General features: G+C 55.3%; 78 protein-coding genes and 1 tRNA gene. 58 read left to right on the plus strand and 21 right to left on the minus strand.

Translation table 11 applies throughout. The features are described from left to right. Nucleotides 1-60, minus strand: a 60-nt coding sequence (locus FHC52_RS22940; protein WP_001623223.1) for an IS1 family transposase, incomplete at its 3' end; no start/stop codon positions are given. Nucleotides 61-126: 66 nt separating this feature from the next. Here FHC52_RS22940 and FHC52_RS16715 point away from each other — a divergent pair. From FHC52_RS16715 to FHC52_RS16730, 4 genes are all read left to right on the plus strand, one after another. Further along, nucleotides 127-525, plus strand: coding sequence for a restriction endonuclease subunit S (locus FHC52_RS16715; RefSeq protein WP_112917406.1), 399 nt, complete (start codon nucleotides 127-129; stop codon nucleotides 523-525). Nucleotides 526-681: 156 nt separating this feature from the next. Continuing rightward, nucleotides 682-1,785 carry a hypothetical protein gene (locus FHC52_RS16720; RefSeq protein WP_003028207.1) on the plus strand — a complete coding sequence of 368 codons (1,104 nt, stop codon included), beginning with the start codon at nucleotides 682-684 and terminating at the stop codon, nucleotides 1,783-1,785. Nucleotides 1,786-1,796: 11 nt separating this feature from the next. After that, on the plus strand, nucleotides 1,797-2,759 hold the full coding sequence (locus FHC52_RS16725) for an ankyrin repeat domain-containing protein (protein WP_003028204.1): 963 nt from the start codon (nucleotides 1,797-1,799) through the stop codon (nucleotides 2,757-2,759). Nucleotides 2,760-2,869: 110 nt separating this feature from the next. Next, nucleotides 2,870-3,325 carry a hypothetical protein gene (locus FHC52_RS16730; RefSeq protein WP_003028202.1) on the plus strand — a complete coding sequence of 152 codons (456 nt, stop codon included), beginning with the start codon at nucleotides 2,870-2,872 and terminating at the stop codon, nucleotides 3,323-3,325. A 260-nt stretch (nucleotides 3,326-3,585) separates the two neighbouring features. Here the strand turns inward: FHC52_RS16730 and FHC52_RS16735 are convergent, their stop codons facing one another. The 7 genes from FHC52_RS16735 to FHC52_RS16765 form a co-directional block, all read right to left on the minus strand. Further along, nucleotides 3,586-4,566 (minus strand): IS5-like element ISEc68 family transposase, encoded by a 981-nt coding sequence (locus tag FHC52_RS16735; RefSeq protein ID WP_000082736.1) that lies wholly within the window; start codon nucleotides 4,564-4,566, stop codon nucleotides 3,586-3,588. Nucleotides 4,567-4,931: 365 nt separating this feature from the next. Beyond that, nucleotides 4,932-7,691 carry a TOPRIM and DUF927 domain-containing protein gene (locus FHC52_RS16740; protein ID WP_003028200.1) on the minus strand — a complete coding sequence of 920 codons (2,760 nt, stop codon included), beginning with the start codon at nucleotides 7,689-7,691 and terminating at the stop codon, nucleotides 4,932-4,934. Nucleotides 7,692-7,807: 116 nt separating this feature from the next. Beyond that, nucleotides 7,808-8,008: an AlpA family transcriptional regulator gene (locus tag FHC52_RS16745; protein WP_003028198.1), complete on the minus strand. Its 201-nt coding sequence runs from the start codon at nucleotides 8,006-8,008 to the stop codon at nucleotides 7,808-7,810. Nucleotides 8,009-8,116: 108 nt separating this feature from the next. Beyond that, a complete protein-coding gene (locus FHC52_RS16750) occupies nucleotides 8,117-8,995 on the minus strand; it encodes a hypothetical protein (RefSeq protein WP_003028196.1) in 879 nt (292 codons plus the stop codon). A 91-nt stretch (nucleotides 8,996-9,086) separates the two neighbouring features. Beyond that, a complete protein-coding gene (locus FHC52_RS16755; RefSeq protein WP_003028195.1) occupies nucleotides 9,087-10,364 on the minus strand; it encodes an integrase arm-type DNA-binding domain-containing protein in 1,278 nt (425 codons plus the stop codon). 186 nt (nucleotides 10,365-10,550) lie between these two features. Next, nucleotides 10,551-10,625, minus strand: a tRNA-Arg gene (locus FHC52_RS16760). Between the two features lie 75 nt (nucleotides 10,626-10,700). After that, complete coding sequence (locus FHC52_RS16765) at nucleotides 10,701-11,630, minus strand: formate/nitrite transporter family protein (protein WP_023325783.1); 930 nt, start codon at nucleotides 11,628-11,630, stop codon at nucleotides 10,701-10,703. A gap of 315 nt (nucleotides 11,631-11,945) precedes the next feature. On the opposite strand from FHC52_RS16765, the gene mlaA reads away from it, so the two are divergent. After that, complete coding sequence (mlaA, locus tag FHC52_RS16770) at nucleotides 11,946-12,698, plus strand: phospholipid-binding lipoprotein MlaA (RefSeq protein WP_008502619.1); 753 nt, start codon at nucleotides 11,946-11,948, stop codon at nucleotides 12,696-12,698. Nucleotides 12,699-12,742: 44 nt separating this feature from the next. Here mlaA and fadL read toward each other — a convergent pair whose 3' ends face one another. Beyond that, nucleotides 12,743-14,026: a long-chain fatty acid transporter FadL gene (fadL, locus tag FHC52_RS16775; RefSeq protein ID WP_008502618.1), complete on the minus strand. Its 1,284-nt coding sequence runs from the start codon at nucleotides 14,024-14,026 to the stop codon at nucleotides 12,743-12,745. Between the two features lie 372 nt (nucleotides 14,027-14,398). On the opposite strand from fadL, the gene FHC52_RS16780 reads away from it, so the two are divergent. From FHC52_RS16780 to sixA, 4 genes are all read left to right on the plus strand, one after another. Continuing rightward, a complete protein-coding gene (locus FHC52_RS16780; protein ID WP_008502617.1) occupies nucleotides 14,399-14,683 on the plus strand; it encodes a YfcZ/YiiS family protein in 285 nt (94 codons plus the stop codon). A gap of 278 nt (nucleotides 14,684-14,961) precedes the next feature. Next, complete coding sequence (gene fadI / locus FHC52_RS16785) at nucleotides 14,962-16,272, plus strand: acetyl-CoA C-acyltransferase FadI (RefSeq protein WP_021241580.1); 1,311 nt, start codon at nucleotides 14,962-14,964, stop codon at nucleotides 16,270-16,272. Then, the gene (gene fadJ, locus FHC52_RS16790) at nucleotides 16,272-18,419 is read left to right on the plus strand and encodes a fatty acid oxidation complex subunit alpha FadJ (RefSeq protein WP_126289173.1); all 2,148 of its coding nucleotides are present in this window, start codon (nucleotides 16,272-16,274) and stop codon (nucleotides 18,417-18,419) included. Before fadI ends, fadJ begins: the two co-directional genes overlap by 1 nt. A gap of 209 nt (nucleotides 18,420-18,628) precedes the next feature. Next, entirely contained in the window at nucleotides 18,629-19,114 is a 486-nt protein-coding gene (sixA, locus tag FHC52_RS16795; RefSeq protein WP_014884683.1) for a phosphohistidine phosphatase SixA, read from the plus strand. A 46-nt stretch (nucleotides 19,115-19,160) separates the two neighbouring features. Here sixA and smrB read toward each other — a convergent pair whose 3' ends face one another. Next, nucleotides 19,161-19,712, minus strand: a complete 552-nt coding sequence (smrB, locus tag FHC52_RS16800; RefSeq protein WP_023344606.1) for an endonuclease SmrB — start codon at nucleotides 19,710-19,712, stop codon at nucleotides 19,161-19,163. 145 nt (nucleotides 19,713-19,857) lie between these two features. Here smrB and prmB point away from each other — a divergent pair, with 145 nt between their 5' ends. The 6 genes from prmB to FHC52_RS16830 are packed head-to-tail and all read left to right on the plus strand — an operon-like array spanning nucleotide 19,858 to nucleotide 24,406. Next, nucleotides 19,858-20,790 (plus strand): 50S ribosomal protein L3 N(5)-glutamine methyltransferase, encoded by a 933-nt coding sequence (gene prmB / locus FHC52_RS16805; protein ID WP_008502612.1) that lies wholly within the window; start codon nucleotides 19,858-19,860, stop codon nucleotides 20,788-20,790. Between the two features lie 60 nt (nucleotides 20,791-20,850). Continuing rightward, nucleotides 20,851-21,936 (plus strand): chorismate synthase, encoded by a 1,086-nt coding sequence (aroC, locus tag FHC52_RS16810; RefSeq protein ID WP_045908745.1) that lies wholly within the window; start codon nucleotides 20,851-20,853, stop codon nucleotides 21,934-21,936. 2 nt (nucleotides 21,937-21,938) lie between these two features. Next, nucleotides 21,939-22,763: a penicillin-insensitive murein endopeptidase gene (gene mepA, locus FHC52_RS16815; RefSeq protein ID WP_220420151.1), complete on the plus strand. Its 825-nt coding sequence runs from the start codon at nucleotides 21,939-21,941 to the stop codon at nucleotides 22,761-22,763. Beyond that, on the plus strand, nucleotides 22,763-23,572 hold the full coding sequence (locus tag FHC52_RS16820; protein ID WP_045908744.1) for a sulfite exporter TauE/SafE family protein: 810 nt from the start codon (nucleotides 22,763-22,765) through the stop codon (nucleotides 23,570-23,572). Before mepA ends, FHC52_RS16820 begins: the two co-directional genes overlap by 1 nt. After that, entirely contained in the window at nucleotides 23,572-24,117 is a 546-nt protein-coding gene (locus FHC52_RS16825) for an elongation factor P hydroxylase (RefSeq protein WP_048029666.1), read from the plus strand. The genes FHC52_RS16820 and FHC52_RS16825 overlap by 1 nt, the downstream gene beginning before the upstream one ends. A gap of 13 nt (nucleotides 24,118-24,130) precedes the next feature. Next, nucleotides 24,131-24,406 (plus strand): YfcL family protein, encoded by a 276-nt coding sequence (locus FHC52_RS16830; RefSeq protein ID WP_008502607.1) that lies wholly within the window; start codon nucleotides 24,131-24,133, stop codon nucleotides 24,404-24,406. 97 nt (nucleotides 24,407-24,503) lie between these two features. Here the strand turns inward: FHC52_RS16830 and mnmC are convergent, their stop codons facing one another. After that, on the minus strand, nucleotides 24,504-26,501 hold the full coding sequence (mnmC, locus tag FHC52_RS16835; protein ID WP_126289171.1) for a bifunctional tRNA (5-methylaminomethyl-2-thiouridine)(34)-methyltransferase MnmD/FAD-dependent 5-carboxymethylaminomethyl-2-thiouridine(34) oxidoreductase MnmC: 1,998 nt from the start codon (nucleotides 26,499-26,501) through the stop codon (nucleotides 24,504-24,506). Nucleotides 26,502-26,659: 158 nt separating this feature from the next. Between mnmC and fabB the strand changes: the two genes are divergently transcribed. Together fabB and FHC52_RS16845 are read left to right on the plus strand one after the other, a co-directional pair. Beyond that, nucleotides 26,660-27,877: a beta-ketoacyl-ACP synthase I gene (gene fabB, locus FHC52_RS16840; RefSeq protein ID WP_014832795.1), complete on the plus strand. Its 1,218-nt coding sequence runs from the start codon at nucleotides 26,660-26,662 to the stop codon at nucleotides 27,875-27,877. 207 nt (nucleotides 27,878-28,084) lie between these two features. Next, on the plus strand, nucleotides 28,085-29,263 hold the full coding sequence (locus FHC52_RS16845; RefSeq protein ID WP_126308003.1) for an MFS transporter: 1,179 nt from the start codon (nucleotides 28,085-28,087) through the stop codon (nucleotides 29,261-29,263). Between the two features lie 90 nt (nucleotides 29,264-29,353). Here the strand turns inward: FHC52_RS16845 and flk are convergent, their stop codons facing one another. After that, on the minus strand, nucleotides 29,354-30,358 hold the full coding sequence (flk, locus tag FHC52_RS16850; RefSeq protein ID WP_126289167.1) for a flagella biosynthesis regulator Flk: 1,005 nt from the start codon (nucleotides 30,356-30,358) through the stop codon (nucleotides 29,354-29,356). 113 nt (nucleotides 30,359-30,471) lie between these two features. Between flk and pdxB the strand changes: the two genes are divergently transcribed. From pdxB to hisP, 15 genes are all read left to right on the plus strand, one after another. After that, nucleotides 30,472-31,608: a 4-phosphoerythronate dehydrogenase PdxB gene (pdxB, locus tag FHC52_RS16855; protein ID WP_023294134.1), complete on the plus strand. Its 1,137-nt coding sequence runs from the start codon at nucleotides 30,472-30,474 to the stop codon at nucleotides 31,606-31,608. Nucleotides 31,609-31,675: 67 nt separating this feature from the next. Then, on the plus strand, nucleotides 31,676-32,689 hold the full coding sequence (locus FHC52_RS16860; RefSeq protein ID WP_023325776.1) for an aspartate-semialdehyde dehydrogenase: 1,014 nt from the start codon (nucleotides 31,676-31,678) through the stop codon (nucleotides 32,687-32,689). Beyond that, complete coding sequence (gene truA / locus FHC52_RS16865; protein WP_126289165.1) at nucleotides 32,689-33,501, plus strand: tRNA pseudouridine(38-40) synthase TruA; 813 nt, start codon at nucleotides 32,689-32,691, stop codon at nucleotides 33,499-33,501. The genes FHC52_RS16860 and truA overlap by 1 nt, the downstream gene beginning before the upstream one ends. A 28-nt stretch (nucleotides 33,502-33,529) precedes the next feature. Further along, on the plus strand, nucleotides 33,530-34,189 hold the full coding sequence (locus tag FHC52_RS16870) for a DedA family protein (protein WP_008502599.1): 660 nt from the start codon (nucleotides 33,530-33,532) through the stop codon (nucleotides 34,187-34,189). A 154-nt stretch (nucleotides 34,190-34,343) separates the two neighbouring features. Further along, entirely contained in the window at nucleotides 34,344-35,249 is a 906-nt protein-coding gene (gene accD / locus FHC52_RS16875; protein WP_008502598.1) for an acetyl-CoA carboxylase, carboxyltransferase subunit beta, read from the plus strand. A 70-nt stretch (nucleotides 35,250-35,319) separates the two neighbouring features. Continuing rightward, a complete protein-coding gene (folC, locus tag FHC52_RS16880) occupies nucleotides 35,320-36,588 on the plus strand; it encodes a bifunctional tetrahydrofolate synthase/dihydrofolate synthase (RefSeq protein ID WP_032675252.1) in 1,269 nt (422 codons plus the stop codon). Beyond that, on the plus strand, nucleotides 36,578-37,276 hold the full coding sequence (gene dedD / locus FHC52_RS16885; RefSeq protein ID WP_126289163.1) for a cell division protein DedD: 699 nt from the start codon (nucleotides 36,578-36,580) through the stop codon (nucleotides 37,274-37,276). The genes folC and dedD overlap by 11 nt, the downstream gene beginning before the upstream one ends. Nucleotides 37,277-37,441: 165 nt before the next feature. Then, a complete protein-coding gene (gene cvpA, locus FHC52_RS16890) occupies nucleotides 37,442-37,930 on the plus strand; it encodes a colicin V production protein (RefSeq protein ID WP_000262116.1) in 489 nt (162 codons plus the stop codon). Nucleotides 37,931-37,963: 33 nt separating this feature from the next. After that, nucleotides 37,964-39,481, plus strand: coding sequence for an amidophosphoribosyltransferase (gene purF, locus FHC52_RS16895; protein WP_021241570.1), 1,518 nt, complete (start codon nucleotides 37,964-37,966; stop codon nucleotides 39,479-39,481). A gap of 89 nt (nucleotides 39,482-39,570) precedes the next feature. Continuing rightward, nucleotides 39,571-40,140: a UbiX family flavin prenyltransferase gene (locus tag FHC52_RS16900; RefSeq protein WP_023344598.1), complete on the plus strand. Its 570-nt coding sequence runs from the start codon at nucleotides 39,571-39,573 to the stop codon at nucleotides 40,138-40,140. 291 nt (nucleotides 40,141-40,431) lie between these two features. After that, nucleotides 40,432-41,214, plus strand: coding sequence for a lysine/arginine/ornithine ABC transporter substrate-binding protein ArgT (gene argT, locus FHC52_RS16905; protein WP_008502593.1), 783 nt, complete (start codon nucleotides 40,432-40,434; stop codon nucleotides 41,212-41,214). A 226-nt stretch (nucleotides 41,215-41,440) separates the two neighbouring features. Next, entirely contained in the window at nucleotides 41,441-42,223 is a 783-nt protein-coding gene (hisJ, locus tag FHC52_RS16910) for a histidine ABC transporter substrate-binding protein HisJ (protein WP_008502592.1), read from the plus strand. An 88-nt stretch (nucleotides 42,224-42,311) separates the two neighbouring features. Beyond that, nucleotides 42,312-42,998 (plus strand): histidine ABC transporter permease HisQ, encoded by a 687-nt coding sequence (locus FHC52_RS16915; RefSeq protein WP_008502591.1) that lies wholly within the window; start codon nucleotides 42,312-42,314, stop codon nucleotides 42,996-42,998. Continuing rightward, the gene (locus FHC52_RS16920) at nucleotides 42,995-43,711 is read left to right on the plus strand and encodes an ABC transporter permease (RefSeq protein ID WP_008502590.1); all 717 of its coding nucleotides are present in this window, start codon (nucleotides 42,995-42,997) and stop codon (nucleotides 43,709-43,711) included. The genes FHC52_RS16915 and FHC52_RS16920 overlap by 4 nt, the downstream gene beginning before the upstream one ends. An 8-nt stretch (nucleotides 43,712-43,719) precedes the next feature. Beyond that, nucleotides 43,720-44,493, plus strand: a complete 774-nt coding sequence (hisP, locus tag FHC52_RS16925) for a histidine ABC transporter ATP-binding protein HisP (RefSeq protein ID WP_014832781.1) — start codon at nucleotides 43,720-43,722, stop codon at nucleotides 44,491-44,493. Between the two features lie 98 nt (nucleotides 44,494-44,591). On the opposite strand, the gene FHC52_RS16930 is transcribed toward hisP, so the two are convergent. The 4 genes from FHC52_RS16930 to yfcG form a co-directional block, all read right to left on the minus strand. Then, nucleotides 44,592-45,101 (minus strand): GNAT family N-acetyltransferase, encoded by a 510-nt coding sequence (locus FHC52_RS16930; RefSeq protein WP_023294130.1) that lies wholly within the window; start codon nucleotides 45,099-45,101, stop codon nucleotides 44,592-44,594. 44 nt (nucleotides 45,102-45,145) lie between these two features. After that, entirely contained in the window at nucleotides 45,146-46,039 is an 894-nt protein-coding gene (locus FHC52_RS16935) for a TIGR01777 family oxidoreductase (RefSeq protein ID WP_008502587.1), read from the minus strand. Nucleotides 46,040-46,052: 13 nt separating this feature from the next. Continuing rightward, nucleotides 46,053-46,421, minus strand: a complete 369-nt coding sequence (gene folX, locus FHC52_RS16940) for a dihydroneopterin triphosphate 2'-epimerase (protein WP_008502586.1) — start codon at nucleotides 46,419-46,421, stop codon at nucleotides 46,053-46,055. 75 nt (nucleotides 46,422-46,496) lie between these two features. Beyond that, nucleotides 46,497-47,126, minus strand: a complete 630-nt coding sequence (yfcG, locus tag FHC52_RS16945) for a GSH-dependent disulfide bond oxidoreductase (protein WP_008502585.1) — start codon at nucleotides 47,124-47,126, stop codon at nucleotides 46,497-46,499. A 140-nt stretch (nucleotides 47,127-47,266) separates the two neighbouring features. Here yfcG and yfcF point away from each other — a divergent pair, with 140 nt between their 5' ends. The 3 genes from yfcF to yfcD are packed head-to-tail and all read left to right on the plus strand — an operon-like array spanning nucleotide 47,267 to nucleotide 49,129. After that, nucleotides 47,267-47,911 carry a glutathione transferase gene (gene yfcF / locus FHC52_RS16950; protein ID WP_008502584.1) on the plus strand — a complete coding sequence of 215 codons (645 nt, stop codon included), beginning with the start codon at nucleotides 47,267-47,269 and terminating at the stop codon, nucleotides 47,909-47,911. Nucleotides 47,912-47,967: 56 nt separating this feature from the next. Then, entirely contained in the window at nucleotides 47,968-48,519 is a 552-nt protein-coding gene (gene yfcE / locus FHC52_RS16955) for a phosphodiesterase (RefSeq protein ID WP_021241566.1), read from the plus strand. Between the two features lie 55 nt (nucleotides 48,520-48,574). Beyond that, nucleotides 48,575-49,129, plus strand: a complete 555-nt coding sequence (gene yfcD / locus FHC52_RS16960; RefSeq protein ID WP_008502582.1) for an NUDIX hydrolase YfcD — start codon at nucleotides 48,575-48,577, stop codon at nucleotides 49,127-49,129. Nucleotides 49,130-49,132: 3 nt separating this feature from the next. On the opposite strand, the gene FHC52_RS16965 is transcribed toward yfcD, so the two are convergent. Further along, nucleotides 49,133-50,152 carry a LacI family DNA-binding transcriptional regulator gene (locus tag FHC52_RS16965; RefSeq protein ID WP_128299487.1) on the minus strand — a complete coding sequence of 340 codons (1,020 nt, stop codon included), beginning with the start codon at nucleotides 50,150-50,152 and terminating at the stop codon, nucleotides 49,133-49,135. 234 nt (nucleotides 50,153-50,386) lie between these two features. Here FHC52_RS16965 and FHC52_RS16970 point away from each other — a divergent pair, with 234 nt between their 5' ends. From FHC52_RS16970 to FHC52_RS16990, 5 genes are all read left to right on the plus strand, one after another. Continuing rightward, nucleotides 50,387-50,830 carry a PTS sugar transporter subunit IIA gene (locus tag FHC52_RS16970; RefSeq protein ID WP_220420152.1) on the plus strand — a complete coding sequence of 148 codons (444 nt, stop codon included), beginning with the start codon at nucleotides 50,387-50,389 and terminating at the stop codon, nucleotides 50,828-50,830. Between the two features lie 80 nt (nucleotides 50,831-50,910). Further along, entirely contained in the window at nucleotides 50,911-51,183 is a 273-nt protein-coding gene (locus tag FHC52_RS16975) for a PTS sugar transporter subunit IIB (RefSeq protein ID WP_220420153.1), read from the plus strand. Nucleotides 51,184-51,204: 21 nt separating this feature from the next. Further along, nucleotides 51,205-52,596, plus strand: a complete 1,392-nt coding sequence (locus FHC52_RS16980) for a PTS ascorbate transporter subunit IIC (protein ID WP_126289155.1) — start codon at nucleotides 51,205-51,207, stop codon at nucleotides 52,594-52,596. Next, complete coding sequence (locus tag FHC52_RS16985) at nucleotides 52,593-53,423, plus strand: transketolase (protein ID WP_025912734.1); 831 nt, start codon at nucleotides 52,593-52,595, stop codon at nucleotides 53,421-53,423. Before FHC52_RS16980 ends, FHC52_RS16985 begins: the two co-directional genes overlap by 4 nt. After that, nucleotides 53,416-54,369: a transketolase family protein gene (locus FHC52_RS16990; RefSeq protein ID WP_100121786.1), complete on the plus strand. Its 954-nt coding sequence runs from the start codon at nucleotides 53,416-53,418 to the stop codon at nucleotides 54,367-54,369. The genes FHC52_RS16985 and FHC52_RS16990 overlap by 8 nt, the downstream gene beginning before the upstream one ends. Nucleotides 54,370-54,480: 111 nt before the next feature. On the opposite strand, the gene pta is transcribed toward FHC52_RS16990, so the two are convergent. Together pta and ackA are read right to left on the minus strand one after the other, a co-directional pair. Next, on the minus strand, nucleotides 54,481-56,622 hold the full coding sequence (pta, locus tag FHC52_RS16995; protein ID WP_023294122.1) for a phosphate acetyltransferase: 2,142 nt from the start codon (nucleotides 56,620-56,622) through the stop codon (nucleotides 54,481-54,483). A gap of 76 nt (nucleotides 56,623-56,698) precedes the next feature. Next, on the minus strand, nucleotides 56,699-57,901 hold the full coding sequence (ackA, locus tag FHC52_RS17000; protein ID WP_008502876.1) for an acetate kinase: 1,203 nt from the start codon (nucleotides 57,899-57,901) through the stop codon (nucleotides 56,699-56,701). A 337-nt stretch (nucleotides 57,902-58,238) separates the two neighbouring features. Between ackA and yfbV the strand changes: the two genes are divergently transcribed. The 4 genes from yfbV to FHC52_RS17020 all read left to right on the plus strand — a co-directional run bounded on the left by yfbV (nucleotide 58,239) and on the right by FHC52_RS17020 (nucleotide 61,859). After that, entirely contained in the window at nucleotides 58,239-58,694 is a 456-nt protein-coding gene (gene yfbV, locus FHC52_RS17005) for a terminus macrodomain insulation protein YfbV (RefSeq protein WP_008502875.1), read from the plus strand. 91 nt (nucleotides 58,695-58,785) lie between these two features. After that, nucleotides 58,786-59,280, plus strand: a complete 495-nt coding sequence (locus tag FHC52_RS17010) for a YfbU family protein (RefSeq protein WP_008502874.1) — start codon at nucleotides 58,786-58,788, stop codon at nucleotides 59,278-59,280. An 11-nt stretch (nucleotides 59,281-59,291) separates the two neighbouring features. Then, nucleotides 59,292-59,951: a sugar phosphatase gene (locus FHC52_RS17015; RefSeq protein WP_021241560.1), complete on the plus strand. Its 660-nt coding sequence runs from the start codon at nucleotides 59,292-59,294 to the stop codon at nucleotides 59,949-59,951. 75 nt (nucleotides 59,952-60,026) lie between these two features. Then, on the plus strand, nucleotides 60,027-61,859 hold the full coding sequence (locus FHC52_RS17020) for an SLC13 family permease (RefSeq protein WP_063922419.1): 1,833 nt from the start codon (nucleotides 60,027-60,029) through the stop codon (nucleotides 61,857-61,859). A gap of 80 nt (nucleotides 61,860-61,939) precedes the next feature. Here FHC52_RS17020 and yfbR read toward each other — a convergent pair whose 3' ends face one another. Next, nucleotides 61,940-62,539, minus strand: a complete 600-nt coding sequence (gene yfbR / locus FHC52_RS17025) for a 5'-deoxynucleotidase (protein ID WP_008503531.1) — start codon at nucleotides 62,537-62,539, stop codon at nucleotides 61,940-61,942. Between the two features lie 118 nt (nucleotides 62,540-62,657). Further along, nucleotides 62,658-63,872 (minus strand): alanine transaminase AlaA, encoded by a 1,215-nt coding sequence (gene alaA, locus FHC52_RS17030; protein WP_008500204.1) that lies wholly within the window; start codon nucleotides 63,870-63,872, stop codon nucleotides 62,658-62,660. A gap of 938 nt (nucleotides 63,873-64,810) precedes the next feature. Between alaA and lrhA the strand changes: the two genes are divergently transcribed. From lrhA to nuoN, 14 genes are all read left to right on the plus strand, one after another. Beyond that, the gene (gene lrhA, locus FHC52_RS17035; protein WP_021241557.1) at nucleotides 64,811-65,749 is read left to right on the plus strand and encodes a transcriptional regulator LrhA; all 939 of its coding nucleotides are present in this window, start codon (nucleotides 64,811-64,813) and stop codon (nucleotides 65,747-65,749) included. A 630-nt stretch (nucleotides 65,750-66,379) separates the two neighbouring features. Next, nucleotides 66,380-66,820: an NADH-quinone oxidoreductase subunit NuoA gene (gene nuoA / locus FHC52_RS17040; RefSeq protein ID WP_006176516.1), complete on the plus strand. Its 441-nt coding sequence runs from the start codon at nucleotides 66,380-66,382 to the stop codon at nucleotides 66,818-66,820. Between the two features lie 15 nt (nucleotides 66,821-66,835). Continuing rightward, nucleotides 66,836-67,510 carry an NADH-quinone oxidoreductase subunit NuoB gene (gene nuoB / locus FHC52_RS17045; protein WP_003861482.1) on the plus strand — a complete coding sequence of 225 codons (675 nt, stop codon included), beginning with the start codon at nucleotides 66,836-66,838 and terminating at the stop codon, nucleotides 67,508-67,510. Between the two features lie 89 nt (nucleotides 67,511-67,599). Continuing rightward, a complete protein-coding gene (gene nuoC, locus FHC52_RS17050; RefSeq protein ID WP_021241556.1) occupies nucleotides 67,600-69,402 on the plus strand; it encodes an NADH-quinone oxidoreductase subunit C/D in 1,803 nt (600 codons plus the stop codon). Between the two features lie 2 nt (nucleotides 69,403-69,404). Next, nucleotides 69,405-69,905, plus strand: coding sequence for an NADH-quinone oxidoreductase subunit NuoE (gene nuoE, locus FHC52_RS17055; protein WP_008500208.1), 501 nt, complete (start codon nucleotides 69,405-69,407; stop codon nucleotides 69,903-69,905). Further along, entirely contained in the window at nucleotides 69,902-71,239 is a 1,338-nt protein-coding gene (gene nuoF / locus FHC52_RS17060) for an NADH-quinone oxidoreductase subunit NuoF (RefSeq protein ID WP_008500209.1), read from the plus strand. The genes nuoE and nuoF overlap by 4 nt, the downstream gene beginning before the upstream one ends. Before the next feature lie 55 nt (nucleotides 71,240-71,294). Beyond that, entirely contained in the window at nucleotides 71,295-74,018 is a 2,724-nt protein-coding gene (gene nuoG / locus FHC52_RS17065; protein WP_220420154.1) for an NADH-quinone oxidoreductase subunit NuoG, read from the plus strand. Further along, nucleotides 74,015-74,992 carry an NADH-quinone oxidoreductase subunit NuoH gene (gene nuoH, locus FHC52_RS17070; RefSeq protein ID WP_008500211.1) on the plus strand — a complete coding sequence of 326 codons (978 nt, stop codon included), beginning with the start codon at nucleotides 74,015-74,017 and terminating at the stop codon, nucleotides 74,990-74,992. Before nuoG ends, nuoH begins: the two co-directional genes overlap by 4 nt. A gap of 13 nt (nucleotides 74,993-75,005) precedes the next feature. Continuing rightward, nucleotides 75,006-75,548 (plus strand): NADH-quinone oxidoreductase subunit NuoI, encoded by a 543-nt coding sequence (gene nuoI / locus FHC52_RS17075; protein WP_003861491.1) that lies wholly within the window; start codon nucleotides 75,006-75,008, stop codon nucleotides 75,546-75,548. Between the two features lie 10 nt (nucleotides 75,549-75,558). After that, a complete protein-coding gene (gene nuoJ, locus FHC52_RS17080) occupies nucleotides 75,559-76,113 on the plus strand; it encodes an NADH-quinone oxidoreductase subunit J (protein WP_008500212.1) in 555 nt (184 codons plus the stop codon). Beyond that, nucleotides 76,110-76,412, plus strand: coding sequence for an NADH-quinone oxidoreductase subunit NuoK (nuoK, locus tag FHC52_RS17085; protein WP_003861496.1), 303 nt, complete (start codon nucleotides 76,110-76,112; stop codon nucleotides 76,410-76,412). The genes nuoJ and nuoK overlap by 4 nt, the downstream gene beginning before the upstream one ends. Continuing rightward, nucleotides 76,409-78,250, plus strand: a complete 1,842-nt coding sequence (gene nuoL, locus FHC52_RS17090; RefSeq protein WP_023325763.1) for an NADH-quinone oxidoreductase subunit L — start codon at nucleotides 76,409-76,411, stop codon at nucleotides 78,248-78,250. Before nuoK ends, nuoL begins: the two co-directional genes overlap by 4 nt. 76 nt (nucleotides 78,251-78,326) lie before the next feature. Then, nucleotides 78,327-79,856, plus strand: coding sequence for an NADH-quinone oxidoreductase subunit M (nuoM, locus tag FHC52_RS17095; protein ID WP_008500214.1), 1,530 nt, complete (start codon nucleotides 78,327-78,329; stop codon nucleotides 79,854-79,856). Between the two features lie 6 nt (nucleotides 79,857-79,862). Then, on the plus strand, nucleotides 79,863-81,320 hold the full coding sequence (nuoN, locus tag FHC52_RS17100; protein WP_024908971.1) for an NADH-quinone oxidoreductase subunit NuoN: 1,458 nt from the start codon (nucleotides 79,863-79,865) through the stop codon (nucleotides 81,318-81,320). Nucleotides 81,321-81,459: the final 139 nt, after the last annotated feature.

Below are 81,459 nucleotides of genomic sequence, written 5' to 3' on the forward strand. Positions count from 1 at the left end.
GTTACGCACCACCCCGTCAGTAGCTGAACAGGAGGGACAGCTGATAGAAACAGAAGCCACTGGAGCACCTCAAAAACACCATCATACACTAAATCAGTAAGTTGGCAGCATCACCATGATGGTGATATCTTAGTTACAAGAGCAGGACCAAAGAACAGAGTTGGTGTTTCGTGTTTAGTTGAAAAAACACGATCCAAGTTAATGATATCGGACAAAATCATCAGGTTTCATTTAATTTCTGATGAGATATCAGCGAAATATATTTCATTATGCCTTAACTGTGGGGTGACAGCTGATTATTTGGAAGCATCGAAGTCTGGTATGGCTGAGAGCCAAATGAATATATCTCAAGAAAATTTGAGGTCAGCACCGGTAGCTCTTCCTCCTACAGCAATCCAATTGAAGGTGATATCCACTATTGAAGACTTTTTCAAAGTATGTGACCAACTTAAGTCCCGTCTGCAAGCCGCCCAACAAACCCAGCTTCACCTGGCGGATGCGCTCACAGAGGCAGCATTAAACTAAGCGCCTGTCCACCAGGCTATTTTATTCGCCATTTTGGCCCTGGGCAGTGCTCAGAATCCTCACGTACTACGTGTACGCTCCGGTTCTTCCACGCTGTCCTAGTCCAAACTGGCTTCAACAATAACGCCAGCTGGATCAGGCGTTAAGGAAGAGACGATGCCGGTTCATCATGCTATCTGGCGGGTAGGGGAGAATCCTCAGCCGCTGATCATCAGCAAACTCGCCAGTGAGCAACTGCTGGAGAGGATGATTTTAACTGATCCCACCATCCTCTCCGATCAGTGGATGATCATCGGCCATCAGGAAAATACGCTCGATAAAGGGCGTATCGATCTGCTGGCGATTGCGCCGGATGCCTCGCTCATCCTGATTGAACTGAAGCGCGATCGCACTCCGCGAGAAGTGGTCGCGCAGGCGCTGGATTACGCCTCCTGGGTGGATGACTTATCCCCGGAGCGTCTTTCGCAGATCTACGAAAATTTTTCCGGCGGCAATCTTGGCGACGCATTCAGACAACGTTTTAACGTTGAACTCGAAGACGACGCCATCAACAAGTCACACCAGATAATTATTGTCGCAGCAGAGTTGGACCCTTCAACTGAACGCATCGTCGATTATCTGAGTAAATACGGAATCTCAATTAACGTCCTGTTCTTCAAGGTGTTCCAGCACGGTGACGAACAGTTTTTAAGCCGCGCCTGGCTTATTGACCCAAGCGAAACGCAAACCAATGCCGCGCAGGCCACTGCCACCAGCGCCAGTGCAAAAGAACCCTGGAACGGCGAGTTTTACGTATCGTTTGGTGACCCGAAAAGCCGCGTCTGGGAAGAAGCGCGTCGTTACGGATTTATCAGCGCAGGTGGTGGAAGCTGGTACAGCCAAACGTTAAAGCAGCTGCAGCCTGGCAATCGTGTGTGGGTAAAAATCCCGGCAACGGGCTACGTTGGTGTCGGCATCGTGCAGAGCGCCGTTGAACCCGCCAGCAGCTTCACCATTAACACGGAACACGGCGAGAAGTTGGCGATGGATGTCCTCAAATTTGGTGACGGATATCGTGAAAACGCCGACGACCCTGACAAATCAGAATATTTTGTTCCCGTGAAATGGCTGGAAACCCGTGCAGAAAGTGACGCGGTGAACGAGGTCGGATTCTTCGGCAATCAGAACACGGTCTGCAAGCCTACCACGCCGAAATGGCGTCATACGGTGGATAAGCTAAAACGTATTTTTTTACGTTGGGATGCTGAACGGGCAGAGTAAGAGAGGCTGGAATGAGGTCTGTTAACGATAAAGTATTAAAACTCGCTTTCCAGGGAGAATGGGAAATGCTTTTGCCCATTCTTGGTGATTATCCTCATCTGGTCAATCTTCCCAGTGAACCTAAAGGCTACACCCCGTTGCATCAGGCGGCATGGCATGGGGCTAATTTGTCGGTGATAGGGGAATTGTTATCTCTTGGGGCCGAGCGAAGTGCGACAACGAACACTAAGCGGCAGACGGCTTATGACATCGTGGTCGAAAAGCACAACAGACCCGAACTGGAGTATCTTCTTTTCCCACAAAAAGAGACTCTCGCGCAAATCATCAGAAAAGTCGTTGCCACTGAACGGCAATTGTTCACTGATTATGATGGCAACCAAATTTTGGTCGATAAAATGATTTCGGCTTCAGGTGTTGAGCCATGTCCTGATGACCTTAGCGAACTGGATACCAGGCTAAATCACCTCTTTTTTGCGTTGACGGGTAAAGCGATATCAACGACTGAAGCCATTCACTTTGATGTGGCTGAAGGTTTTACATTCATGGTAGAGGCTGATTTTTTCAGGCAGATATTTTTCCCATTGGTACATAAGGTTGCGGCAAAAAAGATTAGCTTTCCGGAACGTGAATGGGCTGTTGTATCTGACTTGTTTGATCCTGCGCCAACCCAGTGGGGATCGCGCGGGAGTCTCTTCTTATGGTTGGAAATGCGCAAGGCTTTGTGTCAGGTGAGTATCCCGGAAGATGAAGACGAGTTGGCAAATATCATCGCGGCGGCATTCCAGGCATTGACTGGAAGATCATTAATTCATCGGGTAGGGGAAGATGAGTTTTTTGTAAAACGGTTTAGCCGTGGCGGCGGATCTTCAGGCTATGTTTCCTCCCTGTACTGGCTGAATAACGTTATCCCACAGTTGCAAAAAAGACTGTCCTGGATGCAGGTGGTGTGGTTGATATCACCACATGAGGCGTAGTGCTTTTTTTTATTAGGTGCTGAAAGTTGCTTTTGTTGTTTTAGGCTTTTACCTCATCGCTGCAAATTTGCGGCACTTGCTGGTTTTTTTGAATCGTTCGAGAGGAAATTATGAACACAGCAGAATTAGGGCAGTTAGCGGTATTGCACAAATTAACCAGCCTTGGGGCCAGAAATATTGTCGTTCAAAAGGAAGGCAACAAGTCATTCATCTTATTTGAGGCACCCAACGGTAAAACGTGCAAAGTGACGACCCGATCGAAAAAAGCAGGAACATGGCAAACCACAACCAACTATGCTGCCCAGTGTACTCTTGATAAAAAAGATAATGCGTTTTGGGTGTTTGTTGATCTCGGACGAGAGCCGAATACTTTCTATATTACGCCGCTGTCGTGGATCAGGAATGATATTTATGAGGCTCATTTGGCGTATCTGGATAAGCATGGTGGGCACCGTGCGCAGAATGATGAGTCGACGCATCATTCTATTTCGGTAAAACGCATTGCTGGCTGGAAAAATGCTTGGGGAGAAATGGGCTTGAGTGAGTCTGCAAATAATTCTGCATAACTGGCATCACCTGAAAGGTTACGTTAAGCAGCTATCAGCCACTCGTACGCTGAAATCTGTGTGGCCATTTTTCAAAGCCGTCATACCTCACCTGATTTTTACTGATAGTAAGGGAAGTTGCGATTAAGTGGTCCGCAGCTCCCGATATGACGCCCCAAACCGTCCTTTATCGACGTCCTGTGGCTCAATTTTCCAATTTTCAGCCCAAAATCGTCTCTTCGTGGCTGATTTTGGCCCTGTTTCAGGCTAATTTCCTCATTTCAGGTAGATCTCGCCTGTGCCCGTATCAATTGGTCAACTCGAACCAGGTTCGCCAGGGTGAATAACATCGCCAGTTGACTGTCATTTTTAGCCAGCCCCTTGTACCTGGCTTTGACGAAACCAAACTGACATTTTACTATCCGAAATGGATGCTCAACCTTCGCTCGGATACTCGCTTTCAGGTATTCGTAACGGATGGCCAGCTTGTTCTTGCGCGGGTGTTGCTTCAATGCATTCACTTTGCCGGGACGCTTGGCGATAAGCCAGTCTGCGCTGACATCGCTGAGCTCATCGCGCTTTTCGGCCCCCTGATAACCAGCATCGGCTGAGATAAATTCTTCATCGCCATGCAGTAACTTGCCAACCTGATTGAGGTCGTGCTCGTTAGCCGCCGTGGTCACCAGACTGTGGGTCAGGCCACTTTTGGCGTCCACGCCAATGTGCGCTTTCATGCCGAAGTACCACTGGTTACCTTTCTTGGTCTGGTGCATGTCTTCATCACGGCTGTTGTGTTTGTTTTTGGTAGAGCTGGGGGCTTGAATGATGGTGGCATCCACCAAGGTGCCCTGGGTCATTAGAACGCCACACTCTGCTAGCCAGTGATTAACGGTACTGAAGATTTTGCGGGCCAGTTCATGCTGCTCCAGCAAATGCCGGAAATTCATGATGGTAGTGCGGTCTGGAATGGCTTTATCCAGTGACAGGCGAGCAAATTGGCGCATGGAGGCGATTTCATAGAGGGCATCTTCCATGGCCTCATCGCTCAGGTTGTACCATTGCTGCATGCAGTGAATACGCAGCATGGTTTCCAGCGGATAGGGCCTGCGACCATTACCGGCCTTGGGATACACAGGCTCGATAACGCCAAGTAATTTGTCCCAGGGAAGCAAGTCATCCATTCTGCCAAGGAAAACTTCTTTGCGGGTCTGGCGGCGTTTACTGGAAAACTCACTGTCGGCAAAAGTCAGTTGCTGGCTCATCCGGTTACTCATTCTGGGTTCAGGTTACAACACGATGATCTCACATCTCGGACTTATTCGCACCTTCCTAAGCACAGTAGTGTTGGTTCTGTTGGTTTAGTCGGTTCAATGCCCGGCAGGCCTTGCCAACACCGGGTTTTGCTGAACCAACATTGGTGATGCTGAGCTGGTTCAGCGGGACTTTCTGTTGGTTTACTGCCTGCCAGAGGGAATGTCAGTATTACTAATTATTGATTCAAAACGGATATTTGTTGGTTCAGCGCTGGTTCAATATGCGAATTAAAATCCTTATAAAACAATGAGCATTTTATATTGAACCGACTGAGCTAACTGAACCAACACCCTTTTTACGTATGTGAAAAATGCTATTCCTCAGATGCGGCGTAGTCCTCTGTCTGGAAGGTCAGGACGTAAACGTTAATCTGCCTTCCGTCGATGCGAGGTGATTTGCGCTGGTAACCTCGCCCGCTCGTAGGAGGGGTCAACATCCCTGAATTTTTCAGAACTTCAGCGAATTGCTTCGGGTTAAAGTTCTGGGCGATCTCTTTTTCAAATGTGCTTCGAAAGGTGTAGTAGATTGTCGGATCGTTTTCGTGCTTCCCTTTCTGACGATACCCCGCCAGATCCTTAATCGGCATATCGGCTGAGCTATAGGGGAACGGTGCAAACCGGCTGAATCCATAGGAATTCAAAAACGCCTCGCACTGTTCAATTATTTGCTGGTGTTCTTTGTTGCCGGTGCCGAACTCGCGTAGCCACGCGTTGTAACTGTGCTGTATTGCATCACGGCAGGTCTGTGCATCCCATCCCGTGACCGCTTCACTCAACTGTAACGCAGCCTCCAGAATGGCAAATCGTGCGGCCACACGATGTACCTGCTCGCCATAGTCGGCAGGAATAAGATTGCGCCAGTGTGCTTCACACTTACGCACGGTATCAATCGCCTGTTGCGAGTGGTCTGCCAGCCATTTTATCCACGACCTTCCAGCGGAACCGTGATGGTGCTGGTATGCTTCTTTGAGTGCGTCGGCATGTTGCTTGCCGTTCGCGTATTCATGAAAGCGCACAGCTTTACTGAGCGGTATATTCAGTAGGCGCACGAGTTGTCCCGCTTTGGTTTTGCGCCCCGCACTGGCTATGAATGTTTCTAAATCCATTTCACCTGTACTGATAGCCACGGTTCGCCAGCGTTTTAAATCGCGGTTGCCGCCTTCCTTCGCGCCCTGCAATTTTCCTACACCGTTAAATAGCGCATAGGCAGACTGCGACACGCTCACCGGGTCAGCTCCCTGTCCGACTTCATCCAGTGGCATTAATCCGTCATTGTGAGCGGCGGCTTCGTTTGCCAGCCCCAATGCCGTTCCGTACCACGTCAGGCGTAATAAATCCGGATTGCCGTATAAGCTGCTCGCCACATTCGCGGTGGTGGTTTTGCCTGCACTCGACTGCTCATAAAAGTGAATGCCGAACCCATCCGCGCCCGTCAGGCCGATTAATGGCGCTGCCAGGGCGGCAGCGACGCCGGTCATCATTGCATAGTTGCCGTATGCCAGACGCGCCACACTGCCACGCCAACTCTCAGTTGTGCCCTGTACGGCATAACCTGCACTTGCGGAGCTGCGACCGCTGAATAAAACAGGCCTGGCAGGTGTGCCGATGATTTCTCCGTCGGGCATGATATATGCCCCGCACTGCCAGCCAGTGGCATAGGTAACACGCCATAGCTCACGTGAGCTGTTGCGCTGTAACCAGTCGGCCAAAATTGCCCTCATATTGCTTTTAGCAGTGACTTTAACCCCGCCTGCTTTCAAAGCGCGCCAGCCTTCTCGCTCTCCAATATCCGCTAGGGGAATGGCAGCGGTCGTCGGTACGTCTGAGCCAAAGGCCAGCCAGCGTAATATCAGATACTGGTCTTTATCGTCGCGTCCGGAGCCGATCACGTCCATTGCTGACGCCAGCCAGTTTTCGTTATTGATAATATTGCCGCTTTCTTTGTCCACCTTTGGCACAATCCAGTACACACCATCCTCCCGGCTCTCGATACGCGGTTTTAACGGGTCTATTTCTGGAGGGCTAGATTTACCTCCCTCAATGGCCTGCAACTCTGGTTTCATGCTTTCTCCCTGTGCTTGGTACATCGAATCGGTAAACATGCAGATGCTCTCAGCTACCCCGTATTGCTGGTGGATGTCGTTCCAGTCGGCTTTATTCTCACCCGGTGGAAGAGCCACCCATCCAGCTACCAAAAGCGCCGCTTTATCTGCGACCGCTTTCCCGGTGTTTGGCTGGTTGTTGTGGTGGTCGTTATCAGCGGCAATAATTATTTTTGCTTGTGGGTACTGCTGACGCATCTGGATGGCGACGTGTAACAGGTTACCGGCATCGACTGCACAGATGGTCAGTGCATCCGGTCGCATTAAGTGAACTGATAAGGCCGTTGCCAGTCCTTCGGCAAGGATCACCTCCTGCGGTTGCTCTGTAGCGTTGATAGCGTGGAATGCTCCGCGTTTGGCTGAATCCACTACAAGACGTTTTTCCCCGCTCGAGGTAATGGTTTGTGCGGCAGTGACCGCACCAGTGTTGTCCACCAGCGGCAGCAGGATCGCGCCATTAGTGAGAAGGGGATAGGTGAGGCCGTTCAGCCCCTTTGATTTCAGATAGTCAGATTCGCCCTGTGTGACATTCTGGCACATCGCTGCATAGCGGCGAGAAAAGGCTAGGCGACGGTGCTCTGTGTCCTGTGCGGCCTGCTCCTGTCGCATTTGCTCACGCTGCAGGCGCTCTGTCTTAAGTAATTTCCGGCGCTCAATGACAGCGCTTAGATTCGTTTGCGATACCCGAAAATCAATACCCAGCACTTCCGCTACCAGCTGCGCGGCCTCTGTCGTGTCGCAGCCATTCACCTTCTTAATCAGATCGAGGCCGTCGCCAGCGCCACACTGATTGCAGATATGAGCCCCGCGCTCGTTGTCGTCGAACCGAAAGCGATCTGTTCCTCCGCACGCCGGGCAGGGGGTATGCCTGAGCGGTGAATCAGAAACTGCGATACTGAGGTCAGACAAAACGGAATGCCATTGCCCGGCAGCGGTATGAGTCACTTCGCGTATAAAGTCGATATTACGCATCGGATTCACCGCTCAAATGTTTGCTAATGATAATTAGCGGTTCACTTTTTTCAGCGTGAGTTTGGCCACTGGCAGTTAAGCCAGATTTTTCTAATTTCATAGTTTTTACTCCAGGGTTAGCTGTGCTTCTTCGAATCCAGCCAGGATCGGATCTCTGCAGCGTCGTAGACAGTGACGCGTTCAGAAAGACGAATGGACTTCGGGAAATCGGGTTTGCTTGTTTCCCAGCGCCAAAGAGTGACAGTGCTGACTTTGAGAAAATCAGCAGTAGCTCGTGGTCGGGCATGCCCGGTGTGAGGGTAGGGTTGTGTAATCATAGGTTTCACCTGCCATGTTATGTCGTTAGTGTAATCATCACGACAAATGTTAGGAGGTGCGTAGAACGATTTAAATACAGGGTAAGCTTACACAGTAGCAGGGTAAGTTTACTCTGCATTATGTTGAGCAATTTCCTCTTCCTGCATTTCCTTGAGTATTTTACTTATTCCTCTTTGGCTCGAATGAATAAAGCCTCCATAATCATTTCTATATTTCAATGTGGCTGAAGCCCATTTTGTAAAAACCAATTTACCACCTTTGTCGACACATTCACTCCGGTGATTGGCAAGTACCTTTTTAGCCGCAGATTCGAGTCTCTGCCTATTTTTATCATGCCTTGCACTTTGTGTTAGCGATACAGCATTTGGAATAATAGGTTTATCTTCTCGAGGTTTACCCGTGAAATAGCTATCCATTGGCTCACCAAGGATTGTAGCTGTCCAGATTTTTTCGATATCTAACCTTGTTATGAAAAGCTCACTCAATTCAAGTGAAAACTCCTCCTCTCCTTTGTAAATAAAAAAGACAGAGCAAATTTCATCAGATCTACTAACAGGGTGAAATAAATTATGTCCTTTGTGGTTTTTATTTGTTATGAATACTCCATTATTTTCATTTATAATTCCGGAGCTAATAATCCACAATCCATTAATGTACCCTGAAAAATTAAATCCATAACGGGATTGATGGAAATACACACCTTCTTTATGTCCTCGTTTAGAGTTAAAAATAGAACCATAAAAGCTCAACTCGGCTGTGATATTGTACGAGAGGTTATATCGTTCAATATTATCAGCGGCATTTTCGTAAAAGCTAACAGACAAATCACCAGCTAAATTTTTAGGCTCAAAAGCTATTGAGATAGCACCTATTTTATTCCAGTGAATTAAGTCTTCACATTCGCAATTGAGCAATTTAGCAGCTCTTTCGAATGAGCAGTATTCTAAAGGCGCGATTCGGTTCTCTTTCCAGACGTTGCTATCCATCACCTCATCCTCTTGCGCATCTGATAAAAACTGAGGCAGGCATCAGGTGTTACTGCTTTTCGCCTGACCGGGCTAGCCCCAGTTTGTTCGGTTAATTGCCAACAACCCGTAATTTCTTCATGTCATATGGTGCAACATGTTGATCAGAGTTTGCTTCAAGATAGTCTGACCACCACTGCATCATTCGGCGGCGCTCCTGCATGTGCTGCGCCAGATGAACATAAGCCGCACGTACCTCATTACGTTCCTGATGGCTCATTTGCCGCTCTACGGCATCCCGTGACCACAATCCTGATTCGGTAAGAGCAGAGCAGGCCATTGCCCGGAAACCATGTAAGCAAACATCGGCCTGAGTATCATAACCCATAGTACGGAGCGCTTTATTAACCGTGTTCTCACTCATAGGCTTATAGGGGTTGCTATCGCCAGGAAAAATCAGTGTGTACTCATTGCTGATGCTTTTAATCGATTTCAATACGTCAATTGCCTGCGAAGACAATGGTACTGAATGCCCACTGCCCATTTTAGCCCCACGTTCAGAGAATTTTACACCTGCGATTTCTTCTCGCTGACCAGGGATTGTCCACATGGCAGTATCAAAATTTATCTCGTCCCAGCGAGCGTGGCGAAGTTCGCTGGAGCGAACAAACGTATGAAGAGATAGTAATACTGCGAGTTTGGTGAGAGATCTGCCTGTGTATGTTGCAGTTTTCGTCATCAATTCTGGCAGGCGATCCAGAGGAAGGGCGGGGCGGTGTTTAGTTTTAGGACTCGTCAAAGCACCTTTCAGGTCGTGAGCTGGGTTGTACTCGACTATTCCACGCTGAACCGCATAGCGGAATACGCTGCTCATCGTTGTCTTTACTCTTCCCGTAGTAGCACCAATGCCTTGTTCGTTCATGCTGATAAGCAAAGGTAGCAGATCCCGTGTTTTTAAGCTGTCGATGGGTTTACTACCGATGAGAGGAAATATGTGGTTTTCCATTTCCCTCAATATTTTATTACGGGTGATCTCTTTCCACTCAGGATGTCCCATCGTTCCGCCGTGCCACTCACGGGCTATAGCCTCGAAAGTCGGTGACGTTGGTTCAGTGCTTTCAGCTTTTTTTGCTTCACGTGGATCTTTGCCGTCGGCAAGAAGCTGTCTGGCTTCATCTCTGCGTTTACGTGCTGTTGTCAGTGGAACATCCGGATACACGCCCAATGCTAATGTCGCCTGTTTACCAGCAAAGCGATAATTCATGCGCCAGTATTTGCCACCCGTTTTTTTGACCAAGAGGTACAGACTGCCACCATCGGTTATTTTGTAATCGGTGTCTCGTGGCTTGGCATTCTCGATCTGTTTGGGTGAAAGCTCGTTTATAGCCATAAATGGCACCCCCTCAAGAGGTAATTGATGGTATCTGGATATCGAACTGATGAATACCATCACTTATACCATCAGAGTGCTGTAATGTCATGAAGGTAATTGAACGCTGTGTAAGTGTGGTTTCTGTTGAAAGGCTTGGTATTGCTGATGTTGTGAAGTGAACTGAAGTGGTGTGAAATGACTTAATGGTGTCCCCTGCAGGAATCGAACCTGCAACTAGCCCTTAGGAGGGGCTCGTTATATCCATTTAACTAAGGGGACGAGGCGGCACGAGTATAGCGTCATTTACACTTTGCGTTAAGCGCATCGCCGCCTGACTGCTCAAAGAGTCACCATTCAGGACGATTTTTTTGTCGATTTATCATCATTTTCCCGCGCTTTAAGCTCCGCTTTGCGTTTGTTCGACATGTCGTTACGGATTTGGGCATGGCTTAACAGCGCGAAGATAAACGTTCCGCCGCAGATGTTTCCTGCTAGTGTCGGTAAGGCGAACGGCCAGAAAAAGTCGCTCCAGTGAAGCGTACCGTTAAAGACCAGATACAGTATTTCTACGGTACCGACCACAATATGCGTGGTGTCAGCCAGCGCAATCAGCCAGGTCATCAATATAATCACCACAATTTTGGCGCTCCCTGCTGAAGGAAACATCCAGACCATCGTGGCGATAATCCAGCCAGAGATGATGGCATTCGAGAACATTTCGATCGGGGTGTTTTTCATCACATCCATGCCGATTTTTACAAATGCGTCCCGGGTGGGTTCATCAAAGATCGGCATGTACTCAAACGCCCAGGCCGCGATGCCCGTGCCGATGATATTACCCAGCAGGACGACGCTCCACAGACGCATCAATAAACCGAAATTGCCGAGGGTAGGGTTTTGCATCACCGGCAGAACGGCGGTCACCGTGTTTTCGGTAAACAGCTGCTGGCGGGCCATGATGACAATCACAAAGCCGAAGGTATAGCCGAGATTCTCGAGTAAAAAACCGCCCGGCACACCTTCCAGCTGAACATGAAATATCCCTTTGGCGAGCAGAGACGCGCCCATTGAGAGCCCTGCGGCGATAGCTGACCAGAAGAGGGCCATGGCATCGCGCTCCATCTCTTTTTCACCGTCCTGGCGTATATGCTCATGGATGGCCATCGCGCGGGAAGGGAGGCGATCTTCATCAATTTCTATTTTCTCGCCACGCGCTTTCTCCTCGCTTTCAATTTCAAGTTCCTCATCGCTCTCGCCAATTTTTTCTTCGCCCACGTCTTTCATATCTGCTCCCGGAGGTTGATCTTTCTGTTAAGCGTAGCGGCTTTTATCGGGATGCCTGTGGGGATGCTCTTAAATTGGCGGCAATGACAACAAAGGTGATACATCTCTTTCAAAGACATTATAAAATTGCCAGCGAAACGAATTCCAAAAGCCAGGCTATGCTGAGATCAGAGTCACGGTGATTACTGCCCGTAATTGTGCTCATAGACATCGGTAAACGTGCTGTTACAATCGCTTGCACGTTTACAGACGGAGCATCAACGGCTCCGTTACGGATGGCAATCAACGATAGCCATACTGAACAGGGAGATATTTATGAAACTTCGGCTGTCGGCGCTTGCGCTTGGCGCGACGATGCTTGTGGGCTGCGCCAGCTCCGGGGAGCAAACGGGACGCTCCGATCCTCTCGAAGGATTTAACCGCTCCATGTATAACTTCAACTACAACGTGCTGGACCCGTATGTGGTTCGCCCGGTGGCAGTAGCATGGCGCGATTATGTTCCCCAGCCCGCGCGTAACGGGTTAAGTAATTTTACCAGCAACCTCGAAGAGCCTGCGGTAATGGTGAACTACTTCCTGCAGGGCGACCCGTATCAGGGGATGGTGCACTTTACCCGCTTCTTCCTGAACTCCATTCTGGGGATGGGCGGCTTTATTGACGTGGCAGGCATGGCGAACCCGAAACTGCAGCGTGAGCAGCCGCACCGTTTCGGCAGCACAATGGGACATTATGGCGTCGGGTACGGTCCGTACATGCAATTACCGTTCTACGGTAGTTTCACCCTTCGTGATGACGGCGGCGATATGGTTGATACGCTGTATCCGGTTCTGTCGTGGCTGACCTGGCCGCTGTCGGTGGGTAAATGGACGGTGGAAGGGATTGAAACCCGTGCTCAACTGCTCGACTCTGATGGCTTACTGCGCCAGTCTTCTGACCCGTATATTATGGTGCGAGAAGCGTACTTCCAGAATCATGACTTTATTGCTAACGGCGGTAAGCTGAAACCGGAAGAGAATCCAAACGCGAAGGCGATCGAGAACGAACTAAAAGATATCGATTCGGAGTAAATAAAAAAGGTGAGCAATGCTCACCTTTTTCAATTCCTGCGCGATTAGAACGCGTAGTTGAAGTTCGTACCGAACAGCCAGGCTTTACCTTCAGAGGTAAACTCGTAAGGGCCTTCCTGGAACGTCACTTTCTGACCGTGCATATAAGATACGCCCGCATCGATAGATGCATTCTCGTTGAACGCATAAGTCGCGCCTGCACTTATCCAGAAGCGGTCCTGATCCGGAATGGAAATGGAACGCTTGTCTGCCGGAACCGGGCTGTCGTCAAATGCGATACCGGAGCGGAAAGTCCAGTTTTTATCGTAGTAGTAGGTGGTACCCAACGCAATACGATAAGCGTCGTGGAAGCTTTCGTCCTTATAGAACAGCGTTTGACCATTGCTTCCGGTCGCTTTCAGCTCCTGGAACTGGCTCCAGCTGGTATAGGCCAGGCTGTAGTGGATCGCCCATTGCGGTGCAACGCGGTTATAACCGGAGACTTCCCACATTTCTGGCAAATGCAGTGACAGCGAACCTGGAACGGTCTGGTTTGACGTTCCCCAAGGAATGGTGGTACCCGCACCAGGAACCACGTTGTTCACAGGCTTCAGGATGCCGCTCTTGTAATCGCCGTCGAAGTCAATTTTCACTTCGGAGCGATAGGTCAGGCCCCAACGGTTGTTTTTGTCCAGCTCGTACAGGATACCGGCGTTCCAGCCATAGCCCCACTCATCACCTTCAAGGCTGGCAATTTTGTTGCTGTTTTTTGGCAGGCGAGCAGTTTGCTCCCCGGAGTAACGTTCAATTTTGGCATCGGCGTAGACGGCATCAAAGCCCAGACCAAAGCTCCAGTTGTCGTTCAGGCGATAAGCACCACTCAGGTTCAGGTTCAGCGTAGTAAGGTCTGTTTTACCGCCGTATTCACCAGCCGGGTAGTTGCTATTGAACTCGGTAGCAAGCCCGTAGTTAGAGGTTACGGATGCTCCCCAGCCAAACTGTTCATTGATAGGCGCAACGAAGTGCAGGTTAGGGACCCATGCTGTTGGGGCAATATTGTCCGCTTTAAGGCTCGCACCCGTGTAAGGCGACTTGCCAGAAATGTTGACATCAGGATCGATATAAACCGCACCGGCAGAGAAGGTCGGACGATCAAACATCATGATCAATGCGGGGTTACGGCTTGCGTTACCCGCATCATCAGCGATAGCGCCTTCCCCTGAATACGCGCGGCCAAGGCCAGAGGAAGAAAATTCGTTTAACTGAAAGCCCGCTGACCATGCGGAAGTGGAGACGAGTGCCACTGCGACTGCCAGCGCAGTCTTGTTGAACAGGGTTTTCTGGCTCATGACCATAACCTCATTGAGTTATTTTTATTCAATAATTGTTACATACCGTAACAGGAGCGCGAAGTGTAGGGTCTGAGGTATGACAGACAAATCAGACCAGTGGCCAGAGTATAGGTCCGACCAGCCTGAATGTTGCAAGTTTGTTTATTAATATTTTCAAACATGTTTCGTGAAACGAGATCTGGTTGGCAAAATTGTGACCATCGCGACTCACCCAAAAGGGTGGTTTTTGTTTTAGATCATTTTTTAGTGTGATATTGGTCACTTATCCGATTTTGCGCCATTAACGGCTGGAGAGAGCCCGCGCCGGGGCGTAAAATATCAGCATCGTGTTTATCTCGCGCGCTGCGCGAATACAGAGGAAATTGAGCTATGAGTAAATGCAGTGCTGATGAAACCCCGGTTTGCTGCTGTATGGATGTTGGCACCATCATGGACAACTCCGATTGCACCGCGTCTTACAGCCGTGTGTTCACCAACCGCGCCGAAGCGGAAGAGACCCTGGCCGCGCTGAGCAAGCGTGCGCGTGATGTTGAATCCGAGCCGTGTGAAATCAAGTCGACCTTTACCGAAGTGGAAGGCGGCGTGAAGCTGGACATCGACTTTGTTTTTGCCTGCGAAGCTGAAACGCTGATTTTCCAGCTGGGTCTGCGTTAATTTCAGCGGCCTGATGCCCTCACTCCGACCCTCTCCCACGGGAGAGGGCGTAAGCATTAAAAACGGTCACCTACGGGTTACCGTTTTGCTTTTACCTTGCGTACCCGGCAACATACCGCACAAATGCCCCTGCCATACAGGGGCATTTTCTTTTTCTTCTCTGTGTTTTAGCTCGCATTTTTTCGTTTCCCCGATTGGCTGAATGTAAAAAAATGGTTAAGACTATTATCAGGTCAGACCACTTTGTGTTTGCGAAAAATTTTTTACAGGGGAGTGTTATGAGTCAGGCATTACCGCTTATTACCCGTCAGGGCGATCGCATTGCCATAGTCAGTGGATTGCGCACGCCATTTGCGCGTCAGGCAACGGCGTTTCATGGCATACCGGCCGTCGACCTGGGGAAAATGGTAGTGGGGGAGATGCTGGCTCGCAGCGAAATTCCGCCGGAGGTCATCGAACAGCTGGTCTTCGGCCAGGTCGTGCAGATGCCTGAAGCCCCCAACATTGCGCGGGAAATCGTCCTCGGTACCGGGATGAATGTTCATACCGATGCCTACAGCGTCAGCCGCGCCTGCGCAACCAGCTTCCAGGCCGTGGCTAACGTCGCCGAAAGCCTGATGGCGGGCACCATTCGCGCCGGGATAGCGGGTGGAGCTGACTCCTCTTCGGTACTGCCGATTGGGGTCAGTAAAAAGCTGGCGCGCATCCTGGTGGATGCCAACAAAGCCCGTACGACGGGTCAGAAGCTCAAACTCTTCTCGCGTTTACGTCTGCGCGACCTGATGCCTGTACCTCCTGCCGTCGCGGAATACTCCACCGGCCTGCGCATGGGCGACACCGCCGAGCAGATGGCCAAAACCTACGGCATTACGCGTGAACAGCAGGATGCGCTGGCGCATCGTTCACATCAGCTTGCGGCAAAAGCCTGGTCGGAAGGCAAGCTGACCGATGAGGTCATGACCGCCTATATTCCGCCCTATCGCGAACCGCTTGCGGAAGATAACAATATTCGTGGCACGTCAACGCTGGCGGATTACGCCAAACTGCGCCCGGCGTTTGACCGCAAGCACGGCACCGTGACGGCGGCGAACAGTACGCCGCTGACGGACGGGGCTGCCGCCGTGATCCTGATGACCGAATCCCGTGCAAAAGAGCTGGGCATTACTCCCCTGGGCTATTTACGCAGCTACGCCTTCACCGCCATTGACGTCTGGCAGGACATGCTGTTGGGTCCGGCATGGTCCACGCCGCTGGCGCTGGATCGCGCGGGGCTGACGCTGGCTGATTTAACCCTGATTGATATGCACGAAGCGTTTGCCGCGCAAACCCTGGCAAACGTCCAGCTGCTGGCAAGCGAGCGTTTCGCACGTGATGTGCTGGGCCGCGCGCATGCCACGGGTGAAGTGGATCAGAGTAAATTCAACGTGCTGGGTGGCTCTATCGCCTACGGTCATCCGTTTGCCGCTACAGGGGCGAGGATGATCACGCAAACATTACATGAACTCCGTCGCCGTGGCGGTGGGTTTGGCCTTGTTACCGCCTGTGCGGCGGGCGGCCTTGGCGCAGCAATGGTTCTGGAGGCTGAATAATGGATATGCCATCTGCATTTAATCTGACGGTTCGCCTCGATAACGTGGCCGTTATCACTATTGATGTGCCTGATGAAAAGATGAATACCCTGAAGGCCGAATTTGGCGTTCAGGTGCGCGCGATGCTAAAGCAGATCCGCGAGAACAAAGCCATTCGCGGCCTGGTGTTTATCTCTGCCAAACCCGACAACTTTATCGCCGGTGCGGATATCAACATGATTGCCCGGGCGCAAAGCGCGCTGGAAGCCGAAGAGCTGGCGCGTCAGGGCCAGCAGGTGATGTCGGAGATCAACAGTCTCCCAATCCCGGTCATCGCAGCGATCCACGGTGCGTGTCTGGGCGGTGGGCTGGAGCTGGCGCTGGCCTGCCACAGCCGCATCTGTACTGACGATGCGAAAACCATTCTGGGCCTGCCGGAAGTGCAGCTGGGCCTGCTGCCAGGTTCTGGCGGAACGCAGCGTCTGCCGCGGCTGGTGGGCGTCAGCACGGCGCTGGAGATGATCTTAACCGGTAAACAGCTGCGTGCCCGTCAGGCGCTGAAAGCCGGTCTGGTCGATGACGTCGTGCCGCAGTCCATTTTGCTGGAGGCCGCCGTTGAGCTTGCGCTGAAAGGGCGTCAGGCAAAACGTCCTCTGCCGGTTCGCGAGCGCGTGCTGGCCGGTCCGCTGGGGAGAACGCTCCTGTTCAATATGGTGGGCAAAAAGACCGAACAAAAAACCAAAGGCAATTACCCGGCGGCAAAGCGGATCCTCGACGTGATCGAAACCGGGCTGTCGCAGGGCAGCAGCAGCGGCTATGCCGCGGAGGCCAAAGCCTTTGGTGAACTGGCGATGACGCCGCAGTCACAGGCATTGCGCAGCATCTTCTTCGCCAGCACTGACGTCAAAAAAGATCCCGGCAGCAAGGCGGAGCCTGCGCCTCTGCGTGCCATTGGCGTACTGGGTGGGGGGCTCATGGGCGGCGGTATCGCTTTTGTTACCGCCAGCAAAGGCAAATTGCCGGTACGCATCAAAGACATTAACCCTAAGGGAATCAACCACGCGCTGCAGTACAGCTGGCAGAACCTTGATCAAAAGGTCAAACGCCGCCATATCAAGGCAAGCGAGCGTGATAAAACCCTGGCAATGATCTCCGGTACGACCGATTACAGCGGTTTTGCGCACCGCGATCTGGTGATTGAAGCCGTGTTTGAGGATCTGGCGCTTAAGCAGCAGATGGTGGCAGACGTTGAGCAGCATTGCGCCCCGCATACCATTTTTGCCTCTAACACGTCGTCATTACCGATTGGCGATATCGCGGCGAAAGCCGCGCGTCCGGAGCAGGTGATCGGGCTGCACTTCTTTAGCCCGGTAGAAAAAATGCCGCTGGTGGAAGTTATTCCACACGAGACTACCAGTCCGCAAACCATCGCCACGGTAGTCAAACTTGCGAAGAAGCAGGGTAAAACGCCGATCGTGGTCGCAGATAAAGCCGGCTTCTACGTCAACCGTATTCTGGCGCCCTATATTAATGAAGCCATGCGGCTGCTGACGGAAGGCGAGAAGATCGAGCACGTCGACGAGGCGCTGGTAAAGTTTGGTTTCCCCGTTGGCCCAATCCAACTTTTGGATGAGGTGGGAATAGACACCGGCACTAAAATTATACCTGTGCTGGAGGCGGCTTATGGCGATCGTTTTAGCCCGCCTGCAAACATTGTTTCTGCAATTTTGAAGGACGATCGCAAAGGCAGAAAAAATGAACGCGGTTTCTATCTTTACGGCGCGAAAGGGCGTAAAAGCAAGAAACAGGTCGACCCTTCGGTTTATGGGCTTATTTCGACCACCGGTCAGGGAAAACTGTCTGCCGTTCAGTGCGCTGAACGTTGCGTGATGATGATGCTCAATGAAGCGGCGCGCTGCTTTGGTGAGCAGGTGATCAAGAGCGCACGCGATGGCGACATCGGCGCGGTATTTGGTATTGGTTTTCCGCCGTTCCTTGGCGGCCCGTTCCGCTACATGGATACACTCGGCGCGGGTGAAGTGGTTGCCATTTTGCAACGTCTGGCCTCGCAATATGGCCCACGGTTTACACCGTGTGACGAATTATTGCAGATGGCGGAACGGGGCCAGACATTTTGGCCTGCACGGGAAACTGATTTCGTAAACTGAAGTCAAAGAAGGGTAAATCCTGAGGTGAATGAACCTGTTCTGGCGATTTTGTAAACAGAGATTGACTATACTTACGCCATTGAGGTAAAAAACAGCGTTTCATTCATCGAATGGATCAGGCACAATGCCCGGCCATCGGGTTTTCTACCTCTTAGCATTTATCGCGGGTAGTTAACGCCGGTGATTCTGGTTAACAAAAGCGGTGCAATATGCAAGTTTTCATCATGCGTCACGGCGACGCGGCACTCGATGCCGCCAGTGACTCAGTACGTCCTTTAACCGTCTGTGGCTGCGACGAATCCCGTCTGATGGCAACCTGGCTTAAAGGTCAAAAAGTGGACATTGAACGCGTTCTTGTGAGTCCGTTCCTGCGTGCAGAACAGACGCTGGATGTGGTAGGGGAGTGTATGAACCTGCCGTCCAGTGTGGATGTTCTCCCCGAACTGACACCATGCGGTGATGTCGGCCTTGTCAGCGCTTATCTTCAGGCGCTGTGCAATGAAGGTGTCGCTTCCGCACTGGTCATTTCCCACCTGCCGCTGGTCGGCTATCTGGTATCTGAGCTGTGCCCGGGCGAAACGCCGCCTATGTTCACCACTTCCGCGATTGCCAACGTCACCCTCGACGAAACCGGCAAAGGGGTCTTCAACTGGCAAATGAGCCCGTGCAACCTGAAGATGGCAAAAGCGATCTGACGTGACGTGTGACAGGGCGGGGTGCTATATCTTTCCCGCCCTTCTGTCAGGGCAACTCTGGCGGCTGCCACTCCTCAACTTCAATCAATACCAGCAAGGCGGCATCTCCGCCGTACTCTTTCGGTGCCTGATGAAACGCCATTACGTGTGGGTGCTGAGCCAGCCACAGCGGCGTCTGTTGCTTGAGGATATGTTTCCCGTGGCCATGCATCACGCAGGCGCAAAAAACATGTTCGCGGCGACAGGCGGCAATCAACGCTCCCAGCTCCTGTTTCGCCTGCATTTGCGTTAAGCCGTGCAGATCCAGAAACAGCTCCGGCGAATAATCTCCCCGGCGTAACTTTTTCAGTTCGAAATGGCTGACGTCCTCGCGCACGTATTTCACCGCGCCCTGGGTATTAAGCAGCGGCTGAAACTCGTCTGAAAAGTAGTGGCTATTATCGGCCTGCTCCTGCAGCAGCCGTTTGACCGGAACTTCGCTGATTTTTTTACGCAGCGGGCGATGGACGATGGTGTCCTGCGCGATTTTCCGCGTCCCGGTCATTAGCTGGCGGAAGAGCGCCTGATCCTCCTCGCTGAGCGATGTTTTCTTTTTCATTCGTCATTCTCATCTCGTATTTCCGATAGTGTACCCGACTAAACGCATTTTTTAACCTCAAGCGGTACGCGTCATTGCTGATTTATCGCCGTCTTCATGGCAAACTAGCCGCCGAAAATTATGCGAGCATGCCCTGGAGGAAAGAGTGGATAAAATATTTGTCGATGAAGCAGTAAACGAGCTGCATACCATACAGGACATGTTGCGCTGGTCGGTTAGCCGCTTCAGCGCCGCCAATATCTGGTACGGACACGGTACCGACAACCCGTGGGATGAGGCCGTGCAGCTGGTGCTGCCGTCACTCTATCTGCCGCTGGATATTCCGGAAGACATGCGCACCGCGCGCCTGACCTCCAGCGAAAAACACCGCATCGTTGAGCGCGTGATCCGCCGCGTCAACGAACGCATCCCGGTCGCCTACCTGACCAACAAAGCCTGGTTCTGCGGTCACGAGTTCTATGTCGATGAGCGCGTGCTGGTGCCGCGCTCACCGATTGGTGAGCTGATTAACAACCACTTTGAAGGCCTGATCGGCCATCAGCCGCAGCACATCCTGGATATGTGTACCGGCAGCGGCTGTATAGCCATTGCCTGCGCCTACGCCTTCCCGGAAGCGGAGGTCGATGCCGTCGATATCTCCACCGATGCGCTGGCCGTGACCGAGCACAACATTGAAGAGCACGGCCTGATCCATCACGTCACGCCAATTCGCTCCGATCTGTTCCGCGATCTGCCGACGCTGCAGTACGATCTGATCGTCACCAACCCGCCGTACGTCGATGCGGAAGACATGTCCGATCTGCCGAACGAATACCGTCATGAGCCGGAGCTGGGTCTGGCGTCAGGATCTGACGGCCTGAAGCTGACCCGCCGCATTCTGGCCTGCGCGCCGGATTATCTGACCGACGACGGCGTTCTGATTTGTGAAGTGGGCAACAGCATGGTACATCTGATAGAGCAGTACCCGGATGTGCCGTTCACCTGGCTTGAGTTCGACAACGGCGGTGACGGCGTCTTTATGCTGACCAAAGCGCAGCTGCTCGACGCGCGCGAGCACTTCAGCATCTATAAAGATTAATCCAGCGGGCTTCGGCCCGTTTCACAACGCTCAAACACAAACAACAACATCGGAGCCGTGATGGCAGGAAACAGTATTGGACAGGTATTCCGCGTGACCACCTTTGGCGAGTCGCACGGGCTGGCGCTGGGCTGTATCGTTGATGGCGTACCGCCAGGCATCGAACTGACCGAAGCCGATTTGCAACACGACCTTGACCGTCGTCGTCCGGGCACCTCTCGCTACACCACGCAGCGTCGCGAGCCGGACCAGGTCAAAATTCTCTCCGGCGTCTTTGAAGGACGCACTACAGGCACCAGCATTGGTCTGCTGATTGAAAACACCGATCAGCGCTCCCAGGACTACGGCGCCATCAAAGACGTGTTCCGTCCGGGCCATGCCGACTATACCTACGAACAAAAGTACGGCTTCCGCGACTATCGCGGCGGCGGACGTTCTTCTGCGCGTGAAACCGCGATGCGCGTGGCGGCGGGTGCCATTGCCAAAAAATACCTGCAGCAGAAATTTGGCATCGTTATCCGCGGCTGTCTGACCCAGATGGGCGACATTCCGCTGGCGATCAAAGACTGGGATCTGGTCGAGCAAAACCCGTTCTTCTGTGCCGATGCCGACAAGCTGGATGCGCTGGACGAACTGATGCGGGGCCTGAAAAAAGAGGGCGACTCCATCGGGGCGAAAGTGACCGTCGTGGCCGACGGCGTCCCGCCAGGCTGGGGCGAGCCGGTATTTGACCGTCTCGACGCCGACATCGCCCACGCGCTGATGAGCATCAACGCGGTGAAGGGCGTTGAGATTGGCGACGGTTTTGACGTGGTATCCCTGCGCGGCAGCCAGAATCGCGACGAGATCACGAAAGCGGGCTTCCAGAGCAACCACGCGGGCGGCATTCTGGGCGGTATCAGCAGCGGGCAGCAGATTATTGCCAACATCGCGCTGAAGCCAACCTCCAGCATTACCGTGCCGGGCCACACGATTAACCGCGATGGCGAAGAAGTTGAGATGATCACCAAAGGACGTCACGATCCGTGCGTGGGGATCCGCGCGGTGCCGATCGCAGAGGCGATGCTTGCGATCGTGCTGATGGATCACTTCCTGCGCCAGCGCGCGCAGAATGCGGATGTGACGACCACCATTCCACGCTGGTAAACATGAAAAAAACCGCAATTGCTCTGCTGGCGCTGCTGGCCAGTGGAGCCAGTCTGGCCGCGACGCCATGGCAAAAAATCACCCACCCGGTGGCGGGGAGCGCGCAGTCCATCGGCGCCTTTTCCAACGGCTGTATCGTCGGCGCGCAGGAACTTCCACTGCAATCAGACACCTATCAGGTGATGCGTACCGACCAGCGTCGCTATTTTGGCCACCCGGATCTGGTGCTGTTTATTCAGCGTCTTGGCAACCAGGTGCATAACCTGGGGCTGGGCACGATGCTGATCGGTGATATGGGGATGCCTGCCGGCGGGCGTTTTAATGGGGGACACGCCAGTCACCAGACCGGACTGGATGTCGATATCTTCCTGCAGCTGCCGAAAGCGCGCTGGAGTTCAGCGCAGCTGCTGAAGCCGCAGGCGCTGGATCTGGTGGCGAGCGACGGCAAGCGCGTTGTGCCGTCCCTGTGGACGCGGGAGGTCTCCAGCATGATCAAGCTGGCGGCAGAAGATAACGACGTCACGCGGATTTTCGTCAACCCGGCCATCAAGCAGCAGCTCTGCCTGGATGCCGGAACGGACCGCGACTGGCTGCGCAAAGTGCGCCCGTGGTTCCAGCATCGCGCGCACATGCACGTTCGCCTGCGCTGCCCGGCGAACAGCCTGGAATGTGAAGATCAGCCGCTCCCGCCGCCAGGCGATCGCTGCGGTGCGGAACTGCAAAGCTGGTTTGAACCGGCAAAACCTGGAACCTCTAAGCCTGAGAAGAAGACACCGCCTCCGTTGCCGCCTTCCTGCCAGGCGCTACTGGATGAGCATGTACTTTAATGGATAATTTCGTCGATCTGTTTATGGTGTCACCGCTGCTGCTGGTGGTGCTGTTCTTCGTGGCCATGCTGGCCGGTTTTATTGATGCCCTTGCGGGCGGTGGTGGGTTATTAACCGTACCCGCGCTGCTGGCGGCGGGCATGAGCCCGGCGCAGGCGCTTGCCACCAACAAGCTGCAGGCCTGCGGCGGCTCGCTCTCAGCGTCGCTCTATTTTATCCGCCGCAAGGTGGTGAGCCTGGCCGACCAGAAGCTCAATATCCTGATGACCTTTATTGGTTCCACGTCGGGCGCGCTGCTGGTTCAGCACGTGCAGTCGGATATTTTGCGCCAGATCCTGCCGGTTCTGGTCATCTGCATCGGGCTTTATTTCCTGCTAATGCCGAAGCTCGGCGAGGAAGACCGCCAGCGTCGTCTGCACGGTCTGCCGTTTGCCCTGATTGCCGGGGGCTGCGTCGGCTTTTACGACGGTTTCTTCGGCCCGGGGGCGGGCTCGTTTTACGCGCTGGCGTTCGTGACGCTGGCCGGGTTTAACCTCGCCAAGTCGACCGCTCATGCCAAAGTGCTCAACGCGACGTCGAACCTTGGCGGTCTGCTGCTGTTTATCATTGGCGGCAAGGTCATCTGGGCAACCGGATTCGTCATGATGGCAGGGCAGTTCCTGGGCGCGCGCGCGGGTTCGCGTCTGGTGTTAAGCAAAGGACAAAAGCTGATTCGACCGATGATCGTCATCGTCTCGGCCGTAATGAGCGCCAAACTTCTTTATGACAGCCATGGACAGGAGATCCTCACCTGGTTGGGGATGCATTAATGAACAGTACGCATAAATACGAACAGCTGATTGAGATTTTTGACGGCTGTTTTGCTGACGATTTTAATACCCGTCTGATTAAAGGCGACGACGAACCGATCTATCTTCCTGCTGATGCAGAGGTTCCGTATAACCGCATCGTCTTTGCGCACGGCTTTTACGCCAGCGGTTTGCACGAAATTTCGCACTGGTGTATCGCCGGAAAAGCGCGTCGCGAGCTGGTGGACTTTGGTTACTGGTACTGCCCGGACGGGCGTGACGCCGCAACGCAGGGCCAGTTTGAGGATGTGGAAGTGAAGCCGCAGGCGCTGGAATGGCTATTCTGCGTCGCGGCGGGTTTCCCATTCAACGTGAGCTGTGACAACCTCGAAGGCGACTTCGAGCCAGACCGTATCGTCTTCCAGCGCCGCGTGCATGCGCAGGTGATGGACTATCTTGAGAAAGGCATCCCGGAACGTCCGGCGCGCCTGATTGAGGCCTTACAGAATTATTACCACACGCCGGTGATCACGGCGGAATGCTTCCCTTGGCCGGAAGATCTTTAACAGAGGAAAGAAGATGATCGCAGAATTTGAATCACGCATTCTGGCGTTAATTGATGACATGGTGGAACACGCCAGCGATGATGAGCTGTTCGCCAGCGGTTATCTGCGTGGTCACCTGACGCTCGCGGTAGCCGAGCTGGAAGCAGGTGACGATCACTCTGCCGACGCTGTTCATGAGGAAGTGACCCGCAGTCTGGAGAAAGCCATTCAGGCCGGGGAGCTCTCTCCGCGCGACCAGTCACTGGTGCTGGGCATGTGGGACAACCTGTTCCAGCAGGCTAAACGCTAAGTCATTGTTTTTCGCCCGGTGGCGCTGCGCTTACCGGGCCTACTAATTTTCCCTCTCCCTGTGGGAGAGGGTCAGGGTGAGGGCACCAGGCCGCACCTTACTTAACCATTTTCCCCTTCAGCAGTTTCCTTACCCACAAGCGATTCGGATTCAGTCCCGCAAGCGTAACCCTGTCCAGCGGAATTGGCTCGTCGCTCATTTGCGCGGCTAATACTTCAGCCAGCAGCGGCGCAGAGCACAGCCCGCGGGAACCCAGTCCGCCCAGCATAAACAGCTCTGGATAGACCGGTGAAGTCACCGCCGTCTCCTGGTGTTCAGCCAGATCCTCATAGGCCGCAAGCGTCGCCTCGTAGTCCGGCGCGTTGCCCGCCATCGGCAGATGATCGCGGGTGGCGCAGCGCACGCCGCAGCGCGCGTCACCCTCGCTGACGTCAACCTCTTTCGCCCACGCCGCATCCGGGAAACAGTCAATCAGGCGCTGGCGGTTTTGCAACTGATCCGCCTCGCTGTAGTGCATCTCCGTTTCGCCACGATGATAGCTGGCCCCGATGCAGTGATGGCCGTTAGAGGGATTTTGCGGCGTCAGATAGCCGTCATAGCACAGCACCTGACGCAGTTTGCCGAGCGCAGGCGCGGTCGGGATATGGCTCACCTGGCCGCCGACCGGATAAACCGGCAACGTCGCTGTCTGAATAAACTGGCTGATGTGATGCCCGTTGGCCAGCACAACGCTGGCATGGCTCGCCTCCTTGCCATCAGCGAAACGCAGATCCCAGCGTTCTGTCCGGGTGAGCGATGCCACCTTGTGGCCATACTGCACCGTCAGCCCGCGCGACTGCGCCAGGGCAATGACCGCCGCGGTCAGTTCAGCCGGGCACAGCCAGCCGCCGAGCGGATACTGAATGCCCCCACACCCGGTTTCCACGCCAGCGGTGTCCGCCACCTCTTGCGCACTGACCGCGCGGGCAATCTCTTCCGGCAGGCCCAGCGACAGCATCTGCGCGATCTTCTGCTGGCTCTTCTCATCCCAGCCGAGCTGCGTGACGCCGCACCAGTCATGGTCGAACGTTACCGGCAGGGCGTCGTACAGGCGACGGGCGAAGGTAAACGCTGCCGGGAAAAACTGGAACAGGGCCGGGTCGTGTGCGCTTAAAAGCGGATAGAGCGCCCCCTGACGGTTGCCGGATGCGCCGCTGGCGGGCGCCTCGTCAGCGCAGTAGAGCGTCACCTGCCAGCCACGCTGGAGAAGGGCGAGCGAGAGCAGGGCGCTGGCGATCCCGCCGCCAACGATCGCCACGTCGCGCGATGCGCTGGCGCGGCGCGCAAACCAGGGCGTCTGAGCGGGGATGTCCAGCGTCTGCTCCATCCTGCCGACCAGCATGTCGCGTTTGCGGCCAAAGCCTTTGGTCTTCTGCATGGTAAAGCCCGCCTCCTGCAACCCACGGCGGACAAAGCCCGCCGAGGTGAAGGTGGCAAGCGTTGCGCCAGGGCGCGCCAGCCGCGCCATCGCGTTAAACAGATGCTGGCTCCACATGTCCGGGTTTTTGGCAGGGGCAAAACCGTCCAGGAACCACGCGTCGACCTTCTGATTCATCGAATCATCGAGCCTGTCGGTCAGGTCGTTGATGTCGCCGAGCCATAAGTCCAGCGTGACGCGTCCGCCGTCCAGCATCAGACGATGACAGCCGCCGATGTGGGGCGGCCACTGCGCCTGAAGCTGCTCCGCCCAGGGCGCCAGCTCCGGCCAGCGCTGGTGGGCAAGCCGCAGATCGTTCGCGGTGAGCGGGAATTTTTCGAAACTGATGAAATGTAATCTTTGTAGCGTAGCCTCGGGGTGAGCAGCGTGGAACTGGTTAAACGCCTGCCAGAGGGTTAAAAAATTCAGCCCGGTGCCGAATCCACTTTCCGCGACCACAAACAGGCTCCGCGGGTGCGCCGGGAAGCGGGTGCTGAGCTGGTTTCCGTCGAGGAAAACATATCGAGTTTCTTCGAGTCCGTTATCATTAGAAAAATAGACGTCATCAAAATCTCGGGAAACAGGTGTACCCTCAGCGTTGAATTCGAGGTTGGCGGGTTGTATAGCGTTTTGTTTCACGTAAGTTACTCGTCTGACAGGCAGTGGCACGATCTTAACGATGTGAGTCCATCGGTGCAAATTTCCGCAGAAAATGTCTGATCGGACTTGTTCGGCGTACAAGTGTACGCTATTGTGCGACTCGAAACTTACTATAGTGCGACTTACAGAGGTATTGAATGAAACGTGCAGTGATTACTGGCCTGGGCATTGTTTCCAGCATCGGTAATAACCAGCAGGAAGTCCTGGCATCTCTGCGTGAAGGACGCTCCGGGATCACTTTCTCTGAAGAGTTTAAAGATTCAGGTATGCGTAGCCACGTATGGGGTAACGTCAAACTGGACACCACCGGTTTGATTGACCGCAAAGTGGTTCGTTTCATGAACGATGCCTCTATTTATGCTTATCTCTCCATGCAGGAAGCGATCAAAGATTCTGGCCTGAGCGAAGAGGTTTATCAGAACAACCCGCGCGTGGGTCTGATCGCCGGTTCCGGCGGCTCATCTAAAGCGCAGGTATTTGGTGCTGACGCAATGCGTAGCCCGCGTGGTCTGAAAGCGGTAGGTCCGTACGTGGTGACTAAAGCCATGGGTTCTGCGGTTTCCGCATGCCTGGCGACCCCGTTCAAAATCCACGGTGTGAACTACTCCATCAGCTCTGCGTGTGCGACCTCCGCGCACTGCATCGGTAACGCTGTTGAGCAGATCCAGCTGGGTAAACAGGACATCGTATTTGCTGGCGGCGGCGAAGAACTGGGCTGGGAAATGGCCTGCGAATTCGACGCGATGGGCGCACTGTCCACCAAGTACAATGAGACTCCGGACAAAGCTTCCCGTACCTACGATGCGCACCGTGACGGTTTCGTCATCGCGGGCGGCGGCGGTATGGTTGTGGTTGAAGAGCTGGAACACGCCCTGGCACGTGGTGCGCACATCTATGCTGAGATCGTGGGCTACGGTGCAACGTCTGACGGCGCCGACATGGTTGCACCATCCGGCGAAGGCGCGGTGCGCTGCATGAAGATGGCGATGCACGGCGTTGACACCCCAATCGACTACCTGAACTCTCACGGTACCTCTACGCCGGTAGGCGACGTGAAAGAGCTGGGTGCGATCCGCGAAGTTTTCGGCGACAACAGCCCGGCGATCTCTGCGACCAAAGCCATGACCGGTCACTCTCTGGGTGCGGCTGGCGTTCAGGAAGCGATCTACTCTCTGCTAATGCTGGAAAACGGCTTTATCGCCCCAAGCATCAATATCGAAGAGATGGACGAGCAGGCTGCTGGCCTGAACATCGTGACCAAACCAACGGAAGCGACGCTGACTACCGTCATGTCCAACAGCTTCGGTTTCGGTGGCACCAACGCCACGCTGGTCATGCGTAAGCTGAAAGCATAAGTTTTATGTTTGATTCGAAAGGGGAGCCATAAGGCTCCCTTTTTTATGCATTGACAAGCGGCTGATCTCACAGGCAAACTTCACCACTCAACATTATCCTCACGATAATGCGTAAGCGTTTAACGTCAACCAACGCACCTTAATCCTGATAATCAGGTAGAGGGGGCGTGGCATTTCCCCGCCTTACTCTTCATTTCGGAGTAAAGCATGACTGCAGTAACTCAAACAGAAACAACCCCTTCAGCGAACGTCTCGCTGTTCCGTATCGCCTTTGCGGTATTCCTGACCTATATGACCGTTGGCCTGCCGCTGCCGGTGATCCCGCTGTTCGTTCATCAGGAGCTGGGCTATGGCAACACCATGGTCGGCATTGCCGTGGGCATTCAGTTTTTAGCCACGGTATTAACCCGCGGCTACGCCGGACGGCTGGCGGACCAGCACGGTGCCAAACGCTCGGCGCTGCAGGGGATGTTTGCCTGCGGGCTGGCGGGCGGCGCATGGCTGCTGGCGGCTCTATTGCCGGTCGATGCCGCGTATAAATTTGCGCTGCTGGTGCTGGGCCGTTTAATTCTCGGCTTCGGTGAAAGCCAGCTGCTGACCGGCACCCTGACCTGGGGAATGGGGCTGGTGGGGCCAGCACGTTCCGGCAAGGTGATGTCCTGGAACGGCATGGCCATCTACGGCGCGCTGGCCGCCGGGGCACCGCTTGGTCTGCTGATCAACAGCCAGTTCGGTTTTGCGGCGCTGGCTGCCACCACCATGGCGCTGCCGCTGGTGGCATGGGCGTTTAACGGCTCGGTGCGTAAGGTGCCTGCGCACAAAGGCGAGCGTCCTTCCCTGTGGAGCGTGGTCGGCCAAATCTGGCAGCCGGGCCTGGGTCTGGCGCTGCAGGGCGTGGGTTTTGCGGTGATTGGGACGTTCGTCTCGCTCTATTTTATGAGCCGCGGCTGGACGATGGCCGGTTTTACGCTTACCGCGTTTGGCGGCGCGTTTGTGCTGATGCGCGTGCTTTTTGGCTGGATGCCGGATCGCTTTGGTGGCGTGAAGGTGGCGGTGGCGTCGCTGGTCATTGAAACGATCGGTCTTCTGCTGTTGTGGAATGCACCCGTGGCATCCGTGGCCCTGCTTGGTGCGGCGCTGACCGGCTGCGGCTGTTCTCTGATTTTCCCGGCACTCGGTGTTGAAGTGGTGAAGCGCGTGGCTCCGCAGGTGCGCGGGACGGCGCTCGGCGGCTATGCGGCGTTTCAGGATATCTCATACGGGTTAACCGGGCCGCTGGCCGGGGTGTTAGCCACCTCGTTTGGCTATCCGTCCGTCTTCCTGGCCGGTGCGGTTTCCGCGGTGGTGGGGATCGTGGTGACGCTGGTGGCGTTTCGTAGAACGTGAGTCGTTGTTGCCGGGTGGCGGCTGCGCCTTACCCGGCCTACGGTTCAAGCCGTTGTAGGCCCGGTAAGCGCAGCGCCACCGGGCAAAATATCAGGCAACCAGCCAGAAAATCGCCAGCGCAATCAGCAGTGCAATAAATATCAATCCCGGACGCGCAGAAAGTGTTCTGAAGGTCTCCACGACCGGCGCAAACAGCGGGCTGTAGATCGGCTGAATATTTCTCACCTCTGGTACGCCGCCTTCGCGCTCGGCGCGGCGAACAAAGATCTGGTTGAGCAGATCCTGCACCTGCGCGGTAGTCAGTACCGTTTGCGGCGTGGCCTGCCAGTTCTGCTGGGCATAATCCCGAATCACCTCGAACTCGTGCGGCTCAAGCGGCTGTTTCAGCGCGGCCTGGACAGTATGCAGAGTCGGGGCGCTCTGGGTGCTGAGCGTCTGGCGTGCCTGGAGCCAGGTCACCAGATGGGTAAACTGTTTGGCCGGGATCAGCTCGCCTGCCTTCACGCCCGACAGTTCCAGCATGGATTGCCAGATAAGCTTCGTCGGCTCGCCGGTGGCCGCGGCCAGCTTTGTCACCATCTGCTTGAGCGTATTGTGCTCGGCGGGCAGCAGCGGACGCTCGGTCGCCGGGCGCACCTGCGGCTGCGGAATCGACAGCTCATTGTTCTGCAGCAGCGTCAGCACGGTTTTGAGCTGGTCGGGCGTAAGCTGGCCCAGCGCGGTCTGACCATACTGCTGGCGAATAAAATCACTCACCGCCTGGCGGTTATTTCCCTGGCCCAGCAGCTCCGTCAGCTGAGAAACAATCTGGCGCGTGGTGTGGTTCTGCTGCGCGGTCGTAATACGCTGGTTCAGATTTTGCTCGGCAGCGGGGAAATGGCGCGACTGCAGCGGTGCGTCGTTCCTCACGCCTAAATCATGCTTCACCCCGGCCCAGACTTCCGCGTTTTGCTGTGAAGTCAGCGCAATCAGGCGCGTGATCAGTCGCTCCAGCACGGTGCGCTGTTGCGTGGATAGCGGTTGTTCACCGGCAACGTTTGGCGTGACGGGGCCTTCACCCGGAGGGCGTGGCGGCGTACCTGAAATGGGCTGCATCGTCAAAAATCCTTAAAGTCAAAACTCAGCGTAAACCTGGCAGACGTATATGCCTGGCGGCCAGATTATGGCACACTTGGCAGGTTTTCTTCCTCTCAAACAGGTACTCAGACGTGAAAATCCTCGTTGATGAAAATATGCCTTACGCCCGTGAGCTGTTTAGCCGCCTGGGTAACGTTAAGGCTGTTCCTGGTCGCCCGATCCCGGTCAACGAACTGGACGATGCCGACGCCCTGATGGTGCGCTCGGTGACCAAAGTAAATGAGGCGTTGCTCGCCGGTAAGGCGATTAAGTTCGTTGGGACCGCAACGGCAGGGACCGATCATGTGGATGATAAATGGCTGAAGCAGGCCGGAATCGGTTTCTCCGCCGCGCCGGGCTGTAACGCGATTGCCGTCGTGGAATACGTTTTCTCCTCGCTGCTGATGCTGGCCGAGCGCGACGGGTTTGCGCTGAAAGACCGCACCGTGGGGATTGTCGGCGTGGGTAACGTCGGCGGACGCCTGCAAAAGCGCCTGGAAGCGTTAGGGATCCGCACGTTGCTGTGCGATCCGCCGCGCAAAGACAACGGCGATGACGGGGATTTCCGTTCGCTGGACGAGCTGGTTGAACAGTGCGACGTGCTGACGTTCCACACGCCGCTGTTTAAAGAGGGGCCGTATAAGTCTCTGCATCTGGCCGATGAGGCGTTAATTCGCCGTCTGAAGGCTGGCACTATTCTGATAAATGCCTGCCGTGGTCCGGTAGTCGATAACGCCGCTCTGCTGACGTGTCTGAACGAAGGACAAGACCTCAGCGTGGTGCTGGACGTCTGGGAGCCGGAGCCGGACCTCAACGTTGAGCTGCTAAATAAGGTTGATGTGGGCACGGCGCATATCGCTGGTTATACCCTCGAAGGGAAAGCCCGCGGTACGACGCAGGTCTTCGAAGCCTACAGCGCCTTTATCGGCCATCCGCAGCAGGTGGCGCTGGATACCTTACTCCCCGCGCCTGAATTTGGCCGCATTACCCTTCACGGCCCGCTCGATCAGGCAACGCTGAAAAGGCTGGTGCATTTGGTGTATGATGTGCGCCGCGATGATGCGCTGCTGCGTAAAGTGGCGGGGATCCCGGGTGAGTTTGATAAGCTGCGCAAGAACTACGTTGAGCGCCGCGAGTGGTCTTCCCTCTATGTGATGTGCGACGACGCGTCGGCGGCGACGCTGCTGCACAAGCTGGGGTTTAACGCCGTTCATCACCCGGCGCATTAATGTCTTCTTAATGCTCCCTGTCGGATACTCCGACAGGGACGCTTTTTTATTTCTGGAGTAAACCACCATGTCTGAAGGCTGGAACATTGCCATTTTAGGTGCCACGGGTGCCGTGGGCGAAGCCCTGCTCGAAACGCTTGCTGAGCGTCAGTTCCCGGTGGGCGATATCTATGCGCTGGCGCGAACGGATAGCGCGGGTGAGCATCTGCGTTTTAACAATAAATCCGTCATGGTTCAGGATGCGGCGGCGTTCGACTGGACGCAGGCGCAGCTGGCGTTTTTCGCCGCGGGCGCTGAAGCCACTGCGGCGTACGTTGAAGAGGCGACCAACGCAGGCTGCCTGGTCATCGATCTGAGCGGTCTGTTCTCCATGGAGCCGGATGTGCCGCTGGTGGTGCCGGACGTGAACCCGTTTGTGCTGGCTGACTACCGCAACCGTAACGTCATTGCGGTGCCGAACAGCCTGACCAGCCAGCTGCTGACTGCACTGAAACCGCTGATCGACGACGGCGGCCTGTCGCGCATTACCGTCACCAGCCTGCTGTCCGCGTCCGCAAACGGCAAAAAGGCCGTTGACGCGCTGGCCGGGCAGAGCGCGAAGCTGCTGAACGGCATTCCGATTGATGAAGATGATTTCTTTGGCCGCCAGCTGGCGTTCAACATGCTGCCGCTATTGCCGGACCGCGAGGGCTCCGTGCGCGAAGAGCGTCGTATCGTCGATGAGGTGCGTAAAATTCTGCAGGACGATGGCCTGATGATCTCCGCAAGCGTCGTGCAGTCCCCGGTCTTCTACGGTCACGCGCAGATGGTCGGCTTTGAAGCGCTGCGTCCCCTGGCGGCAGAAGAGGCGCGCGATGCGTTTGGCCGCGGGGAAGACATCGTCCTCTCTGAAGAGAGCGAGTTCCCGACGCAGGTAGGCGACGCCACCGGTAGCGCGCATCTTTCCGTTGGCTGCGTGCGTAACGACTACGGTATGCCGGAGCAGGTTCAGTTCTGGTCCGTTGCCGACAACGTTCGTTTCGGCGGCGCGCTGATGGCGGTCAAGATCGCCGAGAAACTGGTGCAGGAGTACCTGTACTGATGTCAGACGTGGAACAAAAGCCGGGTCATAAAATTGCCCTCGGTATTGAGTACGATGGCAGTAAATATTATGGCTGGCAGCGTCAGAATGAGGTACGCAGCGTCCAGGAGAAGCTGGAGAAAGCGCTCTCTCAGGTGGCAAACGAGCCGATTAACGTCCTGTGCGCAGGCCGTACGGACGCGGGCGTTCACGGCACGGGGCAGGTGGTGCACTTTGAGACCACCGCCGTGCGTAAGGATGCCGCCTGGACGCTGGGTGTAAATGCGAATTTGCCTGGTGACATTGCGGTGCGTTGGGTGAAAGCTGTGCCGGATGATTTTCATGCGCGTTTCAGCGCCACCGCGCGTCGTTACCGTTATGTCATCTACAACCAGCGTCTGCGTCCGGCGGTGTTAAGCCAGGGCGTGACGCATTTTTATGAACCGCTCGATGCGGAACGCATGCATCGCGCGGCGCAGTGTCTGATTGGTGAAAATGACTTTACCTCGTTTCGTGCGGTGCAGTGTCAGTCCCGCACGCCGTGGCGTAATGTCATGCACATTCACGTCAGCCGTTTTGGCGCGTATGTGGTGGTGGATATCAAAGCCAATGCCTTTGTACATCATATGGTGCGGAATATTGTGGGCAGCCTGATGGAAGTGGGTGCCGGACACCAGCCGGAGAGCTGGATTGCAGACCTGCTGGCAGCGAAGGACAGAACGCTTGCGGCAGCCACGGCGAAAGCGGAAGGGCTGTATCTGGTCTCGGTAGACTATCCGGATCGGTTTGACCTGCCGAAACCGCCAATGGGGCCGCTGTTTTTAGCGGACTAAACAAAGGTGCAATTAAGGCTTAGACAATATGGACGTAATTCGTTTTTTGATTGATTTCATCCTGCATATTGATGTTCACCTGGCAGAGCTGGTCGCGCAGTATGGCGTCTGGGTTTATGCCATTCTGTTCCTCATTCTGTTCTGTGAAACCGGGCTGGTTGTCACGCCGTTCCTGCCGGGCGATTCACTGCTGTTTGTCGCCGGGGCGTTATCGGCGCTGCCCACCAACGATCTGAATGTGCATCTTATGGTGGTGCTGATGGTGATTGCCGCCATCGTCGGTGATGCGGTCAACTACACGATTGGACGCGTATTCGGTGAACGGCTTTTCAGCAATCCGGATTCAAAAATTTTCCGCCGCAGCTATTTAGATAAAACTCATGCGTTTTATGAACGCCATGGCGGAAAAACCATTATCCTTGCGCGCTTTGTGCCTATTGTGCGCACATTTGCACCGTTTGTGGCGGGAATGGGACATATGTCCTATCGTCATTTTGCCATGTATAACGTCGTGGGGGCGCTGCTGTGGGTACTGCTGTTTACCTATGCGGGTTACCTGTTTGGCGATCTCCCAGTGGTTCAGGAAAATCTTAAGTTACTGATTGTAGCGATTATTGTGCTTTCCGTACTGCCGGGCGTTATCGAAATCATTCGTCATAAACGTGCGGCGGCAAAGCAAGCGAAGTAAATGCACGCTGGCGGTTCGACCACTTTTTTATCCAAAGTTTCGGGCTGTTATGTTTTAATGTGCAACATTCATGGTCTGTTGGAGGCAAAAATGGCATTATTCGCCTCTTATAGCAAAACTGGCATACGACCAGGTTCAGGCAGAAAGGTTATCAATGAGCTGGATTGAACGAATTAAAAGCAACATTACCCCAACGCGTAAAGCGAGCATTCCTGAAGGGGTATGGACGAAGTGTGATAGCTGCGGCCAGGTTCTGTATCGCGCAGAGCTGGAGCGCAACCTTGAGGTGTGTCCGAAGTGTGACCACCATATGCGTATGTCGGCGCGCAACCGCCTGCATAGCCTGCTGGACGAAGGTTCTCTGGTAGAACTGGGCAGCGAGCTTGAGCCAAAAGACGTGCTGAAGTTCCGCGACTCCAAAAAATATAAAGATCGTCTGGCCTCCGCACAGAAAGAGACCGGCGAGAAAGACGCGCTGGTCGTCATGAAAGGCACCCTGCATGGGATGCCGGTTGTTGCCGCTGCATTTGAGTTCTCCTTTATGGGCGGCTCAATGGGCTCCGTGGTCGGTGCGCGCTTCGTGCGTGCCGTTGAGCAGGCGCTGGAAGACAACTGTCCGCTGATCTGCTTCTCTGCCTCCGGCGGAGCACGTATGCAGGAAGCGCTGATGTCCCTGATGCAGATGGCTAAAACCTCTGCAGCGCTGGCGAAGATGCAGGAGCGCGGTCTGCCGTACATCTCCGTGCTGACCGACCCAACCATGGGCGGCGTCTCCGCGAGCTTCGCGATGCTGGGCGACCTGAACGTCGCTGAGCCAAAAGCGCTGATCGGCTTTGCGGGTCCTCGCGTTATCGAGCAGACCGTTCGTGAAAAACTGCCGCCGGGATTCCAGCGCAGTGAGTTCCTCATTGAGAAAGGCGCCATCGACATGATCGTCCGCCGTCCGGAAATGCGCCTGAAGCTGGCGCGCATCCTGGCGAAGCTGATGAATCTGCCAGCGCCGAACCCGGATGAGCCGCGTGAAGGCGTGGTGGTACCGGATCAGGAACCCGAGGCCTGATAACTGAAAAGGGCAGGGCCGGTTGGCGCTGCCCTTTTGCTTTCTAATCTGTTAATGACAACCGGGCATTATGGAAAATAAAAGCATTCCCCAAGCCACGTCGCCCCTGGCCGCGTGGCTTTCTTATCTGGAAAACCTGCACAGTAAAACCATCGATATGGGGCTTGAGCGCGTAAGCCAGGTTGCCGCGCGTCTTGATGTGCTGAAACCGGCGCCTTTCGTGTTCACCGTCGCAGGCACCAACGGCAAAGGTACCACCTGCCGCACGCTGGAATCCGTCCTGATGGCGGCGGGCTACAGGGTCGGCGTGTACAGCTCGCCACATCTGGTACGCTACACCGAGCGGGTTCGTGTGCAGAACCGCGAGCTGCCGGAGTCGGCGCATACGGCGTCGTTCGCGGAAATTGAAGCCGCGCGCGGAGAGACCTCATTAACCTATTTTGAATACGGCACTCTGTCGGCCCTGTGGCTGTTCAAACAGGCCCAGCTGGACGTGGTGATCCTTGAGGTTGGTCTTGGCGGACGTCTTGATGCGACCAATATCGTCGATGCAGACGTGGCGGTAGTGACCAGCATCGCGCTGGATCATATCGACTGGCTGGGGCCCGATCGTGAAAGCATTGGCCGCGAGAAGGCCGGTATTTTCCGGGCAAATAAACCTGCCGTGGTGGGCGAGCCGGACATGCCGCACACCATTGCTGACGTGGCGAACGAAAAGGGCGCACAGCTGCTGCGCCGCGGCGTTGACTGGCAGTATGAGGTTCAGGACAACGGCTGGCGCTTTAGCGACGCGCAGGGGGCGCTGGATAACCTGCCGCTGCCGCAGGTCCCGCAGCCAAACGCGGCAACCGCGCTGGCGGCACTGCGCGCCAGCGGCCTCGCGGTCAGCGAACAGGCGATCCGCGAGGGTATACAAAACGCGATTCTGCCAGGACGTTTCCAGATTGTGAGCGAGTCACCGCGCCTGATTCTGGATGTGGCGCACAACCCCCACGCGGCGGCGTATCTCGCGGGACGTCTCAAATCGTTACCAAAAACCGGGCGCGTGCTGGCGGTTATCGGTATGCTTCATGATAAAGATATCGGCGGGACGCTGGCCTGCATGGAGAGTGTGGTCGATAGCTGGTATTGTGCTCCTCTGGAGGGGCCACGCGGCGCGACGGCTGAGCAACTGATGGAACATCTCGGCAAAGGCGCAATCTACAGTAGCGTGGCGCAGGCCTGGCATGCCGCGATGGCGGAGGCTAAACCAGAAGATACCGTGCTGGTGTGTGGTTCATTCCACACGGTGGCACATGTCATGGAAGTGATGGACGCGGGGAGAACCGGTGGCGAGTAAGTTTCAGAACCGTTTAACAGGAACCATTGTGCTGGTCGCGCTCGGGGTGATTATTCTTCCCGGGCTGCTCGACGGGCAGAAAAAGCATTATCAGGATGAGTTTGCCGCGATTCCGCTGGTGCCGAAACCGGGCGACCGCGATGAGCCGGATATGCTGCCCGCGGCGACGCAGGCGCTGCCTGCTCAGCCTCCGGAAGGGGCGGCGGAAGAGGTGCGCGCGGGCGATGCCGCCGCACCGTCGCTCGATCCGTCTCGCCTGGCGGCCACGAGCAACAGCGATATCGATCCTGTGCCGGTCGAGCAGCCTAAACCGGTTGAAAAACCGAAGCCGGTTGAGAAGCCGCAGCCGAAACCGCAGCGTGATAAAGCGGCAGAACAGCTCGCTGCAGCGTCAGAGAGGCCTCCGCCAGCAAAACCGACGCAGCAGGACGCTGCTGCCCCAACGGGCAAAGCCTACGTGGTGCAGCTCGGTGCGCTGAAAAATGCGGACAAGGTGAATGAGGTGGTGGGTAAACTGCGCAGTGCGGGATATCGTGTTTACACTTCACCTTCCACGCCGGTGCAGGGTAAAATTACCCGTATCCTCGTGGGGCCAGAAGCGTCTAAAGACAAACTGAAAGGGTCGCTGGGTGAGCTGAAGCAGATCTCCGGCCTGAGCGGTGTGGTGATGGGCTACAGCGCGAACTAAGTACGACCTGCTCCTGTAAGAGAGAGGCGATAAGCCACGGCGTTGAACATTTTTTCAGCGCCTTTTTTATTTACGCGCGGGAAGGAAATCCCTACGCAAACGTTTTCTTTTTCTGTTAGAATTCGCCCCGAACTGGATGACAGGGCGTTTAATCGTGGGACACATATGGTCTGGATTGATTACGCCATCATTGCGGTGATTGGTTTTTCCTGTCTGGTTAGCCTGATCCGTGGCTTTGTTCGTGAAGCGTTATCGCTGGTGACCTGGGGTTGTGCTTTCTTTGTCGCCAGTCATTACTACACTTACCTGTCTGTCTGGTTCACGGGCTTTGAAGATGAACTGGTCCGAAATGGAATCGCCATCGCGGTGCTGTTTATCGCGACGCTGATTGTTGGCGCTATCGTCAATTACGTGATAGGTCAGCTGGTCGAGAAAACCGGTCTGTCAGGAACGGACAGGGTACTCGGGATCTGTTTCGGGGCGTTGCGAGGCGTGCTGATTGTGGCCGCGATCCTGTTCTTCCTGGATACCTTTACCGGGTTCTCCAAAAGTGAAGACTGGCAGAAATCGCAGCTCATTCCAGAGTTCAGCTTCATCATCAGATGGTTCTTTGACTATCTGCAAAGCTCGTCGAGTTTTTTGCCCAGGGCATAAACCCTGAGATGTGGCTTAACGAGGAAAAGACGAATGTGCGGTATTGTCGGTATCGCCGGTTTCATGCCGGTAAACCAGTCGATTTATGACGCGTTAACGGTGCTTCAGCACCGTGGGCAGGATGCTGCGGGTATCATCACCATTGATGCAAACAACTGCTTCCGTTTACGCAAGGCGAATGGCCTGGTAAACGATGTGTTTGAAGCCCGCCATATGCAGCGTCTGCAAGGTAATATGGGGATCGGTCACGTTCGTTATCCTACCGCTGGCAGTTCCAGCGCCTCTGAGGCACAGCCTTTCTACGTCAACTCACCGTATGGCATCACCCTTGCCCATAACGGCAACCTGACCAACGCGCATGAGCTGCGTAAAAAGCTGTTCGAAGAGAAACGTCGCCACATTAACACCACCTCTGATTCTGAAATCCTGCTCAACGTGTTCGCCAGCGAGCTGGATAACTTCCGTCACTATCCGCTGGAAGCGGACAACATTTTTGCCGCGATTGCCGCGACCAACCGTCAGATCCGCGGTGCGTACGCCTGCGTGGCGATGATCATCGGTCACGGCATGGTGGCCTTCCGCGATCCAAACGGCATTCGTCCGCTGGTGCTCGGCAAGCGCGACCTCGGCGATGGCCGTACCGAATATATGGTTGCCTCTGAAAGCGTGGCGCTGGATACCCTGGGCTTCGAATTCCTGCGCGACGTGGCGCCGGGCGAAGCGGTGTATATCACCGAGAAGGGCCAGCTGTTTACCCGCCAGTGTGCCGACAACCCGGTCAGCAACCCGTGCCTGTTTGAATACGTTTACTTTGCCCGTCCGGACTCCTTCATCGACAAGATTTCCGTCTACAGCGCGCGCGTCAATATGGGCACGAAGCTCGGCGAGAAGATTGCCCGCGAGTGGGACGATCTGGACATCGACGTGGTGATTCCTATCCCGGAAACCTCCTGCGATATCGCGCTGGAGATCGCCCGCATTCTGGATAAGCCATACCGTCAGGGCTTTGTGAAGAACCGCTACGTTGGCCGCACCTTTATCATGCCGGGGCAGCATCTGCGCCGTAAGTCCGTGCGCCGCAAGCTGAACGCTAACCGCGCGGAATTCCGCGACAAGAATGTTCTGCTGGTGGATGACTCCATCGTTCGCGGTACCACCTCTGAGCAGATTATCGAGATGGCACGCGAAGCGGGTGCGAAGAAAGTCTATCTGGCCTCTGCTGCGCCGGAGATTCGCTTCCCGAACGTGTACGGTATTGATATGCCAACCGCCAACGAGCTGATCGCTCATGGCCGTGAAGTGGACGAAATTCGCCAGATCATCGGTGCTGACGGCCTGATTTTCCAGGATCTGAACGACCTCATCGACGCGGTGCGTGCCGAGAATCCGGAAATTCAGCAGTTTGAATGCTCCGTGTTCAACGGTATTTACGTGACCAAAGACGTTGACCAGCAGTACCTCGACTATCTTGATTCGCTGCGCAACGACGACGCCAAAGCCGTTCAGCTGCAAAACGATCTCGAAAGCTTAGAGATGCACAACGAAGGTTGATGTTCCGGCAGGTGAGGGCGTATGCCCTCACTTGCAACTCCCCGCAAAATCCTGCACAGTCTGCCCTGAAATCAGTAAGGGCGAAAATCATGAAACGACTCATAGTTGGGCTCAGCGGTGCCAGCGGTGCGATTTACGGCGTACGTTTGCTACAGGTTCTGCGTAACGTGGCGGACGTCGAAACCCATCTGGTGATGAGCCAGGCGGCGCGGCAGACCCTCTCTCTGGAAACCGATCTCTCCCTGCGTGATGTTCAGGCGCTTGCGGATGTCGTTCACGATGCCCGTGATATCGCCGCCAGCATCTCCTCAGGCTCGTTTAAAACCGCCGGCATGGTGATCCTGCCCTGTTCAATCAAAACGCTCTCCGGCATTGTGAACAGCTATACCGACACCCTGGTGACGCGTGCGGCGGATGTGGTGCTGAAGGAGCGGCGTCCTCTGGTGCTGTGCGTGAGGGAAACGCCGCTGCACCTGGGCCATCTGCGCTTAATGACGCAGGCTGCTGAGCTGGGGGCTGTGATCATGCCGCCGGTGCCCGCGTTCTACCATCGTCCGCAAACGCTGGACGACATTATCAACCAGACCGTTAACCGCGTACTCGATCAGTTCGACATCGACCTGCCCGAGGATCTCTTCACCCGCTGGCAGGGTGCCTGAATCTGTGCACATAGCCGGTGCATGAAAAGACACGTTGCCCTGTTTCAGGGCAATTATGCAACGGCGATCATATCCTCGACATTTAATTCGTTTTTTCCCTTTTTCTCTCTCCGGTTCGTTCGGCAGACCTGCTATCTTTCACCATTAAGGCAGTATCGCAACGTTTTATTAACATATTTAACGTCGAAGTTTTAACCAGACGGCAATGTGGCATAAGACCTGCAAGATGAAGCCTGCAACACAACACACAACACAATACATAATAAAATCACGGTACTTGAGGGTAAATGTATGAAGAAGACGGTTCTGGCTCTGTCTTTGCTGGTGGGGTTAAGTGCGGCAGCAGGTAGCTACGCAGCGCTTCCACAGACGGTTCGTATCGGTACAGACGCAACCTACGCGCCATTCTCTTCCAAGGATGCGAAAGGCGATTTCGTGGGGTTTGATATCGATCTGGGTAATGAAATGTGCAAACGCATTGCGGTGAAATGCACATGGGTGGGCAGCGACTTTGACGCGTTAATCCCGTCGCTGAAAGCCAAGAAAATCGACGCCATTATCTCTTCTCTTTCCATCACTGAAAAACGCCAGCAGGAGATTGCCTTCTCTGACAAGCTCTACGCCGCGGATTCTCGCCTGATTGCGCCTAAAGGCTCCCCGATTAAGCCCACCATCGACTCGCTGAAAGGCAAGCATGTCGGCGTGCTTCAGGGCTCGACGCAGGAAGGCTATGCCAATGCTAACTGGCGTGAGAAGGGCGTAGACGTGGTGGCTTACCAGAACCAGGATCTGATTTACTCTGACCTGGCGGCAGGCCGTCTGGATGCGGCATTCCAGGATGAAGTCGCCGCGAGCGAAGGCTTCCTGAAGCAGCCTGCGGGTAAAGACTACGCGTTTGCAGGCCCGTCGGTGAAAGACAAAAAGTACTTTGGCGACGGCACCGGGATTGGCCTGCGTAAGGATGATACCGAGCTGAAAGCCGCCTTCGACAAAGCCTTTGCAGAGCTGCGTAAAGACGGTACGTACGACAAACTGGCGAAGAAATACTTCGACTTCAACGTATACGGTGAATAACACCTGACGGTGACGCACCGGAAAGGTGCGTTACGGGAGAGGTTGACCCAATACGGTGCATTTGATGCACTGTATTGGATCGCTGTGTGCATACTTACGCATTAATAATGCAAAAATTCCCGCTGGAAAGGCATTAATCTTTGCCTGACTGAGGGGATTAATGGCACATTAGCACCACCCCGTCGTCGTAAAAATCCCGTATGAAGACAGTTTGTTGAGGACAAATATGAAAAAACTCGTGTTGTCATTATCACTGGTACTGGCCTTTTCCAGCGCCACCGCGGCATTCGCAGCTATTCCGCAGAAAATTCGAATTGGTACCGACCCTACCTATGCGCCGTTCGAATCGAAGAATTCAAAGGGTGAACTGGTCGGTTTTGACATCGATCTGGCCAATGAGCTGTGCAAACGCATCAAAGCACAGTGTACCTACGTTGAGAACCCGCTGGATGCGCTGATCCCGTCCCTGAAAGCGAAAAAAATCGACGTAATCATGTCCTCCCTCTCCATCACTGAAAAACGCCAGCAGGAGATTGCCTTCACCGACAAACTCTACGCGGCCGATTCACGTCTGGTGGTGGCGAAATCGTCTGATATTCAGCCTACGCTGGAATCGCTGAAGGGCAAACGCGTGGGCGTGCTGCAGGGCACCACTCAGGAAACCTACGGCAACGAGCACTGGGCACCGAAGGGGATTGAAATTGTCTCCTATCAGGGCCAGGAAAATATCTACGCTGACCTGACGGCAGGCCGTATTGATGCCGCATTCCAGGATGAAGTCGCGGCTAGCGAAGGCTTCCTGAAAACGCCGGTAGGTAAAGATTACAAGTTTGGCGGCCCGTCTATTAAGGACGTGAAGTTGTTTGGTGTGGGCACCGGTATGGGCCTGCGCAAAGAAGACAACGAACTGCGTGAGGCGCTGAACAAGGCGTTCGCTGAAATGCGCGCAGACGGCACGTACGACAAGCTGGCGAAAAAGTACTTTGATTTCAATGTTTACGGCGGCTAATCGCCCCGTCATATAACGTGCGGCCCCTCCCACGGCGGGAGGGGAAAAGACACGGTTCCACCACTCACGATACGACAGGGCTCGCGGTATGCTGTACGGATTTTCTGGCGTTATTTTACAGGGCGCGCTTGTCACCCTTGAGCTGGCTATCAGCTCCGTGGTGCTGGCGGTGCTGATAGGTCTGGCAGGCGCAGGGGCGAAGCTTTCAGCTAACAAACCCCTGGCGCTAATCTTTGAAGGCTACACCACGCTCATTCGCGGCGTTCCCGATCTGGTGCTGATGCTGCTGATTTTTTACGGTCTGCAGATTGCGCTTAACGGCATAACAGACGCGATGGGCATGGGACAAATTGATATCGACCCGATGGTGGCCGGTATTATTACCCTCGGTTTTATCTACGGCGCCTACTTCACTGAAACCTTCCGCGGTGCTTACATGGCCGTGCCGAAAGGTCACATTGAGGCGGCAACCGCATTTGGTTTTACCTCATCACAAACTTTTCGTCGGATTATGTTCCCGGCCATGATGCGCTACGCGCTGCCGGGCATCGGGAACAACTGGCAGGTTATCCTCAAAGCGACAGCGCTGGTCTCGCTGCTCGGTCTGGAAGACGTCGTGAAAGCGACTCAGCTGGCGGGTAAGAGCACCTGGGAGCCGTTCTATTTTGCGGTGGTCTGTGGCGTGATTTATCTGGTCTTTACGACCGTCTCCAATGGTGTGCTGCTTCTGCTGGAGCGTCGCTACTCCGTGGGTGTGAAGAGGGCTGACCTGTGATTGAGATTATTCAGGAATACTGGAAATCGCTGCTGTGGACAGATGGCTACCGCTTTACCGGCGTGGCGATTACGCTCTGGCTGCTGATCTCCTCCGTGGTAATGGGCGGAATTCTGGCGGTGTTTCTCGCCATTGGCCGCGTCTCGAACAATAAATTTATCCAGTTCCCGATCTGGCTGTTCACCTACGTCTTTCGCGGTACGCCGCTGTACGTGCAGCTGCTGGTGTTCTACTCGGGAATGTATACGCTTGAGATCGTAAAAGGCACTGAGATGCTGAATGCGTTCTTCCGCAGCGGTCTGAACTGTACGGTGCTGGCGTTGACGCTCAACACCTGCGCCTACACCACGGAGATTTTCGCGGGGGCGATTCGTTCTGTTCCTTACGGTGAAATTGAAGCAGCCCGGGCCTACGGCTTCTCGTCGGTGAAACTCTACCGCTGCATCATTCTGCCATCGGCCCTGCGTATCGCGTTACCTGCCTACAGTAACGAAGTGATTTTGATGCTGCACTCGACTGCGCTCGCCTTTACCGCGACGGTGCCGGACCTGCTCAAAATCGCGCGCGATATTAACTCCGCAACCTATCAGCCGTTTACCGCGTTTGGCATTGCGGCGGTGCTCTATTTAATTATCTCTTATGTTCTGATTAGCCTGTTCCGTAAGGCTGAAAAACGCTGGTTGCAGCATATAAAACCTTCTTCGACGCACTGAGAAAGATGATGGCTGAGAACAAATTAAACGTAATTGATTTGCACAAACGCTACGGCGAACATGAAGTGCTGAAAGGGGTGTCGCTGCAGGCGAATGCGGGCGACGTGATCAGTATCATCGGCTCATCCGGCTCGGGAAAAAGTACCTTCCTGCGCTGCATCAACTTCCTCGAAAAGCCGAGTGAAGGCTCAATTGTGGTGAGCGGGCAGAATATCAACCTGGTGCGTGACAAAGACGGTCAGCTGAAGGTGGCAGACAAGAACCAGCTGCGCCTGCTGCGTACGCGCCTGACGATGGTATTCCAGCACTTTAACCTCTGGAGCCACATGACGGTGCTGGAGAACGTGATGGAAGCACCGGTTCAGGTGCTGGGCCTGAGCAAGCATGAAGCCCGCGAGCGCGCGGTGAAATACCTGGCGAAAGTGGGTATCGACGAACGCCAGCAGATGAAATACCCGGTGCATCTCTCCGGCGGTCAGCAGCAGCGTGTCTCTATCGCCCGCGCGCTGGCGATGGAGCCCGAGGTGCTGCTGTTCGACGAACCGACCTCCGCGCTGGACCCTGAACTCGTTGGCGAAGTGCTGCGCATCATGCAGAAGCTGGCCGAAGAGGGCAAAACGATGGTGGTGGTGACGCACGAGATGGGCTTCGCCCGTAACGTCTCGAACCACGTGATTTTCCTGCATCAGGGGAAAATTGAAGAGCAGGGCCACCCGGACGAGGTGCTGGCAAACCCGCAAAGCCCGCGTTTGCAGCAGTTCCTTAAAGGCTCTCTGAAGTAAGAGGGCATCAGACCGCAGTGCAGCCCAATCGCCCGGTGGCGCTTCGCTTACCGGGCCTACAAAACCGTAGGCCGGGCAAACGCGGTGCCGCCCGGCATTCAGGCCGCACTACACTCCAGCCGGTACACCCAGTCGTCATAGCGCAAGCCGTCAATCTCATACGCCTTTTCCAGTACCTGCATACGCACAAACCCGGCTTTCTCCAGCACCCGTATCGACCCGCCATTGTCCGCCAGTACGTACGCATTAATCGCCTTCACGCCGGTCTGATTAAAGGCGTAATCACACACCGCGCGCAGCGCTTCGCTGGCGATACCTTTCCCCTGCGCGGCAGGCACAACCGTATAGCCGATGTCGGCCTCTTCACGATTCTCAGCGCTGATTTGCAGGCCGATATCGCCCAGCGGCGTATCATCATCCCGGGCGCGAATGACAAACACATGAGCAGCAGCGAGTCGCGCGGCAAACACGCGTCGGGTCTCTTTTTCCGGGGCGATGGCGGCCATATAGCGCATGATGCGGCGATCTTCACGCAGCGAGCGGAAGAAGGCCCAGTCAGTGGGTTCAAAAGGGGTGAGGTAAAGCCGGGGAGTGGTGATGGTTGCCATTGTTACGCCATTTCTTCGGAACATGGCCTGTCACTGTACCATATTCACCGCACCACATCCCCCAGCGCCTCTTCTAATTCATACCAGCGGAACGCAAACCCGGCCGCTTCCAGCCGTTTTGGCAGCGCTCTCTGTCCGCCCAGTACCAGAACAGACGCTTCACCCATCAGCAGCCGAATCGCCGTCGCAGGCACGCGCAATATCGCCGGGCGGTGCAGGGCATGTCCCAGCGCGTGGGCAAACTGTTCATTTCGCACCGGATACGGCGCAACCATGTTAAACGGTCCGCGCAGATCGTTATCCAGCAGCCAGAGAATCCCGTTGACCATATCGTCGATATGGATCCACGCCATATACTGACGGCCATTGCCGATGGGGCCACCGAGTCCTAGCCTGAAAGGGGGAAGCATCTTCGCCAGAATGCCACCTTTCGGCGCGAGGACGACACCTGTCCGCAGCAGGCAGACGCGGGTCCGATCGCTCTGCGCCGCGCAGGCGATACGCTCCCACTGGGCGCAGAGCTTATGGGTGAACTCGTTATGGGGAGGCTCTTCCTCGGTCACCACCACCTCGCCAAGATCGCCGTAATAGCCTACTGCGGAACCCGAAATCAGCACGGAGGGCGGCGTATGGCTGTTGCGGATCAGCTCGACCAGCTTTTCGGTAATGTTCCACCGGCTGCTGCATAACAGCTGTTTTTGCTCTTCCGTCCAGCGCTTATCGGCGATGGGTTCTCCCGCGAGGTTAATAACAGCGTCGAAACCGTCCAGATTTTGCTGCTCGGCCAGATTTTTCCAGATATCAACACCTGCCCCTAGCACCTGACGCGCTTTTTCCGGGCTGCGCGTGACCACGGTGATGTCGTGGTGCAAGGCCTGCAGACGCGCAATGAGGTGACGACCAATCAGGCCAGTACCGCCGGTCAGCAAAATCTTCATACAACCTCCAGGTTTACGCCTGGCGTTTCCAGCTTAACGTCATAGAGACGGAGTCGGCGTAACGCAGGGCGTGAAGTTTATCGATCTCAACTTCAGCATAAGTGACCCAGTGATGTTCGCGTGCGATATCGAGCACATCCTGAGTTAATTTTTCCAGCAGAGAGAAACGGTTATTCTCCACAAACTGGATAATGTTCTTGGTGATTGTGCGGTAGTTCAGCGCGTCATTGATGTCTTCGCTGGCGCGCGCTTTGTCTGCGGGGTAGTGAATCACCACGTTAATAACAATATCCTGACGGTTGGCGATCTCTTCCTCTTTGATACCGATGAAGGTACGCAGGCGTAAATTTTTTATACGAATAATGGCGTCTGGCTGTGACATTGCAGGTCTTCTCCGTGTCAGTATTTCCTGCCCATAATACATGAGAGCCTCACAGGCACCCAGCCTCATACCGGGTTAAATTTGCTGGATTTTTTGCATCGCTCGCTCGGTCGCCGGGCGGGTCCGGATGCGCTCAAACCAGTTGTTCACCGCCGGGTAAGCGGCCAGGTCAATTCGGTGTTTTTCATGCGTATTCACCCACGGCCAGCAGGCGATGTCGGCAATACTGTAATGATCGCCGCCGAGCCACGGCGTTTTCTCCAGCCGACGGTTCAGAACGTCGTAGAGCCGCTGCGTCTCAACCTGATAGCGTTCTATCGCGTAAGGAATGGGTTGCGGGGCGTAAGCGGTAAAATGATGATTTTGTCCCAGCATGGGGCCCAGCCCGCTTGCCTGCCAGAAAAGCCATTGCAGCGTATGGTGGCGCTCGCGCAGTTCGCCGCTCAGCAGCTTGCCGGTTTTCTCCGCCAGGTAGAGCAAAATTTCACCGGATTCAAACAGGCTCAACGGTCTGCCCCCGTCCGCCGGCTGGTTATCAATGATGGCCGGGATTTTATTATTCGGCGAGATAGCCAGAAAGAGAGGGCTGAACTGCTCGCCTTTGCTGATATCCACGCGAATGATCCTGTAATCCAGCTCGGCTTCTTCAAGAAAGAGGGTGATCTTATGGCCGTTTGGGGTAGGGGCATAATAAAGGTCGATCATTCTCAACTCCTGTCCATGCGAATAGTGGTGCCATGACAAATGAGTATAGGTGGTTGTTGTAAATCGTGAGTTTTCATCAAGTGACAGCGAGGCAAAGAGATTATATGTTGAGTAAAAACCGATCAGCCTATGAGGATGTTATGAACCAGCCCGTCATCACGTTGTGGTCCGATGCGAACTTCTTTTCTCCCTATGTCATGAGCGTTTACGTTGCGCTGGCCGAAAAAGGACTCGCTTTTACCCTGAAGACCGTTGATCTCGACGGCGGTGAACATCTCAAGCCGCAGTGGCAGGGTTACGACCTGACCCGTCGCGTGCCGGTGCTGGAGATTGACGGATTTGCCCTGAGCGAATCGTCGGCGATCGATGAATATCTGGAAGATCGGTTCGCCCCCCCGGAGTGGGAGCGTATCTATCCTCACGATCTGCAAAAGCGCGCCCGGGCGCGGCAGATCCAGGCGTGGCTGCGCAGCGATCTGGTGCCGATTCGCGTTGAACGCTCCACGGACGTCGTGTTTGCCGGGGTGAAAAAGCCCGCCCTCAGCGCAGAAGGCCAGGAAAGCGCGCAGAAGCTGATTGAAACCGCCTCCTTACTGCTCGCCCATGGCAACCCAAACCTGTTCGGCGAGTGGTGCATTGCGGATGCCGATCTGGCGTTGATGCTAAACCGCCTGATCCTCAACGGTGACGAGGTGCCGCAGCTGCTGGTGGATTATGCCGCGTTCCAGTGGCAGCGTGCCTCCGTGCAGCGCTATGTGGCACTCTCGGCCAAGCGCGCGGGCTGATAAGCCCTGACGCTTCAGGTATGATGGGGGCAGTCTGTTTTCCCGAGGAGTGACTGATGAAACTGATGTTTGCGTCGGATATCCATGGATCGCTGCCCGCGACCGAGCGTGTCCTTTCTCTGTTTGAGCAAAGTGGTGCGAAGTGGCTGATTATTCTGGGTGACGTGTTGAATCACGGCCCACGCAACGCGCTGCCGGAAGGCTATGACCCTGCGCAGGTCGCGGAAAAACTCAACCCGTATGCCTCGCGCATCATCGCTGTTCGCGGCAACTGTGATAGCGAAGTGGACCAGATGCTGCTGCATTTTCCCATTACCGCGCCGTGGCAGCAGGTGCTGCTCGAACATCACCGTCTGTTCCTGACCCACGGGCATCTTTTCAGCCCGGATAATCTCCCGGCCCTCGCGGCTGGCGATGTCCTGGTTTACGGTCATACTCATATTCCGGTTGCGGAAAAACGCGGTGAGATTTATCACTTTAATCCGGGCTCGGTCAGCATCCCAAAAGGCGGGTATCCTGCAAGCTACGGCATGCTGGAAGGAAATACCCTGAGCGTTATCGCACTTAATGATCAGCAAGTTATTGCGCAGGTAGCGATTAATCCGTAAGTTACACCTCAACTGCAAACGCGCCGAAAGAGCGCTTAGAAAAGAAGGTTTCCCGATGGTGGAGCAGAGTCATTTGGCAAGTACAGAGTGGGTTGACATTGTCAACGAAGAGAATGAAGTGATCGCGCAGGCCAGCCGCGAGCAAATGCGTGCGGAGCGCCTGCGTCACCGTGCGACATATATCGTTGTGCATGACGGTATGGGTAAAATTCTGGTTCAGCGCCGCACGGACACCAAAGATTTTCTCCCGGGTATGCTGGATGCCACTGCAGGCGGCGTCGTCCAGGCGGATGAAGTGCTGCTGGATTCTGCGCGTCGTGAAGCGGAAGAGGAGTTAGGCATCGCCGGCGTGCCGTTTGCCGAGCACGGTCAGTTCTATTTCGAAGACGAGAACTGCCGCGTCTGGGGCGGGCTGTTTAGCTGCGTCTCCCACGGCCCGTTCGCCCTGCAGGAAGAAGAAGTGAGTGAAGTCAGCTGGATGACGCCGGAAGAGATCACCGCGCGCTGCGACGAGTTCACGCCGGATTCGTTAAAAGCGCTGGCGCTGTGGATGACCCGCAACGCCAAAAACGAATCGACCAAATCAGAAAAAGAGGAAGAGGCTGAGTAAGCGTCAGCAGCTCTCTCTCAGACACAGGCTGGACGCGATGGGCTTTTGATCGCGCCAGTCTCCGCCATTCAGGCGCTCCAGTAGCGCTTTCCCGGCTTCGATGCCAATCTTACGATGCGGCACCGCCATGGTCGTCAGCGGCGGCTGACAGACGCGGCTCACGTCGCTATCGCCAAACCCTACCACTGCCAGATCGTCCGGCACTTTGATTCGCCTGCGCTGGCACTCGTACAGCGCGCCGCAGGCCAGCTCGTCAGAGACGCACACCAGCGCATCCAGCTCAGGCCATGCCAGCAGGAATTCGGGCAACTGCGCCGCGCCGGTCGAGAAGCTCGGCGGCATCGCCGCGTTAATGACCCGGTTAGGCGACATATGGTGGCGAAGCATGGCTTTATACCAGCCCTGCAGATGCTGCTGGAAAATCCACTGCTCCTGGTTGGCGCACAGCAGGCCAATGTTTTGATAGCCGCGCTTAATCACCATTTCCGTGAGCTCAAACATGGCCGCCACGTTATCAATCCCGATGTTCATATCAATCGGATCGGCGCGCATGGCGCCCATCTCCATCACCGGAATCGAGGCGTTTTTCAGCCAGTGGCGAACGGTGTCGGTATGTTCAACGCTGAGCAAAATCGCTGCGGCGATATTTGACGCCAGCAGCGTCTCCAGCAACTTCTCCTCCTGCTCAAGACGATGCTGGGATTCTGCCAGCATGATCTGATATCCGGCAGGCTGCAGCACCTGCTGTAGCCCGGCGAACATCTCCGAGCAGCCGGCTTCGGAGAGGTTGGGCACCACCATGGCTATTGTCCATGACGACGCCGAGGCAAGGGCACTGGCGGCAAGATTAGGCATATAACCCAGCTCATGCACGGCAGCTTCAATTTTTTCTCGTAGTTTATCGGAAACCTGTTCGGGCGTGCGAAGCGCACGGGACACGGTCATCGTGCCCACACCGGCAAGCTGTGCGACATCGGCGAGTGTCACTTTACCAGTACTGCGCCGTTTTCGGGTTAGAGACATACACCTTCCTGCTGACCAGACGCGTTCTTTTTTTCCTTCGTTTCACGTGACAGGCAGTATACGCCTTAAATCCCTTTTTTTGCTGTGATTTAGCAACGTGATTGCAATTTGATAGCGCTATCACATTTCTGCATGTTAACGATTGGTAGCGCTATCTTTGTGATCGCGATCGCAGTCAATCCGCGATGCGTTGAATAAAGTTTGCTCATCTTAAACGTGTGGCGGGAGTGAAAAGTGCTCAAAAAATGGATATATGATACAACCATCACGCTGCAGGAGAGCGTGGAAGACTGGCCGCAGGCGCTGAAGCTGTGCGCGAAGCCGCTGCTGGATTTGCAGGTGATTGAGCCTGACTACGTCACGGCCATCATCAAGCAGCACCACGCGTTAGGACCTTATTATGTGCTGGCACCAGGGCTGGCGATGCCGCATGCGCGGCCGGAGGAAGGCGCCAAAGGACTGGGGTTGTCGTTATTAAAACTAAAACAGGGCGTCGCGTTTGGTGCCGGTGAGTTTTACCCTGTCGATGTGATTATCATGCTCGCGGCACCTGACAAACATAGCCATATCGAAATGATATCCGCACTCGCAGAATTATTTTCCAGCGACGAGGAGATGGAGAAACTGCATCAGGCGAATACCCTGGAGGAAATTAAAACAATTATTAACCGCTTCTGATTTAATTCTGTAATCCGGTTTTTCACTACATTACGCGTCAGCGTGATGGGGCGTACTCTACTCAAAATAAGGGGACAACAATGAAAATCATGGCTATTTGCGGTTCCGGCCTGGGCAGCAGTTTTATGGTCGAAATGAATATTAAAAAGGTGCTCAAAAAGCTGGAGATTGAGGCTGAGGTTGAACACTCCGATCTCTCCTCGGCGACGCCGGGCGCGGCCGATCTGTTCGTGATGGCAAAAGACATTGCGGCCAGCGCCAGCGTGCCGGAGAGCCAGATGGTGGTGATCAACAACATCATCGACATCAACGAACTTGAAGCGCAGCTGCGCGCCTGGTTCGAAAGACAATAACCCTGATAAGGCGAGGTGGATATGTTTATCCTTGAAACGCTGAATTTCGTTGTTGATATTTTAAAAGTCCCTTCGGTGCTGGTGGGTTTAATTGCGTTAATCGGTCTGGTTGCGCAAAAAAAAGCGTTTTCAGACGTGGTGAAAGGGACCATTAAAACTATTCTGGGCTTTATTGTACTGGGCGGCGGTGCCACCGTGCTGGTCGGATCGTTAAATCCGTTAGGCGGCATGTTTGAACACGCTTTTACTATTCAGGGCATTATTCCAAACAATGAAGCCATTGTGTCCATTGCGCTCGAAAAATACGGTGCAGCGACCGCGCTGATTATGGCCTTCGGGATGGTGGCGAATATTATCGTCGCACGCTTTACCCGCCTGAAGTACATCTTCCTGACCGGGCACCACACGTTTTATATGGCGTGCATGATTGGCGTGATCCTGACGGTGGCGGGCTTTGAAGGCGTAGGGCTGGTCTTTACCGGGTCGCTAATCCTCGGCCTGATCATGGCTTTCTTCCCGGCGATTGCGCAGCGCTACATGAAGCGCATTACCGGCAACGATGAGATTGCCTTCGGCCACTTCGGCACGCTGGGCTACGTGCTGTCCGGTTGGATTGGCAGCAAGGTTGGCAAAGGCTCCCGCTCAACCGAAGAGATGAACCTGCCGAAGAACCTGAGCTTCCTGCGCGACAGCTCAATCTCCATCTCCCTGACCATGATGATTATCTACCTGATCCTGGCGGTGAGCGCCGGGCCCGAGTACGTCGAGGCCACCTTCAGCGCCGGTCAGAACTACCTCGTGTACGCCATCATCATGGCTATCACCTTCGCGGCGGGCGTATTCATCATCCTTCAGGGCGTACGCCTGATTCTGGCGGAAATCGTCCCGGCTTTTACCGGCTTCTCGGAAAAACTGGTGCCGAACGCGCGTCCTGCGCTGGACTGCCCGGTGGTGTATCCCTATGCACCTAACGCGGTGCTGATTGGCTTCCTGTTCAGCTTCCTCGGCGGGATTGTGGGGTTGTTCATCTGCGGTCAGTTTAGCTGGGTACTGATCCTCCCGGGCGTGGTGCCGCACTTCTTCACCGGCGCAACCGCGGGCGTGTTCGGTAACGCCACCGGCGGACGTCGTGGGGCGATGATTGGCGCCTTTGCCAACGGCCTGCTGATTACCTTCCTGCCGGTCCTGCTGCTGCCGGTACTGGGCGCCATTGGCTTTGCCAACACCACCTTCTCTGACGCCGACTTCGGCGCGGTTGGGATTGTGCTCGGCAACCTGGCGCGCTTCCTGTCGCCGCTAGCTATCACCGGGCTGGTCGTGGCGCTGTTCGCGCTGCTGGTGGCGTACAACGTCTTCGCGAAAAACAAACCTGCAGGCGGTAACGCGCAGGAAAACACCGGAGCCAAATCATGAATGAGAAAGAGATAACTGAACTCGCGCGTCAGATCCGCCTGGAGACGCTGAAATCCCTGACGCAGCTGGGCTTTGGCCACTACGGGGGCAGCATGTCGGTGGTTGAAACCCTGGCCGTGCTGTACGGCGCGGTGATGAAAATCGACCCGGCGGACCCGGACTGGCCGGAGCGAGACTACTTTGTGCTGTCAAAAGGCCATGCGGGCCCGGCGCTCTACAGCACCCTGGCGATCAAGGGCTACTTCCCGACAGAAGAGCTGAGCACGCTTAACCAGAACGGTACGCGCCTGCCCAGCCACCCGGACCGCCTGAAAACGCGCGGCGTAGATGCTACCACCGGTTCGCTGGGGCAGGGGATTTCCATCGCCGGCGGCATGGCGCTGTCGCACAGGCTGGCAGGGCGGCCGAATCGGGTCTTCTGCATCGTCGGCGACGGCGAGCTGAACGAGGGGCAGTGCTGGGAAGCGTTCCAGTTTATTGCCCACCATCGCCTGAACAACCTGACGGTGTTTGTCGACTGGAACAAACAGCAGCTCGACGGCGAGCTGGATGAGATCATCTGCGCGTTCGACCTCGAGGGCAAATTCCGCGCCTTTGGCTTTGACGTGGTGACGGTCAAGGGGGACGACATTCCGGCGCTGCTGGAGGTAACGTCCCGGGTGCCTGCCGCGGACGCTCGCCCGCGGGTGGTGATCCTTGACAGCATCAAAGGCCAGGGGGTGCCGTATCTGGAGCAGCTCAGCAACTCGCATCACCTGCGATTGACCGCGGAGAGCAAAGCGGCCCTCAACGAGACGATTCGCCAACTGGAGGCTTCACATGATTAAGGTTGCACCGGCAGGACAGAAAGACGCCGTTGAGATGCGTAAAGTTTACGCGGGCTTCGTGGCAAAGCAGATTGAGGCCGGAAGCGACATCATTGCGCTTGAAGCCGACCTGATGAGCTCGATGGCGATGGACGGCGTGGCGCGCGATTATCCGCAGCACGTGATTAACTGCGGCATTATGGAAGCTAACGTCATCGGCACGGCAGCCGGGCTGTCGCTTACCGGCCGCAAGCCGTTCGTTCACACCTTCACCGCCTTTGCCAGCCGCCGCTGCTTTGACCAGCTGTTTATGTCCCTCGACTATCAGCGTAACAACGTGAAGGTGATTGCTTCAGACGCGGGCGTGACGGCCTGCCACAACGGCGGGACGCACATGTCGTTCGAAGATATGGGCATCGTGCGCGGTCTGGCGCATTCGGTGGTGCTGGAGGTCACAGACGCGGTGATGTTCGAGGACGTACTGCGTCAGCTTATCGACCTCGACGGCTTTTACTGGGTGCGCACCATCCGCAAGCAGGCGCCGAGCGTCTATGCGCCGGGCTCGACCTTTACCATTGGCAAAGGCAACGTGCTGCGCGAAGGCAGCGATATCACGCTGATTGCCAACGGCATCATGGTGACGGAGGCGCTGGAGGCGGCGCGCCAGCTAGAGCAGGAGGGCGTCAGCGCGGCGGTCATCGATATGTTTACCCTGAAGCCCATCGACCGGATGCTGGTGAAAAACTACGCCGAGAAAACCGGGCGCATCGTGACCTGTGAAAACCACAGCATTCACAACGGGCTGGGGTCGGCGGTGGCAGAAGTGCTGGTGGAAACCTGTCCGGTGCCGATGCGGCGGGTCGGGGTCAAGGAGCGTTACGGCCAGGTGGGAACGCAGGATTTCCTGCAGAAAGAGTATGGCCTGACGGCACATGACATTGTATCGGCGGCGCGCGAACTGCTGTAAATAAAAAAGGCGACCGGTTAAGTGGTCGCCTTTTTGTTGCCCGGTGGCGCTAGCGCTTACCGGGCCTACGGTTTTGTAGGCCGGATAAGCGAAGCGCCATCCGGCAATACATTACTGCTGCTGCGAAGACTGGATCGCTGTCAGCGCGATGGTGTAAACGATATCGTCTACCAGTGCGCCACGAGACAGGTCGTTCACAGGTTTGCGCATGCCCTGCAGCATTGGCCCGATGGAGATCAGGTCGGCAGAACGCTGTACCGCTTTGTAGGTGGTGTTACCGGTGTTCAGATCCGGGAAGATGAACACGGTAGCGCGACCTGCAACCGGAGAATTCGGCGCTTTGGATTTTGCAACGTCAGCCATGACTGCAGCATCGTACTGCAGCGGGCCGTCGATCATCAGATCAGGGCGTTTTTCCTGCGCAATACGGGTCGCTTCACGCACTTTCTCTACGTCGCTACCTGCACCAGATGTGCCGGTGGAGTAGGAGAGCATCGCCACGCGTGGCTCGATACCGAAAGCGGTCGCGGAGTCTGCGGACTGGATAGCGATCTCTGCCAGCTGCTCTGCGGTTGGATCCGGGTTGATCGCGCAGTCGCCGTAAACGTAAACCTGTTCAGGCAGCAGCATGAAGAACACGGAAGAAACCAGAGAGCTGCCTGGCGCGGTTTTGATCAGCTGCAGCGGTGGACGGATGGTGTTCGCCGTGGTGTGAACCGCACCGGAAACCAGGCCGTCAACTTCGTCCTGCTCCAGCATCAGCGTGCCCAGCACCACGTTGTCTTCCAGCTGCTCACGCGCAACGGCTTCGGTCATGCCCTTGTTCTTACGCAGCTCAACCAGACGGGCAACGTAGCTTTCGCGAACCACTTCCGGGTCAACGATTTCGATGCCAGCGCCCAGCTCAACGCCCTGAGAGGCCGCTACGCGGTTGATCTCATCCGGGTTACCCAGCAGCACACAGGTCGCGATGCCGCGCTCTGCACAGATAGCCGCCGCTTTAACGGTACGTGGTTCGTCGCCTTCTGGCAGCACAACGCGTTTGCCCGCTTTACGCGCCAGCTCGGTCAGCTGGTAACGGAATGCTGGCGGAGACAGACGGCGGCTGCGCTCGGAGGTCGCGGTCAGGGATTCGATCCAGTCTGCGTTGATGTAGCCCGCAACGTATTCCTGTACTTTCTCGATACGCTCGTGGTCATCAACCGGCACTTCCAGGTTGAAGCTCTGCAGGCTCAGGGAGGTCTGCCAGGTGTTGGTGTTCACCATAAAGACCGGCAGGCCGGTAGCGAACGCGCGTTCGCACAGCTTGCTGACGCGTGGGTCCATCTCGTAGGCACCGGTCAGCAGGATCGCACCGATTTCCACGCCGTTCATTGCGGCCAGGCAGGCTGCAACCAGCACGTCAGGACGGTCTGCGGAGGTCACCAGCAGGGAACCTGCGCGGAAGTGTTCCAGCATGTGCGGAATGCTACGCGCACAGAAGGTCACGGACTTCACGCGACGGGTGTTAATGTCGCCTTCGTTAATCACGGTCGCGTTCAGGTGACGCGCCATGTCGATTGCACGGGTGGCAATCAGATCGAAGCTCCATGGCACCGCGCCCAGAACCGGAAGCGGGCTGGATTCCTGCAGCTTAGCCGGGTCAACTTTGATGACTTTCGCTTTGGACGAGTCGTCGAAGATCTCGGACAGGTCAGGGCGAGTACGGCCCTGCTCATCCACTGGCGCGTTCAGCTTGTTGACGATCACGCCGGTGATGTTGGTATTTTTCGCGCCGCCGAAGCTGCTGCGCGTCAGTTCGATACGCTCGTTCAGCTGTTCCGGAGTGTCAGTGCCCTGAGACATCACGAAAACGATCTCTGCGTTCAGGGTTTTCGCGATTTCGAAGTTCAGAGACTGGGCAAACTGGTGTTTGCGGGTTGGAACCAGACCTTCAACCAGCACCACTTCTGCGTCTTGCGCGTTAGCATGGTAGTTGGCGATGATCTCTTCCATCAGCACGTCTTTCTGGTTGCTGGAGAGCAGAGACTCAACGTGACTCATCTTCAGCGGTTCAGCCGCCGGCAGATTGGAGTTCTTGCGAACGATGGTGGTGGTCTGGTCTGGTGCATCGCCACCGGCACGTGGCTGGGCGATTGGCTTAAAGACGCTCAGACGAACGCCTTTGCGTTCCATAGCACGGATAACGCCAAGGCTGACGCTGGTCAGGCCGACGCTGGTTCCGGTAGGGATCAGCATAATAGTACGGGACACGGTTTATCCTCTTTCGTTACCGCCCAAATCGGGCGGGTTACAAAACAGCACCGCCAGCATTGCTGGCGGTGTGGAATCAGGCAGTCAGGCGGTGCGCGTCTTGCGCGATGACCAGTTCTTCGTTAGTTGGGATAACGAGAGCAGGGCGGGTGCCTTCTTTGTTGATGAAGCCAGACTTGCCGAAGCGGGCAGCCAGGTTACGCTCGTGATCAACGTCGAAGCCCAGAACGCCCAGTTTGCCCAGGGACAGTTCACGAACCATTGCCGCGTTCTCACCGATACCACCGGTGAAGATAACCGCGTCCAGACGGCCTTCCATCAGCGCAGTGTAAGAGCCGATGTATTTCGCCAGACGGTGGCAGTAAACGTCCATTGCACGTTTAGCGTCTTCTTTCTCTGCGTAGTTGTCTTCAACGTAACGGCAGTCGCTGGTGACTTCGGTCAGACCCAGCAGGCCAGACTCTTTGGTCAGCATTTTGTTGATCTGGTCAACGCTCATGCCCAGGGTGTCGTGCAGGTGGAAGATGATCGCCGGGTCGATGTCACCGGAACGGGTACCCATCACCAGACCTTCCAGCGGGGTCAGACCCATGGACGTATCAACACATTTACCATTGCGGATAGCCGAAACAGAACCACCGTTGCCCAGGTGGCAGGTGATGATGTTCAGCTCTTCAACCGGCTTGTTCAGCACTTTTGCCGCTTCCTGAGTCACATAGAAGTGGCTGGTGCCGTGCGCGCCGTAACGACGTACGCCGTGCTCTTTGTACAGGCTGTATGGCAGGGCATAGAGGTAAGACTCTTCCGGCATGGTCTGATGGAACGCGGTATCGAATACGGCCACGTTTTTGTCTTTCAGATTCGGGAAGGATTTCAGCGCTTCAGCGATACCGATCAGGTGAGCCGGGTTGTGCAGAGGTGCGAAAGAGGCAGAGTCTTTGATGCCCTGGATCACAGAGTCGTCGATCACGACGGAGCTGGTGTATTTTTCGCCGCCGTGGACGATACGGTGACCAATCGCAGTCAGCTGAGCAGACAGTTCTGGTTTTTGTGCCAGAATAGTGTTAACGATAAAGTTCAGCGCTTCACTGTGAGCGGCGCCTGCACCTAAAGCCGCTTCTTGTTTGCTGCCGTCCATCTTCCACTTGATACGTGCTTCAGGCAGATGGAAACATTCGGCCAAACCAGAGAGGTATTCGTCACCGTTGAGCGCATCGATGATGGCGAATTTCAGTGAGGAGCTACCGCAGTTCAGAACCAGTACTAACTTACTCGACATGGAAGTACCTATTATTGATACGTGGCTAAAAAAACGTCAGTGAGTCTAACAGCGTAACGCATGATGACCCGGACATTTATGATTAACATCATGCCAAACGAACATTGTGGCATGATGGAAGAAATAACTATGATTTTATGCCATTTTGCACAATTTTCAGCCAATGGCATAATATGCAATAATTTGACGAGCTAATGATTCTCGTCTAAGGCCCTATCAGGCTGGCACAGGATACCCGATACGGGGTAGTGATGACAAAATATTTTGAACGTTGTCATAGCTTGTTGTGGTTTTGCACGAAAATTTTAATTTTTATATGTGAAGTTGAGGTACAGCCATGTCGACACCAGAGAACCCGTCCGTTAATTTCTTTAGCCTGTTTCGTCGGGGACAGCATTACGCAAAGACGTGGCCGATGGAAAAGCGCCTTGCGCCGATGTTTATTGAGAATCGCACCATCCGCGCCACGCGCTATGCGATTCGCTTTATGCCGCCTGTCGCTATCTTTACGCTGTGCTGGCAGATTGCGTTGGGTGGACAGCTTGGTCCTGCCGTTGCCACGGCGCTCTTCGCATTAAGCCTGCCAATGCAGGGCCTGTGGTGGTTAGGTAAACGGTCCATCACGCCACTTCCCCCTTCTATTTTACACTGGTTTTATGAAGTGCGCGGTAAACTGGAAGAGGCCGGGCAGGCGCTCGCCCCGGTGGAAGGCAAGCCGGATTACCAGGCGCTGGCGGACACGTTAAAGCGTGCATTTAAGCAACTGGATAAAACATTCCTCGATGACTTGTGATTGATCATCGAAACGACCAAGAAAAGAGGGCACAGTAACAATCAGTTACCGTGTCTTTTTTTTAAGTGCAATGCGCTACAGGAGTCGAAAGATGGAAATGACCCATGCCCAACGTCTGATTTTGTCTAACCAGTACAAGATGATGACTATGCTTGATCCCGATAACGCTGCGCGCTACAGCCGCCTGCAAACCATCGTCGAACGCGGCTTTGGTCTACAAATGCGCGAACTGGACCGCGAGTTTGGCGAGCTGAAAGAAGAAACCTGTCGCATCGTGATCGACATTATGGAGATGTATCACGCCCTGCATGTGTCCTGGACGAATCTCAAAGATCAGCAGTCCATTGACGAGCGCCGCGTGACCTTCTTAGGCTTTGATGCCGCAACGGAAGCGCGTTATCTGAGCTATGTTCGCTTTATGGTGAATACAGAAGGGCGTTATACCCACTTTGACGCGGGCACCCACGGCTTCAACGCGCAGACCCCGATGTGGGATAAATATCAGCGTATGCTGAGCGCGTGGCACGCCTGCCCGCGTCAGTACCATTTAAGCAGCAACGAAATTCAACAAATCATTAATGCCTGACGGAGGTGCGTGTGCAGTGTAGAGGTTTTCTGTTTGATCTGGACGGTACGCTGGTGGACTCGCTGCCGGTTGTGGAGCGTTCCTGGTGCCATTGGGCTGACAGACATGGCATCGACCATCAGGACGTGCTGAATTTTATCCATGGCAAACAGGCCATCACCTCGCTACGGCACTTCCTGGCCGGACGCTCTGAGGAGGACATTCAGGCGGAGTTCAAGTACCTGGAACACATTGAAGCCACCGATACGGACGGCATCACCGCGTTACCGGGCGCGCGCGAACTGCTTGAGCATCTGAACGAGGCGCAGATCCCGTGGGCTATTGTCACCTCCGGTTCCGTGCCGGTGGCCCACGCCCGGCACAAGGCTGCAGGGTTGCCAACGCCGGACGTGTTTATCACGGCGGAGCGCGTGAAGCGGGGTAAACCGGAGCCTGACGCATTTTTACTGGGCGCTGAACTGCTGGGCCTGGACCCTGCAGAGTGCGTGGTGGTCGAAGATGCGGCGGCTGGCGTACTGGCCGGGCTGAACGCAGGAAGCCACGTCATCGCCGTTAACGTTCCGGCGGAATCTCCCCGCCTGGACGAGGCAGACCTGGTGCTGGATTCACTGACGGCACTGTCTGTTTCAAAAGCCTCTGACGGAGTTGTAACCGTCTCGCTAAAAATGTAATCCCATGATATGGCCCCACATTGCTGGGGCTTTTTTATGGCAAAATTTCTCATCTTCCACTGACAAGGATAGGTTGTGAACGGTGAACTGATTTGGGTCCTGAGCCTGCTTTTAATCGCCATCATCCTTTTTGCCACGGGCAAGGTACGCATGGACGCCGTCGCCCTGTTTGTTATCGTCGCATTTGTGCTCAGCGGAACGCTGACGCTGCCGGAAGCCTTCTCCGGATTTAGCGATCCCAACGTTATCCTGATTGCCGCCCTGTTTATCATCGGGGATGGTCTGGTGCGCACCGGCGTAGCGACCATCATGGGGGCGTGGCTGGTAAAAGTGGCGGGCAGCAGCGAAACCAAGATGCTGATCTACCTGATGGTGACCGTCGCCGGGCTGGGGGCGTTTATGAGCTCCACGGGCGTGGTCGCCATCTTTATCCCGGTGGTGTTGAGCGTCTCCATGCGGATGCAGAGCTCGCCGTCGCGCCTGATGATGCCCCTGAGCTTTGCCGGGCTTATCAGCGGCATGATGACCCTGGTGGCAACGCCGCCGAACCTGGTGGTCAACAGCGAACTGATCCGGGAAGGATTTGAGGGCTTTAGCTTTTTCAGCGTCACCCCGCTTGGGCTGGTCATTCTGGTCATGGGCGTGGTCTACATGCTGCTGACCCGTTTTGCCCTGAAAGGTGAAAAACAGGACAAAAATAAAGAAGGATGGAAGCGACGCACCTTCCGCGATCTGATTAAGGAGTACCGCCTTACCGGGCGCGCGCGCCGTCTGGCGATCCGGCCCGGCTCGCCGATGGTGGGGCTGCGGCTGGATGACCTGAAGCTGCGTGAGCGCTATGGCGCGAATGTGATCGGCGTAGAGCGCTGGCGACGGTTTCGCCGGGTGATCGTCAACGTCAACGGGGTGTCGGAGTTCCGCGCGCGTGACGTCCTGCTGATTGATATGTCCACCGCGGATGTGGACCTGCGCGAGTTCTGCAGCGAACAGCTGCTGGAGCCGATGGTGCTGCGCGGGGAGTATTTCTCCGATCAGGCGCTGGATGTCGGCATGGCCGAGGTGTCGCTGATCCCGGAATCGGAACTGCTGGGTAAAACCGTGCGGGAGATGGGGTTCCGTACCCGCTATGGCCTGAACGTCGTGGGGCTGAAGCGCGATGGCGTGGCGATGGAAGGGGCGGTGGTGGATGAGCCGATCCTGCTGGGCGATATTTTTCTCGTCGTCGGTAACTGGAAGCTGATTAGCCAGCTCGGGCAAAAAGGGCGTGATTTTGTGGTGCTCAACATGCCCGTTGAGGAGAGCGACGCGTCGCCCGCCCACAGCCAGGCGCCCCATGCGATTTTTTGCCTGGTATTGATGGTGGCGCTGATGCTGACCGATGAGATCCCCAATCCGGTCGCCGCAATCATCGCCTGCCTGTTGATGGGTAAATTCCGCTGCATTGACGCCGAAAGCGCTTATAAGGCCATTCACTGGCCGAGCATCATTCTCATTGTCGGGATGATGCCCTTCGCCCTGGCGCTGCAAAAAACCGGCGGGGTAGATCTGATCGTTAAAGGCTTAATGGACGTGGGCGGCGGGTATGGGCCGTACATGATGATGGTCTGCCTGTTCATCATGTGCGCCACCATCGGCCTGTTTATCTCGAACACCGCGACGGCGGTACTGATGGCACCTATCGCCCTGGCGATGGCGAAGTCCATGGGCGTATCGCCGTATCCGTTTGCGATGATGGTGGCGATGGCCGCTTCCGCGGCGTTTATGACGCCGGTCTCTTCACCGGTAAACACGCTGGTGCTGGGGCCTGGGAACTATCGATTCAGCGATTTCGTGAAGCTGGGCGTGCCGTTCACCGTGCTGGTGATGGTGGTGTGCGTGGTATTGATACCGGTCCTGTTTCCGTTCTGAGCATTTTGCCGGGTGGCGGCTGCGCCTTACCCGGCCAACAAGCCAGCAGGCCCTGCAAGCGCAGCGCCGCTGGGCGTAAATCAGAGGGGAGAATCCTGGCTAATCTCATCCAGCGATAAATGGAAGCTCGGTACAAACACCTGCATAAAGTAATCCATCTCTTCGCTGCGACGGGATTCCAGCGTTTTTTCCAGGCGCGTTTTCGCCAGCAAGAATTCGTTATTCCCTGCGGACAGCTCTTCGAGACACTTCAGATAGGCACACAGCGCGTCGGCCTGTTTGACCAGCGACTTTTCATCTTCCGTGTACTGATGCTCGTTGATAAGCGGCTCGAAGATATCACGCAGCTCTTCGGGCACCATCTCAATCAGCTTCTGCTGGGCAATTTTCTCAATGGCCTTATATTCCTGCGCAATCTGCGAATTGAAATATTTCACCGGCGTAGGCAGGTCGCCGGTGAGCACTTCTGACGCATCGTGGTACATCGCCAGCAGGGCAATGCGCTCTGGATTGACTTGACCGTTGAATTTGCGGTTTTTAATGGCGGCCAGCGCGTGAGCGACCATCGCAACCTGCAGGCTGTGCTCTGACACATTTTCCGTACGGACATTGCGCATCAGCGGCCAGCGGTTGATGAGTTTCAGGCGGGAGAGGTGGGCAAAGAAATGACTCTGACTCATAGGTTACCTTTTGTCTTCACTGCGACAGGCGTTCATTGTGCGGGGAGGGGAGGCAAGATGCAAATTTGCGGATTGTGCAGGCCGGGTGAGCGCAGCGCCACCCGGCAGAAAGGCAACGTTACTGATGGTATCCTGAGAGGAAGCGGCCGAAACGGCTGATGGCCATTTCCAGGTCATCTTCGCGCGGCAGCGTCACGATACGCACGTGATCCGGCCACGGCCAGTTAAACGCCGTGCCCTGGACCAGCAGCACTTTTTCCTGCAGCAGGAAATCGAGCACCATTTTCTGGTCGTCGTGGATATTGAAGCGCTTTGCGTCAATTTTCGGGAACATATAGAGCGCCCCGTTCGGCTTCACGCAGGAGACGCCCGGGATATCGTTGATCAGCTCCCACGCGCGGTTACGCTGTTCGTACAGGCGTCCACCGGGCACGATAAACTCGCTGATGCTCTGATAGCCGCCGAGCGCGGTCTGGATCGCGTGCTGCGCCGGCACGTTGGCGCATAAACGCATGGAGGCCAGCATCTCCAGCCCTTCAATATAGCCTTTGGCGTGTTTTTTAGGACCGTTTAACACCATCCAGCCCTGGCGGAAACCGGCCACGCGGTAGGTTTTGGACAGGCCGTTAAAGGTGACGGTCAGCAGGTCCGGGGCCAGCGCGGCGATGGAATGGTGCTGCGCCGCGTCGTAGAGGATCTTGTCGTAAATTTCGTCTGCAAAGATGATCAGGTTGTGCTGGCGGGCCAGCTCGACGATCTCCATCAGCAGCTCTTTTGAGTAAACCGCGCCCGTCGGGTTGTTGGGGTTAATAATGACGATACCGCGCGTGCGGGGCGTAATTTTTGCGCGTATATCATCCAGGTCCGGGAACCAGTCAGAGGATTCGTCGCACAGATAATGCACTGCTTTACCGCTGGACAGTGATACGGCAGCCGTCCACAGCGGATAGTCCGGCGCGGGTACCAGCATTTCGTCCCCGCTGTTCAGCAGGGCCTGCATTGCCTGCACAATCAGTTCGGAGACGCCGTTGCCGATATAGATATCTTCAACGGTAACATCACGCATACCGCGTGCCTGGTAGTGCTGCATAATGGCTTTACGTGCGGAGTAAAGTCCTTTTGAATCGCAATAGCCTTGTGCAGTCGGAAGGTTGCGGATCACATCAACCAGAATTTCATCCGGCGCTTCAAAACCAAATGGCGCAGGGTTACCAATGTTGAGTTTCAGAACCTTGTTGCCTTCTTCTTCAAGGCGTTTTGCCTCTTTCAGAACCGGGCCGCGGATGTCATAACAGACGTTATCTAGCTTGCTGGATTTTTCGATAGGGGACATGAACCTTTAACCTTTTCGCTATTATTGCCGCTCCCTGCCGTGGAAGTCAGCACGGAATAATGTACTCCCCCCTCGCTTCGTTTTGAAGGGTGTGCAGGAGAAGATTTTGTGCCCGGAGCAAATTATTGATGAATCTTTTTCGCTGCGCGTGCGCTTTTTCACTGTCTTAAAGTTGCGCGCTTAGCGAGAGGTTAGGTTAAATGTGCTATCCATTTGCCAAAATACTGTATAATGTGCTGTTAAAAATAAGTAGTAAGCTGGACAGAGGTGGCAATCACCCTGAGTGACTTTTCGTAAAACCTGAATGCTTGATGCCTGTTTCTGTAATAGCATACTGTGGATAAAAGTTACTCATGTGAAATTAATGTTAAGTGCCATTAATGAATAGTCTTAATCTAAATTAAAATTTATTTATTATTAACCTATAAAATGCAACTTTAGTTAATTTTAATAAAATTAGTTTAGAAGCTTAACATTCTTCTTTAATCCTTAATATTGCAATAAGACTTATAAATAAAGTGGATTTGGGTTAAGATGTCTTCAAGGAAAGCAGAGGACAGATGCACGTTTTTTGTATATCTGACACTGGTTTTCTGAATTAATTGATTGTTATTGTTAGAGTTATCTCTGGCTGGAATGTGTCGCACATCTCCTGCTACGTTGACAGCGCTGCGATACAGATGGCAGAAAAGGTGTTATACCTTTAATGTAATTTACATAAACCTGCGAACATCTAAATATCCTGAACGTTTAAGAGAATAAAAATAACGTCATGAAACGTGCTTTCTGACTGTTGATATAAAGCAGCACAATAACTATCTGTCAGGCAGTCTGCCGGGCCGGGATGCGAGGGAAAATCTTCAGAGGGAATTGCTTAACTGTACACACACAGCTTCAACCCGGGCAGCTCCGCACGAGCAACCTGAAAGTGAATAGATATGATAAATGCAAATCGTCCGATAATGAATCTCGACCTCGATCTGCTGAGAACGTTTGTTGCGGTCGCCGATCTCAACACTTTTGCAGCAGCTGCTGCCGCCGTTTGCCGAACTCAGTCCGCCGTCAGCCAGCAAATGCAGCGGCTGGAGCAACTGGTTGGTAAAGAGCTATTTGCCCGTCACGGGCGTAATAAGCTCTTAACGGAACACGGTATTCAGCTTCTGGGTTATGCCAGGAAAATTCTTCGCTTTAATGATGAAGCATGTATGTCATTAATGTTTAGCAACCTTCAGGGCGTGCTAACGTTAGGTGCATCTGATGAGTCGGCGGATACTATATTGCCGTTTCTTCTCAATCGCATCAGTTCGGTTTATCCGAAGCTTGCGCTGGACGTTAGCGTAAAGCGTAATGCTTTTATGGTTGAGATGTTAAATGAGAATAAAGTCGACCTGGTGGTCACCACGCATCGTCCCGGGCAGTTTGATTGCCTGACGCTGCGTACATCACCTACGCACTGGTATTGCGCGGCCGAATACGTGCTGCAAAAAGGCGAGCCGGTGCCGCTGGTGTTACTGGATGACCCGAGCCCGTTCCGCGATATGGTGCTGACGGCGCTGAATGAGGCCAATATTCCGTGGCGTCTGGCGTATGTGGCGTCGACGCTGCCAGCGGTGCGTGCCGCCGTGAAAGCCGGTCTGGGTGTCACCGCCCGCCCGGTAGAAATGATGAGCCCCGATCTGCGCGTTCTGGGAAAATCTGATGGCCTGCCTGCGCTGCCGGATACGGAATATCTGCTCTGCCACAATTCGTCCAGCCATAACGAGCTGGCAAAGGTGGTGTTCGAGGCGATGGAAAACTACCATAACCCGTGGCAGTTCGAGCGCGTTACCTCCGAAGGGGGGGATGATTCCCTGATCGTTGAAGGGGATTTTGAGTGATCGCCCGCTCAAAATTCTGGTAACAAAATGTAAGTGTAAAAAAAAGCCACTCGTGTGATTTTCACATGCAGTGGCTTTTTTTTAGCAATAATACCCGCGTATGCCGCGTGGATTTCCGGGATACCCTCTATTTATCAATAAGCTAAATGCTTTTGATTAAAACTCATCCGTTTTCCGTTCTAACTTCATCCATATCCCCCCTATGTTAAAAAAACAGGAAATATGTTGCCGTTTTCCAGGTTGAATTAACAAAAGCGTGTCGCAGATCAAGAAAATACTCCTATTTGGGGGGAGGAATCGTTGGCAAATCCTGTCAAAATAGGAGGGTTATTTTTTTTACTTCCGAAACGGACACGATTCAACAACATACATTTGACGGAAAGTCATGTACCCACCAGGGTTAAAGGGCACCAAATGTTAATGAGAATCGCTCGATGTAATTTAATGTGAAGAAACCTTTGTTAAAGTTGACAATAGGTTATAGAAAGGAGTAAAAAACCCCATCATTTTGCTGTCTACGTCTCATTTCTGACAGTTAGTGTAAGGTTATTTGTTCCTCCCCATGAATCGATGTGATGCCCATCTGCCAGCAAGAGCAGTGTCGTTGGTATCACTTTTGATGAGTAAGCAATGAGTATGTCAACATCCACAGAAGTCATCGCTCATCACTGGGCATTCGCAATCTTTCTTATTGTAGCCATTGGCCTGTGCTGCCTGATGTTAGTCGGCGGCTGGTTCCTGGGCGGTCGCGCCCGTGCAAGGCACAAAAACACACCTTTCGAATCAGGTATTGATTCAGTAGGTACCGCTCGCTTACGCCTGTCTGCCAAGTTCTACCTGGTAGCCATGTTCTTCGTCATCTTCGACGTGGAAGCGCTTTACCTCTTCGCGTGGTCTACCTCCATTCGCGAAAGTGGTTGGGTGGGCTTTGTCGAGGCCGCAATTTTCATTTTAGTGCTACTGGCCGGTCTGGTTTATCTGGTGCGTATTGGCGCGCTTGACTGGACGCCTGCGCGTTCACGTCGTGAACACATCAACCCGGAAAACAGTATCTCTAATCGTCAGCAGTAACAGCGAGGCAATAAGATGGATTATACGCTCACCCGCATAGATCCTAACGGTGAGAATGACCGTTACCCCCTGCAAAAACAGGAGATCGTAACCGACCCCCTGGAGCAAGAAGTCAATAAAAGCGTGTACATGGGCAAACTCGAACATGCCATGCACGATATGGTCAACTGGGGTCGTAAGAACTCCATCTGGCCTTACAACTTTGGCCTTTCTTGCTGCTACGTTGAAATGGTGACGTCATTCACTGCGGTGCATGACGTTGCGCGTTTTGGGGCAGAGGTACTGCGTGCTTCCCCACGTCAGGCTGACCTGATGGTGGTGGCCGGTACCTGCTTTACCAAGATGGCACCTGTTATTCAGCGTCTTTATGACCAGATGCTGGAGCCAAAATGGGTTATCTCCATGGGCGCATGTGCTAACTCTGGCGGTATGTACGACATCTATTCCGTCGTACAGGGCGTAGATAAATTTATCCCAGTGGATGTGTACATCCCGGGTTGTCCGCCTCGTCCGGAAGCCTACATGCAGGCGCTGATGCTGCTGCAGGAGTCCATCGGTAAAGAACGTCGCCCACTGTCGTGGGTCGTTGGCGATCAGGGTGTGTATCGCGCGAACATGCAGTCTGAGCGCGAGCGTAAACGTGGTGAACGTATTGCCGTCACCAATCTGCGTACGCCTGACGAAATTTAATTTGCGCCTGTAGGCCTGGAGAACACCTTCGCATATCACTACTCAAATAGCGCGAAGCCAGGCTCAACAGTCACCACGGACCATTTGCAATGGTGAACAATATGACCGACTTAACCGCGCAAGAAGCCGCCTGGCAGACCCGGGATCATCTGGATGACCCAGTCATTGGCGAACTGCGCAACCGTTTTGGGCCGGATGCCTTTACTGTTCAGGCTACCCGCACCGGGGTACCCGTTGTTTGGGTGAAGCGTGAACAATTGCTGGAAGTTGTCGATTTCCTCAAGAAATTGCCAAAACCATACGTCATGCTGTTTGACTTACACGGCATGGACGAACGTCTCAGAACGCACCGCCAGGGTCTCCCTGCTGCGGATTTTTCCGTTTTCTACCACCTGATCTCAATAGACCGTAATACGGATATCATGCTCAAGGTGGCATTGTCTGAAAACGACATGCATCTGCCGACGATCACCAAACTTTTCCCGAACGCCAACTGGTACGAGCGTGAGACATGGGAAATGTTCGGCATGACCTTCGACGGCCACCCACACCTGACGCGCATCATGATGCCGCAGACCTGGACCGGCCACCCGCTGCGTAAAGACTACCCGGCACGTGCTACCGAATTCGATCCGTTTGAGCTGACCAAAGCCAAGCAGGATCTGGAGATGGAAGCGCTGACCTTCAAACCGGAAGACTGGGGCATGAAGCGCGGTACCGACAACGAGGACTTCATGTTCCTCAACCTCGGTCCGAACCACCCGTCTGCGCACGGTGCTTTCCGTATTATTCTTCAGCTCGACGGCGAAGAGATTGTCGACTGCGTGCCAGACATCGGCTACCACCACCGTGGTGCTGAAAAGATGGGCGAGCGTCAGTCCTGGCACAGCTACATTCCGTATACTGACCGTATCGAGTACCTCGGCGGCTGCGTCAACGAAATGCCATACGTGCTGGCCGTTGAGAAACTGGCAGGCATTACCGTGCCGGATCGCGTTAACGTGATTCGCGTCATGCTGTCAGAACTGTTCCGTATCAACAGCCACCTGCTGTACATCTCCACGTTCATTCAGGACGTCGGCGCGATGACCCCGGTCTTCTTCGCCTTTACCGATCGTCAGAAAATTTACGATCTGGTAGAAGCCATTACCGGTTTCCGTATGCACCCGGCCTGGTTCCGTATCGGCGGTGTGGCACACGATCTGCCGCGCGGCTGGGACCGCCTGCTGCGTGAATTCCTCGACTGGATGCCGAAACGTCTGGCCTCTTACGAGAAAGCCGCGCTGCGTAACACCATCCTGAAAGGGCGTTCTCAGGGCGTTGCTGCCTATGGCGCCAAAGAGGCGCTGGAGTGGGGGACAACAGGTGCAGGTCTGCGTGCGACCGGTATTAATTTCGACGTGCGTAAAGCCCGTCCTTACTCTGGCTACGAGAACTTCGACTTTGAAGTCCCGGTGGGCGGCGGCGTTTCCGACTGCTACACCCGCGTGATGCTGAAAGTGGAAGAGCTGCGCCAGAGTCTGCGCATCCTTGAGCAGTGCCTCAACAACATGCCGGAAGGCCCGTTCAAGGCGGATCACCCGCTGACCACGCCGCCACCGAAAGAGCGCACGCTGCAACATATCGAAACCCTGATCACCCACTTCCTGCAGGTTTCCTGGGGTCCGGTCATGCCGGCGCAAGAATCCTTCCAGATGATTGAAGCGACCAAGGGTATTAACAGTTACTACCTTACCAGTGACGGCAGCACCATGAGCTACCGTACCCGCGTGCGTACGCCGAGCTTTGCGCACCTGCAGCAGATCCCGTCCGCCATCCGCGGCAGTCTGGTCTCCGACCTGATTGTGTATCTGGGTAGTATCGATTTTGTTATGTCAGATGTGGACCGCTAATTATGCACGAGAATCAACAACCACAAACCGAGGCTTTTGAGCTGAGTGAAGCAGAACGTGCCGCCATTGAGCACGAGATGCACCACTACGAAGACCCGCGTGCGGCGTCCATTGAAGCGCTGAAAATCGTACAGAAACAGCGTGGTTGGGTGCCGGACGGGGCGATCTATGCGATCGCGAAAGTGCTGGGTATTCCGGCAAGCGACGTAGAAGGCGTAGCCACGTTCTACAGCCAGATCTTCCGTCAGCCGGTAGGCCGCCATGTGATCCGCTACTGTGACAGCGTGGTCTGCCACATCACCGGTTACCAGGGCATTCAGGCTGCGATTGAGAAGAAGCTCAATATCAAGCCGGGCCAGACCACGTTCGATGGGCGCTTTACTCTGCTGCCAACCTGCTGCCTGGGTAACTGCGACAAGGGGCCGACCATGATGATTGATGAGGACACTCACAGCCATCTGACGCCGGAAGCGATTCCTGACCTGCTGGAGCAGTACAAATGAAAACTGTAATTCGTACTGCTGAGACGCATCCACTGACCTGGCGTCTGCGTGATGACAAACAGCCGGTATGGCTCGACGAATATCAGAGCAAAAACGGCTATGCCGGTGCGCGTAAAGCCCTTGGCGGCATGGCGCCGGACGACATCGTTAACGCGGTAAAAGAGTCTGGCCTGAAAGGCCGCGGTGGTGCGGGCTTCTCCACCGGTCTGAAGTGGAGCCTGATGCCAAAAGACGAATCCATGAACATCCGTTACCTGCTGTGTAACGCCGATGAAATGGAGCCGGGTACCTATAAAGACCGCCTGCTGATGGAGCAGCTGCCGCACCTGCTGGTGGAAGGCATGCTGATTTCCGCGTTTGCGCTGAAAGCGTACCGTGGCTACATCTTCCTGCGCGGTGAGTACATCGAAGCGGCAGAAAACCTGCGTCGCGCGATTGCCGAAGCCACCGAAGCGGGCCTGCTGGGCAAAAACATTCTGGGCACCGGGTTTGACTTCGAACTGTTCGTGCACACCGGTGCCGGGCGTTACATCTGCGGTGAAGAGACCGCGCTGATTAACTCCCTGGAAGGTCGCCGTGCGAACCCGCGTTCCAAGCCACCGTTCCCGGCCAGCTCCGGCGTGTGGGGTAAACCGACCTGCGTCAACAACGTCGAGACCCTGTGCAACGTTCCGGCTATCCTCGCGAACGGCGTGGAGTGGTATCAGGGCATCTCCTCAAGCAAAGATGCCGGTACCAAGCTGATGGGCTTCTCCGGTCGCGTGAAAAATCCTGGCGTCTGGGAACTGCCGTTCGGTACTACCGCACGTGAAATTCTTGAAGACTACGCGGGCGGCATGCGCGATGGCCTGAAATTCAAAGCCTGGCAGCCGGGTGGGGCAGGGACAGACTTCCTGACCGAAGCCCACCTTGACCTGCCGATGGAATTCGAAAGCATTGGTAAAGCAGGCAGCCGTCTGGGGACGGCGCTGGCGATGGCCGTCGACCACGAGATCGGCATGGTCTCGCTGGTGCGTAACCTGGAAGAGTTCTTCGCCCGTGAGTCCTGCGGCTGGTGCACACCGTGCCGTGATGGTCTGCCGTGGAGCGTGAAGATCCTGCGTGCAATCGAACGTGGCGAAGGCCAGCCTGGCGATATCGAGACACTTGAGCAACTGTGTCGATTCTTAGGCCCGGGTAAAACCTTCTGTGCCCACGCACCGGGTGCCGTCGAACCTCTGCAGAGCGCGATCAAATATTTCCGCGACGAGTTCGAAGCAGGCATCAAGCAGCCGTTCAGCAATACCCATGCGATCAATGGGATTCAGCCGAACCTGCTTAAAGCGCGCTGGTAACGACAAGAATTTTGATTAACGCTCGGTTTCGACCGAGCCAACTGGAAGCATGCTAATGGCTACGATTCATGTAGACGGCAAAGAATACGAAGTCAACGGGGCGGACAACCTGCTGGAAGCTTGTCTGTCTCTTGGCCTCGATATTCCGTACTTTTGCTGGCATCCGGCGCTGGGCAGCGTCGGTGCTTGCCGCCAGTGTGCGGTGAAGCAATATCAAAACGCGGAAGACACGCGTGGTCGCCTGGTGATGTCCTGTATGACGCCAGCCACCGAAGGCACCTTTATTTCGATTGATGACGAAGAAGCGAAACAGTTCCGTGAAAGCGTTGTGGAATGGTTGATGACCAACCACCCGCACGACTGTCCGGTCTGTGAAGAGGGCGGTAACTGCCACCTTCAGGATATGACCGTGATGACCGGTCACAGCTTCCGTCGCTATCGCTTTACCAAGCGTACCCACCGTAACCAGGATCTGGGGCCGTTCATCTCTCACGAAATGAACCGCTGCATTGCCTGCTACCGCTGCGTGCGTTACTACAAAGACTATGCAGACGGTCAGGATCTGGGCGTGTATGGCGCACATGACAACGTCTACTTCGGTCGTCCAGAAGACGGCGTACTGGAAAGCGAATTCTCCGGTAACCTGGTAGAAATCTGCCCGACCGGCGTCTTCACGGATAAAACCCACTCCGAGCGTTACAACCGTAAATGGGACATGCAGTTTGCGCCAAGCATCTGCCAGCAATGTTCTCTCGGCTGTAACACCAGCCCGGGTGAGCGCTACGGCGAACTGCGTCGTATCGAAAACCGTTACAACGGTACCGTTAACCACTACTTCCTGTGCGACCGCGGTCGTTTCGGCTATGGCTATGTGAACCTGAAGGACCGTCCGCGTCAGCCGGTTCAGCGCCGTGGCGACGACTTCATTACCCTGAACGCTGAACAGGCGATGCAGGGCGCGGCAGATATTCTGCGCCAGTCGAAGAAAGTGATTGGTATTGGCTCCCCGCGCGCCAGCATTGAAAGCAACTTCGCGCTGCGCGAGCTGGTCGGGGCGGAAAACTTCTATACCGGCATCGCCCAGGGCGAGCAGGAACGTCTGCAGCTGGTACTGAAAGTGCTGCGTGAAGGCGGTATCCATACCCCTGCGCTGCGCGAAATCGAATCTTATGATGCGGTTCTGGTGCTGGGTGAAGACCTGACGCAGACCGGCGCACGCGCGGCTCTGGCGGTTCGTCAGGCGGTGAAGGGGAAAGCACGTGAAATGGCAGCGGCGCAGAAAGTGGCTGACTGGCAGATTGCGGCAATCCTGAACATCGGCCAGCGCGCGAAGCATCCTCTGTTTGTGACCAACGTCGACAATACCCGTCTGGACGATATCGCGGCGTGGACCTACTGCGCACCGGTTGAAGATCAGGCGCGTCTTGGCTTTGCCATTGCCCACGCGCTGGACAACAACTCACCGGCCGTTGAGCTGGATCGCGACCTGCAAAACAAGGTTGACGTGATTGTTCAGGCCCTGGCCGGTGCGAAGAAACCGCTGATTATTTCCGGTACCAACGCCGGTAGCGCAGCGATCATTCAGGCAGCAGCCAACGTGGCTAAAGCTCTGAAAGGCCGCGGTGCTGACGTTGGCGTGACCATGATTGCCCGTGCGGTGAACAGCATCGGTCTGGGCATGATTGGCGGCGGCTCGCTGGAAGCTGCGTTAAGCGAACTGGAGTCCGGTGCCGCTGACGCCGTGGTGGTGCTGGAAAACGACCTACATCGTCATGCTTCTGCCGCTCGCGTAGACGCCGCGCTCTCCAAAGCCCCGCTGGTGATGGTCATTGACCATCAGCGCACCGCGATTATGGATAAAGCGCACCTGGTGCTCTCTGCGGCAAGCTTCGCAGAAAGCGACGGTACGGTTATCAACAACGAAGGCCGCGCACAGCGTTTCTTCCAGGTTTATGACCCGGCGTACTACGACAGCAACACCGTGATGCTGGAAAGCTGGCGCTGGCTGCACTCCCTGCACAGCACCGTGCAGAGCCGTGAAGTGGACTGGACGCAGCTCGACCACGTTATCGACGCGGTGGTGGAAAAACTGCCTCAGCTGGCAGGCATTAAAGATGCCGCGCCTGAAGCAAGCTTCCGCATTCGCGGCCAGAAGCTGGCGCGTGAACCGCACCGTTACAGCGGCCGTACCGCCATGCGCGCCAATATCAGCGTACACGAACCGCGCCAGCCGCAGGATAAAGACACCATGTTCGCCTTCTCCATGGAAGGGAACAACCAGCCGTCTGCTCCGCGTTCGCAAATCCCGTTCGCATGGGCACCGGGCTGGAACTCCCCGCAGGCATGGAACAAGTTCCAGGCTGAAGTGGGCGGCTCCCTGCGCCACGGCGATCCGGGCGTGCGTCTGATTGAAGCCTCCGATACCGGTCTGGACTTCTTCACCACCGTACCGGCGAGCTTCCAGGCGCAGGACGGTAGCTGGCGTATTGCCCCGTACTACCACCTGTTCGGTAGCGACGAGCTGTCCCAGCGTTCACCGGTCTTCCAGACCCGCATGCCGCAGCCGTACATCAAGCTTAACCCGGCGGATGCCGTGAAGCTTGGCGTTAACGCGGGCGCGAACATCGCCTTTAGCTATGACGGCCAGACCATCAGCCTGCCGCTGATTATTTCTGAACGTCTGACAGCAGGGCAGGTCGGTCTGCCAATGGGTATGCCAGGCATCGCGCCGGTTCTGGCGGGTGCGCGTCTTGATAATCTGCAGGAGGCAAAAGCATGAGTTGGTTAACGCCGGATCTTATCGACATCCTGCTGAGCATTCTGAAAGCGATTGTTATCCTGCTGGTGGTGGTCACCTGCGGCGCGTTCATGAGCTTTGGTGAACGTCGTCTGCTCGGTCTGTTCCAGAACCGTTACGGACCGAACCGCGTGGGCTGGGGTGGTTCACTCCAGCTGGTCGCTGACATGATCAAGATGTTCTTTAAAGAGGACTGGATCCCGCGCTTCTCGGATCGCGTGATCTTTACTCTGGCACCGATGATCGCCTTCACCTCGCTGCTGCTGGCGTTTGCTATCGTTCCGGTCAGCCCGACCTGGGTGGTCGCTGACCTGAACATCGGCATTCTGTTCTTCCTGATGATGGCAGGTCTCGCGGTTTACGCGGTCCTGTTCGCAGGCTGGTCCAGTAACAACAAATACTCGCTGCTGGGTGCGATGCGTGCGTCTGCGCAGACCCTGAGCTACGAAGTGTTCCTGGGTCTCTCCCTGATGGGCGTGGTGGCGCAGGCCGGTTCATTCAATATGACCGACATCGTCAACAACCAGGCCGACATCTGGAACGTGATTCCGCAGTTCTTTGGGTTTATTACCTTTGCCATCGCGGGCGTGGCGGTGTGTCACCGTCACCCGTTTGACCAGCCAGAAGCCGAACAGGAACTGGCCGACGGTTACCACATCGAATATTCCGGTATGAAATTCGGTCTGTTCTTCGTGGGCGAGTACATCGGTATCGTCACCATTTCCGCGTTGATGGTAACGCTGTTCTTCGGTGGCTGGCATGGCCCGTTCTTACCGCCGTTCATCTGGTTCGCGCTGAAAACCGCGTTCTTCATGATGATGTTCATTTTGATTCGCGCAGCGTTACCGCGTCCGCGTTATGACCAGGTAATGTCCTTCGGCTGGAAAGTGTGCCTGCCGCTGACGCTCGTCAACTTGTTGGTAACGGCCGCTGTCATTCTCTGGCAGCAGCCATAAGGGGCAATAGACCATGACCTTAAAAGAATTACTGGTAGGCTTCGGTACCCAGGTACGCAGTATCTGGATGATCGGCCTGCACGCGTTTGCCAAACGCGAAACCCGGATGTACCCGGAAGAGCCGGTATATCTGCCGCCGCGCTACCGTGGCCGTATCGTGCTGACGCGCGACCCGGACGGTTCCGAGCGCTGCGTTGCCTGTAACCTGTGTGCGGTAGCGTGCCCGGTTGGCTGTATCTCTCTGCAGAAAGCCGAGACGGTAGACGGCCGCTGGTACCCTGAGTTCTTCCGCATCAACTTCTCACGCTGCATTTTCTGCGGTCTGTGTGAAGAAGCGTGCCCAACCACGGCGATTCAGCTCACCCCAGACTTCGAATTGGGTGAGTACAAGCGTCAGGATCTGGTGTACGAGAAAGAGGATCTGCTGATTTCCGGTCCGGGCAAATACCCGGAATATAACTTCTACCGGATGGCGGGTATGGCAATCGACGGCAAAGATAAGGGCGAAGCGGAGAACGAAGCCAAGCCTATCGACGTCAAGAGCCTGTTACCGTAAGGAGAGGGCAATGGAATTCGCTTTTTATATCTGTGGCCTTATCGCCATCCTGGCTACGCTGCGAGTGATTACGCACACCAATCCGGTGCATGCGCTGCTGTACTTAATCATCTCGCTGCTGGCCATTTCCGGGGTGTTCTTCGCACTGGGCGCGCACTTCGCCGGTGCGCTGGAAATCATCGTCTACGCCGGGGCCATCATGGTGCTGTTCGTGTTCGTCGTGATGATGCTGAACCTGGGCGGCTCTGAAATCGAGCAGGAACGTCAGTGGTTAAAACCGCAGGTGTGGATCGGCCCGGCAATTTTGTCGGCCATCATGCTGGTGGTGATCGTGTACGCCATTCTGGGTGTAAACGATCAGGGCATCGACGGCACGCCGATCGGCGCTAAAGAGGTCGGTATTACGCTCTTTGGCCCATACGTTCTGGCGGTTGAACTGGCCTCCATGCTGCTGCTGGCAGGTCTGGTTGTGGCCTTCCACGTTGGCCGCGAAGAGCGTGCTGGCGAGGTGCTGAGCAACCGCACTGACGACCGCGCGAAAAGAAAAACGGAGGAGCGCGCATGATCCCCTTAACACATGGACTGATCCTCGCTGCGATTTTATTCGTTCTGGGTCTGACTGGTCTGGTTATCCGCCGCAATCTGCTGTTTATGCTGATCGGGCTGGAAATCATGATTAACGCCTCCGCGCTGGCCTTCGTGGTCGCCGGAAGCTACTGGGGCCAGACCGATGGTCAGGTGATGTACATTCTCGCCATCAGCCTTGCGGCTGCCGAAGCGAGTATTGGCCTGGCGCTGTTGCTGCAGCTCCATCGTCGCCGCCAGAATCTGAACATCGATTCAGTAAGTGAGTTGCGTGGATGAACATGCTTGCCTTAACCATTATTTTTCCGCTGATTGGCTTCGTGCTGCTGGCGTTTTCTCGCGGCCGCTGGTCTGAGAATCTGTCTGCAACCGTCGGCATGGGCTCTGTTGGCCTGGCCGCGCTGGTGACAGCGTATGCGGGTATCGACTTCTTTAACAACGGGCGTCAGCCTTTCAGCGTGCCGCTGTGGACCTGGATGTCGGTCGGTGATTTCAACATCGGTTTCAACCTGGTGCTGGATGGTCTCTCCCTGACTATGCTCTCCGTGGTCACCGGCGTCGGCTTCCTGATCCACATGTTCGCCTCCTGGTATATGCGCGGTGAAGAGGGTTACTCCCGCTTCTTCGCCTACACCAACCTGTTTATCGCCAGCATGGTGGTTCTGGTCCTGGCCGATAACCTGCTGCTGATGTATCTGGGCTGGGAAGGCGTGGGTCTGTGTTCTTACCTGCTGATCGGTTTCTACTATACCGATCCGAAGAATGGCGCAGCGGCCATGAAAGCGTTCGTCGTGACCCGCGTGGGTGACGTCTTCCTCGCTTTCGCGCTGTTCATTCTTTACAACGAACTGGGCACGCTGAACTTCCGCGAAATGGTGGAACTGGCGCCAGCGCACTTCGCCGCAGGCAACAACATGCTGTGGTGGGCAACGCTGATGCTGCTGGGTGGTGCCGTGGGTAAATCCGCGCAGCTGCCGTTGCAGACATGGCTGGCCGACGCGATGGCGGGTCCAACCCCTGTCTCCGCGCTGATCCACGCTGCGACCATGGTTACCGCCGGTGTGTACCTGATTGCGCGTACCCATGGCCTGTTCCTGATGACTCCGGAAATTCTGCACCTGGTGGGTATCGTCGGTGCGGTCACGCTGGTGCTGGCAGGCTTTGCCGCGCTGGTGCAGACCGACATCAAGCGCGTTCTCGCGTACTCCACCATGAGCCAGATTGGTTACATGTTCCTCGCGCTGGGCGTTCAGGCGTGGGACGCGGCCATTTTCCACCTGATGACGCACGCGTTCTTTAAAGCGCTGCTGTTCCTCTCATCCGGTTCGGTGATTCTGGCCTGCCATCACGAGCAGAACATCTTCAAAATGGGCGGACTGCGTAAGTCCATTCCGCTGGTGTATGTCTGCTTCCTGGTGGGCGGCGCGGCGCTGGCGGCTCTGCCGCTGATCACCGCGGGCTTCTTCAGTAAGGATGAAATCCTTGCGGGGGCCATGGCGAATGGTCATATCAATCTGATGGTTGCGGGTCTGGTCGGTGCGTTCATGACCTCCCTGTATACCTTCCGTATGATTTTCATCGTATTCCACGGTAAAGAACAAATTCACGCTCACGCAGGGAAGGGGATTACCCATCACCTGCCGCTGATTGTGCTGCTGGTACTGTCCACCTTCGTTGGCGCGATGATTGTGCCTCCGCTGCAGGGCGTGCTGCCAGACACCACCGAGCTTGAGCACGGTCGCGTTCTGACGCTTGAAATCACCTCCGGTGTGGTCGCTATCGCGGGCATCCTGATCGCGGCATGGCTGTGGCTGGGCAAACGTACGCTGGTCACTGCCGTTGCCAACAGTGCGCCGGGCCGTCTGCTGGGCACCTGGTGGTACAACGCGTGGGGCTTCGACTGGCTGTACGACATGATCTTCGTTAAGCCGTTCCTTGGCATCGCGTGGCTGCTGAAGCGCGACCCGCTGAACAGCCTGATGAACATCCCGGCGATCCTTTCCCGCTTTGCAGGCAAAGGCCTGCTGTACAGCGAGAACGGTTACCTGCGCTGGTATGTGGCGTCCATGAGCATCGGTGCGGTTGTCGTGCTGGCGCTGCTGATGGTGTTGCGTTGATCGTTAAGTGAATTTTATTCGAATTCGTTGAAAATCAGGCCCCTGTTGGGGGCCTTAAAAAGGAATGTAAATCGCCATGTTACTACCCTGGCTAATATTAATTCCCTTCATCGGCGGCTTCCTGTGCTGGCAGACTGAACGCTTTGGCGTGAAGATGCCGCGCTGGATCGCGCTGATCACCATGGGATTGACGCTCGCGCTTGGCCTGCAACTGTGGTTGCAGGGCGGTTACTCACTGACCCAGTCTGCGGGCATTCCGCAGTGGCAGTCTGAGTTCATCCTGCCGTGGATCCCACGTTTCGGCATTACGATCCACCTGGCGATTGACGGCCTGTCGCTGCTGATGGTAGTGCTGACCGGCCTGCTCGGCGTTCTGGCGGTACTTTGCTCCTGGCGAGAAATCGAAAAATACCAGGGCTTCTTCCACCTGAACCTGATGTGGATCCTGGGCGGCGTAATCGGCGTGTTCCTTGCCATCGACATGTTCCTGTTCTTCTTCTTCTGGGAGATGATGCTGGTGCCGATGTACTTCCTGATCGCGCTGTGGGGCCACAAGGCGTCCGACGGTAAAACGCGTATCACGGCGGCAACCAAGTTCTTCATCTATACCCAGGCGAGTGGTCTGGTGATGTTGATTGCCATTCTGGCGCTGGTGTTTGTTCACCACAACGCGACCGGCACCTGGACCTTCAACTACGAAGACCTGCTGAAGACCCCAATGTCGCACGGCGTAGAATACCTGCTGATGCTGGGCTTCTTCATCGCCTTCGCGGTGAAAATGCCGGTGGTTCCGCTGCACGGCTGGCTGCCAGACGCGCACTCTCAGGCGCCAACGGCGGGTTCCGTGGACCTGGCGGGCATCTTGCTGAAAACCGCGGCCTACGGTCTGCTGCGCTTTGCACTGCCGCTGTTCCCGAACGCCTCCGCAGAGTTCGCACCGATTGCCATGTGGCTGGGTGTGATCGGTATCTTCTACGGTGCCTGGATGGCCTTCACCCAGTACGACATCAAGCGTCTGATTGCCTACACCTCCGTTTCCCACATGGGCTTCGTGCTGATTGCTATCTACACCGGCAGCCAGCTGGCGTACCAGGGGGCGGTGATCCAGATGATTGCGCACGGTCTGTCCGCAGCCGGTCTCTTCATCCTGTGCGGCCAGCTGTACGAACGTCTGCACACCCGCGACATGCGTATGATGGGCGGTCTGTGGAGCAAAATTAAGTGGCTGCCAGCGCTCTCCATGTTCTTCGCGGTGGCGACTCTGGGGATGCCGGGCACCGGTAACTTCGTCGGCGAATTTATGATTCTGTTCGGCAGCTTCAAAGTGGTACCGGTGATTACCGTGATCTCCACCTTTGGTCTGGTGTTCGCTTCCGTGTACTCGCTGGCGATGCTGCACCGCGCTTACTTCGGTAAAGCGAAGAGCGAAATTGCTGCACAAGAACTGCCGGGGATGTCGCTGCGTGAGCTGTTCATCATCCTGCTGCTGGTCGTACTGCTGGTGCTGCTGGGCTTCTTCCCGCAGCCGATTCTGGATACCTCGCACAGCGCGATGGGCAATATCCAGCAGTGGTTTGTTAATTCTGTTTCTACTACAAGGCCGTAATTCGCCATGACAATAACTCCACAACAACTGATCGCGCTGCTACCGCTGCTGATCGTCGGATTGACGGTGGTGGTTGTGATGCTCTCCATTGCGTGGCGACGCAATCACTTCCTGAATGCCACGCTGTCGGTCATCGGCCTGAACGCCGCGTTAGTCTCACTCTGGTTTGTTGGCCAGGGGGGGGCGATGGACGTCACCCCGCTGATGCGCGTTGACGGTTACGCCATGCTGTACACCGGTCTGGTGCTGCTGGCGAGCCTGGCAACCTGTACCTTTGCTTACCCGTGGCTCGAAGGCTACAACGACAACAAAGAAGAGTTTTACCTGCTGGTTCTGATTGCCGCGCTGGGCGGCATTCTGCTGGCGAATGCTAACCACCTGGCCGCGCTGTTCCTCGGCATTGAGCTGATCTCTCTGCCGCTGTTCGGTCTGATTGGTTACGCCTTCCGCCAGAAGCGCTCGCTGGAAGCAAGCATCAAGTACACCATCCTGTCTGCGGCGGCGTCCTCGTTCCTGCTGTTTGGTATTGCGCTGGTGTACGCACAGTCCGGTAACCTCTCCTTTATGGCGCTCGGCAAGAGCCTCGGTGACGGCATGCTGCATGAGCCGCTGCTGCTGGCGGGTCTGGGCATGATGATTGTTGGCCTTGGCTTCAAACTCTCGCTGGTCCCGTTCCACCTGTGGACGCCAGACGTCTACCAGGGTGCACCGGCTCCGGTGTCGACCTTCCTGGCGACGGCGAGCAAAATCGCCATATTCGGGGTGGTGATGCGTCTGTTCCTGTACGCGCCGGTGGGTGACAGCGAAGCGGTTCGCGTGGTGCTGGGCATCATCGCGTTCGTCTCCATCATCTTCGGTAACCTGATGGCGCTGAGCCAGACCAACATCAAGCGTCTGCTGGGCTACTCGTCTATCTCTCATCTGGGCTACCTGATGGTGGCGCTGATTGCGCTGCAGAGCGGTGAGATGTCGATGGAAGCCGTGGGCGTCTATCTGGCCGGCTACCTGTTCAGCAGCCTCGGCGCCTTCGGCGTGGTGAGCCTGATGTCCAGCCCGTACCGTGGTCCGGATGCCGATTCACTGTTCTCTTACCGTGGTCTGTTCTGGCACCGTCCGATCCTGTCCGCCGTAATGACCGTGATGATGCTCTCTCTGGCCGGTATTCCGATGACGCTTGGCTTTATCGGTAAGTTCTATGTGCTGGCCGTCGGTGTGCAGGCGCACCTGTGGTGGCTGACCGCGGGCGTGGTGATCGGCTCCGCGATTGGTCTCTACTACTACCTGCGTGTGGCCGTGAGCCTGTACCTGAGCGCGCCTCAGCAGCTCAACCGTGATGCCCCAACCAACTGGCAGTACAGCGCTGGCGGTATTGTGGTTCTCATCTCCGCGCTGCTGGTGCTGATCTTCGGTATCTATCCGCAGCCGCTGATTGATATCGTGCAGCGCGCGATGCCATTAATGTAAAAACAAAAAACCCGCCTCGGCGGGTTTTTTATTGTCATCCCTAAACCACCTCCTGGGGAGGTGGTGATTGATCCTGTAAGGCTATAGCCTGAAGAATGCCCATGCCGGAATATCTCTTCTTACTCACCACAAGTAAAAG

Origin of the sequence: Enterobacter sp. EC_64 (genome assembly GCF_019584165.1) — a bacterium.
Lineage (GTDB): Bacteria > Pseudomonadota > Gammaproteobacteria > Enterobacterales > Enterobacteriaceae > Enterobacter > Enterobacter roggenkampii.

What these genes read in the sequence shown, in the direction of transcription:
- FHC52_RS16755 (WP_003028195.1), bottom strand. Translation starts at nt 10,364, where the DNA reads ATGGCTATAAACGAGCTTTCACCCAAACAGATCGAGAATGCCAAGCCA.
- FHC52_RS16750 (WP_003028196.1), bottom strand. Translation starts at nt 8,995, where the DNA reads ATGGATAGCAACGTCTGGAAAGAGAACCGAATCGCGCCTTTAGAATAC.
- yfcE (WP_021241566.1), top strand. Translation starts at nt 47,968, where the DNA reads ATGAAACTGATGTTTGCGTCGGATATCCATGGATCGCTGCCCGCGACC.
- FHC52_RS16990 (WP_100121786.1), top strand. Translation starts at nt 53,416, where the DNA reads ATGATTAAGGTTGCACCGGCAGGACAGAAAGACGCCGTTGAGATGCGT.
- argT (WP_008502593.1), top strand. Translation starts at nt 40,432, where the DNA reads ATGAAGAAGACGGTTCTGGCTCTGTCTTTGCTGGTGGGGTTAAGTGCG.
- nuoK (WP_003861496.1), top strand. Translation starts at nt 76,110, where the DNA reads ATGATCCCCTTAACACATGGACTGATCCTCGCTGCGATTTTATTCGTT.
- yfcF (WP_008502584.1), top strand. Translation starts at nt 47,267, where the DNA reads ATGAACCAGCCCGTCATCACGTTGTGGTCCGATGCGAACTTCTTTTCT.
- nuoM (WP_008500214.1), top strand. Translation starts at nt 78,327, where the DNA reads ATGTTACTACCCTGGCTAATATTAATTCCCTTCATCGGCGGCTTCCTG.
- ackA (WP_008502876.1), bottom strand. Translation starts at nt 57,901, where the DNA reads ATGTCGAGTAAGTTAGTACTGGTTCTGAACTGCGGTAGCTCCTCACTG.
- lrhA (WP_021241557.1), top strand. Translation starts at nt 64,811, where the DNA reads ATGATAAATGCAAATCGTCCGATAATGAATCTCGACCTCGATCTGCTG.
- truA (WP_126289165.1), top strand. Translation starts at nt 32,689, where the DNA reads ATGTCAGACGTGGAACAAAAGCCGGGTCATAAAATTGCCCTCGGTATT.
- alaA (WP_008500204.1), bottom strand. Translation starts at nt 63,872, where the DNA reads ATGTCCCCTATCGAAAAATCCAGCAAGCTAGATAACGTCTGTTATGAC.
- fadI (WP_021241580.1), top strand. Translation starts at nt 14,962, where the DNA reads ATGAGTCAGGCATTACCGCTTATTACCCGTCAGGGCGATCGCATTGCC.
- sixA (WP_014884683.1), top strand. Translation starts at nt 18,629, where the DNA reads ATGCAAGTTTTCATCATGCGTCACGGCGACGCGGCACTCGATGCCGCC.
- fadJ (WP_126289173.1), top strand. Translation starts at nt 16,272, where the DNA reads ATGGATATGCCATCTGCATTTAATCTGACGGTTCGCCTCGATAACGTG.
- FHC52_RS16820 (WP_045908744.1), top strand. Translation starts at nt 22,763, where the DNA reads ATGGATAATTTCGTCGATCTGTTTATGGTGTCACCGCTGCTGCTGGTG.
- FHC52_RS16930 (WP_023294130.1), bottom strand. Translation starts at nt 45,101, where the DNA reads ATGGCAACCATCACCACTCCCCGGCTTTACCTCACCCCTTTTGAACCC.
- FHC52_RS16765 (WP_023325783.1), bottom strand. Translation starts at nt 11,630, where the DNA reads ATGAAAGACGTGGGCGAAGAAAAAATTGGCGAGAGCGATGAGGAACTT.
- nuoG (WP_220420154.1), top strand. Translation starts at nt 71,295, where the DNA reads ATGGCTACGATTCATGTAGACGGCAAAGAATACGAAGTCAACGGGGCG.
- FHC52_RS16745 (WP_003028198.1), bottom strand. Translation starts at nt 8,008, where the DNA reads ATGATTACACAACCCTACCCTCACACCGGGCATGCCCGACCACGAGCT.
- FHC52_RS16965 (WP_128299487.1), bottom strand. Translation starts at nt 50,152, where the DNA reads ATGTCTCTAACCCGAAAACGGCGCAGTACTGGTAAAGTGACACTCGCC.
- FHC52_RS16935 (WP_008502587.1), bottom strand. Translation starts at nt 46,039, where the DNA reads ATGAAGATTTTGCTGACCGGCGGTACTGGCCTGATTGGTCGTCACCTC.
- yfcG (WP_008502585.1), bottom strand. Translation starts at nt 47,126, where the DNA reads ATGATCGACCTTTATTATGCCCCTACCCCAAACGGCCATAAGATCACC.
- nuoF (WP_008500209.1), top strand. Translation starts at nt 69,902, where the DNA reads ATGAAAACTGTAATTCGTACTGCTGAGACGCATCCACTGACCTGGCGT.
- nuoC (WP_021241556.1), top strand. Translation starts at nt 67,600, where the DNA reads ATGGTGAACAATATGACCGACTTAACCGCGCAAGAAGCCGCCTGGCAG.
- nuoJ (WP_008500212.1), top strand. Translation starts at nt 75,559, where the DNA reads ATGGAATTCGCTTTTTATATCTGTGGCCTTATCGCCATCCTGGCTACG.
- accD (WP_008502598.1), top strand. Translation starts at nt 34,344, where the DNA reads ATGAGCTGGATTGAACGAATTAAAAGCAACATTACCCCAACGCGTAAA.
- FHC52_RS16860 (WP_023325776.1), top strand. Translation starts at nt 31,676, where the DNA reads ATGTCTGAAGGCTGGAACATTGCCATTTTAGGTGCCACGGGTGCCGTG.
- nuoL (WP_023325763.1), top strand. Translation starts at nt 76,409, where the DNA reads ATGAACATGCTTGCCTTAACCATTATTTTTCCGCTGATTGGCTTCGTG.
- nuoA (WP_006176516.1), top strand. Translation starts at nt 66,380, where the DNA reads ATGAGTATGTCAACATCCACAGAAGTCATCGCTCATCACTGGGCATTC.
- nuoE (WP_008500208.1), top strand. Translation starts at nt 69,405, where the DNA reads ATGCACGAGAATCAACAACCACAAACCGAGGCTTTTGAGCTGAGTGAA.
- FHC52_RS16825 (WP_048029666.1), top strand. Translation starts at nt 23,572, where the DNA reads ATGAACAGTACGCATAAATACGAACAGCTGATTGAGATTTTTGACGGC.
- FHC52_RS16720 (WP_003028207.1), top strand. Translation starts at nt 682, where the DNA reads ATGCCGGTTCATCATGCTATCTGGCGGGTAGGGGAGAATCCTCAGCCG.
- nuoI (WP_003861491.1), top strand. Translation starts at nt 75,006, where the DNA reads ATGACCTTAAAAGAATTACTGGTAGGCTTCGGTACCCAGGTACGCAGT.
- cvpA (WP_000262116.1), top strand. Translation starts at nt 37,442, where the DNA reads ATGGTCTGGATTGATTACGCCATCATTGCGGTGATTGGTTTTTCCTGT.
- FHC52_RS16735 (WP_000082736.1), bottom strand. Translation starts at nt 4,566, where the DNA reads ATGAGCCAGCAACTGACTTTTGCCGACAGTGAGTTTTCCAGTAAACGC.
- FHC52_RS16830 (WP_008502607.1), top strand. Translation starts at nt 24,131, where the DNA reads ATGATCGCAGAATTTGAATCACGCATTCTGGCGTTAATTGATGACATG.
- FHC52_RS16845 (WP_126308003.1), top strand. Translation starts at nt 28,085, where the DNA reads ATGACTGCAGTAACTCAAACAGAAACAACCCCTTCAGCGAACGTCTCG.
- nuoB (WP_003861482.1), top strand. Translation starts at nt 66,836, where the DNA reads ATGGATTATACGCTCACCCGCATAGATCCTAACGGTGAGAATGACCGT.
- yfcD (WP_008502582.1), top strand. Translation starts at nt 48,575, where the DNA reads ATGGTGGAGCAGAGTCATTTGGCAAGTACAGAGTGGGTTGACATTGTC.
- FHC52_RS16915 (WP_008502591.1), top strand. Translation starts at nt 42,312, where the DNA reads ATGCTGTACGGATTTTCTGGCGTTATTTTACAGGGCGCGCTTGTCACC.
- nuoN (WP_024908971.1), top strand. Translation starts at nt 79,863, where the DNA reads ATGACAATAACTCCACAACAACTGATCGCGCTGCTACCGCTGCTGATC.
- FHC52_RS17010 (WP_008502874.1), top strand. Translation starts at nt 58,786, where the DNA reads ATGGAAATGACCCATGCCCAACGTCTGATTTTGTCTAACCAGTACAAG.
- fabB (WP_014832795.1), top strand. Translation starts at nt 26,660, where the DNA reads ATGAAACGTGCAGTGATTACTGGCCTGGGCATTGTTTCCAGCATCGGT.
- mlaA (WP_008502619.1), top strand. Translation starts at nt 11,946, where the DNA reads ATGAAACTTCGGCTGTCGGCGCTTGCGCTTGGCGCGACGATGCTTGTG.
- FHC52_RS16780 (WP_008502617.1), top strand. Translation starts at nt 14,399, where the DNA reads ATGAGTAAATGCAGTGCTGATGAAACCCCGGTTTGCTGCTGTATGGAT.
- mepA (WP_220420151.1), top strand. Translation starts at nt 21,939, where the DNA reads ATGAAAAAAACCGCAATTGCTCTGCTGGCGCTGCTGGCCAGTGGAGCC.
- FHC52_RS16740 (WP_003028200.1), bottom strand. Translation starts at nt 7,691, where the DNA reads ATGCGTAATATCGACTTTATACGCGAAGTGACTCATACCGCTGCCGGG.
- folC (WP_032675252.1), top strand. Translation starts at nt 35,320, where the DNA reads ATGGAAAATAAAAGCATTCCCCAAGCCACGTCGCCCCTGGCCGCGTGG.
- yfbV (WP_008502875.1), top strand. Translation starts at nt 58,239, where the DNA reads ATGTCGACACCAGAGAACCCGTCCGTTAATTTCTTTAGCCTGTTTCGT.
- FHC52_RS16900 (WP_023344598.1), top strand. Translation starts at nt 39,571, where the DNA reads ATGAAACGACTCATAGTTGGGCTCAGCGGTGCCAGCGGTGCGATTTAC.
- flk (WP_126289167.1), bottom strand. Translation starts at nt 30,358, where the DNA reads ATGCAGCCCATTTCAGGTACGCCGCCACGCCCTCCGGGTGAAGGCCCC.
- FHC52_RS16975 (WP_220420153.1), top strand. Translation starts at nt 50,911, where the DNA reads ATGAAAATCATGGCTATTTGCGGTTCCGGCCTGGGCAGCAGTTTTATG.
- aroC (WP_045908745.1), top strand. Translation starts at nt 20,851, where the DNA reads ATGGCAGGAAACAGTATTGGACAGGTATTCCGCGTGACCACCTTTGGC.
- yfbR (WP_008503531.1), bottom strand. Translation starts at nt 62,539, where the DNA reads ATGAGTCAGAGTCATTTCTTTGCCCACCTCTCCCGCCTGAAACTCATC.
- FHC52_RS16980 (WP_126289155.1), top strand. Translation starts at nt 51,205, where the DNA reads ATGTTTATCCTTGAAACGCTGAATTTCGTTGTTGATATTTTAAAAGTC.
- FHC52_RS16730 (WP_003028202.1), top strand. Translation starts at nt 2,870, where the DNA reads ATGAACACAGCAGAATTAGGGCAGTTAGCGGTATTGCACAAATTAACC.
- FHC52_RS16985 (WP_025912734.1), top strand. Translation starts at nt 52,593, where the DNA reads ATGAATGAGAAAGAGATAACTGAACTCGCGCGTCAGATCCGCCTGGAG.
- smrB (WP_023344606.1), bottom strand. Translation starts at nt 19,712, where the DNA reads ATGAAAAAGAAAACATCGCTCAGCGAGGAGGATCAGGCGCTCTTCCGC.
- hisJ (WP_008502592.1), top strand. Translation starts at nt 41,441, where the DNA reads ATGAAAAAACTCGTGTTGTCATTATCACTGGTACTGGCCTTTTCCAGC.
- folX (WP_008502586.1), bottom strand. Translation starts at nt 46,421, where the DNA reads ATGTCACAGCCAGACGCCATTATTCGTATAAAAAATTTACGCCTGCGT.
- fadL (WP_008502618.1), bottom strand. Translation starts at nt 14,026, where the DNA reads ATGAGCCAGAAAACCCTGTTCAACAAGACTGCGCTGGCAGTCGCAGTG.
- FHC52_RS16870 (WP_008502599.1), top strand. Translation starts at nt 33,530, where the DNA reads ATGGACGTAATTCGTTTTTTGATTGATTTCATCCTGCATATTGATGTT.
- FHC52_RS16725 (WP_003028204.1), top strand. Translation starts at nt 1,797, where the DNA reads ATGAGGTCTGTTAACGATAAAGTATTAAAACTCGCTTTCCAGGGAGAA.
- nuoH (WP_008500211.1), top strand. Translation starts at nt 74,015, where the DNA reads ATGAGTTGGTTAACGCCGGATCTTATCGACATCCTGCTGAGCATTCTG.
- purF (WP_021241570.1), top strand. Translation starts at nt 37,964, where the DNA reads ATGTGCGGTATTGTCGGTATCGCCGGTTTCATGCCGGTAAACCAGTCG.
- hisP (WP_014832781.1), top strand. Translation starts at nt 43,720, where the DNA reads ATGGCTGAGAACAAATTAAACGTAATTGATTTGCACAAACGCTACGGC.